The following is a 115,116-nucleotide window of genomic DNA, read 5'->3' as shown; positions in this document are numbered from 1 at the left end:
GATATAGAGACGTTTCTGAGCGGAAGAGAGCGGATAATACTCGCTAGGTTCCGCAGCCGGAATAGCCGTGAACGATCCGATCTCCAGTCGCTCCATAGCCGCGGCCATTTCCTCAACCGTCGAGTAGCGGAATACGTCGCGAAGCGGGAATTCAACGCCTAGCTCCTTATGCATTTTGCTGACAAGCGTCGTCGCCCGCAGGGAGTGTCCGCCGAGGTCAAAGAAGTTGTCTGTTACGCCTACCGCCTTCTCCCGAACAAGCACATCCTGCCAAATGGCGGCCAGCTTCGCCTCCAGTTCGGTGCGCGGCGCCACGTATTCGCGGCCTGCGCTTGCTCCCCCTTCCGGCGCCGGCAGCGCCTTCCGATCGATTTTCCCGTTCGGCGTCAGAGGCAGGCACTCTAGCTCCATAAAGTACGACGGGATCATGTACCCCGGCAGCTCGCTGGCAATCGCACGCTTCAGGTCTGCCGCCGTCAAGCCTTCTTCCGCTGTATAATAAGCGCACAAAGCTTTCTGACCTTCTTGATCTTCCCTGACGACAACGACCGCTTCCTTCACGCCACCTACACTCAGCATCTTCGCTTCGACTTCGCCCGTCTCAATCCGATAGCCGCGAATTTTTACCTGGTTGTCGATCCGACCGATGAAGTCCACGTTGCCGTCCGGCATCCAGCGCGCCAGGTCGCCCGTCCGGTACAGCCGCTCCCCTGCAGCGAACGGGCTGTCTACGAATTTCTCCGCCGTCAAATCCGGGCGGTTCAAGTAACCGCGGGCTACACCCGCTCCGCCGATAACCAGCTCGCCCAACACCCCGATCGGCACCGGCTTCAGACTCGCATCCACGATGTAGAACTTGGCGTTCAGCCACGCTTTCCCGATCGGCACGCTGCCCGTCTTCGGCAGCTTCTCCAGCGGCTCGTCATAGAAGCTGGAGTCAATCGCCGCTTCCGTTACGCCGTAGCTGTTAATAATACGGAACTGCGATCCGAAGCGCTCCTGCAAGATGCGGTAATCCGCTACGCTGCACGCATCCGAGCTTGTGAGCAGCAACTGCATCGAGCTGAGATCCAGACCCTCGGCATACACATGCTCCATGAACGGCACGATCAGCGCCGGAGTCGATTCGAACACCGTCACGGCGTAGTCGCGAATCCAGGCGTAGAGGCGGGTTGGATCAATCCGGTCGTCCTTCGGCACGATGACCATGGTGCCACCGTTGTAGAGCGTCCGCGCAATGTCGCCGACGAACACGTCGAACGAGAAGCTGGCGAGTTGCAGCAGCCGGATCGGGAACTGATCCAGGCGGTAGTCCCGCCGGTAGCCCGCCGCCGTGTTCACCAGGCTGCGGTGTTCCACCGCCACGCCCTTCGGACGGCCAGTCGTACCGGAGGTGTAGATGACGTAAGCCAAATCGCGCGGCTTGTTCACATTCGCCGGATTCGATGCGAGATCCGACGCCAGTACGTTCTGCTCGGCTTCTGCCGTGGCGGACGTTTCGGCAGAAGCCGTTTCCGCTTGCGCCAAAGCCTCCGCCTCTGCGCCTGCTTCGCCCAAAGCTTGTATGCCCACAGCCACTTCCACCGCTCCGAGACTGTACGTCGCAGCGTCGTCAAGTGCAAGCACCGTTTGCAGTGCTAGAGCTTCGTCGCTGCGCCAAACTTCCGCCTGCTCCAGCAGGCGGGTCTGCGTGAGCAGAACCGACGCCCCGCTGTCCGTGAGCATATACTCGATCCGCTCCGCCGGATAGTCCGGATCAAGTGGCACATAAGCGCCGCCCGCTTTCCATACGGCGAGCACCCCGATCAACAGCTCCGCCGAACGGCCGGCCAGAATGCCGACCACCTGCTCCGGCTTCACCCCGCGCGCCCGCAGTGCATACGCCAGACGATTCGCTTTGGCGTTAAGCTCCGCATACGTCAGCTTGCTGTCTTCGTAGACAACCGCCAGCGCTCCCGGAGTGCACTCCGCCTGCTCCTCGAACAGCTCGTGGAACGTCCTCTCTCTCCACGACTCATCCGCCTCCAAACCTGTACCCTCTGCAGGGGATTGCTTTGCAAGAGCCGAAGACGACACGTCAAACCCGACCAGCAAATTATGCTTTTCGCTGTCCGTCAATATATCTAAATCCGAAATCCGCGCACCCGGCTGAGCCAGGATCGACACCAAAAGCTGCTCGTAATGACCCGCCAGCCGTACCATCGTTTCCTGTCTAAACAACGAGGTAGCGTACTCGATCTTGCAAACCAGCTCGTTATCGGCTTCCACGATATCAAAGCTAAGATCAAACTTTGCCGTCTTTTCCTCAATGTCGAACAGCGACCATTGCAAGCCTTCCAGGGTTAAATCCAAGCTTTCGTGCTTTTGCAAAGAAAACATGGTGTCAAACAGCGGATTCCGGCTTAAATCCCGGCTCACCTGAAGAGCTTCCACCAGCTCCTCAAACGGATAGTCCTGGTGCTCGTAGGCTCCAAGCGTCGTTTCCTTCACTTCCTGCAAGTAATCCAGGAACGTCTGCTCCGCCGCCGGACCCAAGCGAAGGGCCAGCGTATTGACGAACATGCCGATAATCGGCTGCAGGTCGGCGTGAGAACGGGCGGCAATCGGAGTGCCGACCACGATATCTTCCTGTCCCGCGTATTTATGAAGCAATACGGAGTATGCAGCCAGCAGAAGCATATACAGTGTCGCCCCCGAATCGCCGGCAAGCCGTTTGAGAGCATCGCTTTTCTCTGCATCCAGCGTAAACGTGAGCGTTCGCCCGTCAAACTGCTGGACGGCCGGGCGGGAGAAGTCGAGAGGCAACTCAAGAACCGGAAGCTCGGAGTTGAATACCCCTCGCCAGTATTCCTCCTGCTGTTTGATACGCTGGCGCTGTTCCTCGGATTGCTGCCAAACGGCGTAATCCTTGTATTGAATCCGCAGCTCCGGCAATTCTTCCCCATTGTAAAGCCGCACGAATTCATGCAGCAGCACGTCCATGGAAAGGCCATCGGAACCAATATGATGAATATCCAGTGCAAGCAGGAATTTCTCTTTCTCCAGTTCGATCAGCAGGGCACGCAGCAAAGGCGGCTGGGTCAAGTCAAAAGGCTGAATGAAGCCTTCAAGAATGGCCGCAACCTGATCTTCACTTGCTTGAAGCTTCTCGACCTTGAAAGCTACACGTGGATGAATACGCTGAACCGGCTCCCCATTCACAATTTCAAAACCGGTGCGCAGCATATCGTGCCGGGCCACCAAAGTAGTCAGCGCCTTTTCCACTTTGGCCTCGTTCAAAGCCCCTTCCAATTGTAAGACACTTGGGAGGTTGTAATTTAGCTCCGAGCCATCCAACTGGTGCAGGACGTATAGCCTTTTTTGCGCGGAGGAAACCGGATAGTACGCTTTTTCTTCTGCTTTCGGAATCGAGCTGTGCCGTGTTTCTTCCAAGCTGGCAATAGCCCCGGCCATCGACTCTACCGTCATATAGCGGAACACATCGCGCAGCGGAAGTTCGACGTTCATTTCCTTCCGAATCTTGCTGACAAGGTTCGTCGCCCGCAAGGAGTGGCCTCCAAGCTCGAAGAAATTGTCCAGGACTCCAATGCCGGAGAAGCCCAGCACTTCCTCCCAGATCTTCACAAGCTGGGACTCCGTCCGGTTACGCGGCGCTACAAATTCGACGCCCGTTTGTAAGCCGCCTTGCGGCTCCGGCAGCGCTTTGCGATCCACTTTGCCGTTGGACGTCAGCGGCATACGCTCCAGCTGCACGAAGTACGACGGGATCATGTACCCCGGCATTTCCTTGGCCAGTGAGGTTCTCATTTCACTGACCGTCAGTGTCCGGTCCGCCACAAAGTAGGCGACAAGCGCCTTCTCGCTCCCACCGTCCTGACGGGCAATCACCACCGCTTCTTCCACGCCCTCAACGTTCAGAAGCTGCGTCTCGATTTCGTCCAGCTCGATCCGGTAGCCGCGGATTTTCACCTGGTGGTCAATCCGGCCGAGGTATTCGATGTTGCCGTCCCGCAGCCAAGCCGCCAAGTCGCCCGAGCGGTACAGTTTCTCCCCCTCCGCAAACGGGGAATCGACAAACTTCTCCGCCGTCAGATCCGGACGGTTCAGGTATCCTCTCGCAAGGCCTTCCCCGGCCACATACATTTCGCCCGCTACGCCGAGCGGCACAGGACGACGGTTTTCATCAAGGATGTACACACTCAGCGTTGGGATCGGCTTGCCGATATTGCTCTTCGCCGCCTCCATTTCGACCCACGTAATTTCCTTATACGTCACGTGAACCGTCGTCTCGGTAATACCGTACATATTGATCAGCTTCGTCTCCGGGTACTTCGTCTTGAAGCCCTTGAGCAGCAGTGGACTCAACGCTTCGCCCCCGAAGATGACGTTACGAATCCGTAGATCGTACGGATGGTCCGCCAAGACCTTACGCAGCAGCTGGTAGAAGTACGTTGGTGTCTGGTTCAAAATCGTGACCTGTTCGCGGCCCAGCAGCGCCAGAAAATCGGACGGATTTTTCGCCGTGAGCGGCGGTACGATGACCAGTTTGCCTCCGTACAGCAGCGCTCCGTACATTTCCCAGACGGAGAAATCGAAGCAGAACGAGTGGAACAGCGTCCACGTGTCGGACGGATCGAAATCGAACAGGTTCTTGTCGTTAAACAGAAGGCGCACGACGTTCTTATGCTCGATCAGCGTTCCTTTCGGTCTGCCGGTCGTTCCCGACGTGTTTGTTTTTTTAAAGTGTCCAGCGCACCTTCGGAGTCCGCCCCTCTGTCACCCCAAACGAAATCGTCCAAATCGAGGCGCGTTCCTGCGAAGTCGGTCTTCTCGTGCAGATGCTTTTGAATCAGCAATAACGGCGCTCCCGAATCCTCGATCATGAAGCGGATGCGCTCCTCCGGGTAGTCGGGATCGACAGGCACGTAGGCTCCGCCCGCTTTGAGAATCGCCAGAATGCCGACGACCATATCGAGCGAGCGTTCGGCCAGAATCGCTACCAGCTGGTCCGCTTCTACTCCCGTCTCCCGCAGCTTCCGCGCAAGGCGGTTGGATCGCTCGTTCAGCTCGCGGTAGGTCAGCTGCCGCTCGTTCATGACGGCGGCCACGTTGTCCGGGTAAAGCTCCGCCTGCTCTTCGAACAAGCCGTGAATCGTCTGCTGCCGCGGGTAGTCCGCCTCCGAATCGTTGAAACCGCGCACCAGCTCGCGGACTTCCTCCTCCGTGAGCATTTCCAGCGAGGCAATATCCCCGTCCGGAGCTGCTTCGATGGTTTCTAACAGCTTGTCATAATGTTTGGCGAACCGTTCCGCGGTCTCCTGTTTATACAAAGCCGTAGCGTACTCCAACCGGCATTCGAGCTGACCGTCCATCTCCGAAATATCCAGGAGCAGCTCGAACTTGGATGTTTGGTTTTCCAGCGGATAAAACGATTGCTCCAGCCCCTCAATGACAATTTGCTCGTTCTCCGTATTTTGCAGGGAGAAGAACGTATCAAAGAGCGGATTCCGGCCGGTCGCGCGCGGAATGTGAAGACTTTCCACCAAGTCTTCGAACAAATAATTTTGGTGTTCGAAAGCCCCGAGCGTGATGTCCTTGATTTCTTCCAGGTACGAAAGGTACGGCTTGGAACGCTCCGGACGGCTGCGAATGGCCAGCGTGTTGATAAACATCCCTACGATTGGCTGCACTTCATCCTGCGTTCTTCCGGCAATCGGCGTTCCCACGATCAGATCTTCCTGGCCCGAATATTTATGCATAAGGATGGAGTAAGCCGACAGCAGCACCATGTACAGGGTCGTCCCGGTCCGTGCCGCCAGCTCCTTCAGCTTCTCCGTCCGCTCTTTCCCGATATAAAACTTCACGGTCCGGCCGTCAAAGCTTTGCACCGCTGGCCGCGGGAAGTCCGTCGGCAGCTCCAAGACCGGCAGCTCGCCCGACAACTGTTCCAGCCAGTACTCCTTCTGCGGCTGAAGCAGTTGCGCGTAAGCTTCGGAATGCTGCCAAACGGCATAATCTTTGTATTGAATGCGCAGCGGGGCCAGCTCCTCGCCCCGATACAGGCGGCTGAACTCGTCGAAGAGCAGCGCTGTCGAAATGCCGTCCGAGACGATATGGTGCATATCGAAAAGCAGAATGTGGCGATCCTCGGCGACTTCGATTAGGCCGATACGGAGAAGTGGCGGCTTGGTCAGATCAAACGGGCAATAGTAAGCTTCCACCACTTGGTCCACTTCCCGCTCGCCCACCTGGAAATAATCGACAGCAAACTCCACCTCGTCATAGATGCGCTGCACAAGCTCGCCATGAACCTGCTCTATCCCGGTACGCAGCGTCTCATGGCGCTGAATCAGAGCCCGGAACGCGTGCTCGACGCGCGTGCGATCCAGCTTGCCTTCGAGAAGAAGCGCCGCCGACATATTGTAGCTGCGCTCGGCCCCGTCAAGCTGGCGCAGGACGTACAGACGCTTTTGCTCGGATGAAACCGGATAGTACTCGGCCTCAGTTGCCTTTGTAATCTCATACGCCTCCTGCTGCTTTAAACCGCCGATTCTTTGGGCCAGCTGTTCGATCGTGGTGTAGCGGAAAACGTCCCGCAGCGGAACCTCGACTTGCAGCTCTTTCCGAATCTTGGAAACCAGCGTGGAGGCCCGCAAGGAATGACCACCCAGGTCAAAGAAATCGTCTTCGACTCCAACTCGCGCAATACCCAGCACCTGCTGCCAAATGAGAGCAAGTCTTGTTTCCAGCGTTGTGCGAGGAGCCACATACTCACGGCCTGCTTCTACCTCTCCGGTCGGTTCAGGCAGCGCTTTACGGTCAATTTTGCCGTTCGGAGTAAGTGGAAGCTTATCAAGAGACACCAGACGGGCCGGGACCATATGGGTCGGCAGCTCTTGCTTCAATTGGGACAGCAGATCGCTCAGCTGCAAGGAAGCATCCGCCGCCACGTAGCCGCACAAATATTTTTGCCCCTGCTCATCCGTACGGTCAGTCACCACAGCCTGCTTGACGCCCGGGAAACGCAGCAGGGCCGTTTCAATTTCGCCGAGTTCAATCCGGAACCCACGAATTTTCACCTGATAGTCGATCCGGCCGATGAAGTCAACGTTGCCGTCTTCCAGCCAGCGGGCCAAATCGCCTGTACGGTACAGACGTTCGCCCGGCACAAACGGGCTGTCCGCAAATTTCTCGGCGGTTAGGTCCGGACGGTTCCAGTACCCGCGCGCCACCCCGGCGCCGCCGATGACAAGCTCGCCCGGAACCCCTACAGGAACCGGATTTAACGCGGCATCGACAATGTAAAACCGGGCGTTCAGCCAAGCTTTGCCGATCGGCACATGACCCGACTGCGGCAGCTTATCCAGCGGCTCACTGTAAAAGCTGCTGTCAATGGCCGCTTCGGTAACGCCATAGCTATTGATGATGCGGAAATGTCCGCCGAATCTTTCCTGCAGCAATCGGTAATCGGTGACACTGCAAGCATCCGAGCTGGTAATCAGCAACTGCATGGAGCTAACGTCCAGCCCTTCTTCATAAATATGCTGCATGAATGGCAGGATGAGCGCTGGTGTCGATTCGAATACCGTAATGTTTTGGTCCCGAATCCAGCCGTATAAGCGGTTCGGGTCAATCCGGTCATCCTTCGGCACAATCACCATCGTGCCTCCGTTATACAGCGTCCGCGCGATGTCTCCGACGAATACGTCAAACGAGAAGCTAGCCAGCTGCAGCAGACGCACCGGGAACTGATCCAATCGATACTCGCGACGGTACGCATCCGCCGTATTCACGAGACTACCGTGTTCGATCATGACGCCTTTCGGGCGTCCCGTCGTACCCGAGGTGTAAATCACATAAGCCAAGTCTTGCGGGGCACTATCGGCAGATTCAAATTCCACGGCTAAGGCATCCCTGTTATAAATCTGTTCATCGTCCATGGCATTGACAGCTTGAAGTTTCAGCCGGTCATCGGCCAACCAACCTCCGGCCCGCTCCAACAGATGACGCTGCGTAAGCAGCACCGATGCACCGCTATCGCTCAGCATGTATTCAATCCGCTCCGCCGGATAATCGGGATCCAGCGGTACATAGGCTCCGCCGGCTTTCCAAACGGCGAGCACCCCGACCAGCAGTTCCACCGAACGCTCCGCCCAGATCCCCGTAATCGTCTCCCTTCCCACGCCCTGTTCGCGAAGGAGAGAAGCCAGCCGCTCGGCGCGTTCGTTCAATTCGCCATAGGTCAGCTGCTTGTCCATGTAGACGACTGCCGGATGATCCGGATTTTCCCGGGCAAACTTTTCAACATACCGATGAAATGCTTCCCACTCGCTCAGCCCTGACACCGGCGGGTTAAAAACGCCCAGAATGCGGTGTCTCTCCTCATCGCTCAGCAGAGAAATCTCGCGTACTAGCAGTTCTGGAGTCTGAAGAAACTGGTCCAGAACGGTTACATACTGTTCCATAATCCGATCAATCTCGGCCGTCTCGAACAGGCCGGTACGATAGGAAGCATGGAGAATGACATGACCTGCAGTCAGCATATGGTCGAAGCGCAGCAGCAGATCATCCATCTCGTGTTTAGCGAAGTGAGCCTCCAGGCGTACCTTGATTTCTTCGTACTCCACAATTTTCAAAGGCAGATATTCCAAAGACGTGCGGAACAGTCCCGAAAGATCGTTGCGGCCGTGTTGTTCGCGTAAATCCTGGATCAATTGGTTATAAGGGTATTTCTGATACCGCAGATCCGCCGTATTCTCCTTGGAAACCGCTTGGATCAAGGAAAGCACGTCCCCGTCTGGATTCAGATGAATCCGCGTAGCCACGGTGCTGACGAACATGCCGATCGTTTCTTTTTCCTTCTTGCTGGTGCGATTGGCGAACACCGTGCCGACCGGAACATCGGTGCTGTCGGTCAACTTGTATAGCAAGGCATACATGACGGACAGAAATAACGTATATAAGCTGACCTGATATTGTTCGCTAAAGGCCAGAATGCGTTCATACCGGGAACCGTCCAAAGTGATGGCCCGTTTATTGGATTCGCTGCCGATCGCGAATGGCGGATACGATTTAATGCCGGTTGTTTCAGGCAAAGTGTTGTACTTCGTCAGCCAGTATTCCTTGCCTTTTTGATAACGCTGCGATTGCTCATATTCACGCTCCGCTGAAATATAATCCAGATAGGAAGGGGCCAGGTAACTGCTGGAGATGCCTTTGCGCAGTTCCAGGTATTTTTCCATCACCGCATGCAGTAAAGCAGTGACGGACAAGCCGTCGGCGATAATATGATTTACCGTCAAATTGAGCCATACTTGGCCGTTCGCAAAATGGATAATCGTAAATTGGTAGAGGTGATCATCGAACACGCTGGCCGGTTTTTCGCTTACTTCTTTCACCCAAGCATAGAATTGTTCGGTTGTGCCTATTTCGAGGCGGCTTATCCTGGTTTGAACATTCTCCGGCTCTTCGAACCACTGCGTTGGATTTTGCAAATCTCCGCTAATGCGGATTCGGAAAGCGTCATAGGTTTTGACGATCTCCGCCGCAGCTTGCTCCAGAAGCTGTGTGTCGATCTGGCCCGTAATCTGGTAGGTCGCGGAAAGCATCGTGATGGACGTTCCCGGATTCATAATTTCCATGAACCATATTCGGCGCTGGGCTTGCGTAAGTTCATACTGCCCGTTGGTATTCTCTCTCACATCGACACACTCCCGTTTTAGAGATTCTTATAGATAGGCTTTGTACCTAGATCTCACTTAGTCACTCTTAAGAAGAACCACGCAGGCCATTCCCGGAACGGCTTCTGCGGACTCTTCCCCCTTTTTCGTGTCTACGTTCTCTGGGAAAAACCAGTTATAAAGTCATACCTTGGATTACTAAAAGACTCTGTCGCATTCGCAAGTCGTAAACCGCCCGCCGCAAAGCGGGTCTAGCCATACAGCCGGGCGTAATAACCCCCGAGCGCCAGCAGGTCCTGATGGCGGCCCCGCTCGACGACCGTCCCTTGGTCCATGACGGTAATCAAATCCGCATGTTCCACAGTGCTGAGACGGTGCGCGATCAGAATGGTGGTGCGCCCCTTCATCAATACATTCAGGGCCTGCTGTACCCAATGCTGGGATTCGTTATCCAGCGCAGAAGTCGCTTCGTCCAGCAGCAGAATCGGGGCGTTTTTGAGAATTGCCCGGGCGATCGCAATTCGCTGCCTTTGTCCGCCCGACAAAGACGCTCCCCTCTCTCCCACCGACGTTTTATACTGTTCAGGAAGTTCCTGAATGAAATGGTGAGCGTACGCCGCTTTGGCCGCTTCAATTACTTCCTCATCCGTTGCATCCGGGTTGCCGTAGCGAATGTTTTCCTCAATCGTGCCGGTAAATAAGAACGGTTCCTGCGGAACGTATGCAATCTGCCTGCGGATTTCGTCCAGCGTGTAATGGCCGAACGGTTTGCCTTGGAGCAGGATTTCTCCGCTGTTCACAGGATAAAAGCCGAGCAGCAGCTTAATCAACGTACTTTTGCCGCTGCCACTGGCCCCCACGATAGCGGCGACCTGGCCGGGAAACACCTGCATGGACATGTCAACAAGCACCTTTTTATTTGCCTGATAGGAAAATTCCACATCGCGAAACTCCACCGCAGCCTCCGAGACGAGCTCGCTGTAAGGAGATCCCAAACGCTCCGGTTCCTCTTCCTCTCTTAGTACCTCTTGAATTCGGTGAGCGCCCGCGAGCGAATTTTGGGTCATCGACAGAACGATCCCCAAGTCCAACAAGGCGTGCGTCAGATTAACTTGCAGAACCGCCAGGGTAGCGACGCTTCCCATGCCCATCAGTCCGTAGGCATAAAGAAGACTGCCGATGACGATGACGCCGCAGAACGTGACGTAGCTGATAAAATGGTTCACCGCAGCCTGCATGCCGTTTTTCTGAGCGGTTTGCCGAAGCGTCTGCGTCATCTGTTCGTTCAACGCCTCGTACTGGCCGTAAATCGTGCGGATGCGGAACAGCTTCACAATTTGAATGCCGCCCATAAAATCTTTGAATTTTTCGGTCATTTTACCGAGCGTTTGCAAGCCTTGTTCGGACAAGACGCGAATATCCCGTGCAAATTTCAGGCTAACCACGGAGGACAGCAGCAGAATGACGAAGGATACGCCGGCAAACCGCCAATCGATCAACATCATAGAGACAATGGAGCCGATGCAAAAAACAACTTGAAGCAGCAAAACGAAGTAAACCTGCGAGAATGTAAACTCAACGGTCGTTACGTCGTTGTTCACCCGCGACAGCAAGTCCCCATGGTGCGTCTGCTCCAGGAATCTCGGCCGCACCCGGCACAACTTGTCATAAAGACGTTTGCGGATGTTCAGCACAGTCAGCTCAACACTGCGCTGGTATAAGTAAATGAACCAGGGAGAAATCACATTTTCTAGGAACAAGGCCGCGCCCAAAATAATAAAGGCTTCCACCATCAGGGACGTATCTTGGGACACGGCGAAATCAACCAAGTTATGTACGATCAAACTGAAAGCGATCAGGAACAATGTCTGGGTGAGCGCCGTTACGGCCAGGCCAATGGCATACTGGGTTTTGCGCTTGCGGTTCATAAAGGTCAGCAAGTAGCCAAGTTCTTTCACTTGCGAGAGCCATCCGCCCTTTTTCATGTGTACGCCACCTCCCTGCGTTCGGCAGACTCGGTAAATTCCTGGTAGTACGACTGGGCGTATAGCCCCTTCATTTCCAGCAATTGTTCATGAGTGCCCTTTTCCACAATATTTCCTTGTTCCATGACCCAAATTTCGTCGGCATTTTGTACTGTAGAAAGCCGGTGGGCAATCACCATCGTCGTTCTCTGCTTCATCAATACGCCCAGCGCTTTCTGAACCGCGCTTTCCGACTCTGGATCAAGAGCCGACGTTGGCTCGTCCAGCAGCAGAACGGGAGCATCCTTCAGAAAAGCCCGGGCCATTGCAATGCGCTGGCGCTGCCCGCCGGACAAAAAGCCTCCGCGTTCTCCGACATACGTCTGGTATCCACCCTCAAGCTGCATAATGAAGGAATGCGCCTGAGCGGCTTTGGCGGCTTCGATAATCTCGTCCATCGACGCTTCTTCCCGCCCGTAGCCGATATTTTCGGCGATCGTGCCGCTAAACAAATATGAATCCTGGGTTACTACAGAAAAATGTGACCGAAGCTGCTCCGGATCGGCGCCGTCGATCCGACTGCCGAACACGCGGATCTCACCCTGATCTTCCGGAAGCGGATAAAAGCCACATACAAGTTTAAACACCGTACTCTTCCCTCCGCCGCTCGCTCCGACAAGCGCGATCGTCTTCCCTTCCGGCACCGTGAAGCTAACATTCCGCAGGATCGGGGAGCTCTCCTCATACCCGAAGGTTACGTTCTGAAACTCGATGGGGGCGGTACTCGCTTTCGGCAGCGAACGGCCATTTTCCGTTTCGGTCGGCTGCTCGACGATTTCGGAGACCCTTCTGAGGGCACCGGCCATTTCGAACGTCCGCGTGATGAGCTCGGGTATATGCTCCAGAGGCTCCAGACACAGATTCAGCAAGTACAGGAAGGCGATCAGCTCTCCCGCGCCTAGCTGCCCGTTGTAGATCAAATAGCTTCCGTAACTGACGGCGAAAATGATCGGGCTGATCATCAGCGTGGAAAGCAGCGGGTTGACCCATGCTTCACGCTTTTTCACGGCCAGCTTTTTTTGGGCTGTCAATTGCAGCAGCACTTGGTAGGAGCGAGATAACATGCCGGATAGCAGGTAGCTTTTTACAATAGGCATACCCCCAAGCGTATCCTGGAGGTTGACGTTCATTCGGCCCATGTTTGCCTGAGCTTCCTCCGTCAACTGCTCCAACTGCTTGCCGATCCATTGGGAAACCAGTAGCGCTACGGGAAATAACAGCAGGCTGGACAGCATCAGCTCCCATTGAAGGTAGATCAAATAAGCGAAACAGCCGATGAACAATAGCGGATGATAAAACCACTGGGCAAGATCCCGAATCATAAACTGCTGGATAAGCTGCAGGTCGTTGTTGATCCGCGACAACACGTCGCCCGAGTGCTGCTTTTCCAAATAGGAGACCGGGAGTTTGCCGATATGACGCATGACATGGTTGCGGATATCCTGCACCGCAGAGGCGCTGCTTCGCTCCACGCCGAAGCTCATGAAAAACTTCGTCGGTACACCGATCAAGATGACCACAAAGACCGTGTATACGATTTGCAGAACGAGAGGCCCCGCCCCCTTCTCGGCCTGGGTGGTCAGCTGCTCGATCAAACTTCCCGTCCATATCTCAATAACGGCGGCGGCAATTGCGGACGAGGTACCGACGATCATCCAGCCTTTGTGATGGCTTACATAGGACATCAGCCAGCGGAACGCTTTCCAGGTGGCGTAAGCGGTTTGGCGCTTGGAAGGCGCCGCTGTGCCTTGTTCTTGAACGGACGGCTGTCGATCAGCTTCCATGCAGTACCCCGGCCTCCGCTTCGATCTGCCGCTTGACTTGCTCTAAGATATCCCGGATGACAACGGCCGTTTCGTCCACGCGGGCGAGTTCCAGCAATTCCTCATGCGCGCCCTCCAGCCGGTAATCGGCGTAAGCGTGCGTCGTTGCCCCCCGCCAGGACGGCAATTGGTGCTCCAAGCGGAACGCTTCGCTGTCCTTCGCAATCAGTTCGTAAATCCGGGCCGGGATCGTGCCGGAGTTAATAAGCTGCGCTTCGTATGCCAAAGTCGCTTTGACCTTCTGATGAACCCGCTCCCGCACAAGCGGGTTGCTCATTAATTCTTTCTCTTCTTCGTCGTAATCGGCAACCATTTCTTCAAGCTCTTTCTCTGACGTTTCTGATGGCGTCAGCGTGTCCTTAATCCACGAGTCCACCATGAGTACGTCCGTTACGGAATACCCTCTTTTCTCCATCGTTTTGGCTACCTCGAACATCAGGTTGCCCCCGAAGCAGTAGCCGAGCAGCACATAAGGTCCTTCGGGCTGGATGCGGACGATCTCGTCCACATAACGGTTCAGCATGGTCTCGTAATCAGCGGCATTGTCGATAAAATCAATGCCGTAAAGCACGAATCGGCCGTCGAGCCTGCTTGCGAGCTCCCGGTAACCGATGCCGAAGCCGCTACCCGGAGGGAAGCAGAACACGTTCAAATCTCCTGCTTTATTCAGCTTAATGAAGGAGTCTCCCCCTTTATCGAGGCCCAGATCCCCCTCTCCGAAAGCCATGGCTTCAACGGTTACATGATGGAATTGGCGGTTCAGCGGTATCTCAATGCCCGTTTCATCGTAAACGGCTTGAACGAGCCTCATCAGAGTTAACGAATTGCCACCCAACTCAAAAAAGTTATCCTTTACGCCGACCTGCGGAACGCCAAGCGTATCCTGCCAGACGCGGACGATCTTCATTTCGAGCAGCGTTCTCGGCGCAACATATTCCGCTCCTCCGGCCGCGGCTTCCTCCGGCGCAGGCAGCGCTTTGCGGTCGATTTTCCCGTTCGGGGTTAGCGGCATCCGCGAAAGCTGCACGAGGTGCGAAGGAATCATATACCCTGGAAGCTGCTTGGCGAGCTCCTCTTTGAGTTCATGCAGCCTCGTTTCCGCGACATAGTAAGCGACAAGCTGCTTTTGGCCATTCGCGTCGTCGCGGTCTAGCACCTTGGCTTCTTGCACAGCGGCGATCTTCAGCAACTGCGTCTCGATTTCGTCCAGCTCGATCCGGTAGCCGCGGATTTTCACCTGGTGGTCAATCCGGCCGAGGTATTCGATGTTGCCGTCTGGCAGCCAAGCCGCCAAGTCGCCCGAGCGGTACAGTTTCTCCCCCTCCGCAAACGGGGAATCGACAAACTTCTCCGCCGTCAGATCCGGACGGTTCAGGTATCCTCTCGCAAGGCCTTCCCCGGCTACATACATTTCGCCCGCTACGCCGATCGGCACTGGGCGTCGGTTTTCATCCAGGACGTACACCTTCAGCGTCGGGATCGGCTTGCCGATATTGCTCTTCGCTGCCTCAATCTCGATCCACGTTATTTCCTTATACGTCACGTGAACTGTCGTCTCGGTAATGCCGTACATATTGATAAGCTTCGTCTCCGGGTACTTCGTCTTGAAGCCCTTGAGCAGCAGCGGACTCAGCGCTTCGCCCCCGAAGATGACATTGCGAATCCGCAGATCGTACGGATGGTCCGCCAAGACCTTACGCAGCAGCTGGTAGAAGTACGTTGGCGTCTGGTTCAAAATCGTGACCTGTTCGCGGCCCAGCAGCGCCAGAAAATCGGCCGGATTTTTCGCCGTGAGCGGCGGTACGATGACCAGCTTGCCTCCGTACAGCAGCGCTCCGTACATTTCCCAGACGGAGAAATCAAAGCAGAACGAGTGGAACAGCGTCCACGTGTCGGACGGATCGAAGTCGAACAGGTTCTTGTCGTTGAACAGAAGGCGCACGACGTTCTTATGCTCGATCAGCGTTCCTTTCGGTCTGCCGGTCGTTCCCGACGTGTAGATGACATAAGCCAGGTTGCTCGGCCCGGAAATCGGCTCCAGGTTCCAAGCGTCCAGTGCATCTTCGGAGTCCGCCCCTCTGTCGCCCCAAACAAAATCATCCAATTCGAAGCGCGTTCCTGCGAAGTCGGTCTTCTCGTGCAGATGCTTTTGAATCAGCAATAACGGCGCACCCGAATCCTCGATCATGAAGCGGATGCGATCCTCCGGGTAGTCGGGATCGACAGGCACGTAGGCTCCACCCGCTTTAAGAATCGCTAGAATGCCGACGACCATATCGAGCGAGCGTTCAGCCAGAATCGCTACCAGTTGATCCGCTTCTACTCCCTTCTCCCGCAGCTTCCGCGCAAGGCGGTTGGATCGCTCATTCAGCTCGCGGTAGGTCAGCTGCCGCTCGTTCATGACGGCGGCCACGTTGTCCGGGTAAAGCTCCGCCTGCTCTTCGAACAAGCCATGAATCGTTTTCCCCCGCTCGAACCCGGTTTCGGTGTCATTAAATCGCTTCAACAGCGTCTCCCTCTCGTCTGGGGACAGCACATCGGCTTGTCCAAGCTCCAGATCCGGCTGAAATAATAGCAAGGACAGTAGCCGAACAAGATGGTCGGCCGCCTGTTCCACAAATGCCCGCTCGTACCGCTGCCCGTCAAAGCTTATTTCCAGCTCGATGGAGTGGTTTTGGCGATCGAAGCGAAAAACCGTATCGGCCGCCACCCGGTTATCCAGCGGTACCGGATGAATCGGGGCGAAAGATGCGACGGTGTTGACGACCGGGAGGCCGTCCACCGTATAGTCCAGATGGAGCGGCTCCACCATTTTTGGAAAAGGCAGATGCTGATGCTCCAGCGCCTCGCCGATGGAAGCTTTGATGCCCCCGAGCAGCGTTTTCAGCGTAGTCTGGCGGCTTATGGCCGTCTTGATCACCAAGATGTCATGCGGCGGCGGAGTCCCGTCGGGGTCTGCGCTATAAGAAGGCATGCCGACCAGGACTTGGTTCTGCCCGGTATATTTGAACAGCAGGCTTTTTACTCCTGCCAAAATAATCATGTACATAGCCAAATCCGAACCGTTGGCGAGGCGAATGATTCTCTCCGAGAGTTCGCTCGGCAGAGTACGGTGAAGCAAGCCCAGCTCGGCCGCAGCTTCCCCGTCGGCGGATAATTTGGAGGATTGACTGTAGGGAAGGAAGCTCAGGCTGTCATCGGCGTCAAACTTGCCGCTCCAGTACCGTTCTTCCTTTTCAAATAAAGATTTCATTCGTACCTCCCCTAAAAATGAAGTAAACCATGCCCCGGCGCAGATCCGAAAAGCTTGCTTTCGGCCTGCGCATTTATGAGCTTGGACGTTGTTCGCCGTCTTCCTTGGGATACGCGCCGCTTTCGCTTGACGGCGGAGGCGCGCTTATAGAGGTTGTTCAAAAAGTCCGCTTTTGATCACGAAGTAAATCATGAAGTGGACTCGGCATCGAATCTTGAATTCAGCTGGGCCTTCCGGTGCTCATGTACCCAAAACGTACGCTCCGCTCCTCAGGCCCTAGCTTCATCCAACTTTCTCGGTGCTGAAAACCGACCTTTTTGAACACGCGCTTGTAGGATTAGAACGCGAATTCGATCGTATCGACGGCACTCTTTGCGCCAGCCGCCGGTTTATGACATTCAATCCGACTTAGCTCAAGTTGCGGATTTTCCACAATTTGTGACAGTACCCGCAGGTAATCCTCGGTCAAGGTACGGATCGTCGCTTCTTTGAACAGCTTGGTGGCGTAGAAGAAGCCCCCGCTCAGGGCCCCGTTGTTTTCATACATAAACAGCGTCAGATCGAACTTCGCTTCTTCCAAATGGTCAAGCTCGTAAGTCTTCAGGCTGACCCCTTCCAGCTCGACGTCTCGTTCTTCGATATTTTGCAGGTCGAAAACGGCATCGAACAGCGGGAAGCGACCCGGCTCCCTCTTCACATTCAAACGTTCCACGAGCTCCTCGAATGGATAATCCTGGTTCTCGAAAGCACCCAAAGCCGTTTCCTTCACTTCCTCCAGGTAGGACAAAAACGTTTTGTCGCCCGACGGACGATTGCGGATCGCCAGTGTATTGACAAACATTCCGATGACCGGTTCCAAATCGGCGTTCGTTCTTCCCGCCACCGGGGTGCCCACGATCAAGTCCTCCTGCCCGCTGTATTTGGACAGCAGCACGGTATAAGCCACAAGCAGCACCATGAACAGCGTGCTTTCACGCTCTGCCGCCAATTCGTGCAGCCGTGTAGAGAGAGAAGCTTCGACGTCAAACTCCAGATGTGCACCTTCGTAGCTGCGAGCCGCAGACCGTTTGTAGTCTATCGGCAGGTTCGCCGTCGGCAGCTCGCCTTTGAAGGTTTGCAGCCAGTACGCTTCCTGCCGCCCGATCCGTTCTCGGTAGGCCTTCGACTGCTGCCAAACGACATAATCCTTGTATTGAATGCGCAGTGACGGCAGCTCTTTCCCAGCGTAGAAACTCGAGAACTCATCGATCACAATCGCCATTGATACGCCGTCGGACACCATATGGTGCATGTCGAAAATGAGAATATACAGGTTCGGCTCCAGCTCGATGACCCCGGCGCGCAGCAGAGGCGGCTTGCCGAGATCAAATGGACGAACGAAGCTGCGGACGATCTGCTCGATTTGAGCCGCATCCTCTTTATCCGCTTGATGATGCTCGACAGCAAAATCGACCTGCGGGTAAATCCGCTGAACCGCTTTCCCCTTCACGATTTCAAAACCGGTGCGCAGCGATTCATGCCGTGTTATCAATTTCCGCAAGGCGGCTTCCAACCGGTCTAAATCAAACTCGCCTTCCACCTGCACCAGTTCCGGCATGTTGTAAAGCTGATCCGCTCCATCCAGCGTGTGCTGAATAAACAGCCGTTTCTGCGCGGAGGACAGAGGGTAATACTCTCTCTCCTCCGCTTGAGGAATGCCCTCATGCTCCCGCCGTTCCATTCGGGCGATCGCCTCAGCCATCGCTGCAATCGTCGAGTGACGGAATACGTCGCGCAGCGGCAGGTCGACGTTTAATTCCTTAAATACTTTGCCCGCCAGCGTCGTTGCCCGCAGGGAGTGACCACCGATGTCGAAGAAGTTGTCGTGAACGCCTATCTCCTTCGCAAGCCCCAGCACCTCCTGCCAAATCGTCGCCAGCTTCGTTTCCAACTCAGTGCGCGGTGTGATGTACTCTGTTCCGCTTCCCGCTTCCCCTTCCGGCGCCGGCAGCGCCTTCCGGTCAATCTTTCCGTTCGGCGTTAGAGGCAGGCGCTCCAGCTCCACGAAGTACGACGGGATCATGTAGCCCGGCAGCTCCTGCGCCAGCGCGCTGCGCAAATCGTTCACCGCCAGCTCCGCTCCAGTATCCGGCGTGTAATACGCGCATAGCGCCTTCTGCCCGTTCGCATCATTTCGAACCAGCACCACCGCTTCGCGCACGCCTTCCACCCGCAGCAGCTGCGACTCGATCTCGCCCGTCTCAATCCGGTAGCCCCGGATTTTCGCCTGGTTGTCGATCCGGCCAATGAAGTCCACGTTGCCGTCCTCCATCCATGTTGTCTTACTGTCTACGAACTTCTCTTCCGTCAGCTCCGGACGGTTCAAGTACCCGCGAGCCACGCCGACTCCGCCGATGACCAGCTCGCCCAGCACCCCGACCGGCACCGGATTCAGTTGCGCATCCACGATGTAGAATTTCGCATTCAGCCACGCTTTGCCGATCGGTACATGGCCGGTCTGCGGCAGCTTCGTCAGCTCCTCGTCGTAGAAGCTGGAGTCGATCGCCGCTTCCGTCACGCCGTAAGCGTTGATGATCCGGAACAACGAGCCGAAGCGTTCCTGCAAGGTCCGGTAATCCGCCACGCTGCAGCTGTCCGAGCTCGTGATCAAAAGCTCCAACCGGCTCATATCCAGTTGCTGCTCGTGCACGTACTCTAAGAACGGCACGATCAGCGCCGGCGTTGATTCGAAGATGGTGACCCGCTCTCGCTCCATCCAATGGTGCAGACGAGACGGATCGATCCGGTCGTCCTTCGGCACAATCACCATCGTGCCTCCGTTATACAGCGTCCGCGCGATATCGCCCACGAACACGTCAAACGAGAAACTTGCGAGCTGCAGCAGCCTCACCGGGAACTGATCCAACCGGTATTCCCGCCGGTAGCCCGCCGCCGTGTTCACCAGGCTGCGGTGCTCGATCATCACGCCCTTCGGCTTGCCCGTCGTTCCTGACGTATAGATCACGTATGCCAGATCCTCCGGACGGGCTTCATGGAAGCTGCCCATGCCAATATTCGGATGGCCCTCTTCGCTGGCATCCACAGCATCCGTCAGCTTGCCGGAGACCATGCTGGAGCCAATCGACACATTCGCCCGCTCCTCGCTGTACGATGCTTCGTCGTCGAGGTACAGCACCGCAGCCAGCGCCAGCGCCTCTTCGCCAAGCCAGGCTTCGGCACGCTTTCGCAGCGCCGTTTGCGTCAGCAGCACCTTCGCTCCGCTGTCTTCAAGCATGAACCGCACGCGATCCGCCGGATAATCCGGGTCGAGCGGCACATACGCCCCGCCCGCTTTCCAGACGGCCAGCACGGCCACCAGCAAGTCCACCGAACGCTCGGCGAGAATGCCGACGATCGTCTCCCGGCCGATGCCGCTTGCGCGCAGCGTGCCCGCCAAGCGGTTCGCCCGCTCGTTCAGCTCCGCATACGTCAGCCGGTCGTTCTCGTACACGACGGCCTCCGCTTCCGGCGTGCACTCCGCCTGTTCCTCGAACAGCCGGTGGAACGCGGCCGCAGGAGCCGCTTCCGGCTGCGCCGGGTTGAACTCGCCGAGAATTTGTTCTTTTTCCGCTGGTGTCAAAATGTCCAGCTCGGCAATCTTCGCATCCGGACGGCTTACGATCGCTACGAGCAGCTGCTCGTAATGTTTCGCCAGACGTTCGATCGTCTCCCTTTTGTATAGAGACGTCGAATATTCGAAGCTGTAATCCAAGCCGCCGTTCTCCTCGCCCACATCCAAGCTGATATCAAACTTCGCGGTATCCAGTGCGCTCGGATAGGGAATCAGGCGAAGCCCTTCCAGCTCAAATTCCTCGTTCTCTGTATTCTGCATCGTAAATAGCGTGTCAAAGAGCGGATTGCGGCTTAAATCACGGGTAACATGCACCTTATCCACCAATTCTTCGAACGGATAGTTTTGATGCTCGAAGGCGTGGAGAGTCGTTTCTTTGACTTCGTTCAGGTATGACAGGAATGTCTTCTCCGAAGCCGGATAACTGCGGATAGCTAGCGTGTTAAGGAAAATCCCGATCAACGGCTGCACATCTCCATGATTCCTTCCGGCAATCGGCGTACCGACAATTACGTCTTCCTGACCCGAATATTTATGCAGAAGCACGTTATACGCCGCAAGCAGCACCATAAACAGCGTTGTGCCCGTTTCCGAGGCAAGCTGCTTCAGGCCGTCGGTTTTCGAAGCGTCGAAGAAAAACTCCAGCGTTTGTCCTTCATAACTCTGCACGGACGGACGCGGATAGTCGGTCGGCATTTCCAGCACCGGAAGCTCGCCTTGGAACATGTCCAGCCAGTACGCCTCCTGATGTTGAAGCCGTTCCTTCTGCTCATGCGAATGCTGCCAAACGGAGTAGTCTTTGTACTGAATGCGCAGAGGCTCCAATTGCTCGCCGCCGTACAAGCGGACAAATTCATCAACAAAGATCTCCATGGAGACACCGTCGGAAATAATATGATGCATATCATACATTAGAATATGGCGTTCCGGAGCCAGCTCGACAAGGCATACTCTCAGCAGCGGAGGCTTCGCCAAGTCAAACGGACGGACAAAACGGCGAACCGTCTCTTCGGCCTCTTGTTCATCTACACGATAGAACTCCACGACAAAATTCAAGTCCTGGTAAATCCGCTGCGATGCTTCACCATCCACCATTTCGAACCCGGTGCGCAGCATTTCATGCCGCGCCACGAGCTTACGGAACGCTTCTTCGAACCTTGCCCGGTCCAAAGCCCCCTCCAGCAGCATCGCCTCCGGCATGTTGTAGCTAAGCTCCGCGCCTTCCAGTTGATTCAGGATAAAGAGACGTTTTTGAGCAAAAGATTGCGGGTACACCTCCCGGTAATCCGCCACCGGAATAGCAACGAATGTCTGCTCATCCAGCCGGGAAATGGCGGCAGCCATGCTCTCGATCGTGGAATGGCGGAACACGTCGCGCAGCGGCAGATCCACGCTCAGTTCCTTGTGCACCTTGCTGACCAGCGTCGTCCCCCGCAGGGAGTGGCCGCCGATGTCGAAGAAGTTGTCGTAAACGCCAATCTCCTTCGCAAGCCCAAGCACCTCCTGCCATATCGCCGCCAGCTTCGTTTCCAACTCATTGCGTGGTGCGACGTACTCCGTTCCGCTTCCCGCTTCTCCTTCCGGCGCTGGCAGCGCCTTCCGGTCAATTTTTCCATTTGGCGTCAGAGGCAGGCGCTCCAGCTCCACGAAGTACGACGGGATCATGTAGCCCGGCAGCTCCTGCGCCAGCGCGCTGCGCAGAACATTCACTGCCAACTCCGCTCCGGTATCCGGCGTGTAATACGCGCATAGCGCCTTCTGCCCGTTCGCATCACTTCGAACCAGCACCAGCGCTTCGCGGACACCTTCCACCCGCAGCAGCTGCGACTCGATCTCCCCCGTCTCGATCCGGTAGCCCCGGATTTTCGCCTGGTTGTCGATCCGGCCAATGAAGTCCACGTTGCCGTCCTCCATCCACCGCGCCAAGTCTCCCGTGCGGTACAGCCGCTCGCCTGCGGCGAACGGACTGTCTACGAACTTCTCTTCCGTCAGCTCCGGACGGTTTAAGTACCCGCGCGCCACGCCGACTCCGCCGATGACCAGCTCGCCCAGCACCCCGACCGGCACCGGATTCAGTTGCGCGTCCACGATGTAGAATTTCGCATTCAGCCACGCTTTGCCGATCGGTACATGACCGGTCTGCGGCAGCTTCGTCAGCTCCTCGTCGTAGAAGCTGGAGTCGATCGCCGCTTCCGTCACGCCATAAGCATTGATGATCCGGAACAACGAGCCGAAGCGTTCCTGCAAGGTCCAGTAATCCGCCACACTGCAGCTGTCCGAGCTCGTGATCATCAGTTCCATCCAGCTCATATCCAGCCCCTGATCGTGCACGTACTCTAAGAACGGCACGATCAGGGCCGGCGTCGATTCGAAGATGGTGACCCGCTCTCGCTCCATCCAGTGGTGCAGACGAGACGGATCGATCCGGTCGTCCTTCGGCACAATCACCATCGTGCCTCCGTTGTACAGCGTCCGCGCGATATCGCCCACGAACACATCAAACGAGAAGCTTGCGAGCTGCAGCAGCCGCACCGGGAACTGATCCAATCGGTATTCCCGCCGGTAGCCCGCCGCCGTGTTCACCAGGCTGCGGTGCTCGATCATCACGCCCTTCGGCTTGCCCGTCGTTCCCGACGTGTAGATCACGTACGCCAGATCCTCCGGCCGGGCTTCATGGAAGCTGTCGGTGCCGACATGCTGATGGCTCTCATCGCTGGCATCCACAGCATCCGTCAGCTTGCCGGAGACCATGCCGGAGCCAATCGGCCCATTCGCCCACTCCTCGCTGTACGATGCTTCGTCGTCCAGGTACAGCACCGCTGCCAGCGCCAGCTCCTCTTCGCCGAGCCAGGCTTCGGCGCGCTCTCGCAGCGGCGTTTGCGTCAGCAGCACCTTCGCTCCGCTGTCTTCGAGCATGAACCGAACGCGGTCCGCCGGATAATCCGGGTCGAGCGGCACATACGCCCCGCCTGCTTTCCAGACGGCCAGCACGGCCACCAACAGGTCCACCGAACGCTCGGCGAGAATGACGACGATTGACTCCCGCCCGATGCCGCTTGCGCGCAGCGTGGCCGCCAGGCGGTTCGCCCGCTCGTTCAGCTCCCCATACGTCAGTCGGTCGTTCTCGTACACGACGGCCTCCGCTTCCGGCGTGCGCTCCACCTGTTCCTCGAACAGCCGGTGGAACGCGGCCGCAGGAGCCGCTTCCGGCTTCGCCGGGTTGAACGCGCCGAGAATTTGCTCATTTTCCTCTGCCGTCAACAAGTTCAGCTCGGCGATCTTCGCATCCGGACGACTTACGATCGCCGCAAGCAAATGTCCAAAATGAGTCGACAGCCGCCGGATCGTGCTTTCTTTATAAAGAGCCGTTGCGAATTCAAAGCTGCACTCCAGGCCGCCGTTTTCTTCCGTAACATCCACACTCAGATCGAACTTGGCCGTGCCGTATTCACTAGGGTACGGGGACAATTTCAGCCCTTCCAGCTTAAACTCTTTATCCTCCAAGTTTTGCAGGGAGAACATCGTGTCAAACATCGGGTTGCGGCTCAAATCTCGGCTGACCTGCACTTTATCAACGAGCTCTTCGAACGGATAATTCTGATGCTCGTAAGCGCCTAAGGTCGTTTCTTTCACTTCTTCGAGATACGACAGGAAGGTCTTATCCGAAGCCGGATAATTGCGGAGCGCCAGCGTATTGACGAACATTCCGATCAAAGGCTGCGTGTCTCCGTGCGTTCTGCCCGCAATCGACGTTCCGACGATCAAATCGTTCTGACCTGTGTATTTATGCAAAAGCACGGTATATGCCGCAAGCAGCACCATATACAGCGTCGTTCCTCTTTGAGCGGCCAGCTGCTTCAAGCCTTCGTTCGTTGCCTCGTCCACGAAGGACGTCAGCGTTTGTCCCTCAAAACTCTGCACGGCAGGACGCGGATAGTCTGTCGGCATTTCCAGAACCGGCAGCTCGCCCTGGTAACGGTCCAGCCAGTATGCTTCCTCGCGTTTCAACTGCACTTTTTGCTCGTCCGACTGCTGCCATATCGCATAGTCCTTGTATTGAATGCGCAAAGGCTCTACTGACTTGCCGCCGTACAGACGAACGAGTTCCTCGACTAACACGTCCATCGAAACCCCGTCGGAGACGATATGGTGCATGTCGAACATCAGCAAATAACGTTCGATTGCCAGCTCTACGAGCTCCGCCCGCAGCAGCGGAGGCTTTGCCAAGTCGAAAGGCCGGATGAAGGCCTGCACGACTTCAGGCGCTTCTTCTTCGCTCGCATGACGGTACTCGACGGCAAAGTCAACGCTCTCGTAAATGCGCTGTACTGCTTCGCCTTGTACGATCTCAAAGCCGGTTCGCAGCGTTTCGTGCCGTGCGATCAGTCCGCGGAAAGCCTTCTCCAGCAGGCTCCGGTCAATCGATCCTTCCAGCAGAAGCACGCCCGGCATGTTGTAGCTCTGATCGGCCCCTTCCAGCTGATTCAGGATAAACAGCCGCTTCTGAGCTGAGGAAAGCGGATAATATGCTCTTGCGCCTGCCAGCGGAATCGACGAGAACGACTGCTCTCCGATCCGGGAGATGGCGAGAGCCATCTCTTCGATCGTCGGGTAGCGGAATACGTCGCGTAGAGGCAGCTCGACGTTCAGCTCCTGATGCACCTTGCTCACCAGTGTCGTCGCCCGTAGGGAATGGCCGCCCAGGTCGAAGAAGTTGTCATGAACGCCAATGTGCACTAGTCCGAGCACGCTTTTCCAAATTCCGGCCAAGCTGGCTTCCAGCGGAGTCCGAGGCGGAATACGTCCTCCGCCCGGCTGCAAGCTCTCCTCCGGCGCCGGGAGGGATCGGCGGTCAACCTTGCCGTTCGTCGTCAGCGGGAGCCGCTCCAACTGGATCAGGTACGCCGGGATCATATAGGCCGGCAGTTCCTGGGAAAGCACGCTCTTCAGTTCGGCCGCCGGAAGCTCGCAGTCCGCTTCATAATAGGCGCAAAGCTGCTTCTCACCGGAGGCGTTTTCCCTCGCGAATACCGTCGTTTTCCGAATTCCCTCCACTTTCTGAAGCTGAGCTTCGATCTCGCCTAGCTCAATGCGGAAGCCGCGGATTTTCACTTGGTCGTCCGTCCGTCCCACGTATTCGATCGTGCCGTCCGGCAGCCATTTCGCCAAATCCCCCGTCCGGTACATGCGCTCTCCCGGCACAAACGGATTGTCCACAAATTTCTCCGCCGTCAGCTCCGGCCGGTTATTGTAGCCCCGTACCAAGCCTTCTCCGCCGACGCAAAGTTCCCCGGCCACGCCGATCGGCAGAAGCTTGTTCCGGCTGTCGACGATATACACCGTCGTATTGCTGATCGGCCGTCCAATGGGTACGGTAACCGCTAAGTCATCGACGAAGTCGACCGGAAGGTACGTAGTATAAACCGTGCTTTCCGTCGGGCCGTACACATGGTTGAGCCTGCCCGGTCCGATATGGACGAGCGCTTTACGCACATGGCCAACCGACACGCGCTCTCCTCCGAATAAAATCGCCCGAACATCCCGCAGGCAGTCGACGTTCACATCTACAAGGATGTTGAAGAAAGCCGTCGTAATAAACATGACCGAGATGCGCTCGCGCTGGATGAGATCCGCCAGCCGGCCGATTTCCAGCAAAGTCTCGTTGGGAACCAGCACCAGCCGCGCCCCGTTGGTCAAAGCGCCGAAAATATCGAAAGTCGCTCCGTCGAACGAATAGCTCGAAAGCTGGAGGACATGATCCCGCTCGGTGATGTCGATATAATTCGTATTTCGCACGACCCGCACGATGTTGCGGTGCGAAACAAGGTTGCCTTTCGGCTTGCCCGTCGTGCCTGACGTATAGATGACGCAGGCTAGATCTGTCGCTTCGATGCCCGGATTTAGGTTTGTTCCGTCCTCGTGATAGAAGGACTCGTCATCCAGTAAGATCACCGGGTCCGAACCCGCCAGGCGCTCGCGCAAGCGGCTTTGCGTCAGCATGACTTGCCCTCCCGAATCCTCGATCAAGAAACGGATACGCTCCTCGGGATATTCCGGGTCAATCGGTACGTAAGCCGCTCCGGCTTTGTGTGCCGCCAGCATGCCCACCACCATTTCAATGGAACGCTCAGCCAAAATGGCGATCAGACGTCCTTTGGATATCCCGTGGCTGCGCAAGGTTCGGGCAAGGCGGTTGACACGTTCGTTCAGCTCGCGGTAGGTCAGCTCTTGCTCATTCAAGGAGATGGCGACTGCATCCGGGATGCGCTCTGCCTGCTCTTCGAACAATTGAATGAGCGTCTTCCCGCGTGGAAATTCCGTGGTGGTGTCGTTAAAACGTCCGAGAAGGTCGACCTTTTCCGCCTCCGTCACAAGTTCCAGCTCGCCCACGGTAATTTCCGGGTTATCCGTCACCTGCTCCAGCAGATGGACGAGATGCCCCTTGAGCCGCTCGATGCTGTCCTTATCGAACACTTCGGCGTTAAAATCGAGCCGAATTTCGATCTCGGCTCCCGGCACTACGGTCATGTTGAAGTTATAGTTCGTCTGCTCCTCCATCTGAACGTCAGTGATCGTCAGGTCGCCGTGCTGCTGGTCGCCCGCCTGCTCCATCTGCTCGTCCACCGGATAGTTCTCGAAAGCGATGATATGGTTGATCAAGTTCTGCTTTTGAACGCTGTGGGCTTGAATTTCATACAGCGGATAGTAATCATAACGCCCGGACTCCAGCGCGCGCTCTTGGAGCTTCGCCATCAGGTCGGCGAACACGGTGTCCGCTTCGCTCGTGACGCGGACCGGCACCGTATTGATGAACAGCCCAATCATGGACTCTATACCCGGGATTTCCGCCGGTCTTCCGGCCACGACGCTGCCGAATACGGCATCGTTTGTTCCGTTATATTTTTGCAGCATTACGCCCCAAGCGGCTTGCAGCAGCGTATTGACCGTAACCAAGCGCTGTTTCGCCACCCGGTCCATCCGCTCGCTTAAGTCCTTGCCCAGCTCGGCGGTGACGTGATCAGCCGTAAATCTGCCGTTCGGTGCCGGTTCCTTTTGTCCCGGGAGTACGGTTTGCCCTTCATAACCTGCCAGGAATGCCGTCCAATAGCCTGATGCCGTCTGATCGTCCTGTTTCTCCAACCAATCGATATAGGCGCCATAATCCGATCCCTTATCTCCCGCTGGCTGCTTGCCGGATGCCAAGGCCGAGTACGTCTCAAACAACTCCTGCGTCAGTTGCGGCAGGCACCAGCCGTCCATCAAAATATGCTGGAAACTCCACAGCACATGATAGCTTTGCTCTTCGGTGCGCAGGATCGTTACCCGAACGAGCGCGTCATGTTCCAGGTCGAAGCCGCGAAGCTTGTCATCCTCGGCCTTTTTATCCAAATACGCTTGTTTCTCGTCTTCCTGCAAATGAAGCAGCTCTTCATATTCAAAGCCGACCGGTTTGTCGCGGTATATGATTTGCAGCGGCTCGCCCGCTGGTCCTTTCACAAAATTCGCCCGCAGTACCAGATGACGTTTCGCAAGCTCCATCCAGCTCCTTTCGAAAAGCTGGACGTCGAGCGCTCCCCGCATCGTAAACCGCGTCTGCTCGAAGTAAGCGGCCGTTTGCCGGTCAAGCGCGCTGTGGAACCACATGCCCTTCTGCATCGGCGTAAGCGAGTAAATATTCTCGATTTCCCCGACATGGCCCGAGCGCTGGCCGATTTGCTCCAATTCCGCGATGGTCAAGCCTTTAAATTGCACGTCGCTAGGCGTCAATTCGGTGTTTTCTTTGCCTGCGCAGTGGGTAATGAGCTCTCGGAGACTTTGCTCAAGCTCCTGAGAGAAGGCTTCCATCGTTTCCTTGCGATACTGCTTCCGGCTGTAGCTGAGATCGAGCGATAGAGCGCCGTCCAGCACCATGCCGTTGATATCCAGCACAAAGCTGCGGGTTTGCCGGTCACTGGCCGGGTTTCCGCTGGAATAAGAAGATATGCCGATCTCGTCCTGATTGACATCATCGTCGAACTGACCGAGGTAGTTAAAATTAATTTCCGGCTCTGCGCCCCAAACAAAGCCATCCTCCGATTTGGAGAGATAGCGGCATACACCGTACCCAAGCCCCTTGTTCGGAATGCGGCGCAGGCTTTCCTTGACCTGTTTAATCTGATAGGCCAAATCCCGGTTGGTTTCCGGCTCCAGGACGACCGGAAATTTGGTCGTAAACCAGCCGACTGTGCGCGTGATGTCGATATCCGTTCCGATCGATTCGCGTCCATGTCCTTCGAGATTGATCCGCACCCGTTCGTGTCCCGTCCAATTGCGAACGGCTATGCCGAGCGCCGTTACCAAAATATCGTTCATTTCGGTGTTGTAGGCCCGGTGAACCCGCTTCAGCAGCAGCTCCGTTTCTTCGGGAGTCAAACGGACGAACAGCGATTCGCTGTCCTGCTGCGTCGTAACGTCCGCCTCCAGATCCTTCGGCAAGTCCGGAATCGCAATTTGTTCCACGGCCTGCCAATAAGCCCGTTCCTTTGCAATCTCCGGGCTTTGCGCGTAAGCGGCCAGCTGCTCGGACCAAGTGCGGTACGCATCCGTTTTCGCTGGGAAACGAATTTCCTCGCTTTTGCCGGCCTGCTCGTAACCCAGAGCGAAATCCTCCATCAAAATGCGCCAAGACACGCCGTCCACCACGGCATGATGAACCGCGAGCAGTAGATGATCGCCGTCCGCGCATCGGAACAGTCCCGCCTTCACGAGGGGCCCTTTCTCCAGATCGATGCCCGCTTGAATATCCGTTGCCTTCGATTCCACAGCCTGTGCGGTATTCTCCGCACCCTTGAAGTCGAACACGTCCAGCGTGAACAGCCCGCCTTCCTGAATCGCGCGGTTCCGTTGGCTAAACCCTTGTTCCGTTTTGCGGAACACCATCCGCAAGGCGTCATGATGCTCGGCCAGCTTTTGCAGCACCTGACGCACCGTCTCTTCGTCGAAGCGTTCCTTCCGGTACAGCATCACCGACTGGTTGAAATGATGCGGATCCGCAAAGGAGCTCTCGAAGAACCAATGCTGAATCGGCGTCAGCGCCGTTTCACCCGTTATTTCTCCTTGATCAATGGTACGTCCGATCGGTTTCACACGCAGGCTGAGCTGTGAGATAGTCGGATATTTGAACAAATCCCGAATATCCAGCTTGTACCCGGCTTGATGAAGCCGCGAAGTTACTTGAATGGACTTGATCGAGTCTCCGCCCAGCTCGAAGAAATGATCCGTTACCCCAACGCGATCGGCGTTCAATACCGCCTGCCACACATCGGCAAGCGTCCGCTCGACTTCATTTCGGGGAGCTACGTACGCGCCGCCGGTCAGCGCGTTTCCTTCCGGGGCGGGCAAAGCCTTGCGGTCGATTTTGTCGTTCGGCGTGAGCGGCATCCGCGGAAGCTGAACAAAATGCGCCGGAATCATGTAATTCGGCAAATTTTGCGCCAGCGCGCTTCTCAGCTCGCCGAGCGTAAGCGGGCGGCCCGCGACCAGATAAGCGCACAATTCTTGCCCACTTTTGCCTTCCCGCGCGATTACCATCGTCTCCTGCACGGAGTCAATCTTCAGAAGCTGCTCTTCAATCTCGCCGATCTCGATCCGGAATCCACGGATTTTCACCTGATGGTCGATCCGGCCCAAGTACTCAATATTTCCGTCCGGCAGCCAGCGGGCGAGATCTCCCGTCCGGTAAAGGCGTTCTCCAGGCGCGAACGGATGTTCCACGAACTTCTCTGCCGTCAGCTCCGGATGGTTCAGGTAACCTCTCGCAAGCCCCACGCCTGCCACGCACAGCTCGCCGTCCACTCCCGGAGGCACAAGCTGCAGGTGGGCATCCAAAATAAAAATCCGGTGATTGGCCAGCGGGCGCCCGATCGGAACGACTCTGCGCTCCGGCTGCTCCTCATCCGCATCCCAAAGCGTCGTAACAATCGAAGCTTCGGTAGGGCCGTAAGCATTGAAATAGTGGACCTTCGGTTTCCACTGCTGCACGAATTCGGCCGATACCGCCGAGCCTCCCGTTACGAGCTTCGTTAAGCTGGGAAGGCGGTCCGGGTTCAAATAAGCGCTGTACGTCGGAGGCAAAATCGCCGCCGTAATCGCATGCTCGTTCATATAACTCTCAAACAGGCGGTTGTCGAGAATCGTCTCAGCCGTCGGGATGTACAAAGTCGCGCCAAAATAGAGCGCTTTGAACACTTCCCAGCAGGACGCGTCGAACGACAAGCTGGCGAATTGAACGATCCGGTCATGCTCCGTGATGCCGAGCCTGTCCGCGAACATCAGTTTCAAGCTGACCAAACCGCGATGCTCCAGCATGACTCCTTTGGGTTTGCCCGTCGTACCTGACGTATAGATGACATAAGCCAGATCATTCGGACCGCTGGCCGGCTCCAGGTTCGTTCCATCATCGCTGTAGGCCTGCTCGTCATCCAGCGCCAACACGGTCCCTTCGAACGGCACCTGCTGCTGCAGCTCCCTTTGAGTCAGCAGCAGCTGCGCGTTCGAGTTCTCCAGAATGTAGCGGATGCGTGCTTCCGGGTATTCCGGGTCGATCGGCACGTAGGCACCGCCAGCTTTCAGAACCGCCAGAATGCCAACAACCGTCTCCAGCGATCTCCTGGCCATCAAGCCTACCAGCTGATTGGGCAGCACGCCGACCGATCGCAGCGTCCGCGCCAGCCGGTTCGCCCGTTCGTTCAGCTCCGCGTACGAAAGCCGCCGACCCTCAAAGACAATCGCCGTTGCTTCAGGCACCCGCTTCACCTGCTCCTCTACGAGCTGATGAATCGTCCGATCACGGGGATAGTCCTTCTCGGTATCGTTAAAGCTTTGCAGCAATTGAAATTGCTCGTCCTCCGACAGCATGTCCACCCGCACGATGTCCAGCTCCAACTCGTGAAGCCCCACGGCCAGCAGGCGATTCAGATGACCGACGACCCGAGTCATGAACTTGGAGTCATATAAGTGCTCGTTATATGACAGCGCTAAGTTTATCGTCCCACCGGTTAAGCTGAATTCAAAGGAACAATCCGTGACCACGTTTTGCCCAATTTCATCCAGATGCAGCTCCTTAAGGGATACTAGCGTATGGATGACGGGTATCCCGTCTGCATATTGCAGATCCAGCTTCTCCGTCATTTTCAAGAACGGAATATGTTGATGCTGAATCGCTTCCGGCAACGAAGTCCTCAGCTCGCTCAGAAGCGTTTTAAAAGTCGATCCCGCCGAAAGCAAGCTTTTCAAAATGACCGTATGATTAACGGATCGGCGCGTCTCCGTCGGTTTCCGTATAACCGGCATGCCGACCAGAATGTCAGAAGCGCCTGTATATTTATGCAAGAGTGACTGAACACCGGCGAGCAAAATCATAAAAGCGGCCAGCGGAGCGCCCTTGCTCATTTGAAGGACGCGCTGCGCCGCTTTCTCCGAAAGCGAACCGCCGACGGTTGTCATAATGGGCGCCTGGGAGCTTGGAGCTTTGCTGTAAGGCAGCCGCGTCAAGGTATAATCGTCACTACCGAATTTTTCGTTCCAAAACAACGTTTCTTTTTCAAAAGCCACCTGGATCGTCCCCCTCTCTACATCGGTAAAAGCAATCCGGCGGAGCATATGCTGCAGCAACGCTACAGCCTTGCTCCCCGCCTTTCAAACATGTCACAACAATATCAATGGCTTTCGCCAGGTCACCGCTTCGCTTGCCCAGTTGATCGCATGCGGCAATCCTCTGCCTAGCAGCTGTCCCACTCGGCTCCCATGCGTGAAAGACAACAAAGATAATCGTTCTACGCAAGGGATGCGGCTACTTCCGGCTCCTCTCCATATGCTTGCTGCGGACGAGCCGCCCGAAGACGGTCTTGGTTTAATATTGGGTTCGGAATTGGATTCGGGAATGGACAAGGGATGTTCCTCCCATCGATGTAAGGCTTGCTGTAGGGTTTGTACTGGCCAGCAGGAAGTCGGCCGTACCTCCGGATTCGGCACCGGAACTGCCTTTGTCGAAGCTTATGTTTAAGGGGTATTGATACACTCTATGTACGACTTATGTATTCCCCGCAGCCTGGTGTGGATAAGTAAAGATCCGGCTGCGGGGTAGTGAGCTTTTCCTGACGATTAGATGTGAAGATGGTGCTGCATGAGGCTCAAAGAATGCTCCGTGTGGCATGAACGGGACAGCCCTTGGATTAGCGGTGAATTCCATGCTGACTGACGGTACCGCAGGCAGCATGGGGAGAAAATCTTCCAATGGGGTAAAAACGTTATCTTAACATCAGAGCCACACGGCCTCAGGAAGGCACTTCCATGCCTCTTGCCGGGACGCTCACCGGCTTGGCCGAGCTTAGGTCGTTACCAGCAAATCCTGGGTCTCATGAGAGATCACCTGCTGTATACTGGACTTGATAATGTCGCAGCCGGCGGCAAGATGCTCCATCGATACGGTCAGCGGAGGCATGATCTTCAGCACGTGGTCTCCTCTGCCGGCTCTTTCAATGATGAGCCCGTTCTCGAAGCTGATCTCCGTCATCCGCTTCGCCCCGGCTTCATCCGTGAAGCCCGAGACGTCAATGCCCCAGATCAGGCCGAGTCCGCGGATCGCGATCGACGGATGCAAAGGCTTGATTTCTTTGTCAAGGAACGAGCGTACAAACTCTTCCTTCTGCTTCACCTCGGCGTCCAGGGCGGCTCTGTCCCGGAACTCGAGAGCGGCCTTGGCGGCCACAAAAGCGAGCTGGTTGCCGCGGAAGGTGCCGTTGTGCTCGCCCGGCGTCCAGAGATCCAGTTCAGGCTTCAGCAGCAGGAGGGACATTGGCAGGCCGTACCCGCTGATCGACTTCGACAGGGTAATGAGATCCGGCTCGATCCCCGCACGTTCGAAGGAGAAGAATTCGCCTGTCCGGCCGCAGCCGACTTGAATCTCGTCGGTAATGAGCAGGATATCGTGCCTGCGGCAAAGCTGCTGCAGCCCTCGCAGCCACTGCGCATCGGCGACGTGAATTCCGCCTTCGGCTTGTACCGTTTCAAGCAGGATGGCGGCCGGCTTGTCGATTCCGGAGTGCGAATCAGTCAGGATATTCTCGATATAGCCGAGCGTATCCATTTCTGCGAAAGCCCCACTCGGGTGCGGCATGAACGTAACGCCGCCCAGAGGAAGCCCCGCCCCTTCCCTCATTGACTTGGAGCTTGTTGCCGACAGGCTGCCAAGCGACATGCCGTGGAAGCCTCCCATGAATGCGAATATCCCGTTTCTCTTCTTCGCCTTGCGTGCGAGCTTCAAGGCCGCTTCCACCGCGTTCGTCCCCGTCGGACCGCAGAATTGAAGCTTGTAATTCAGCTTCTTCGGCTTCAGGATCCGCTCCGAGAAGCTTTGGATGAATTCACGCTTGGCCATTGTATACATATCCAGACCGTGCATAATCCGGTCGGAGGTCAAGTAATCGAGAACCCGGTCCTTGATATAATCGTTGTTATGACCGTAATTCAGTGCCCCAGCACCTGCAAAAAAATCAATATATGCTCTTCCGTCCTCAGAATATAAGAGGTCCCCCTTGGCCCGGTCGAATACCACCGGAAAGCTTCTGCAGTAAGATCTTACATTGGATTCCAGTTTTTCAAAAATGTTCACGCGCTTCATCCTCCATCGGAATTGGGATAAGGTTGGTTACAACCTTTCTGAACCTTCTGACGTCATGGAGCAACATATTCTCGGCTGTCATTTTCCACCATTGTCGGTCCCCGCATGCAGGCTTTCTAGTAGCCAGTGGACTGGTCTCTCTCGCACAGCTTGAATAGGTATAAAAACCCTTCAATTCTATGCCCTATCATAATAGGAAATATGATCCAAATAGAATTATATCAAAGTTTCGAAGAATGCATAGTAAAGCTTTAGTCTAATTTGAATATTTTGCCATATAAGTGCGAATAAAGAAGAAACGTTGGGAATGGTTTGCCATCAATCGAGGAATTCGACGCGTGTCGACATTCAAAGGGGGGCCCGATTTGGGGTATATTACCTGTATACATTCTCTGCTGGTGCTCCGAATCCTTGCGTTTTCGATAACTTAACATGGTTACCTCATGAATTTCCGGAAGCCTGGCTGGAAACGTGACTGGATGTCAGCTGGATATTCGGCTGGAAAATCCATTGTCTACTGAAACATTCATAACATTCTGTCCAATAATTGATTCTATTTGGTTAATTATTCAGTGATATCTACGAACTTCGCAAACAAGTATAAAAATGGATGGATGTATGAACCTCTAGCCTCCTTGGGTCGTAGGGTTCGAGTCAGTTCCATCCTCTCTCATTTCACTCATAATCCGATCCCGTGGGCTCATAATGCGTCTAACTCGATCTTTACTAACATGTGTATAGCCTACCGTGATTCCGAACTTTGATGCCAAGATGCTCTTGAATGTATCGTAAATCCGTACCGGCTTCCAGTAAGTGAGTGGCGAACGAATGACGAAGTGAATGGACGGTATCTGGTTTTAAATTGAAGCCCTTGCCATCCCCTCCCCAAAAGCCTTTTGTACCGTTCGCTCCGCAAATACCGCTTATACTCACCTTACTCACTCTTCCCTAGAATATCGAGGCTGTGTAATATTGGTTGGAAATATTAACTTACATAGAGATGCCCCGATACTTTCGGTAAAAACATAACGATGGCTTATTCTCATCATTACGAGTCAATGTGTCCTTATTAGGTGAATCCAGTCCATATTTGTCTTGCAGAAACCTTATCAACTTGCAGATAGATGTTTACCTGTTCATCACTCTGTATGCTGCGGTCATCAAGACAATGAGTCGTAAATTCCCCTTATATAAGTTGTGATTACTTGATCATAATCGGGATACATGTATCCGTGATGTTCAGCTACAGCTTTCGAGTATTTCCGAAATAGCTCACAGCAAGCAAATAAAGATTGCCACATGCTTGGATAGCTGCTCTCAGCATACGTTGCGAGTAACGTCTCCCAATCTTCAGGTGGCAAGTAACGATCTATAAACTTATAGTTTTTCCCCACGCTAAAGGTATAACCTCGCTCTGCGCCAATGTGCCATGCCATCATTCTTAGCAAATTAGGACGGGCGACTTCGTGCAGATGGTCAATGGCGAACAGGATTTCTTTACGCTCCAATCCCTTTACAACGTAGGTCGACACCATCCAAAACTCATTGCAGCAGTCATCGTATTCTCTTGCGCTCGGTTTCTTGATCCAGTATTGGCTGTCATTCGGCACAACTTTATTAGGAATAAGCGTATCCTTATCAAGCAGTACCTCAACCAAGCCGTCATTATCGGTGAAATAAGCTTCGACTTCATTCAAAGGGATCAGTGTCAGGTCTAATTTGTTGCCATCCTCGAACAAGATAAGATAGGAAAACCAATTTCCGAGTTCGGGTGGAAACAGCTCCATGTTCTCAGGTTTTTGCATCATTAATCGTGCCCCGAATGCATCCAGCCATTGATCGTTCGCTTTGAAGGAATCGAGATTGGTCACAAAATAAGAAATGTCGTAATCCTGGTATGCATCTGGGGTAATGTTTATATTTGTGCGTGATCCTTCCAGGGTCGCCAATCGGATACGATCATCCTGCTTGGCAAACTCGATGAACATGTCCATCATTTCTCGTTCTTTTCTCAATAGGTTCGATTCTCCCTTCTTTTGCAACTATACTCGAATTTAGAATATTTTAATTTTCAAATCTCTATTTCCTGTATAAAAAAACTCGAATGAATACTATTATTTTGACAATTTATCAAATAATCTCGAAATCATTTACAAATATATATAAAATAAATCAAATATTGTTTTGTTCATGTTAGTTTTTTCCGGTAAGCTGTACGCTGAATTGTTAATTTTTTTCAATATATATAGGGGGTTTTATTTGTGGGCAAAAAAATGCTTTCTGCTTTTTTGGCTGGGTTGATGTTATTTTTAATGATCCCAGTGACAACGGTTTTCGGGGCGGCAAAGGTTGGGGAGACATTGGTGAAGCCTGAAGAAGGATGGACAAGATATTCGTATAAGTCTCCTCAGATTACTTACTCCGGGAAAGGATGGCACGAATATGGAGGCATCGAATTTGAAACCGTCGCTAAAGATGCCGCCTTTAAATTTAACTTTACAGGCACTTCATTCCGTATTATTTCGATTAATTATAGCACTGCCTCGGATAATATTTCGGTTATCATTGACGGTAAAGAGGCAAAAACACTTTCATTAAAAGGACCTTCGGATTATACACATAGACTGAAATATGAGGTTACCGGATTGTCCGATAAAGAACATTCCGTGCAATTTATTAACAATAAAGATAATGAATATATTATTCTTCAAGGAATCGATCTTCCGGCTTCGGCAGAGTTGAAACCTTTCAACCCTGACATTCCTTTTACTGAACCGGTTCTGGACGTTACGTCTGTTTCGGATCGCGTGTATCTTAACGAAGAGTTTACAGTGCAGCTAGCGTTAAACAACGTGCAAAATATTTATGCAGAAGATTTTACGATCGACTACGACAAAACTCGTTTTCAACTCGTTGGCTTCGAAACGACTGACAAAATGATGATCGTGCATCACAGTGATGATCCATTGCGGTTTATTACGGCAAGTAAGGGTAAAGCTAATGGGATCAATGGCGACGGCGTTCTCTTACATCTAAAATTCAAGGCAATCGGCTTAGGAAAAGGCAAGGTAGATGCGACCAAGGCGAAAATTGCGGACAATGGAAAAACTGAACTCACATTAGCAACCGAGAATGTCGGTGAGAAAACGATTGAAGTTATCGCGAACGCCAATACGAATTTTAGCCTGAAACACCTGGGACAACTCGCTTACTATTATGAGGATGATAAGTCCAATCTTACTACCGATTTGAAAGATTTGTTAGGACAAGCTGGTTCTATCGGTGATGTGGATCTTAATAAACTCGTACAAGAGATTTTGGCGAATCCGAACTATGATTTCAATAAATAATAACGAAAAAACTTATGCTCACGGAAGGTTTCCCGTATAAGAAATCTCCGTAGCATAAGCTGCAACTGGCGTCGGCATCAAACCGGCGTCAGTTTTTTCTGTTCCATTTACAGAAATATGATTCCGTTCCTCTAACATCTACTATAAAATAAAGTATGTTATCGTAGGAATCTCCTACTATGATTGCCGTTGGACTTATGAATTGGAGGAGAAATCGATGACGTGTGAAAATAGGCAATTTCCAAACAGTATCTTTAATATTGATCGTACCTATACCGCACATCTGATGAAGGCGATCGAAGCGGCTCAGGCGAAAGCGGATGAGTTGGGTCTGGATCTCAGCAACTGCTCCATAGACTGTCGGGAGGAGCGTCTAGCACAACAGTCCGATTCCCGCATCCTCTCGTTCTGGTTCTATTCGGAGGATCTAGTAGACTGGATGGAAGGGTTCAGCGAGAACTTTTATGATTTTTCAGTTGCGATTGACCCCGATACAGGACAAGTCATCCAGAGCCTTGGACCGAGCCGACGATCTGCTTACATGAAGGATAACTCTTAGGATTTCACCGGATAATCGTACTCGTGCTGCAGAATAGAGAATAAATAGGAATCGTGATACATCCCTTTGCTCCATAAATGTTCCCTTAAATGCCCCTCCTGCATCATGCCGAGCCTTCTCATGACATTTGCGGAGGCGATGTTATCAGGACGACAGGTGGCATAAATGCGATGCACATTGAGGGTTTCGAATCCAAACCTGAGCAAGGCATGCGCCGCTTCTGTCGCATATCCTTGTCCGTGATAATCACGGTTGAAACAATACCCAATCTCGGCATTACTTCCTTGCAGGTATATCCCACAGCCGCCAATGAATGTATTCGTATCCTTCAATATAACGCCGAACTCATAATGGCTTCGCTCGGCAGCTTGCTGTTGCTCGAGCTGTTCCTCCATATATGCTTTCGTATCCGCTTCGGAATTCGGGCCCCAAAGCATATATTTCGTTACTTCAGGATTGGAGGCGTATTCATGCACGTCTAGCCAATCGTCTCTACGCAAATCGCGGATAAGCAATCGTGGCGATTCCAACTTCATGAGGCATCTTCCTTTATGGTTATTTTGTGGGCAGCTCTATGTTAACTTACCGTGTCATCTGAATGTCCTCATATTTCTGAAACGTCTTAGTCTGATCGTCCCGCGCATACAGCCGGATCTCATGAACATCAAAGGTTTGTCTATCCCGAAAATGTGGAGAAAGTGTTCGCCCCATTTCTTCGAGAATCTCTTCCGACAAACTTTCTTTTTTGGCAACCGTTAAATGAGGGATATACAAATTCAATTCGAAGCAACGCTTCGTTTGTTCTTCAGTCGGCTCAAAAACGGCGACAAGCTTTCGATGTAATTCCATTAATTCGGGAGAATGAGCCCCTATATATAACACGTCCTTGTCACCGAAATAGCGAAGCTCGCCAACGGATACGGAAAACGAACGAAATCCTTCTATTATTCTCTTACATTCGGACATCCAATTCACAGGCAACATCGTTCCTGTCCCGTACGAAAGTTTAACGGTAATATGCGGTTCGACCCCAGAGTAATGGTATTGATTGCGCACCGACATCAATTTTTCATAAATGCTCAAAGGTGGAACAATTCCGAAAAAATACTTCATAGCATTCTCTCCATTCATCCTGATAACTAGCACGCAAAATAGCTGTCACCCGCTACTAATTGACTCTCCCATCGATCCCGATGCCATCTATTCGCTAACATTGCGGTTAGGAGGTGTCGTCAATCTGCCATCCAGCGAAAAAAAAGATGTAACACGATCTGAGGTCTCATGCGTTACGATCCTTCAAGAACCAGTTGGTAAATGACTTCGTCGTCTTGATTATGCTCCTGTTGGTTCACAAAGCCGTAGCTTTCATAAAGCCGCTGAGCCCGCTTATTGTCCTGCTCAACCGTCAAGGAGATCAACCTGCACATGGGATGAGTCTCTTTAATAAATTCAATGATTCCTCCCAATGCCAGTTTGCCGTATCCTTTTCCTTGGCAAGACTTATCGATTTGAAAGCCGCCAATCCAGTAATTATCTGTGCTATTCGGTGTATAGCTGATGTAGAAAAATCCGATCGTAGTCTCTTCATCACATACAAGAAAGGGATCCAGCGCCTCATCCCAAGGCTTGATATATGCATACGTCAGCGCTTCATAAATAGAAGGTACGAATGGCACTTGCTCCTCATGAATCTTAATTTGAATAGCAGTCTCCCAATTATCCCGCGTAACAGGATGGATAGATAGTTTTTTCATAGTTGATCTCCTCATGCTAGTCTAGTTATCAAGTACGTTATGTATCTCGTTCCTATTCATATTCCTTTGTTCATGCCCTATTTACATGAGCCAGCATCGTGATGGACGTTCCCACCTCACCTACTGCCTTGAACCCGAAGCGTTGATACAATTTCACGGCTGCCGCATTGTCTGGATCTACGCTTAAGGATACGCGGTCAACTCCCTGCTCGCTCAATCCAGCAAACAATTTCTTCATTAAAGCGCTTCCTAATCCTTGTCCGCGATAAGCCGGTAAAATTGCCATTCCCAGTTCCGGCACTTCGCTGCTTACAAATCCGTACCCTCGTTTATCCTCACTAAAGTATCTCACCGTGATAGAGCCAATGGATTCGCCTTCGGCATTTTCAGCGATATAACCCAGATCGCCTTCCCTGCCCCAATCTTCCACATATTTCGAAATGGAAGGTTCGTTAATAATATCGCGGCTGAAGGATTCCTTGCCTTCCGGTACATACAAAGATTCATATAGCGTTATCCATAAAAAAGAGATGTCTTGTTCCCTTATTGGTCTAATCGTATATTTCATTCTAATCCCCCCCTCTTATATCTATTAATAGAATTCTTTCTAATCGCTTACGAGCCATGTCTTTGCATCTTCAGGATCTTCGTAGAAGGACATATTCAGTCTGATTCCCGACTTTTTTATTCTTCTTTTTAATCTCCACATATTGAATCTTGTTAACCCTACTATCGACAGCTTATCAATGCATGCTTGTAAATTCGTAATATGCGTGATAAATTGCTGCAGCACTTGTTCCGTAATCGTGGTCTTATAAAAATCCACCCATACCTTCAATCTCCTGTTGGTGTGAAGGATAAATTCCTCTTCTTGCTTCATTAATTCGAACAGCTTTTCTGTATCCGAATAATGGCTTCCGTACTTCAGGCAGTGGATTTCCCCACCCTTGTAATAGTAAGGAAATATCGATCCGCCAGGAGATTTCATACTGAATCACTTCCCTCTCTGATCTAAGAGTTATTCGAACGAAAATCCTGTATTACCTTCTTCACAAATGCTTCTTTTCCTGCGGTGTAAGCAAGTTCGTCGTTGCTGTATAACGCTGCGAGGCTCTGCTTTAGCTCGACATATTCTTGTGCAAGATTCGGATTGGCTCTTAATTGGTCTCTGAATAAAAGTAGCGCATTCCATTTCTCGCTATTATGAACAACGACGTGCAGAAAGTGAGTCTTAACCAGATTTTCGAGGCTTGAAAATTTGGCATACACGACTTCGTCCTCAAGCTGTACCTGTAGTCTGTAATATTGATGCTCCCTCAAGCGTTTATCATTAAATGTTGATATGTCCCCAAGATCGTTTACGCCGACTGCCATATCCACGATCGGTTTCGCCTGAATTCCGATTGCCGTACTTCCCACGTGCTGAATGTCAATTACACAATCGCCCAATATAGGGGTGAGAATCGCTTTCTCTTCCTGAAAAGATTCAACGCAACATGGATCATAGTTATGGATATGGACGGTTCCTTTCGAAAGACCCAGCATTGTTTCATACCTCCCGTTTCGTTCCTCTTTACAACAATAACGCGACCCGGACTTAGATAAGATTATCTCAAGTCGGGTCGCGCGTCGCTATGTCATATTCCACTATTATACAATAACTTTACTCACTCTTAGAAGCTTTGTTCGATAAACTTTCGTTTGCGCCCGGTCATCAAATATAGCAACGGAACGAAGATAAGCGTCAGCAGTGTTGATGTAAAAGCGCAGCATTAAAATCATGTGCGCTAATGAACTTGCATGATAAAACATGCAAGTTGGTATATGCTTTTCCGGCTCAGTATTGTCTGGCTAGCGTACGTTTTAAGGTACGATTCAAGATATCAGTTACTTGCACGGTCTGATCGTTAATAAAGAAATGCCCGCCTGGAAGCATATGAACGGTGCAATCGGCCGAGCTGTGCTGCTCCCAAGCATGCAAATCCGGCAAAGAAATTGCATCCTCTTCCCCGCTTAATACAGTAATGTTGCAGGAGAGCTTACCCGGACGCTCTTCATATTGATACAAGTCTACAAGTCTGAAATCCGTCCTCAATACAGGAAGAAACATCATTAAAAGCTCTTTATTTTCAAGCAGCTCTTTGGGCGTTCCTCCTAATCGAATAATCTCATCCAGAAACTCATCGTCCGGGAGATCGTAATATTTCGTCCGTCTGCTTTCGATATGCGGTGCTCTACGCCCGGAGAAAAAGATATGCTTGGGCTCAGGTCGCTTCAGCTCCGATATTTTGTGCGCGAGATCATAAGCAATCCAGCTTCCCATACTGTGCCCGAATATCGAGTAGGGGCCTTCATCAAGCTGACTTTCGATCTTGCGATACACGTCTTCGATCATGTCTTCGAAACTGTCATAGAACGGGGTTCCAAAATACTTGCCTCTGCCTGCCAATTCTATGGGGATCAGTTCAATGCCCTCTGCCATATGGGCTTTCCACTTGTTATAAATCATGGCAGACGCTCCTGCATACGGGAAACAAAATAATTTCATCTCTGGCTTCATCTTTACCTCCTAAAATATATAGCTATATCTATAAAAGCATTGATAACGATTGAAGTTACAATCGTGCTGGCACTGACATGCCCGTTCGCACCATTCGCAACAGCTCTTGTTCATGGTCTGGATGACAAGCGATAAGGTATGGCTCTAAATTCATCCCAGTAAACGTTTCCCCATTAAAATCAATGACGGATCCGCCCGCTTCCTTAACCATCAGAATGCCTGAATACATGTCATCTCCTTCAGATTTATACAGAACGATTCCATCCAAATCTCCCTTGGCAAGCATGCACCATTGCAAGGTTGGAGCCCATAGGCGCATCATTCGCTTGCATCTCGTGTCAATATAATGGCGCAAGCCAACTGCGGTAGGATCCTGCTGTACCTTATGCCCTTGAATCCAGCCAATATTCCCATTGTGCAAGCTAGGACAGCTCTTCACTTGCATTCGCTGGTCATTGCAATAGGCTCCATTCCCAACTGCTGCGTGAAATAGTCGATCCGTCATCGGCTCATACACCACGCCCACAACCGGTTCTTGTTGATACATAACGGTGATGGAGCAGGAGAAGAGTGGCATACCAATTGCAAAATTATTTGTTCCGTCCAGCGGATCTACAAGCCACTGCCAATCGCTGCTGGCTCCAATAATTCCTGCTTCCTCACTATGGATTTGATGATCGGGGAAGGCCGCCTGTATCTCCTTCACAATGATCGCTTCCGCTAATAGATCAGCCTCTGTAACGACATCTCCATGCTCATCTTTCATTTCCACGTGTGCGACTTTATCGAACAATTGCTTAATCGCCTGTCCAGCTTGTCGAGCCGCCTTGATTGCTGCATCTCTAGCATCCTGAATGACATGTTGATTCAGAATATAACCTCCTAACTAACTCGATTCATCTTCCAGATCTTGTATACAGTTTACTAGGTTCGAGTTAACTAGGCAATTCATAGATACATCATGTACAACATAATCATTTTGTAAAAGAAGGTGCCATTCCTTGCCTTGAGACAGCCACACGAAAAAAGACTCCCTTCTATAGAACAAAAGTTCATGTTCCTAAGTTACTAATCAGGGAGTCTTTGTGTACACAAGCGATTATATGATTAAACTGCTAATAGCGAATCCCATGCCAATGTATAGGAAACACAATAATATGCCAACTGCAGTATTCCGATTCTGCAACTGCTCAGCTACACTCATCTTCGGAGTAACGAGATCAAACAGCAAATACGTTGCGATCAAACAGATGTATCCAACGCCAAACCATAGTGCCATATGGATAATGGATGAGTTCGTAAAAGCCGACACACCGAGCACAATTGCCGTGCCCATGAACTTGCCGCCCATCGCAAGCCCTACTGCAACATTGCCCTTCTTCAATTCTTCGAAATCATTAAATGGCGTCAGCACACTGAACACATACATGCCGATAAATTGCAACGCCATGATCGTAAGAATACTGATCAAAATATTCACAAATATCATTCTGCCCACCCCCGGAATTTGGCCATCGCTAAATCATAGTCCACAAAATCATGAACTTCCTCCAGCATCACGCTGACCTTTTTCTTGTTTTTGAACTTCTGGTAACGCACGTCATCAATTGGCTGCTTCACCGTATGTCCGGATGGAAGTGTAATCACGGCGAATTGACGGTGTTTACCCTGGTACTCGGTTTTGTACACACCCACTAGTTCAACCTCGGCCTTCAAGTTGAGCTTCAGCTCCTTCAAATCTCTCTCGGCCGCTTCCTTGGATGAGTACGATTTAATCGGTTCCCATGAAGACAAATTAATATCGTTCCCCTTCTCGTTAATAGGGAGCATATTAGCTGTCATATACTTGAGTGTCCATACTTGATCACCAGTCGCATAATTGTTGTCATTCGGCAGCAGTTGATTATCCGGCAGGATTGTCATATCTCCTCCGATGATGTCTCCTACCTTAGCGCTCTCGATCTTATAATCCCAAGGTACCGTTGCTGTATCTAATTCTGTGGAATTGTCGTTACCCTCAGCTCCGAGATTAATGATGTACACGAAGAAAATAATTAGACAAGCAAATATCCCTAGCACAAGCAGATTGTTGATCATTCGTTTCTTTTTTTGCTGCTGAACACGAATGTCGTGATTTCGACTCCCGCTATTTCGATTCAGGCTCATTATTTTTTCACTCCAATCGCTATGAAATGGCTGTTATTCCCGGTAATAAGCCCACCAACTCTGCCAAGTATCCCGCATGGCACCCCGTTGATGACGAACACACCCGTTAATAAATGAAAGGAGCCGTTATGCAAATCCACTTGTGCCATTTCGGCACGTTTTTGATAGACTCTGCTGAAGAATCGACTTGTATCAAATCCATCCTTATCTTCGGTTTCTACATTTCCTTGCGAATCGAATAGCCGCACAGAACCACCTTCGCGGCCGAACATCGACTTGGATACATAGCTTCCGTCAAAGACAGCTTTGTTGTATGTTGGCAGCATGTAATGCGCAATGACTGCATGCTCTTCCTGCGTGAACATTTCTGAGCCTAGTTCATGAATCGCCCAAATAACCGCCTGCAGTCCCTTCGATTGCAAAATGATCGCATGCGGTGAGTTCAGTATCGTTGTATACCCATTTTCAATGGAATAAGCAAGTGCTTCTCCACCTTCGTCAATGGCCATCCATTCCTTCGGGTACAGCGCGAACAGACTGCGTATCGTCTGCTCTCCTACCTTCAGCTCCCCTTGATCCACCCATAAATCCAGACAATCGATGCATCGCATCGGCAACTCTGAATGCTTAACGAGCATGTCAATCGTACCCGAATCTTCTGCATGCTCACCATAACCTACACATGCAGCATATTCAGGCGGATTACTCGCCCAGGCTTCCTTCACTCGCTTCGACATTTCATTATTCGGTGTCTCAAGTCCGTACTGCTTGCACACCCACGGTGTAGCAACTGCTGCTTCTACATACCCCGTTGGGGTATCTGCATTCAACTCCAACAGCTTAATCGATCCATTATGATCGATAGCAAAGTCAAACCGAGCATATTGACTCAGCTTGCCTATTTCATTAGGCTCAATCTGCTCCAAGCCGTCCCATAACACTTCCGGAATCGAGAGGAGTTCATAGAGGTCTCTGCGACCGATAATAAAACGGGCAGCCTTGTCAAAGATGCTCCACAGCTTCGCCGACACCACATGCAGTTCCTGGCTCATGCCCGCATTGATTGCAATGACCTGATCTACCCAATATTGTTCCTCTTCGATATTCGCCCAGTTGAATCCGAGCTCTGCCAATTGCGCGACACGTTCTGCTCGATTCGGATGCGGCTGACCAATGACTTCAAATCCCATTATCCGCCGAACCACCCTCCGCTTTTGGAACCGCCTGACGAACTAAAGCTGCTTGATTTACCGCCGATTCCTCCAGGCGACGAGGAACTTGATTTACTTGATCCAACCGACGATCTGCGAATAATGGAACCCGAGCCGTTCGAAGTAGTAGGTCGAACCCTCGAATTTACGACAGGACGATTCTGAAAACTATCAGAGGAGAACGATTTCGCACGATAAGGTGAATTCGTCCGCGTATCATACACGCTACCGCCTGAAGACCAACTCGTAGAGGAATACGCGCTTCCTCGATTGAAGATCATGTGATAGAGCAGCATGTCATCCCAGCCAAATCCTCCGTGATGGACGTATGTCGTATGAGATGACCCTCCCCCTGACGAGCTGCCTCCTCCGGATGATCCGCTGCCAGCGCTACCGCCAACACTACTGCCTTCTGATTGTTTCTCCTCAGGTACTGGAATGTTCCAGTCCATATTGGCATCGAAATACTGCTTTACTTCCTCTGTCGACCATTCAACCAGCTTCGCCTGATCAGACGGAGCTGCACTCTGTTGACCCATCGCAGACGAACTCATAAGCAGATTGGCGGCGAGCGCAACGCCCAGGGATGTGCTTAATACCTTGAGCGGCTTTGCCGAAGTCGCACAGGATTCAGTCGTCTCTGGACTTGTCGTCTTCTGCTCCTGTTCATTTCGTTCCATTATTCCTTCCCTGCTTTCCGGTATATTTTCAAGGCTTTCGAACTGACTCGACGAGCAATTCAAAATTGCCGGTGTTTACATTCAGCCGGCCCTCCAGCATCTCATATTCCGCATCATTCACGAGCAAATAATTCGCATGTTCAAGCAGCTGCACCATACTGGTAGTCCATGCACGCTCGTCTATTTTCACCAGTTCTCCTGAAGACGTTTTTTCAAGAATTAGGATATTTGATTGCATGACACATTTCTCCCATCTTTAATGATGAAATAATCCTCTTTAGCTTACCTAGTATATCATTTTAGCGTACGAATTGTAGACAAGAACCTCCATTCCTGCATGAAAAAAACCGCTCCAAAGTAAATGGGTACTACAGTCCATTTCACTTTAGAACGGTTCATTTGATGTTTTCGTGAATGAAATGTTATCTAGCTCTTCGTGTTACTAGATCGAATATCTCTATCCTTTCTGACCCGATCCTGGTATCAACAATCAATAACTTGCGTAAGGCTAAGCCCAAGAATCAATGGGACATTATGAAGTAATCGCTATCCTCATTCCCCTACTCCTCTACTCTTCTAATTTCTCCCTTCTTCCTGCAACCCCTCTCCCAATCTTCCAGCCGCCAATCTTCTGCTGCTCATGCCATAGGCGATAGTACGTGCCTTCATGCGCAAGCAATTCTTCATGTGTGCCTTGCTCCGCAACCCGACCCTGCTCCAGCACAACGATGTTATCCGCTCCGCGGATCGTCTTCAGGCGGTGAGCGATGACGAGCACTGTCTTGCGCTGCGTCAGCTTCTTAATCGCGCGCTGCAAATGCATCTCGTTCTCCGGATCCAGCGAGGCCGTCGCTTCATCCAAAATGATGATTGGTGCGTCCTTGAGAATGGCTCTAGCGATCGCAATTCGCTGCTTTTCTCCTCCTGACAACATTGCCCCGCCTTCTCCAGCAATCGTAGCGTAACCGCGCGGAAGCTTCATAATGAAGTCATGGCAATAAGCCTCCTTAGCTGCCTTCACCACTTCCTCATCCGAAGCGTCCGGCTTGCCCATCCGGATATTGGCTGCAATCGTTTCATTGAAGAGATATGGCTGCTGCTGCACCGTACTAATTCGACTTAACAGCTCCTCGCTTCTTATCCCAAGCACATCTACGCCGCCAATTCTTACAGCACCTTTCGTTACATCCCAATAGCGTGACACTAAACCCGCTAACGTTGACTTGCCTGCACCAGAAGGCCCAACGATAGCGGTCAGGCTATTTTCGGGTATATGCAAATGAATATCTTGTAACACTTCAGCATCCCCGTGACTGAACGATACATGATCAAATTCAATCCCGAATGATTGCGGAAGCTGGGGCTGTGCAGGCTCTTCCAATGGCTCCTCATCAAAAATCTCCCTGATGCGCTCCCCTGCAGAGGTCATATAGCGAATTTGAATCAGTGAAGCGCCTGCCACACGAAGCGGCTGATAGAACTTCATGCTGACAACCAGAAAAATAAGCAGCACAGAGACATCGATAACCCCGTCTTCCAGCAAGTAGCAAGCCACCATAAGCAGCAGGATAAACCCAAGTTCCAGCACAATGGAGAACAGCATGACAACAGGCGAAGTCATTGCCTCCACTCGTATACTATCATCTCGCAGTCGTGCCATGGCTTGCTCCAATCTCCTAAATCGCTGACCTGTTTGATTGTGAGCCTTCATCAGTCGAATCGTCTGTACATATTCCAATAGACGCGAGTTTACAGCCACTGCTGCTGATTGCCGCTGCTTGCTGCGCTTTGCCATCACTCGCTGCGACCAGAATAATAATGGCAAGGCGAAGGGCACGGATACAAATACAGCGAGCGCTAATCGCCAATCGACAAGCAGCAGGAACAGTGCGCTTACGATGGGCAGTGTAATCGCCCCAATGAATTGATTGAACAGATGCGTCAAGATCATTTCTACTTCATCCACATTGGCCAAGAGCGTGTGACTTATATCCCCTTGATCCTTCCGTGAAAAGTACCCCATCGGCAGCTTGCGCAAATGTTCGCCCAGGCGCAGCCGCACATCCTTCATGATCAATGCGCCTGTACGCTGTGCATCGATCTGGCCCATACTCGCAAATATCGCTTGGACGCAAAATAACAGCAGCAGAATCGCCAGCCACCAGCCAATTTCCAAGGCCGTAGGCGTACCGTTGAACAAGGATATCAACACCACGAATAGCAGCCCCATTGGCGCGGCATTTGCGACCATTTCCACGATGGTGAAAAGTGTTGCTCGAGTGAATAAGGCTCCCGAACGACCGGTTATGAAGCGTATAGTGTTAAACATAGGCCTCGTCCTTTCCTTCCAGCGACCAATCGTCTGCTTCGCGATGCGCGATCCACATGCCGGCATACAGCGGATTGTGCGCAAGCAGTTCGTCATGCGTGCCCATGCCGCATATGTGTCCATCCTCCAAGACGACGATGCAATCGACATCTGTTATCGAAGACAGTCGATGCGCGATCACGATGACTGTCCGTTGATGCATCAGTCTGCTTAGTGCATCCTGAATTTTCGCTTCATTTTCCGCATCTGCGAATGCAAAGGCTTCATCTAAAATAAGTATCGGAGCATCCTTCAAAATGGCACGTGCAATCGCGATGCGCTGTCGTTCTCCGCCGCTGATGTGCACGCCGCCCTCTCCAATCAACGTATTGTAGCCGTTTGGCAGCGCCATAATGAACTCATGCGCCTGCGCGGCTTTAGCAGTAGATATCAGCTCATCGTCCTGAGCTTCCTCTTTTCCCATGCGCAAATTAGCTGCTACTGTATCACTCACGACCGGAACATCCTGGAACACAAATGACACCATATCCATCAATTGCTCTGGTGGGATCGAGCGGATATCAATCCCGCCAATCTGAATCGCTCCACTTGAAACCTCGTAAAAACGTGCGATTAATTGAGCTGCTGTTGACTTGCCCGCTCCTGAAGGCCCAACGAGTGCGGTCACCTTACCATGCTCTGCCGTAAAATGTATGCCTTGCAGCACTTCCCGGTTCTCATACGCAAACGTGACATTTTGAAAGGAAATATCGAATCGGGTTGGCATGTTCCCCGTGCAGACGGTCATGGAGGATGACAGCTCCTCTTCCGCTAACAGCTGTTGAATACGCCGAACCCCTTCCATGTTGTTCTGCATCATATGAGCCAAGGTAGAAATCTGGCGCAGCGGTGCAGTTAATCCGACACCGAGCAGCAGAAACAATACAAGCACAGGGAAGGTTACACTTCCTTGACCGTACAACCAAGCTCCCAGCGGCATAATAAACAGCAATCCCGATTCCAATAGAAGCAGGAACAGCGTATACAGCGGCGTTTTTTTACGGGCAATCTCGCCCCATAAGGCCGCATAGCTTTCAACAGAGTTGCGATAGCGGGCGAAGGAATGTACGGTTTGATTAAACGATTTAATGACAGGCATCGCATGGACAAACTCAACAATTGCGCCGTTCATCGTTTCCGATAAATGATGCATTTGTTTCATATCCTCTGAGCGTCTTCCACGCAATAATATAATGCCCTGAACCGCATAAGCTGCTGGAATCGGCAGCAAGGCGGCGATCGCAAGCCTCCAGTCCACGCTGAATAAGTATGCTATCGTTAACAATGGTGCCACAAGGGAAGCCGTCAAATCCGGAAGATGGTGAGCGATGAAAGACTCAATTCGCTCCACATCATCGGCTACGATTTTTTTTACACGTCCTGAGTGTTGTTCACTGAAAAAGCCAAGCGGCAGTTTGCCGAGCTTATTGATCAAGCACGCACGCAAATCATAAAGCACATGAAATGCTGCGGCATGCGCCAGCATCGTCGAAGCCCCCATCAAGATGAAGCGCAGCAATATCGAAATAAAGGCCATAAGAATGAGCCAACGTATGTCGTGCCACTCCACAGTCGAGCGCAGCAAGAGATCCGTGATGCGGAACACAAGCACGTACGGAACCAAAGCAAATACAGCGCCTGCCGCGGAGCAGATACAGGAGGCGATTAATTTGACGCGCTGCTTCTGTACCAGCCGCAGCATAAACGGCAATGGTGTCGTTGCCATGATGCAGCATCTCCCTTCCTTATCCCAAACAGTCAATCTAAAACGAACAGCGAATAACTGGAACTATGGATCCATCTAATCTTACTGATCCTTTTTCCCCATAGCCTGCATGATTTCCTCGATCCCGTCGATCTTCGCCAATGCCATTGGCCCAGGCAGTGAAGGGTCTGCAAGCTCATACACCCGGTTGTTCTTCACGGCATTCATGCTGTTCCACACCTTGCTGATCTTCATCGCTTCCCTAACACCGCCTTGGATCGGATTCTGCCAGTTGTTGATGACGAACAAATGATCCGGGTTCAATGCAGCAAGGCTTTCGAGCGTTATCTGACCGTTCGCATGTGCAGCTTCCACTGGCTTCAAGCCAAGTCCTTTATAGAACGGATCAAATCGACCGTCATTCCACATGACGAACATCTCTTTGCCGCTATACATCGTAAATAGAACGGACTCATTCTGGCGGAACGCCAGCTTTTCCTTATACTCCGCGCTCTTGCGGTCGAATTCCGCGAGCACCTGCTCAGCCTTCTCCTCCTCGCCAATGACTTCAGCAATTTGCTTCAGCGTTTCTCGCCATTCTCCAGCCTGCGGGAAAATAACCGTCGGGGCGATTTGCGACAATCGCTCATACTGCTCCTTCATATCATCTGCCGCGATGATCAAATCCGGCTGAACCGCCAGCAGCTTCTCAAGATTGGTCTCCATACCCAAGTCCTGAATTCCTTTGCCTGCGATTTGCTTGCTCAAGCTAGGGAAATTCCGCTCGATAATTTCAATTCCTTGACCGGCAATCGGATACGTGTCCAATACGGCCATATAATCGACAAAGGATATATAAGGCGTTGCGATCTTAAGCGGCTTCGCTTCCACGATCGTCTTGCCGGACAAATGTGTAATCGTTCGCGGGTACGCTGCCGCTGATGCTGCTTTATTGCCCGCAACTGTCTGCTGTACCACTTCTTTCTCTTTGTCTGCATTTTCCTTGACATCATTGGCATCATGATTGCCGCATCCTGCAATCAGCAGCAGACATGCACATAACATTACCGTGAATCGTTTCATTGTTTTCATCTTCTCTACTTCCCCTTTTCGAGTTCTAAAACTTATCGACGACAGTAGTGAGAACCATTATCAATAGATTCATGTTACTACCTTCCGTTTCTTCCTGACCACCAGTAAACGGAGTAGTTTGGCGGTTGTACGGATAATGGCAACAAAAAACTGCCCCACATGGGAGCAGTCATAATTTTATATGTAGAACATGTATTTTCGTTTATAATCTTCCCATGTATTCTTTCATTGAAAATGCTGCCTGCCGACTAAAAACAGAAACAAAATCCATGCCATCAACATTTACCTGCTCAAATTCTGACGGGGCTCCAACATAACCAAGGGGCGTAATCTGTCTCACGATATCCCCGCCATGCTGCCATTTTTTCAACTCCTCATAAGTAAGATTCGTAGCTTCCAATTCCTTTGCCAACTGAACATTCACTAAACTCGGAAAGTACTTCATCATCATTGCCGTTCCGCCAGCCCCTGCGTGGACATCAACATATTGGGGCTGCGGAGATGCTGGCAAGTCTACATGAAAGATAAGAAAGTTCTTGTTATCTTGATCAATTTGCAGCTCATTGGCAACCCAATGAGAAATGACAGATCGGATATCAAGCCCCAACTGTTCTCGCCCTTCCCCAATCGCTTCGTAAAGGGCGATCCCATTCTGATGATCACCATGTATATCTATAAGAAAAACATGTTTTACGTTCCAACGGTGCAAACATGCAAAGATATCAAAAAGGACATGCTTCATCGTTTCTTTTCGAGTTGTAAAGGAGCCTGGGAATCCAATCCCCCTGTCACATGATTGATTCCCCAATAAAATGGAGGAGCAATGATGCTTTCGATTTCCGATTTCTCTAGTTCATGCTTTATCTTTTTGCAAATAAGATGGCTTACGTAAATATCGGTTCCTGTAGCCAAATGAGGCCCTTGTTGTTCAATGACACCCGAGGGAAGCAGCACAATCGCCCCCTTTTGAATACTGCTCTCAATTTCTGTCCACGCCATATCCGCCATCGTGTCTTCGAAAATAGAATACATGGAAGATCCCTCCCTATCATTATGTTTGTATTGTATGGAAAAACCAGAAAATAACAAGTCTATATTTGGAAGTAAACATTTGGTATACTTAGATTGAAATAAGAGTAAAACGTTGTACATATTGCAATTTCGCTCGTAGCGATTTGCACACTAACATACAACTACCCATTTCAACATAAAAAACCGCCCCATATGGAGCGGTTTTTATGTTGAAATGGTGTCATGCGCTTATGACAAGCCTTGTCGATTATTCCTTCAGTAGCTGCCAGAAAGTATCTGGAGCGAACTGCTTATCGGTGCTATTGCTAGGGTCACAGCTGTAAATAAAGACGATACAGCATTCGTGCGGCTTCCCCGCGCGTAACCGCCTCGCGTGCTTTAATCTGTTTATCGGCAGGAACATCGATCAGGCGCTGCTTCACAGCCAAGGACATTGTGGGCTTAGCCCACTTGGATACTGTTTCTTTATCTACAAATCGATTTAAGTACTCCTCCGGATTCGAAGGGTAATAATAATGCTTCCTCTCATGCAGGAATCTTGCGCCAATAGCGATCATTTCTTGGCGTTCTATCGTACGATCCGGCTTAAATGTGCCGTCAGGATAACCTTCGACGATATGATTTTTTTCGGAAGAAGCGATAAATGGATGATGCCATTGCGGCGGCTCCACGTCCGAGAAGCTTTCCTTTGCCGTTTCATCCATAGCGTTAAACACTTTGACCAGCATCGTCGTGAACTCTGCACGGGTTAGCAGAGAATCGGGCATAAAATTGCCGTTTCCTTTTCCAGAAACGATTCCTTTGGAGCCTAGAAACTGAACCGCTTGCATCAACTCTGGATCTCTGCCGTTCATATCCGGGAATGATTTTGAATTCTCTTCTACAAGATAGGTTCCAGAACGATTGATTTCCGCTTCCATGCCGTTTTTGGACGGATTATACTTCCCACCGATCGGCTCCCTAGCCTTCCCATTCACATAGAACACACTTGTATTTGTCGCATCGATTTGGCTAGTAGGCAGAATGAGCTGAATATTACTTGGTATGCCCGAAAGCTCCTGCCCTTGCTCATTTTGAAACTGTACACGATATCCGCCGTTACTCTCTTTCGCCAGACGAATAACGATAACCGGTTGCGATTGGAACAGTCGCTCTGCGGTCGCAACATTGAATACGAGTTTCGCATCCCCTGCATGAACGGTTATATAGTCAATATCCTTCCGGCCCACTAAGCCTTCTTTATTAAGCTTGAACACATATTCATTTGGGTTGGATAAAGTCACAATTTCCGCATTCACAATCAGTTCTCTCGCAAGTGTAATCTTATTCTCTGATAGCGTCTGCTGTATTGCTGACTTCTCCTTAGACGCATTTCCAGCTAAACGTGCAATCAGCTCGGATGTGATCACAAACTGGCCGTTAACAGGAGTCATCTTCTCAGTGCTTGCGGCGGAGATCACAAGCTCTCCTGCTTGTGTCAATCCTTCCACCATAAGCGGATTCTGCTTGTCAATGTCAGGAAGCGAACGGACAGCTGTGAGATACGTATTGGACTGCATGCTGCCACCCATGACATACAGCAATACATAAGTCGTCTCATTCGGTACACCAGGTCTGCTTATGGTAGCGCGCACAACGGTTTGTCCCGAGTTGATCGCTTTTACAACCGGTACACCATTCACATTGGCCAGGGTACCAATGCTCGGATCGTCAATGGTATACGTAATCTGAGTCCCGGGAACCACGTTGGTTGCGATTATCGGCTGTTGTCCGCCAGGCTGCAGCATCGTTATAAATGGATAAAGGCTGATTTCAGGCGATGTTCGTTTTTCTGGCTGAACTACTGCCTCAGGACGCTTCCCAGTTGGTGTCTCTGTTGTTCCAGTACGTTCGCCATTCGGTGTTTCTGTTGTGCTTGGACGTTTACTAATTGATATTTCTGTTGTCCCAGAGCGAATGTCAGCTGCCGTGCCTTTCGTGAACACAACAAGCTTTGGCAAGGAAGCATAACTATTATCCCACGCCCACAATGTCTGGTCCTTTTTGAACGCATAATACCATGTAGAATATTTGTCCCGGTGCTTAAGGTATATGGTAGCGATATCCGTAAGCCCGGGGAATACTTTATCATCGTTGTACACGGACCAAAGCTGATCATTCGTTTGTAAAGAATACATGGTGTCAATAAATTGATCTAGCAACATCATGCGCGACATCATGCTAAACTCAACCATAGCCCGAGCGCCTGTTGCTTGGTGTATTTGCTTGGGAATCGCTTCAGGCTCATACGCAGGCCAGGACCAGACCGTTCCATCTTGCTTGAATGCAAAGTTTTCATAACCGCTTAGCTGTATATTGACGATATTGACAAGTCCTTTGATCTGCTCGGGCCCTTTGTTTTCAGAGATATAATCCGGAAGGTACGAACTTGTACTCCACCTCCATACCGAACCGTCTTTCTTAACCGCGTATACCAAACCGCGCGCAGAATTTATGGATGCGACATCATCAAGCAGCTTGGATTGAATCGGAGTCGACGTGGCATCGCCTATTTCGCTTCCCCAACTCCACACCGAACCGTCTGATTTTAATACGAACAAGGTCTTGAATTTATAGCTGTCGAAAAAATCGGCGACGATTGAAGTTACGTTATCCAAATCTTTGATGGGCGACGGAGTATTCATAGGGCTATGTATAATAGTGGCGTCGGCTTCGCCAGTTTTTGAGTCCCAATACCAAACGGTTCCGTCCTTTTTTAACGCAACGTAGTTAATAATATCTCTACCGTCTATCTCACGCGATTTGTATCTAAATTGCTTCACATCCTGCAAGCCCGGAATGTGGTACATTTCACCTACATAGAAATCTAAAGTTTCTAAATAATCTTTGTTCAAGACCCAAGTCCAAATGCTACCGTCCTTTTTGTCCAGCAACACATTCTCGTCAAGAATGTCGTAATCCTCGCCGATACGTGTATATTGCTGTTCACTAACAGTACTTCCACTATTCACTTTGGCTTGCACCGAACCTGAATGAGCCGTGAGGGTTAACATAAGGCATAGCAACGCTGAAATTAACCGTTTCATTGTCGACCTCCATTAGAAATATGATTGTATCTCAATGCTGCCTTCCGGAGTTCCCAACAGCAAGCCGATTGCCTGTCCTTCTTTTTCAATTTCGTTTCCCCCTTTTTTTTCTATATGTCTTACTATCCTTTCATCGGTTTATAGCTGCTTTGATTTCACTTTTTCCTGAATTTTTCATATATGTTTTCAAAAAGAATGAACAGAAAAAGTGCCGGCTAACACGCCGGCACTGAATCATTACACCCAATCTAACGAGCATCGCGCAATACTTTCATCTTCAGGCTTATTTGAGTTTGCCCCTTGTCGTGGAAATAGTGATTGTTCAATAAGATCTGACTTTCCCGCTTTCCGGCTATGCAATAATCTGACAGGCGATCCCTGTGTACGAAACGAAAAAATCTTCTTCACTTATCACCCGACAATAATCGAAATCCGACGTATACCAAGGATCTAGATAATAAAAGTGATTCTCTTCTTTCCGAATCAGTACTACCCAGTGGGCTTCCGTTTCGCAATCGTCTTCATCCTCTTCCTCCCTGTCACGTTCCACCGAAACCATAGCCATAATCGGGCCGTCGAGTAAGCAAGCTTCCCATTCTTCCTCGTAGAACGACATTCGAAACGGAATATCCCGCTTGTATAGGAACCGAAACACATCTTCCGGATATACTCCAATTTGCGGATCCGTTTCCTTGTATCCCTTTTCCAAGGGAGGAACCGCCAAGCGCAGCTCATCTGCCAGTTGCACAAACGAGAACCCCAAGTTCATCTTGTGATAAGACAACAACATCATCATGCTCGCTACTCCGCAAGCAAAGCGGGGATAATAGTCTTGCTCATTCTGGCTCACAAAGAAACTGTGCTCCAAGATTCTACACCCTCCAAATAACCTTTACGTCGGGATCAAAACCGTCCACGGCTCTGTGACGGTAGCAAACGTCAAGCAGACCTTCGTGTGCAATACAGCGATCCTGCTGCGTACCACTATAGCGTAATCAGCATATGGATATCTTTCGGCTCTTTTTGGAAGAGCTCAGGATCTACTTCATCCGTCAACTGGCTGCCATTGCTCTTGTAAAAGGATACCGCCGAGCGAGTTTCCGTTGAAGAAACATAGAGGTGCTTTGCGCCCCTTCTTCTCGCTTCTTCCGCCAACTCATTCATAATGCGCGATCCGATCCCTTGTCTGCGATGAGTCCGAGATACATACATGAGATCAACCTGAAGCTGGTCGTGCTGCTCCCCACGCCATTGATGAGCCAATACGCCGAAGCCTACTAAGGTGTCTCCATCGAAAGCACCGACGGCCATACCGCCGTTCTGCAGTTCGTATACATATCGTTCTTCCATCTCCTGCAGCTGCTCGATGTCCCAATTCGGACATTCGTGGTTCGCATGGATTTCCGTTATCTTGCCGTCATGCATCTCATAAATCAGCTCAATATGCTCCGAGCGATCGATTTCCTTCAATTTGTCCACTTGAGCTTCCGTCATTACTTGATAGTTTATCATTGTACTTCCTCCTATTTTTGCGTGAATGTGTCATTCCAAATCGCTTTTCATCAGCTGGTATAACCAACTGCGACTTATCATGCGGCATTCAGGCAAAATGCAGGACGGGCAGCCATTAGAATCCTGATTCTACAATTATGGATTACCCTTTCACCTCCCTCTTAGATGCTAATCTATTATTGCAACGACGCTATTAATGCAATTGTTCTACTACTTGGATGCAGATTGGCCGCAAAAGGTTTCCGCAAAACATCATCCATTATTATACATCCATTCATCCGCTAACGATAGTGTCATAATTCGAAACATGCCGATGTTATGAGTTAAATATGAAGGTAACAAAAAAAGCATGCTCGAAAAGCCTGTTAGGGAAGCTTTATTGAACATGCTCCGATATTGATTTTACATTTACGAATCTTGCATAATGTGATAACTGCACACACTTCCATCTTCAGCCATGCATGCTGTACGCTCTACTTGGACTTGGAGCAAGGAACGAAATAATTGCAGCTCGCAGCGGCAGGCATGGCCGTACCTGCACGCCACTTTGGCAATCGGACAGTTCTTCTCTTCGAAGGAAAAGGAGCCATCTGCATTCGGATGCACGTTTGCCATGTAGCCTTGTTCATTTTGCACTCTGACGAGCGCCTCCAGCCGATCCTCTAGCGTTTCTCCAGTAACTGTATCTTCATATCGTCGTTTCAGCTTAGTGCTTCTCTGTTCGAAGAACAAAGCCACTCCCGATTCCCCGTACAGCGCCTCAAGCTCATCGAACAGTTCAGTCGCTAGTTCATCATATTGACGTGGATACAGCTCTAATGCAGAATCAGTCAGTTGATAATAATGTGTCGGTCTGCCAACCTGATGGCGCTGCACCTTCGTTACGATGTGCCCCTCTTCTTGCAGTTCCGTTATATATCGCCGAATTGCAACGCCTGTCACATCCATCCGATCAATCAGATCCTGAACTGTGACTGTACCGAGCTTTTTCAGCCAGAACAATACTTGTTCTCTGGAGGTGCTGTCTTGGCCGGAAAGATTTACTACACTCCTATTTAGGCTCATACTCATGCGCATGCTCCTTTCTCTAATCATTCAATGCTCCAAGCTCCGTATATTCCATCGCTGTGATGCAGCCCACACCTTGCAGAAGCAGCGTCCTGCTTCCGCAACGTTTACGCACATCGTGATTAACGTACAGCTTCATTGTAGCGGCGGTTCACTTCTTCCCAATCCACTACATTCCACCAGGAGGACACGAAGTCCGGTCTCCGATTCTGATATTGCAAATAGTAAGCATGCTCCCACACATCCACCACCAGAATAGGCGTTTTGTTCTCCATTAGTGGTGTGTCCTGATTCGGTGTACTCATCACCTCAAGCTTATCTCCGTTCACGACGAGCCAGCCCCAGCCAGATCCGAATCGGCTGATTGCCGCCTTCGTCAGCTCATCCTTCATCTGTTCGAAGCTGCCGAAGTGCTTCTCGATCCCTTTAGAGATGTCTCCATATGGATTGCCCCCGCCGGTAGGACTCATAATCGACCAATATAAACTGTGCCCGTAATGTCCCCCGCCTTGGTTGCGAACCGCAGCACGTATTTCTTCCGGTACATCGTTCAAGTTGCTGATCAATTCTTCAACCGAAGCATTTGCAAATTGCGTACGGCCTTCCAACGCCTTATTTAAATTAGCCACATAAGTGGCATGATGCTTCCCATGGTGGATCTCCATCGTTCTTGCATCCAGATGAGGCTCCAGCTCATCGTATGCATACGGGAGTTCTGGCAAAGTAAATACGTTCATGTAATCATCTCCTTCTTGGTTCGTATATCCGGATATACCTCTAATTATATATTTACCCAAAACTTTTGTATATAGTAAATTATTTTTCCTTAGGGAAACATTTGAGGAGAGATACATGGTTCACGTATTTCAATAAAAAAAAGACGCACCCTTCGAACGCCTCGAATGGATTGTCTTCACTCAACTACCTATTTTGTTGACATGCAATAGCTTCGTACAATATAACAGGCTGAAAACTGGCTGTTCTTTCTTCGTCCCATTGCTGTAGGTAACATATCTATTACAAATGATCTGCGGTCATGTTTGGTTGAATAAGGTTTTTTCGAATCATATTAGCCGACACTGGCTGCTTCCCGACTTCTCTTGCCCAGACCGATAGCTGACCGATATGGTGAATGTGATGGGCTATGGCATGCCGCATCACTTCTCCCCAAGCATACACAAGTACAGTGCCGTCTGGTCGATGATCATAAAAAGGACGCGTCTCCATGCTGTCATTCCATGGGCGAACAAATTCTTCTACTTCAGGCCGAAACTGTTCATCTAGTTGAATGATTTTCTCAAGCGTATTGTACTTCTCGAATCCTTCTTCGAAGTCCTGCTTTCCTTGCAGTACACGAATCCAGCTCCACTCCACGTCAACCACATGGAACAGCGTGGGCAAGATTCCGCCGACTCCACCTATTCGCGGACGAACCAGTTCCTCGTAGGGGATATCTTTACACCATTGATACCATTGTTCTCGAACCGTCCAGTTATAACGAAAAAAGGTCTGCAGGGCGATCCCTCCATATCAATTTCAGGTCATTTGGAACACTACACATTTACGATCTGTCCTGTTTCATTGTAACAATCGTTGATTCGATTACAATTTAAAGATAGCCATGCTAGGTCATTTCTCGCGATTATTTCCTAGGTAATGATCAAAGATTACGATTCACATATTTTTTGTAGTATCCTCTGAACATCTGATAAATTGGATTCATGGCATCAATATCACTTCTGAATATCTCAACTACTTCACATAATTGGCGTTTCTCCAATTCACTGCTATATTCCGATTCTTCAAATTCATTCAACAAATCATAAAAATACTCACAAGGTTCCTTTACGCTTCCTGTCCCATCCGAATACTCCCCTGATTTGCATAAGAAAGAAGCCCATGATAATTCGTTTCTTGCATATCTGAGATATAAACATGCAATGTACTGATCATAGAGCTTGGGATCGTTTTCTATAAATGGTTCGGAATAAAGGTAATGATTCACAATACTAATCGCACTTGCCTGATACTTTGTTACTGCTAATTGAATGATCCAATATGGTGGCTTCGTATAGACGTCAATGATTTCATCACAGAACAGATAAAAATGCTTATACCCGATTAATCTACTTTCCAACATCACACTTAATTTATATGCAAATGGTTTATCCAAAACGAGATCTCTTAAGGTAACTTTCTCATTCGACACAGCATATCCCCTTATTATTGTGGTACTTTCATTCTTATCAAAGAAAGCCTAGTATCTTATTGATCACTCTTTTTCTAATCTTACATTTATCTTCGTTATTGCATTTCAAGGATAACTGCCTTTTCTACGCCTCCAATCCGCCCTAACCTTTCACATATACATACAATTTCCCGTTTTGGGGCTTCCATTCCACTTTCCCTTTGTAATCCCTTTGGACAAGTTCTTTATGCACAACCTTCATCAATGCCCCATGACATATGACAAGGACATTCGATTGATTTTCCGCTTCAATCCAATCGATAACTTCTTTAACCCTTGATAATGTTTGCTGCTTCGTCTCCTCTTGTGAAGAATGAGAGCATAGCCATGCCAATCGTGACAAGATCATCCATACAATGTGCGGCAGCTTGACGTTCGATTGCAACACGGAACGCATTCCAATCTCTCGAAGACGATGGGTTGTGATAATCCTGCCCTTATAAATATGCTCGGCGGTTGTCACTGCTCTTGATAAATTACTAGACACACAGAGATCCCACACTGTGGTGTCATTTGGAGGATCAGCAAGGATGACCTCTGCTTGATCATACTGCTCAACCCAATGATTGAAATCCGCGGAGCTCATCCACTTCTTCTCCGGTTTGCACTGAACGGGAAAATGTCTCACTAGCCCAATCTTCATTCCCTACTCCATCTCCTCATTCAACAACACCATATGGATGTGGTCTTCCCATTTCCCATCAATTTTGAGATATTTCTTGGCTAATCCCTCGAATTGAAATCCCTGCTTCTCCACCACTCTGAGTGAAGCCTTGTTATGCGGCATGATGTTGGCTTCGATGCGATGGAGCTCCAAATCACGAAATGCGATTGCAATCATCATGGTCAACGCTTCAGATATGTACCCTCTTCCTTGCAAATCCTTATCCAGCTTATAACCAAGATGGCAGGATTGAAATGCCCCTCTAATGATATTGCTAAGTGCTATAGAGCCAATAATTCGCTCCGTATCGTCTAGTTCATATATCCATAGTTTGAACAAGTGCCCTCTCTCATATTGAATGCGTTCTTCCCGCAGCACTTTTGCTTGCCACTCCATTGTATAGAAGGCGGGCTCTCTCTTAATCTCCCACGCTGACAAAAATTCCAGATTTCGTACCATGTAGTCCAACACCTGCTCGGCATGGACTTCATCAATTTGCTTCATGACTAATCTCTCGGTTTGAAAAATGGTTGACATCTCACGCCTCCATTTCCATCTTGAATCGTACTTTCTCTGCTGCTTGATATGAAGTATGTTGGGTTATGAAAAAAGCAAGCCTTCACGAGTAGAGACAATGGCTTCTGTTCCCATTCATGAAGGCTGCTTAGTTATTCAAAATGAATTATGATATGTATAATTGAGAGGAGAATAATTCTCTATATGCGTTGGGATTTCGTAGTTTCATATTCGTGTTCATGATCGGATCAAATGTAGAAGTCTAACTGCTCGGCAACACCTCAGTAACGTATTTTACATGAATGAACCATGCTGAGCACCATATGTAGTCATTGATGCTGCCTTTCCTGCCGCATTACAATAGACCGTAGAAAGCTAACTCACACTACCATTAAGTATAACGTAAATTCATAATATTGGAAACAAATGTACAAGACGCTCCTTTTCTCTAAACAACGAGTTAATCTATAATAATTTGTTCCCCTGTTGGGAAAGAATGCAATTTCTCTTTTAAAATAGTAGCAAGGATTTTATATCCTTTTAAACCCGTGCAATGACAAGAATATATCGTATTAATAGGCATTTGCTATAACTCATTACCAATCAAAATGATTTCTTCCTTTGTTTTCCCTAGTGTATTTATAATCGGTATTCCTATTAAATGGAACCCTCCAATGATTACGGCAATGTTCTTATTAGGAAATTTCTACTGCTGCTCCAAATATATTTTATTTCAAAATTCCATGTAGAAGCATTTCGACCGTACGCTGTAGGGCTTCCTCTAGCGACATCCGGCTGCCTTCATTGGCTCTGCGATCCATAAGTTGATATAACGCTCCTACGTACATTTGAATGAACAGATCCATATCAAAAGGTCGAATGTGTTGCTCTTGAATTCCCTGATGGATAAGCAAACGAATATTGTCCCATCCTTCTTGCACATACGCATCTACGAGCTTCCACTGATCTGGATAGAATTTCTTAAGCTCATCCAATGTACGAATATCAGTGAAGGCAAACGCGCTTGGAAGCGTCATTAGTGCTTGCTCTACTTTTTGCACGACAGACAAGGATTCGTCATTCATCATTTGTGCTTCGGTATCCTTCATTTCTTGTATCGATTGCTCAATCAGATACGTAATGATCTGTTCCTTGGAGTCAAAATGCTGATACAACGTCTTTGTGCTTATTCCGAGGCGACTTGCCACATCCCGTATTGCGAATTTCAACCCTCGGGCCTTAATCTCCTCAATGGCAGCTGCCGCAATTCTATCCTGCAAACGATGTACGCCCCCTTTTTATCACTTTCGCCAAAAAGAACAGTGGATATATCAAGAGGAATAGATTCGGTGTCCACCACATGACATCGAAATCCAATCGGATCGCCCAAAAGGAAATGGCCTGCAATCCCGAACAAGAGGTAAGCAGCAAGGAAGCGAAACATAGCGATGACCACACAGGGTTCTTCCTATTGTAATAATAAATGCTTAGCAGTCCTGTAGCCGAAATGAACATATCAAGCGGGATAAAAGACATATTCCAGGCTACAAGCAGCTCATTGCTGTAATCCTGATAGAGATACTCTTTCGGAATCCATCCCATGAACGTAATCGTCCAATACACAATAAACCCAATATCCGTGAATAGCATAAGACCTTTCAATGTTCTTCCCATTTTACTCTCCCCTCGAACATGATGTAAAGAAAACAAGGCGCGGAAAACATATATAACATTATGTTTTTCTTGTTTTCCATCATACCCTTCCTTTTTCCAAGATTCAATAGAGCGCATAAAATTTTTACCAAACTTTAATATTCTCTATACCAAAATAGGTGATATATAGAAGGAGGGATTACAATTATATACAGAGGTGATCATGTTGATCAAAGTTAGACGATTATTACTAATGACCTTGTTATCAGTAACCTTGCTTCCAGTAACAAGTTATTCATCAGCGGAAAATCAGTTTGCCGGTGACCCGCCCACAGTAACAGACGCCGTTTATAACGTTGCGCCTGAACTGGAGGTAGTATCGAGTCTAGCATTGAGGGAAATAAAAGTGTCGAACTCTTCACAGTTAGAGAAAGCAATTGCCCAGGCAACTCCAGGGACAACCATCGTGTTGGCAAATGGTACATACACAGGTAGCAAAGCGCTTCAAATCAGTGATAAACATGGCACGCGTAAAAGTCCGATTACGATTAAAGCCGCAAACCGTGGGCGAGCAATTATTGCGGGTGCTGACGTGTTACACATTGCCCGTTCATCGTATATTGTCGTTGAAGGTCTGAAAATTACGAACACCGGAACTGCCGACCGCAGTGCAGCGGTTCAGCTAGACGGCTCAAACCATATTCGACTGACACGCAATACATTTGCCGTTCCTTCAACTGGGAATAAGACGATCTGGCTGGAGATCAAAGGTGAGAACAGCTCTGACAACCATATTGATCGCAATGATTTCAACGGGAAAAGCGATCCTGGACCAGTAATTGCTTTTAGTGGATTTATAAAGGAAACTAATAAACAAATTTCTCAGCGTGACGTGATTGAATACAACCATTTCCGCAACGTTGCGTTTTCTGAAGCAAACGGCAATGAAACGATTCGTCTTGGAACATCGAAGATCTCCTTAACCAAGGGTGAAATCAAAGTCCAATACAATCTATTCGAGAATTGTGACGGCGATCTAGAGGTGGTGTCGGTAAAATCAGGCGACAATGAGGTTAGGTATAACACTTTCATAAATAATCGTGGCGGTTTGATAGCCAGACATGGTCACAAAAATAAGTTTTACGGCAACTTCTTTTTTGGGGATGGCGTGAAGGAGAAGGTACTAGGCATTCGGGTATACGGAAATGATCATGAAATTTATAACAATTATATGGAAGGCATAACAGGTGATGCAATATTGCTGGACAGCGGCAGGTATGACGGTGGAACAGACGGGACACCAGAGAATCTTACAAATGAAGATTTGAGTTCCCACTGGCGAGTGTATCGTGCAACAGTCGTAAATAACACCATTGTTAACAGTAAAGTCGGGATTACGGTCGGTTCAACGAATGCGACTAAAAAATACGCCCCAACTGGAAGCTGGATAGCCAACAATATCGTCGCAAACAAGACGGGCATCTTATATCACGAGCCTAGCAGCACCGACACTGTCTTCAAGGGTAACATCGGCTTCGGTAGCACATTGAGCAATGCATCACGCAGCACTTCTGAAATATCTGCCAAAAATCCGGATTTCACCATCACCGAAGGCTTGCATAAACTATCTGCCAAGAGCCCAGCAATAAATAAAGCAGTAAGTGATAGCCAGCTTGAAAAGCGAGTGAAAGTGGCAGATGATATGGATGGTCAACCACGCTCGAAAACCGATGTAGGCGCTGATGAATTCTCGAATGCAGCTAGTAGTCGCAAACCGCTTAAACCATCTGATGTGGGTCCAAACGCACCGGAATAGACGGGATATAGTAATGAACTCATTATAACTCCTCATATCCGTCTTTCTGTTATAGACAATAAGTACCCTATCGAGAGACTTTTTTAAAGTGTCCACTCGATAGGGTACAGTTTATCGCAAGGGCATATTTTTTATTTTTATTGCATTTATTGCAACTTTCGATCGTGAATCACGCCGAACATCCCAGTCATTCCATCATGGTTATGGAACCCGTATTGCTCATAGAAATCCTCTTTCCCTTTCGAAGCAAATAAACCAACGAACGATTTATCTGGTGCCGTTTCTTCCAGATAGGCTCTGAGCGTCTCCATAATCAGTTTGCCGACTCCATTACCCTGATGCTCTGGAGCTACAGCAATATCCTGGATATAGAAATAAATCTGTCCGTCCCCTACAACTCTTCCCATTCCCACAATTTCTTCTTGATCATGCACAACGACGCCGAACAATGAATTGCGGAGCGATTCTCCAACAACATCAAAGTTCATGTACTCTTTCCATCCGACTGCACTGCATATTTTCTCATATTCAATTACAGTCGGAATTCTCGTCTCTATTGTATAGTTTCTGCTCATTTACCATTCTCCAATCTACTAGATCTCCCTGAATACAGAAGATTTACTTCACGATCATGTGTTTTCAATCAGCTACAAGTTCTGAGGGAGTTTCTTTTTGATAATTCTCATCTGGCCTCGGTGATTGATTTCATCCTCAAACACATGGAACCATTTGAAATAGTTGTTCGTAGGTTTACCATGCCAGAAGGGAGCTTCTTCATGCAGCCACTCATCATTTCTGCTCTTGAATCCATCGAGTGTACGCTGTCTAACTTCGTCAAACAACGTTAAATAGAAGTTCAGATCATGCCCCTTAATCAACTGCTGGCCTTTCTCCCCTAACTCTAATGCGGCTCCCCACGTTAGCAGTTCCTGCTCGGTTAATTCACGATGCTCGAATGTAAATGCTTGATACGCAAATTCAACAGCAGCCATATGGTATAGCAGCGCTCCAATGGAATTGCTGTGTGGATCTATCACATAATCCAATTGTGCCTGACTTAATCCCTCTACCGTATTCATCGTTGTGTAGCGCGCATAATTCATCATCGAAACGAGCCTGCTGATTTCTGGAGTAAAACCATCAATATCAGTGATCAGAAATAACTTTTCCATATCCATTGTCTTCTTCCCCCTTTTAATGGTATACAGCCCACTCCACATGATACTAATTCAACCTTTGTTTCTATATTATATTTACAAATAACCGCTGCGAGTATCGAATATTGCAGAATCCAATTGACTCCACGGAGTAAAGGTTGTAGTCAACGGATACCGCTGTCCGGATTCTGCAGAACGATAAGCCCCGAACATAATCTCGTGGACATGCAACTGCTGCTTCGCGGATTGAATAGGCTGTTCTCCTGTACGAAGGCAATGAGCAAAGTAACCGATTACACTTTCACTTTGATGCAGTGCGAATTCGTCTCGTGGGAGATAACAATTCTCAAGTCCTCTCCAGCTTACTTGCTCCGCACCTGGAATTACTTGATCAGGCGAATGAATCACAAGCGGATAACCGCTGTCATTCAATGCTATCGTCCCCTTGCGACCGTAAATGATCGTGTTGTTCTGCTTAAATGCCATCCCCCATAAGGAGCGAATAACCGCATGCTGTCCTCCGGCAAATTGCAGGATCAGCGTCACATTGTCATCTACATCGCTGGACACCTTCTTGCCATCACCAACGATTCGATTTGGTATCAGTGTATTCACTTCTGCCATAACACTGACGGCAGGCCCTAATAGGCCGATTAGGCGGCTAAGTGGATATACCAAACAATCCAGAACCGCTCCGCCATGCGCGACAGATTTATCATAATACCAGTTGTCTCTCCAAGGCCCCGGCAGAGACAACTGCGCCTCCGCACCGGTAATCTTCCCAATATATCGTTCATTCACATAATCGACAGCCGTTAGATACACGGGATGCAAATCATACGGCAAGTTCATTAATATCACTTGTTTCTCTTCAGCAATAGCAACCATACGCCGACATTCTTCCAGCGAGGTTGCCATTGGCTTCTCATTGAGCACATGAAGCCCTCTTTCAAGTGCAGCGAGCACGGGTTCCGCATGTATCGAATGAGGGGTTGTGACGACGACGCCATCCAACTGCTCCTTGTCCATCATTTCACGATAATCATCATACCAGCTAGGAACTCCATATTCTTCTGCTTTTCTCTCTGCATTGTACAGATGTCTGGAATAAGTTGCGACAAATTGCACGCCTTCCAGCCCAGCTGCTTGTTCAAAGTAGCGGTTGCTCACATGCCCGCTGCCAATCATGCCTAACTTAATCGTCCTCATGTGATGTCTCCTCAAATGATATCATTTCACCAAATCCTTGACATGAATTCCTCTTATTCTTCCAAACCGCACACAAAATTGTCCAAGCATTCTCTCTTAATTCAGCATATCTTACTACTATCAAACAAAAGGAGTTGATAGGTTTGGCACGTATTCTCGATAAAGCTGCGGTTCAGCCACGCAGTAGATTCAACCCAGCAAATGCAGTTACGATCCGAAGAGCAAGAACTCGACTCGCTACAATCTCGATACGAATTCCAATGAACTCTCAACCGAATCGCGTAGACTTGGTAGCAACCGTAGGGGTTAAAGGTGTGACTGGAATTGCGCAAATCCTGTTTCGCATATTCCGCGATGGTAGAGAAATTTTCAATACGCAGCAAGGAATCGAATCCGCCGGTTCTGAACAGAATTACGTAGTTACCTTCCAGGCCGAAGATAGAAATGTAAGAACGGGCACACATGTTTATACGGTCACAGCAGAAAACCGTACGGCAAATACGAGAGCCGATATCGTTGGGCCAATATCGTTTAGTGGTTTAGCTGTTAAAACAAGAAACTAATAGATATTTTTCTATATCTTTAATAGGATTCTTATATTCCCAGGGTTGTATTTGGATCTTATTTCTAATCTAAAGCATACCGCATCATGATCTACACTAGCAAATGCATGATTCCAGCACTTAACTCTATTCAATCAATCTTAATAAGAAGTCACAAGCCAGCATATCGAACAGGATAAATTGAATAGTAGCGATGGCCTTGTAATACTTTTCATAAAAAAAACGGCAATCTGCTCTCATGAAACAGGGAGACAGATTGCCGCTTCAGCTCTATGTAAGCATGTCGAAGTGCCACCTATAGGGCCCATAACTTGTTGCGAATGGACGAACAGGCGGAACGAAGGAGACCGACACGCTCTCAGCTCAACTCAGCTCAATTCGTATTGCTGCTCAACGGTGCAGGGATTCGTATTTATGATGATAGATGATACTCCAGTTGCATATCTCTCGGGTCGCTTTCATACAGCTTTTCATTTACTTCCGCTGCTTCCTTACATCCCAATGCACAGTAGAATGCGATTGTATCCTCTGCAGAGCCGGCGCAAATATAAATTTTATCTGCTCCCCATTCTCTCGCTGTTTCGGCACAAGTCCGGAATAATACTTTGCCGATCCCCTTATTGCGATACTCTAAAGAAATAAATAAAGAGTCTAGCAGTACATACTTGTATGCTTGCCCAAACATCTCTCGATTGATCGTTCCGAACCCGACCAATTTTCCCGTATCCTCAAATACGCCAACCGCACAGCCATCCTGATTGATGGTTTGTTTCAATTTCGAGAGGTAATGCTCATAGCCATCAGGCCAATCATTCTCTTGATAATTAATTTCGATTAATCGACGTACACCATCTACTTCCCGCCATGCCCTTTTGATGTACTGAGACGGATTAATTTCTTGGATTCGTTCACACTCATCCATCGTTAAACTGCGATATATGTAAGACATGTTCCATTCTCCACTCAATCCTGATTTATTGTTACGCTGTAGTTAGTAGTGCCGCATGTACGCAACCGCAACCGATAATGGATGAAAGTTATTATTTTGCTAGCAGATCCTTCTTATAGAAGTGGTGCCGAAAGCCAATCGGTGCATCCTCAATAATCGCAATTGCTTCATAGCCATACTTTTTGTAAAATTCCGGCGCCTGAAAGCTGAACGTATTTAAGGTTATGAAGGTGCAGTTCTTTTCTCTGGCGATGCGATCTGCTTCCTGCAGCAATTGCGCGCCGTGGCCTTCTCCACGATGTCCTTCATCCACCCACAAAATATCGATCTCCATCCAATTCCAACATACGATACCGTTAAGTCCGGCGATGATTTCGCCTGTATCATTTTTGACACAAAGATGAACCTCTTCGAATCTAACATTTGGGACAATCTTTTTATTGAACTCAATCAATTTATTTCGTACATATTCAGCTTCCTCAGTTGTACCACGTGAAACACTGTAGTTGTCTGGCATAACTCATAGCCCCCATCTTTCATAGATTAGTGCCTACATTTCTGCATAAGCTCAAATAGCATATATCTTGAGTATACACGAGTATCATCCAAAACAAAGTGCATACTTCGATTCAAAAATGACATTGACCCTTAATCCTTCCATGTCATTATAAAAAATGATCGATTCTGAGCTCAGCCCTGTTGCTCCCACTCTTCCCGCAGCATGCCCATACGAATAGAATCGTAATATAACCCATTGTATAACCGGCACTTTCGAAGTCTCCCTTCGCATGTCATGCCAAGCTTTTCGGCAACCCTTATCATCCTCTCGTTCCCAGACCAGGTCGTCAGACCGATTCTTACGAGCGGCAGTTCGGCAAATAAATGATCGATCCATAAACGCAATGCTTCTGTTCCGTATCCTCCATTCCAATACTGTGGATTATAGATTACAATGCCGATCTCCAGCCAATTGGATGGCTTGTGTTCCCAGTAATAGCTCACAAAGCCGATTATCTCGCCGTTCACATCTATTAACATTTCAGGCGTAGGCTTCGGATCCATATCTATAAATCTCGTCATCTCTTCTTGGTATTCTTCATAACTCTTGCTCTCAAGAGGATAGTACGGAGCGTCCCACTTCTTCCATTCCGGCTCTGCTTCACCGTATATGAACGAGTATAATTGATGTATATCGTCTAATGTAATATTGCGTAAACGAACTCTACTTTCGATTCGAACAACCTGCTTTTCATTCATTCCCTTCCACCTCATTAATAGGATGTCATTACACGCTAAGAAATTTCGTCCCCTCATCCTTCCGATTGCCGACGATATTTCTTGTTTACAACATACACTTTATCCCAGCGTTAAGGTCAAGCATATAAAAGGCAGATGAGGGCGACTCTTATTTGTGCAAACGATGACGAAGGTATCATTCATATTTAACAGTTATCCCTAAGAGGTATTTATAATGCCAATTGGCATTCCTAAGAGTAGCAACAACGGGATCAGCGGATTTGGGGGCATAGGTGGTAGATTTGAGTGCTACCATCCGCTTAACGTTCATATTTCCAATTCTTTGCCTATCACCTTGTTGCATTGAAAAAAGTCCCTACACACATCAGCGATGCTTGATGTACGTAAGGACTTTTGGATTTGCGCATACGACGTTACCTTCGTTGCTGCTTACAACAACTTGCTCTATGGATGTTGGCGGTTGACACTACCGAACCGGTCACTATTTCGTAAAACGAACAGTATGTGTACGTCCCTTGGCTCCCGCAGTATTCACCGTCAGTTTAATCGAAGGCTCTGTCTGCTGCACCGTAATCGTTGAATCCGCCGATGCCAGCCTCCACCCCTTGCGATTCAATTCCATCACGACTTGCGATTGGTTCTGGGTTGGATCGGATACAGCAATGACCAGCTCCGAATCCGTCTCCTTCACCAGTGCGGAGGCCGGTTGCTTGGACGCTATTCCGTCCACAACCGCAGGCAACCAATAATTGATCGCAGTTATACCCAGCTTATGCTCGCGAACTGACTGCACGCTCGTGCCATTGCTCAGCACGGTAATGTCCGGTGCTTGGCTGTAGCGAAGGGTCGCTTGTGCATCATAATTCGGCAGCAGCACATACGAATAGGAGCCGATATTCGGATTCGCGCCATGATCGAAGGCAAGACTGACATACTCTCTCGTAATCGGTGATGCAGAGCCGCCGTTATTGACGTCCTTCCACGCTCCAGTACGAGCCTCGCGCTTGCCTTGAAGCTTAGCTGCTTTCGGGAAATAGTATCCAATATTCCCCTTGCCGTTCCCGTTTAAATGAGCCCATGACACGTCAGAAAACTTCTCCGACCACCCTGGTTGTACCGGTAGAACAGTACCATTTACAGTTAGTGCCCCACTACCTTCACTTACTTTGCGGTTATCGACAATCGTCTCGACTTGACGCCCATCTCCGCCCGTAATGCCTGTACCAAGCGCAACGATTTCATTGTCGAAGGCAAACCATGACTTTTTCCCCGTTAAAGAGCTGTTCTCCACAGTAAACTCCATGCCGGCTGCCCCATACTGACCGTCGAGGGAGGCTCCGCCTACCCATGATTTCGGACTAAGGTAATATTTCCAGTCGCGCAAGGGACTGGACGAGCCGTCTGTGGTCGTGCCCGGCAATCGCAGCATGTCTGCAGTAGCCCAGTAACCGTCGCTGTATTGGGTAATGTCATCATTATATAAGTAGGTCATACCGTTCCCCGTATGCCATGCTTTCTTGTTCTCTCCATTGCCGTACTCATAGCTCGCTATTCGCTTGGAAGACATACTGATACCGAAACCAAAACCAGGCCGCAAATGAATGACTCTATCCATGCCGGCAAATACCTGATGCTTGACCAAATCTTCCGCTGGTGAAATGGAGGTATCTTGCAGCAGGTTCTTCATTAAAGCGATATCGTATGTTCCTAGGCCAACATAGTAATTGTCGAAGGAAACATCCTGCTGAAGCCAGGCCTTGACGGCAGACTTCATGCGAGTAGACTCCGCAGCAGGAGCGGCCTCGGACAGCCGCAGGATGCTCTTGATCGCGCCGCGGCCGGCAGTGTGATCGGTCGACAGTTCGCGGGATATTGCACGGCCGCGCACCATATCCATCATAGCGCCCTTGTATATAAGCGGCTCGAAGGAATCCTCAATCCAGCGGTATATGTTCGCCGCCTGCGGATCGATAACCTGCCATGGCGATCCATTCAGCAAATAGAGCATCTCGGACAGCCGATCCAGCAATACCGTTCCATAGCTGCCTGTATATGCAATGACATCGTGCTGCACGAATGAGCCATCCGCATAGAAACCGTCCCCCCGAGTTACATATGGAAATACCGGATTTATCGCGTCTCGGCCTTGCATCAGCTTCGCATTCGAAGCACCCGTCGCTCCTCTTAGAATCACAACGAAGGCCTTGTCTACTAGGTTAGCGCCCGTTTCCATAAGGCTGGGCTGCACCGTTCTTCTTGTCGGGTCTGGGACAAACGCATCAATCGCGCGATTGTAGCTTTTGATTTGAGCGGCAGACAGATCATCGAACAGCAACACCGTAATATCGTTCAAATATTGTGGAGAGCCGATCTCCCAATCCCACCAGTTTTTATAAGGAGCGACACGCTCATTGTAGCGATTGGCATACATCCAATCGAGTCCGCTCATAAGATCTTCGCGCAGCTGCGGATCGCGATACAGCGACGAGCCTTGCGTAGCGTATGCCAGCGCCATTTGCCGCAGGCGTTGAAATGCGCCCGTTACATGAGCCGATTCAGCTCGGCTGGACAGGTCGCTCCATAGCGAGCTGCGATCTGCCTGCTTGTTCATCGTATTCCAGAACCCTGTGCCGCTGCCATTGCTTACACTCTCCACTAAAGAAGCAATCGCCGCGTTCATATCCGAATCCGCCGAATGATAACTGGCATTGCCGGTCAATTGCTGAATGCGCTTATCGCGCACAGCCTTGAATTGTGCTGCATCTGCTGGAGGATTGGTAGGTTCGCTGCCGCTATTGCTTAGGCGAATCGCATCATACCATGCCTCCCCAGCCGCACTCTCATAGAACAGCTCCACCTTCAAGCGGGTTGCCTGCTGCGGAATGGACAGTTCCAAACGCTGCTCCGTCCAATCATGCGTTCCGAACAGCGGAGATGAAGATGGACCAGAACTGATTTTATCATTCGAGCTGTTCAAATATTGCGTGCGAATAAAAGCCCCGCCGTAAGAAACACTCGACTGCAAGTCCTTAGTCCGCAGCCAGCCCGTGAGTGTGTACGATTCGCCTGGCGTTACGTCAACGGTTTGCAGAACGTCTGCCCGCGCATATTCAGCACTGCTGATAGTAAGCGACCGCTCCCCTTCATAATAGATATCCGAATCTAAGGACAGGATCGGCTTGCCGGATGGAACCCACTCACTCCAGTAGCTGGGCTGCAATGCGCTCCAAGGTTCCCCTGGAGGCTGTCCCGCTTCAAAGCTGCCGTTAAGCAGATTGCCTGCTTCCGCTCTAGCATTTGGCTGTCCCATAACGGGAATAAGAGAGCACAGCAAGAACACCGCTAACGTGACACGAATAACGCGATGTGGCCATTGTTTCATTATGTATTTCCTCCTAATGGTTTGATGATTTATTTGTAAGCGTTATCATAAATAGATAGCTCAACTATAAGCGATCCGACCAAAAGGAGTGTGTGTCTTATTTTGACTTCATTGTGCATAATTTTGCCCAATGGGAAATAGATCAGCACACATAAAGCATTTCTGCCTCATGTACGCCAACCTCCGTCACTGATTACTAAGCATATTGATTTCTTCTACTATAGGAGAGAACATGCCTTGGCACAGGATATAATTCTGACCCCTATATGCATTTTTTTGACTTACACACATAAATGCCGCCTTTCCGAAATCGGCTGCACGTTTACACAGCACAACTTGAAAGAGACGACTTTTTCAAAGATATATGCGATTAATTCCCCGTATACCATCGTCAACTATGATCTTCAATACTTGATATTTTCCCGTTTGTGAATGTAAAAATGGTTTTCCCTGTTAGCTGAATCTTATCTCCAGCCTTCAATCCGTTCGGAAGATCAACAGCCAATGAGCCTTCGTAGTCAATATCTACTTCAATGCGGCCATCACTTTCAATATACTGTAGAATGGTTTGTCGGCGACTCGAAAATAATCCCGCTGATTGCTGTGCGAGCTGTTGGAAGGGTTCAATTCCATGTGTCTCTATAGTTACTTCTCCATTGGCAACATTCCGGAATACGATGTCTGGATGCAGCAGCTCGACCATCCCTTTTATATCGAATGAATTATAAACTCTCACATATTCCTCAATGCAAGCAACTTCTTCTTTCCTATTCACCGACATCCCTCTCTTCATTAAGACTAACTCCGTTTGAGTCCTGCTGATCTTTATGTCATACAGCCATTTTATTTGGTGGAACCCCTGTTCATTCTAGGCCGCGATCTGTTCGCTTTCCCCTTATTTCCTAACTCGCAGAAAATAATGAAAATACTCTTCATCTCTCTCGAACCCATTACGCTCATACAATCTCTGTGCCTGTTCATTATCAATGGCTGTCGACAGTCCAAGTCCTTTGGCATTCATCTGTTGTGCATACTTCACCGCTGCCTTCAACAGGAGTTGTCCAATCCCCTGCTTTCGATGTTCAGACCGCACAAATAGATCATTCAGGATATAAGTTCTCTCCATCGAAATGGAGGAGAAGGAGGGGTATAATTGCGTAAAACCGGCTATTTCCTTCGTATCATGATCTCGGGCTATAAGAACAACCGAATCCCGGTGCTCAAACCGCTCGAATAAAAAACGGCTGGCTTGCTCTACATTTGAGTCCTGACCATAGAATACACGATATAAATTAAATATCTCTGCTAGCTCAGGCAAATCTTCGATTGTGGCTAGCTTTACTGCGTATGCGGTCATGTTCGTCCATTCCCTTCTATATCTTCTTGCCCTTCATTATGGTTGCATACTTGCTCTCTGTCTCTTCTACCATCTCTAGTAGGAATCCCGTCTGCTTATACAACTGCCTGTACGTATCAACGCTAGCAGGATAGAGCTGCAATTTCCTATCGTTGAACTCAAACCATTCCAAATCCTTGCTTACCGACAAAATCAAATATCCGCCGAGTTTTAGTGAAGTATATATATTCCGAAAGGCCTGTTCTTTATTCTCAATGTGCATTAACGTTATCCGAGCTCGATCTTCTCGTAATGCTCGACTACCGGGAATGGATCATAATAATGATGCAAGAGTGCCTTCCAATCCTGATATTCCTCCGAACCCCTAAATCCAATTGTATGATCCTCTAGTGTCTCCCATCTGACTAGCAATATATATTTATTCTCTTGCTCCATACACTTCTGCAGCTCATGATCGATGTAGCCCTTCATACGAGAGATGATCTTGGAAGCCTGTTTAAAGCTTTGCTCAAACGCTGAGTCTTGCCCCGGAATGATATATAATGCGGCCACTTCGAGAATCATATTGATTTCCACCTTCTCACTTTGAGTTATGCAATGGAATACTTCAGCGACACCACCGTTGCTTGCTGCGCGCATCCATTTCCTTCCATAATCTTTCGCATCGGAGCATTTTCGATTTCCGTTGCCCCGAGATACGATTTTGCTTGAAAGTCATGCTGCAAGCGATACAGGCCGATTGTATGTAACCCTCTCCCCAATCCCTTCCCCTTATACGAAGGATGAATGCCTATCCAAAATAGGCGTCCTTCTTGATTCGTATCTGGTTCGATATGAGGAAACACGACGCCTACGGGCTCGTTATTGAACATGTAAACGGTATACATGTTATCTACTTGAGATGGCAATTCAATCTTCATGGTATCAAGAAATTTAGCTGCATCATGCCTACTCGTATCCATGACTTCCGCTAGAAAAGCGATAGCCTTTGGTTCATTTACGGGCCAAATTTCATAGGCGGGAACAGATATGCCTAACTGTTCTCTAAGTTCCCTGGTATATATCGCTCGTTCACCAATGATGCACATTTTTTGCTGCACGACGGGCAGCTCATGTAATAGAGTGTGAGAACACTCAAGCAATATGGATTGCAGTTTATTCCTTGTCATGCTAGACAACAGCTCATTGATCAGAATATCGATTCTAGCTGCATCCTGTGTGCCATGTAACATTTCCAGCATGACAGCAGCATCGCTTTTCAGATGATGCACACCGACCTCTTTTAGCTGTTTCAATAATTCATTGATTTCAGTCATTTCATTTCTACCTTTCTACTCTTGATGAGAGGATTCCAGCTTACCAGCTTCCTTATTCTATCTTCTTCCATTCGATCATTATTCTGAAACTCCTTCTGCGCACACTTGCAGATAGACCTTGAAATATGGATAGATATTCATATACTTGATTAAGTGCGCAAATTTTTCCTATTTCAACAAATGCAATTGATTTCGGACAAGTCGAATGAATGACTACGGAGGGATGATGTGTTACCTACCAGAATAAAAGGCAGTGAGACATACGTAAAGTTTGTTCTCTTCACCTATATGCTGATGGCACTTGCAGGCGGACTCGCAATTGCTCTCGGTTACTCGGGGTTCACGACCAAAACAGCTTCGTGGATGTATCTATATATTCTTATCGGAGGATGGTCTCCTACAATCGTCTCGTATTTTGTTTTAAAACGAGACGGGCAAGTCTCTTCCTTGAGAGAATGGCTGCGCAATCTTTTTGACGTTAAGCATAGTCTAACGTTGTATTTACTGCTGCCATTATTTTTGCTTCTCCATTTCGGTATTCGAGGATTTCTTTCAGATGTTGATATCGTGATGCCTTGGTATTATGTCATTCTTTTGATACCTGCGATGGTGATTGGAGGTGGCTTGGAAGAAGCCGGATGGAGATATATATTGCAGCCCGCACTCGAGAAGAGGATGTCCTTTATTCCTGCAACGCTTGTAACTAGTGTGATCTGGGCGGTATGGCATTTGCCACTATTTTTTATCGTAGGATCAGGACAATACGGAAAAAGTTTTCTTGTATTTACTTTTCAAATCATCGGTCTAAGCTTCGCATTGGCATGTATTCGAAAGATAAGCAACAGCGTCTGGCTCTGTGTGTTATTCCATAGCTGTTCCAACGCCTTAGCGAATGTATTTATCGTAAAATCATCCGTAATGGCAGCGATCATCACTGCTGTTGTAATGGCAGTTGTTTCGATATCGATCATCATGTTCGACAACAACAAGAGATCGAACGTTCAACATCCTACGCGGTCCCTATAATTGAAAATTAGTAAAATTCGAAAGGGACTACCCCTCTAGCGTTAGGATTACAAATCCCGCTTCTGTGGATAGTCCTTATTTTATTTGACTAGTTATGAAAATAACCTTCAGCCGATTCATTTCATTAACATTTTGAATCACAATGGCCCTGCACAGGAAGGCTTTTCGCACGCATCGATAACGCTTTATGATCAAGCGAGTAGCTAATAAAGGCGAGAAGTGAGGCAGCGATTGCAACAATTCCGCCAACCCATGAGACATCGATAAGCTTCATATTCGTCGAAACGAAGCCCCCTAATGCCGATCCGATTGCGATCCCGACATTCACAGATACGGGAGCTAACGATGATGCGAAATCTTTAGCAGACGGAAATTGTTGATTAGCCAGATCAATAAAGTACAGCTGGATCGTTGAGGTCATGGTGTACATGGCTAATCCAATGAATGAAATACTAATCAGTCCCGGAATCAGCGATTGGGAGCTGCTTACATGATAAAACCCAAGCATTTGCAATCTTACAGACTGCGCAACGCTTGGGTTCGATTACATGCTTAATAAAGTTCTTGATCACGTTCTAGATTACGTCCTTGATTATGTTCTTGATCACGTTTTGATGCTATTAGTTATTCAGTTTACAGGCGCACCAATTGCAAGAGCCTCTTGAAGCACGAGCAAGGCTCATTCATGCTCCTGAATGACGAAGGGAACTTCGGACTTCGGTCGGCTCACCCAGATTCGTGTTATCGTTTCATTCTCTCTAGAGAACGGATGAACTTCGTAATATCCGGTGCTTCTTCAAAAGGAATCCACGTCAGCTTCATATGATGTCCGTTCCAATCGACATAAATGGTTGTTCTCAACATCGCTTGCTCCCCCAAGTGTCGGCAGCCCTTAACAGGTATGGGCTGCGCGTTCATTTATATCTGCACCTTCCGCTTAGCCTGAAACGGATACATCTTGTACTCTCCATTACCAGATGAATATTTCAAGATGTTCCAATCATCAGGCACCCCATTGTAATACGCGCCAATGCATCCAGTCGTACAGCGATGACCAGCAATTAAAATATTCACTTCTTGGAGACTTTCGTCCTCCATCAGCTCATTCATGAATGCAAATACCCTCTTCGCATAACTGCGTGGTTCTTCGACTCCTCCATATACATTGGGATCAGGAATCCCCCCTAGCAGCTTTACCTCATTCTTTAGCAGACCATCGGCTTCCCCTAAATCATACACATCCAGTCTTGAATCAATTGTGGGATTTATCCCTGTCGCAATCTCTGCGGTCTGCACAGCTCTCTCTTGCGGTGAGGAGAATACGTAATCAAATGTAATCGGTTGAAGAATGTCTCGCAGCTCTTCCGCTTGTCTCACCCCAATTTCATTTAACGGGAGTCCCATTCTCCCCTGAATTCTTCCATGTTTATTAGCATCCGTTTGACCATGCCGAACTACGTAAATCATTCTACCGCCTCCTTTATGCATACCCATCCCACAGATTCGTCATAACACACCCGCACACCAATAAATAAATCATTTCTGCAGAGACTGACTACCCTGTTAACTCTTATCAGGTTCAATCCTATTCATTGACAAGTTCTGCAATATCTAACCAGGCTGCACCTGCTATCAACGATTCGCTCGAATCTGCTTTATCGCAGCTTCTTATCGCAGCTTCAATACTCCTGCATCCTGCTCATTCCACACCCCGAATGCCTCAGAGAGGTTATCATCCCAAAACATCGGGAGCCTCTCCTTCAACCCTTCTGACAGCGGCAAATTCGGCAGTTCATCCTTGTCCACCCAATATATAGGGCCTTCCTCCGTCCGCTCTATCAGTTGTCCTTCATACACACTCGTCCGATAGCTGAAGACGAAGTATTTATCGCCTGTTTCATTGTTGTACCAATAGACGATTCCACATAGTTTCAAGTCGGATACCGTAAGTCCTGTCTCTTCTCTCACTTCTCGAATCGTGGAATCTACCAGACTCTCGCCTTCTTCCACATGTCCTCCTGGAAACGAAAGGCCTTTCCACGATTTCACACGTTCCTGCACCAACACCTGATTTGTGTCAGGATTATAGATCATGCACATATTCGTCAACTTAACCTTGGACATACTTACAATCTCCTCTTTCTCGTATGCAGCAATTTACTACTCAATGATAGATATGTATATAACCCTAGTGACCTTAATACGGTCTCCTAAACCTCTTCACCCGCAGAGCATCTTCTATAATCAAATCATCCAGTCCTCGTTCCTTATACTCTTCAAGAATCTTGACGAAAAGTCGACTGATTAGAACGCTGTCTCCCACTGCATCATGTCTGGCTATATCCGTATCGTCAATCTGATAGTACTGGATGAGAAAATCAGTTAAGGGGATATCGGCAAGCTCTGGATGAATGCTCGTGAACATGGCCTTCGTATCCAATACGAGGCAATCCGGCTAGTTCACATTCCTTGCGCAACAGCGGAATATCGTATTCATAACCCGCCTGCGTCACGAGAATCTGTTCGCCAATGAACTGCGTAAATGCCTCATAGACCTGAGCAAAATCTGGCGCTTCATGAATCGCCTCATTCGTGATTCCCGTAAGTTCTGCAATATGTTCAGGGATTGGCTTCGGCGAACGCACAAGTGTTACAAAGGGTTCCTCCTCCTGAATCCCCCTTGCATCCATCTTCAATGCACCTATTTGGGTGATATGGTCGAGATGATGGTCGATGCCGGTTCCTTCAAAATCAAACACACAATACTGCTGATTCATAAGACCCTTAATCGTTAATCCACTTAACTCATATTCTTCATTGGAAATGTTAGATATGTTCATCGGTTACCACCCTCACCTCTCTATCGAATTAACAATATTATACACTCGATATGAAATCGCTTACTAGAAGTCCTAACCAAATAACCGGATCAGTCCACTCCTCCAACGGAGCGACTGATCCGGCTCATCATAAACGTTTTCCCTGTATCCTCAAATGGTACATGGAATTCTTCCCATCTTACTATCATACCCTGCTACTTCACCTTACGTATACTCTATTCGTGAAGCAAGCTTTCCTTACTCGAAGCACCTCAGCAGTTCCAGTGCTTCTTCATGATCTGGCTCCAGTACAAGTGCCTCGCGAGTGTACTTCAGCGCTGTGTCCTCCTGACCGAGCTCATAGCAGCAAATCGCCAAGCAGAATATTACAGTCGCAACAGGATCATCATCACTTGCTACAGACGTCTCCAAAAACTGCTTCGCATCCTCATACATCCCCATTTCAAAGAGGATCACTCCTGCATCCAGAGCCAAGTCGTACTTCTGTTCCATCAAGTAAAAAGCGGACCACATGATGTGAATGCCCTGCTGTATATCGAGCATCTCCTCATCATTTGCCTCAGAAAGCAAGCTCGAAATTCGCTTCGCGCTCTGTATGAAAAATTCTGCGTCATAGCCGCCTAGTCTCCAGAAGGCTAAAATATGCTGCAAGTCCATCGTATCCAGATGCCGATCCACCCACACCTTCAGACTGAAGAAATCATCCGGCCCAAATCGTTCAATTCCTTGACGATACGCTAACCTGGTATTTACGTAACTGTTGGGATCCTTCAACATGAAGATACATCCGACATTAATGTCTTTATAGTGATTTGGTGGGAACAGTGCTAGCCCACCTCTCTGCTCAAATGTATACTGAAACGCATGATAATTCGCTGTTAACGAGAAGCTGCCACCGTGGTGAACAATTTCAGGCGGATCAGTAAACTTCCAGTTATCGAGCCTATGGTCGCCTTTATCCGCAGTGAGCAACACGAATCCCTGCTGAGACAACTCGTTCAGTCTGTATAAGCATCTCAATCCCACCTCTGGGAACAGGATATGAGAGTCCTCAAGTTCCTGCCGGTACAGTGAGATTGCCTCACCATATGGATAGGATTCGCTCTCGTATTGAGGAGCACGGCGGTACTCATATGTCATTGTCATATTTCGAATCGGATCTACGGATACAGCAGCATCCTGCTCCTTGAACTCAACAAGAACATCACATTCATAGATCTCGCCATCCCCAACATAAATCAACTCTTGCGGAATGCCATCAAAGAAATAATTCGCCAATACAAGCAGCGGCTGTGACAAATCGCCTGGACGAATTGTTTCTTGAGCATTGGTGAGATTTATTTCCTTATCATTAACTGCGTCGAATGTAGCAAAGTCGAGCATCCCCTGTTCCACGAAGTGCTTCAATTGAGGATGTTCCCGCCATCCTTCCACATTTTTGGCAGCCAAATCCGTCATTACATACTTGAATGGGGGCAGCGAGATTCCCGCATCATCCCGAAGTTCGCACAGCTTGTGCAGAATATGAAAGGCAAGCCTTCCCGCTCCCGCTCCAAGCTCTATAATGATAACGGGTTCCGAGCACTCTCCTTGTTCCGCCCGATCCCGAAGAAAACCGAAAATAATGTCCGCATATCCAGTAGCGATCATCGGATTGCTTGTGATGTATTGGGGCACCTGATCATTATTCCATGCCTTGAGTCCTTTTCGTTCGTAATATGCACGCTGCAAATCCCATATTGGTGCTTCGCTAAAGCGATATCGTTGTTGTCTATCTTCCATTCCTTGCAACCCTGCTCTCTATATGTCATAGTAACCGTGCCCATCATCTACAACTTTCTCCTTGTTGGCACGGCAATCGTAACCGAATCTATCTTATGAATGGTACCATAATTACCGCCAGAACCAAAATCTCAGTTTTTAGTTTAACCGTGATAAAAAAAGGAGAACCTCCACAAGGTTCTCCTCCGATACGCTGACCCTTACTTCGCAACAAGCTCGCCAAGCACATACTTCTCAACAACCTTGGCTACGCCATCGTTCATATTCGTATCCGTTACATAATCCGCTAACGCTTGAATATCTGCCGGGGCATTTCCCATCGCTACACCGAGACCGGCAAATTTAATCATGGCAACATCGTTATAACTGTCACCCATTGCAATGACTTCCTCCTGCCGAATTCCTAATTTCTGAATCAGCTCATGAAGGCTCGTGCCCTTGTCCACACCGTGCTCGGTGAATTCCAAGAAGAACGGCTTAGAACGCATGACACTTAATTGACCCTCAAGCTGCTTCTGCAATTTCTTCTCGATGACAGCGAGCTTGTCCGCATTCCCGACCATCAACACCTTAACAACAGGCTGCTGGACTGCATCTACGAAGCTATCCACTTCTAAGATCGGCATGCCAGTAATTTCGGATTCCTTCTCTACGAATTCATTGCAAGCTTCCGTTACAATATCATCGCCCACATAGGTCAAGACTGACATTTCCTCTTGCTGGCTAAGCGCGTATATATCACGAACCGTTTCTACTGGCAGCGTACTGCTGAACAGTTCTTCTTTCGTCGAGAAATTCGTAATCTTGGCACCGTTAAACGATAAAATAAAGCTCCCGAATCGATCCAGCTCCAATTCCTCTGCAATGTCGATCATGGCATAGGTTGGTCGCCCTGATGCGAGCACCACCTTCACCCCAGCGGCTTGCGCATCAAGAAGCGCTTGCTTCGAGCGCGGGGATATCGTCCGATCATCACGCAGCAATGTATCATCCAAATCAAGTACGATCATTTTATAGTTCATCTGTCAGCATTCCTTTTCGTCGAATAGAGTAGTATCTCTACTATACCATTTTCACGAAGCAGATGGCGAATCTGCGAAGGAACAGATCATACCAATGCGATAAAGATATCAATTTCATTGTCCTGACTGTTAGGCTTGTAACGTTCATCCCATTTCTCAAAATCATAGAAGCGCGCTGCATTGCATGTCTCACGCATCCATTCGCCATATAAGAACTCATACGTCCGACTTAATTCGGATTCGAGACCATAGTGTGTGCAAGTCACATACTTACTCTCAGGGATGTTATGGCTTATCATTTGCGGAGGAATCGTTCCAAGGCTCGCCACTTCATATCCAAAAATTTGAATAAACCGATCCTTGAGTGGATCAAAGTCGGATTTCTCAGGATAGATCTGCACCATAAGCACATCATCATTGTTGCGATATTGAATTTCATCTTTTTGTGTCACTATCTTTTGATAGGTACGCCTGCCAAGACCCGATTCGAACTCCTCTATCGTGGCCTCAACCTGATATCCTACAAGTTGCATGCCCTGCAGTGTAACCACTGTAGCTTGCATTGTATCTCCTCCAGTTGCGATGCTATTGCCAGTTGACATGCATCGAATCTTCAATCATATAAGCTGTATCGTTCCTTCACTCGTCGCACTATTTGGCTTTACTATGCAGGAGAATATCTCATCACTACAAATTCAGTGTCCTGCTCCCCTATTTTACTTGTGAACGATATTCCCCTAACAAACCCAGTACGCTCATACACTTTAATCGCTCTTTCGTTGAAGGCAGCGACAACCAATTGAATCTTCTCTCCTCGATTCAGCTTCCGAATGTAGTCCATAACCTGAGCTAGGAACTCCACCCCTTTTCCCTGTCCTGTATAGTCGGGTCGAAGTCCGAGTCCGATATCAATTGCTTGCTCATCTTCATAGATACCAGCCGCATACCCTCCCGGAACACGGGCAGAGTTGCCAATACAGATGTAGCCGATTAGTTCATTCTCGTCATCGACGGTATAATAGAATTCTTCTTCTAGCATCTCATTGATGGACTCGTCATCCCCATCCATACTGTACAAGGAATAGATACCCTCATATTTCCACGTACAAATGATAGCTGCCTGCTCCTTCGTCATCGGGTGGAAATGATAAGTTGTCATGTTGAATCAATCCTCTCTCTTAGCCAATTTATTTTTCCATTCATACGCCCGCTCATTTCGTGATGTAAAATGGTGCGTAGGAATCGGTATGCATATCAATTCAATATCAACAATGAAACTCTATCATGAATGGCTCCTCTTGATTCAAGCAGAGATCGATCTGTTCTCGAAACCCTGGCCAAGTGATCTTGCTTCGCGCTTCCTCTACAGAATAGTAACCGACCTCGTCACTTTCCTCGGACGTTTGAAGGGTTCCTCCAATAGGCTTCGCGATAAACAGTGCTGTGCACACGGAATCCCTTACATGTTGAAATAGTCCACAGTACTTGATGATCTCAATGTCGATGCCTGTTTCTTCCCTAGCTTCGCGAACGGCTGCAGCTGTAATAGATTCCCCTTCTTCCACCCGTCCAGCTGGAATCTCCCATCCCCGCTTCGCACCACGAATGAGCAAAATGTCATGATTGCTGTTCCTTACAATCACGGCCGCAACAAGTGTATGCCTAGGTGATGCATTCATCTGTGAATCGCTCCTTTCCGCTCTGTTCCACCATATAGAGCTGCTGTGTTTTGCAATCCCATCACCATTCTCTTCGCGGACTCATTTGTCCTTTCATTCGATCCCGTTTTCCTTTTCCTGAATGTACAGATCCAATGCTCTGATTCCCCGCCGTGCTAGCTTAATAAAGAGAACAAGACAATAGATTGAGATGACAAATGCTCCTATGTAGAAGACAAAAGATAAAAAAGAAAAAAACATAGCCATACCCATACCAGATCACTCCTGTTTCATGATTAATACGTGAATATCAATCTTCAGATAGTCAGCCATGAGTCGCTTCTTCCTCTTACCTTGTGGGATCGTAACAATAACGCATTTTATTTGCCAAAACATTCTCTCATGTACGATATCAGCGCTCTAAGTTAGATGCTTCCGATACCCTTCTACCTTCTCATCCTTGAAGCCGAGCCGTTCATAGAATTGATGCGCCTCTTTGCGCTGCTCGCCAGATACAAAGATGATGTAGTAACAATCACGCTGTCTTGCCATATTTTCAATTTCCTGCATCAGCTTCTTACCGACACCTTGTCTGCGAACCAATGGGGATACAATCACATTCTCAATTACCATGAATGGCTTACAATCTCCCACAAGATCATGACAAATAATGCCCATCAAGGAACCTACTAACTGCTCCTCGTCAAATGCTCCCAGAATGATGTATTGTTCATTATGCTGAATCGTTCGGTATACCTGCTCCAGCTTCGCTTGGTTCGTCTGTAGTCCCATTAGCTCTTGATAAAGCTGGCTCAATGCCAGCAAATCATTTTCCGTAATTGACCTTATCGTAATCATCGTTATCCTTCTTTCCATACCGATTCTCGAATTCGGTTCCCGTATATTCCTTCATTGCAATCGCATTACCATTGTTGTAGCACATAATGATAATCACATCACTGCTCACCAATCTGCTCTTTGTCCTGGAAACCGCAATCCTAACCTTCATGACATGAATATGTATGATATGCCCAGCCCATTCATCCGTACTGCTAAACCCGCATTAAACAATTACGTATACGCTGTACGCTGTCCATTAGTCATTGTGCCAATAGAAGGAGTACCGGGAATGCTGGACAAATCCTATCGCCTTGTAAAAGGGATGATCTGAAATGACATACGCTTTGTTCGCTCCTAATACACTGCAGCTCTTTAGCGCTTCTACTACAACCGCAGCACCAAGTCCCTTCCCCCTATAACTCGGGATAGTGACTACAGGTTCGACATACGCATAATCGGTTTGGGGACTATACCATAATCCGCAATAAGCCACAAGCTGCTCTATTTTCTAGGTGAAATGCTGGAAAATTGCATCCGCATATGGATTGTAACCCTCATTCCTAGCTGGTGGGAGATAATAAACAGACCAAAAACGACTTTTACTTTTTTTCTTTCCGTGCAGACTCAATATGATTCGTGAAATTAATACTTAGACTGCTTTCGTTATGTTGTATGAACTTCTTCCATCCTGCTATACTTCATCAAACTCAACATGCAGCAACCTTCCACATTCTCTGAACACCTATACACTCATCTTTCTCATTCAATTCCATTCTGTAAATGTCGGGCTTAGAAGTCTGGAACAGAAAATCTACATCATATCGACTATCGAAGCAGCTCATCATTAATGTCATGATAGCTCCATGCGAGCCAATCGCAATCTTTTTGCCTCTATTGGTATGTACGATTTGTTGTAATACACGCATAGCCCGCTCCTGACAAACCGCAATCGTTTCTCCTCCAGGTAGCGAATAAGCGGCATCCGCAAACATCCTTCTGACCACAGGATACAGCTCATCGTTCGCTACAATGCGATCACCGGGGACAAACACCATTTCTCTCAAATCTTCAAATACGTGAATCTCTTTCCCTTGGGACTTCGCCAGACCTTCCAAAGTGAGGACTGCTCTCGAATATGGACTAGATACGAACGTATCTATCCCCTCTTCTTGTAGGATATCCGCGACAATACGAGCATCTTCCTTGCCTTTCTCTGTCAAGCCACGCGTTCTTTCATTTCCTTTCGTCTTAGGCGATTCTCCATGACGAACCATGTATATCGTTGTAATTACTTCCTCCATAACTCCTCCAATCGTGAACAGAAGTCATCCGTATTATCCACGTTCCCTTACTTTCACATCACAATACATACTACACCAGCAAAAATAAGAACGGCCCCCCATATTTTCTGCGATTGAAATCGTTCCTTCAAGAAATAAATGCCAAGGAAAGAGCCGATAACAATGCTGGTTTCTCGCACTGGCGCTACATAACTAACAGGAATTTCAGTCAGAACGATCAATACGAGAACATACGATAATCCAGCTAATCCCCCTGCAATCGCCATACTGCCCCAGTATTTTTTCCAATGTGTACGAACTCTTTCCTACCCTCTCACTTGCAGACTCCCTAGTAAGAGCACCTGTCCCATATTTTCGATTACATTTAAGGATACTGGGTGTATGATAGAGACCGCCAGCTTATCGAATAAGGTGTAACCAGCAATGGAAAGGCCGACTAATAGCGGATAGGGCGAAGTGAACATGGAACGAATCGACTGTCCCCCGCGGCCAAGACCAGTGTACAACACAAAGATCCCTGTAAAAATAAGTACACTTCCTACAATACTCATCCATGTAAAAGGTTCTTTGAGCAGCATAACCCCAACTGCCACAACGATTAGCGGGCCTAGCCCTCTAGCTATAGGATATGTTAAGGTAAAGTCATTCTTCTCGTATGCCTTAGACAGAATAAGGGCATATAAGCTATGGAGCAAAATACTGCCGAGCCCCATAAGTACCCATTCCGATGTTATGTGTTCGTCCTTAGGCCACAGCACTATACTAACGGGTAGAAATAAGATGACAGACCATACCCGTAGCGACCACAGAAATATCGTTTTGTCCTCACTTTGCTTCAACATGATGTTCCAGAATGCATGCGATAATGAAGCAATAATCACCAGCAGCAACCAGTAATTTCCCATTTGAACCTCCACATGTTCGCTCAATCCGCTATTCCTTCTCATTCATGCTGAATACAGCTGCCATCATACGCTTGCATCACACAGGGGTGCTAACGGTTCAACGACCTTGCTAGGCGGAATCCAAGATCCTCGATACGGAATGTGGGATGGCTGCGCCTACGGCAGGTTGCCCCGCATCCTCTTGCTTCTTCAGCCCAGCTTCCACCGCGAAAGACTCGATAAGAGCCGTACACCTGCTCATCATAAATATCCCAGCACCATTCCCATACATTGCCGAGCATATCGTACAATCCCCATGCATTCGGCACCTTGCTCCCAACCTCATGGAGCATGCCTTGTGAATTATCATTGTACCAAGCAATCTGATCCAGCTCGCCATACTGGTAGCTAGAATTCCCTGCTTTACATGCATATTGCCACTCTGCTTCGTTCGGTAGGCGATAGCCGTCTGCCTCCACATTCCATTGAACCGTCTCCCCATCGCTCCCTATCGAGTAGCATGGCGTCAATCCGGATCTTTGTGATAGTAGATTACAAAAGACAACAGCTTCCTTCCACGAAATATTCACTACGGGCATGTGATGAGAATGTGAAGAATTAGCAGCGGTATCCGATTCTCCAACAACCGCCTCATACAACTCGTTCGTAACCGGATAAGCTCCAAGAAGAAAGGGTGGAATGGTTACTTTCCATTGAATCTTTTTGCGATCATCTCGCAAATCTTCCTCTCCGCCTGGAATTTGCACCATCGAATAAAGTTTGGACATATCTCTCACCTCAATGTTCGATCTAATATATCAACATACGTTTACGTTTCTACATCTGTTCGCTAGAATGGATGTAAGCAATGTAATCAGTCAATACCCCTTCGTGTCCCAACAGTCTTAGCATGGTAGAGATGTTGCCCCTATGGTAAGAACCGTGATTCACGATTTGGTACACGATGTCGGAAATCGTGTTGTGAACCTCTACTCCCCTCCGTGTTCGGTAGGTCATGATCTTCTCTGGATCAGGAATCGAACCTACATATGCACGCATTTGAGTGTATACGTTATTTGTGTAATCAATTGCTTCCTGAAGCGAAGCAAATTGGTTACCCTCCTCAGGAGTTGTGCGATCTCCCCTAATCCGGGCAAACCAGAGGGCATCAGCAGACATCATATGATGGATTACAGCTGCAATCGTTGCGAATCCAACATCTACTGGTTTGATAAAAACTTCACTAGGTAATCCGGCAAGATGATTCATGATTCTAGCATTCGCCCATACATGATAGTCAATGAGCTGCACTATGTTCGCTGCCATTAACATCCCACCTCATTTAGATTGTTGTTCCACATGTTCCCCGCATTCCAAGCGTATTCTCTGCTACGTCATATAGCCAACACAAACCAGCACAACTTGTACAACTACTTGCAGGCAAAGCGTTGATATCTTTTACCGTTCTCCATTTTTACCGTTACTGTGCCATCAGTCTGTAAAATCATAAATATAGAACTGGATTAGCTGTTTTATTCGCTGCTTTTCAGCTTGGGCGGCTCTAGTCACAACAACCTGATTCATATCACCACTCCCTCTCACTCCGAACTGATGTGTCTCACCACCTAGAATTTTCAATCCTCCGCCTCAACTATCCTGAGCTGTAGTCACTCAATTTTCCAACCGAAATGGGCGGGACTTTATGATTTCTGTTCCATCTGCAGCCTTAATCTGCAGCACCATTTCTCGGGCCTCAGCAATTCGAACGGGATTGATCATGGAAACATACAGATTCCCTTTTCCATTCGACATAAATATCTTTTCATCTTCGATGGTTCCTAGCCGTATCACTACATTTTCTTTCGGGCCAAACATTACCCCTTTCCCATTGGATCTGCTACCGATATGTTATATCCCTTCCCTGCCTGAACTCCTCTAGCCGACACAACAAAATCTACGGTAGATGCATTGTAAACAACGGTAACTCTGCCATTCTTCTTTTCCTGAAATGGAACGTCTGCTGTATCGCCTTGCTGAACAATAAAGAGCTGATCATATTTCAGAAAGGTGCATGAGGTAATGACGAGGAACATAGCCGCAACAATGATTTTTATCGTGCGCATTCTTCCCCTCCTCTCATCAACGAATATCCTTGTCTCTATTATATTTACCTTGCCAATATTCGCCAACACGATTCCATCCAACATGTTGCGGGAGACCACTTGCTTCCATGACCTCGATCTCACGTCAAAAATAAGAGGTATACCCATGCGGCAACAAAAAGAACAAGGTCGAGCTCAGAGGGAACATCCCACTTAAACTCAACCTTGTTCTATTCCAGAAATTATCCCACAAGAGTAATAAAAACTACTGATGTGGCATTTGCAATTTGCTTAACCAACTTGAATAATATTTACATTCGCAGAGACAAACTTAATCTCCTGTACATTCATATTCATAAGCTGCAGTTTATTAGTTCCTGGCCCTGTATTGAATACGGCGCTGCCCGCTCCACCTGATCGGGATACTCCGTCCGCTAATGATGGGGCGACCGATAAGCTCTGATCCAATGGAATCCCGTTCAATGTCAACTGAACAAGGACAGACAAGTTAGCCATTAATGGACTCTCGATGAAGCTATAGGATGCAAAGTAGGTTGCATTCGGAGCCAAATCAATCACTGTTCGATTGTTCGTAGAGAACGTTATGCCGCTGCCATTCGTCACCTTCGCCGCTAAGAAGGGAACCGGTGAAACCGGCCCTACATTTTCATAGCCATAGCTAAAAATTGCAGCGTTATTCCTTGTCACCCCAGCAGATGAAAAATTGTCGATTTCCGTCACACGTATGTTAACGCCGCTAAAATTCGATCCAGAAGCTTCAACTGGTGAAAAGCCAATCAGCTGCAAAATACTCGGGTTCGGACTGGAAGGAGTGTTGAAAATAGCTCCTCCGGTCGCATTCGCAGTAGGCGTATTTTGTCCGAATGGAATTGTGGTAGGAAATGAGAAGCTCTGCGACCCTGGTATTAGCTTTCCGTTCAATCTAAGCTCTGTAGCGATGATATGGTTGCTCGATGCCGTGGTAAAATCAGCATTATATTCGACTAAATACGCTTTACTCGCATCAAGAAGAATGTTTGTCATTCCTTGCAGTCGTATGGAGGTACCGTTCTGGACAATGACTGATAACATCGCAGGGGCGCCATTGACCGGAATCGATCCACAGCCGGCCGAACAACCGAAATTCGCACTGCTTCCCATCTCTATTCGCCCCCAGCTGCTATTGTAGCTTAATGATCGTAATCGACGTCTGGTCGAAGGTTCTATCATTGGGTTCAAGATTAACTAAAGTCAGAATACTTGAACTAGCTCCTGTATTAATGATCGTATTCGATAATAATGACGTAATGGCTTGAGAAGCTCCTGGCAAGGACTGCATCTGTGAATCTGTTCCCGGAATCGTTGTTCCATCCAATTGCAGAGCAACATGTGCGGTAATGTTACCCGCTGTGAGCAGCTCTGCCTTCGTCCGGTAAGCAATATAATAGGTTTGATTCGGTGCCAACACGATATCCGTCGAGGCAGGAGTATGCGTAATGGAGGTGCCGTTCAACGTGAAATTCTCCTCGAATGGAATTGCGCTGCCAGACGCAACCAGAATAGAACCAGGGGAACGGATGAATGCGTTGTTCGCCGTGATCTGCACTCCGGTTGCTCCGGTCGCTCCGGCTGCTCCAGTTGCCCCTGTTGCCCCGGTACTTCCCGTTGTTCCGGTCGCCCCTGTCGCTCCAGTTGCTCCAGTTACACTTGCCCCAGTCGCTCCGGTTGGCCCAGTAACACAAGGGCACACTCCGGTTGGCCCAGTGGCTCCTGTCGCTCCAATCGCGCCTGTACCGCCAGTTGAGCCTGTACTACCTGTGATACCTACGGCACCTTGTGCGCCAGTTGCTCCGGTTGCTCCTGTTGGCCCCGTTGAGCCTGTGCTGCCAGGAAGTCCAGTTGCTCCGGTTACCCCAGTAGAACCAGCTGCTCCTGCAGCGCCTCCCGCCCCCGTACTGCCAGTAGCTCCAGTTGAGCCTGTCGAGCCAGCAATGCCAGCTGCTCCGGTATCGCCCGTTGCTCCCGTCGCTCCGGGCACTCCCATTGACCCAGTAGGACCAGTAGCTCCGGTTGCGCCAGTAGAACCCGTCGCGCCCGCTGCTCCGGTTGCTCCGGTTGGCCCTCTTGTACCGACTGGTATCTGCAGCACCTCTTCCAGCTTGTTATTAAGCACGAATTCGAGCTTAATCGCTTCTCGCAACGTATTCACGATACTGTCGTTTACTGCCAGTACATCACTCACTGTAGCAGGCGTAGTTAATCCCGGCAGCGTTCCTAGCGTGAATTGGAGCTTTTCTGCCTCCGCATTAACAATGTGGCTTAGTCCTAACTCCTCTAACGCTATTGAGGCTAACAGCAAATTCACCGCTTCGTTCGTCGACACAGAAATATTCGGCGTAATATTAGGGATATTGGCTTGCGACACGATTTCTCACTCCCTTGCTGACATCATCAGATTGCTAATTTAGCGCAATAATGCTTATATTTACGTTTCGATTGCTGTTGGAGCGTGAGAACAGCATGATGCTGGACGGTGCTCCCGATGGTGTATTCACAATCACGCTTCCCTTTAACGTTGCGAAATCCCCCGCAACGGTACTCATAAATATCGTTAGGATGCTTTCCCCATTAAAAGTCAGAATCACATCTAGTCCTCCTGAAGGGTTGCTCGCATCAATATCAACTTGTGCCACGATATAGTACGTATGATCGGGTTGAAGCAATATCGTGCTCGAACCCGGAGTGAACGAGATTAAGCTGCCGCTCAGCAATCTTGCCGTAGCGAACTCCAAAAATCCCGCCGGACCTGCAGGTCCAGGTGTAATGATACTCGCGAAATTCGCCGTAGCGAGCGCCATCGCCCCTGTTACCCCTGTTGCCCCGGTCGCTCCGGTGGCTCCAGTGGAACCCACTGCTCCGGTCACACCCGTTGCTCCCGTTGCTCCTGTTGGCCCCGGTATTCCCGTTGCCCCTGTCGCTCCCGTTGGGCAGCCAGTAGGGCAGATACCTGTAGGGCCCACAGGGCCGGCGTTGCCTGTTATACCGGTAGGGCCAGTAGGACCGATTGGACCTGCAGCTCCTGTATTACCAGTGAGCCCGATTGATCCGGCTAGACCAGTAGAGCCAGTTGCACCTGTCACGCCTGTAGTGCCAGTTGCTCCGATCGAGCCCGTTGCTCCGGTCGCTCCCGTCGAGCCTGTTGGCCCAGTAGCACCTATCGTGCCGGTTGCTCCGGTTACACCAGAGGAACCGGTTGCTCCGGTTGCTCCAGTCGCACCGACAGGCCCTGTGATGCCAGTAAGCCCAGTTGCTCCAGATGGACCTGTAACCCCAGTTGCACCAGTCGATCCATTAACCCCTGTAGGTCCTATGGATCCCGTAGCACCAGAGCTTAGCAAGGGAACAAGACCCTCTACAATTCTATCGAGTTTCATCTGTGACACAATTTCCTGCTGCACGACCACTTTCAATGTATCTAGTGTACTGCTGTTCAGCGCTAGCAGTTCTGGAATTGTAGGCACTGTGGTCAAGCCTGGAATTGTTCCCAATGCAAATTGAATTTTCTCGCCTTCAGCGTTAAGAATATGACTTAGCCCTAATTCCTCCAATGCGATCGAAGAGAGCAATAGAGGAATTATTTGATCCCTGGAAATCGAAATAGTAGGTGTAATATTGGGTATGTTTGCTTGCGACATTTCACTCACCCCTTATGAAGTGCCATAGTAAGAGACCTAGCATCATATCCGATGTGCTCGCATATGGGAAAATACTGAGCCTCATCTTATAAATCACAATATAGCAATTACCGATATCGACACATTCGTGAAATCCGTTGCCACACCTGACGTATTGATAAGCTCTAACGTACCTGGAGTCCCCCCGGTTTGAATGATCGTGTGTGAGGACAGCTCTACGATTACACCTGCAACGGTATCGTAACTTGCAGTCGTGACGATGACATTAATTCCATTAAATTGCAGAGTCGCGGATGCGGTCGTTCCGGCGGTCGTAGCCTGCGTCTCGTAATCAACGAAGTACGTATGATTTGGAGCAAGTACGATTGTGGGTGTCAAAGGTACATGTGTGATTAATGTACCATTTACAGTTAAATTCGTTTCTAATATAAGCGGAGCGCCGTCCGCTACCGTTTGTGTTCCGACAGTGACAAAGTCGGCGTTGTTCACCGTAATCAAGCCTCCGGTGGCTCCAGCTACTCCGGTGGCTCCGGTGCTTCCAGTCGCACCGACTGCTCCAGTCACACCTGCCGCTCCCGTTGCTCCTGTAGCGCCAACCCCATTAGGTCCTGTCGCTCCGGTAGGCCCTGGTGGACAAACCGGACACGGCCCGGTAATTCCCGTTTCTCCGGTTGCACCGGCGACTCCTGTTGCTCCGGTTGCACCCGTATCTCCCGTTGCTCCAGTTACACCTGTTGACCCGGTCGTTCCCGTTGCTCCAGCTGCACCAGTTGCTCCGATGGCCCCTGTAGGGCCAGTCTCGCCTGTTGATCCAGCCGTACCCGCAGCCCCGGTGGCTCCAGTTCCACCTGTTAATCCAGTTGCCCCTGTCACTCCGGTTAGCCCAGTTGGCCCTGTCGGGCCCAATGCCCCCGCTGAACCAGTCTCGCCTGTTGCTCCCGTGCTTCCAGAAGCTCCAGTGCTTCCGGTAGCTCCGGTAGGCGATAATCCGGTTGGCCCTGTTGGGCCAGTAGCCCCCGTTCCCCCCGTTGGCGGTGAGGCTGCCGCATTCAGTACCTGCTCCAATTTGTCCTCAATAATCAATTCCTTTTGAATCGTCGCCGCCAACACGCTGCGAACGCTGGCATTGGTTTGCAATACATCGCTAATAGTTGCAGGAGCTTCTAACCCAGGAAGCGTCCCAAGGACATATTGAATTTTCTCTGCCTCCGCGTTCACTAGATGACTAAGCGAGAGTTCTTCCATAGCCATTGAAATAAGCAATAAATTGATTGCATCGTCTCTAGTAATACTTATTTGGGGTGTAATGTTCGGTATATTGGGATTTGACATCCAGCTTCCCTCCCTCAGGAAAGTAGTTCCTGATAGATTGTGAAAACGTACCATGTAATAGGAATCTACTACCTAGCGATTGAACAATATCGCTATCGCTCCTTTTATTTTATGTAAATCGAATTTTATTGCGTGGGACAAAATAGAACAAAAAAAATCGATTCTCACGAATCGATTAAAAATAAGAGTTTGCCATACAATCGCCATATACATCATATATAGATAAAACTCTTCATCCTATTTCACTCTCGATACTCCACTTCATTCTGTCCAACTAACAGCTGGTCATGATACTTGCCATTCATGTCAATAGAGTTACCTGTCACGATTTTCTTGCCTTAATTACATAATGAAAATTGATTACTCTTAATCCTTTGTCAGTTGCATGCTCTGCAAATACCTGTTCAACGCCCCGAAGACAAGCTGACCAGACATATTCACGAACTTCCTTCCTCTGTCCAAAGCACTTCTTTATGAGCACATCTTCTGGCCTTGTCAAATACTCTACTTCCTCAACCAGTTGAACCTGAAAATCGGTCAATCCGGCTGTTCGCTGAAACTGATATCTCGTGACCAAATCATCCAAATCGTAAGGATCATAAGATAGCGGGGTAAACAATCCAGGGAACAGGCTTCTAAGCCCACCATCTGTCCCTCCATGATATAACCCCATCATCATCCCATTCGGCTTAAGAATTCGAGATGACTCCTCGTATAACCAAGGCCCTTTCTTCGTATAAACGAGGTCGAACGTGTTGTCTGCAAAGGGCAGCAATGCATCCTCCACATTTACAAGCATGAAATGTACCGATTCACTTCCATTAAGCTGCCGCGCTTGTCGGATAAAATTCTCTCGATTATCGATCCCAACAGCTTCCTTCACTCTATGATTCCAACGTCTAGTAAATTCACCATGCCCACATCCAACATCTAATATCCGTGAATCACTAGTGAGATGCGACATTATCTCCTTTTCATAAATCATCTCCGCTGTTGGCTCTTCAAAGGTTGATCTCCACGGATACTGGTATTCTCCTACGATATCATTCAGCTCTGCATACCACTCAGGGCTATGCGGTTGTATCCACTCAGGATGCAGCGATGGATCGGGGAACATTACAGTTCTATTCATGATTACACCTTCAACCTTTCTCGCTCATCACATCAATCGAGAGCGTTGGTTCGTATATGATTTCTTCTATTTCGCCATTTTGGTTCACTTTGACTGCTGTAAGCCCAACAGGTCGATATGCCCCTGTATCGATATTCAACGTGCTGCTTATGCGATCAAATTCCGCTTTCCCTGACTTGCAAGGCGTGTGTCCGATAATTTGCAATTTACCAATATTCTTGAGTTTCCCTTGATTCCACAACACGCTGTCTGGATGAGAACCATGAACATCACCAACAACCAACAGTTCCATATTCTCCTCCATGAAGTAGCAACACTCACTGGCCATCGATACCCATTATATTCCTATAGAACATGTTCGATCCTCACTCTCATTTTCCTCTATCAAATAGAAAACGTACCCCGATAACCCGATAGTACGGTTACTTGGATACGTTTCATCTTCTTGCATCATGTACACTTATATATTCTGTATTTTTCTTAATGCGGTAATATGGGCGATATGATGATTGCCATGCCAAGCGTACAATCCCACATTATAATCTAATCGAATTACTTCTTTGGAACCCGGGTGGTAAAACTGTTTTTGAAAATCAGCCTCAGATAACGATCGCAATAACACAACCCATCTCTGATGCAATGCTTCGAGCAACTGAATTGATAATTGGATATTTGTATGTACCGAGTCCAGCAGTTCAGCCCATCGTTCTTCATAATAGGGCTTAATCTCAGGTGTATCTTCCGTTAGAGCAAGCTTGAATCTGATAAAACTATTCATATGACTATCTGCAAGATGATGTACAACTTGGCGTATTGTCCATCCACCTTCGCGATATTCCAGGTCTAACTGCTCTTCAGATAAGTCTCTTACGGCATCCTTCAGTCTGACAGGGAACTCTTCAATCTCGTTGATCCAAAGAGCACGTTGCGAAGACGAAATCTCTCCGGTGTGCTCAAATCTACCAATGGGGTATCGCTTATCCAACTGATTCATCAGGGATCACTCCTATTTTTACTGCATATTCCTCACATCTTAAGTGAACTTCAACAGCTTACGCCTTGGATCAATCCATAGCTGCTCTTAATGTAAAGTACATGAGATTGTCCTTCAATTGACTCGCTTGATCAAATCCCATTTTCTTAAGTAGCCTCTGCGATTGAATATTATCTCCATAAATCTCGAACCTCTGGGATGGAAAAGTGTCTAAATACGGCATCCGCATCTTCCATAGTTAATTCCCGCATCACCAATCTTTCCGTTTCAAGTTCTGGGTATATCATCTATCATTCTCCTTTTCAACTGCCTACCGACATTCTTCTTCTGCTAAAATAGACACTTAGTACATTAAACTCGATATGCAGCATAAGAGGCAACCATATAGAATGGGTATGATCAGCGATTATGCCGAAGAAAATACCGCCAAAGAATGCAAATAGCATAAATCGGATACTCATGCGTGACAACCTATAATATTGAAGGTGGCAGATGGCAAAAAGAAAAGCTGTTATCAGAACAGCAGGGGTAACAGATAACCCCATTATGGTTAAGGATGAGCTTGTGGGCAAGCTGCTGCTTAATAGCGGAAGAACTAATCCTCGAAATACCATCTCTTCAAGCAGAGGGTAAGTTAAACAAAAGTGAATGGTATCGTAAATCCCGATCGGACGATATCCTGACCTTTGAGCCAAGAATACATTTACGATTGCAACAATGAAGAATAATGTCATCACTGGCATGACGCGTTCTGGTATTTTGTAGATATACTGCTCCCCATACCATAGAGATAGTACGGATACTACAATTACGGTCATTCCCCAAAAAATGATTGTTGATTTCTCGACATCAACTCGAGTTACTACTTTTAATAAGCTTTGAACGATTATGAAAGAGAACGTCAATAACAGAGATATGCCAATCGCCAATAACAATGCTCTTCACACCTTCCATCTAAGTTATGGTCACCATCCGATCGACATGAGGAACAATATTATTTCGCTTGCCATTCACAGCGGTTGCTAGTTACTCTTAAGGCAGCTGCAAGACCATCCAGTCTTCATCGAAATATTGCCCATTATATTTTAAGGCGCGGCGCTCAATGCCGTAGGTTTGGAATCCGGCGGAGGAATACAGCCTCTTAGCTGGTTCATTGCTTGATACCACCGTTAAATTGATCTGCTCTACGCCATCGATTTCGCTCGCCCTCGCAATTAAAGCAAGCAGCAGGTTTTTCGAAACCCCGCTCCCACGCATTTCTTCTCTCACATACATCCCGAACAAATTTCCTTTGTGGGCAGTTTTCATCCCATTCTCTCGTACAAACGCAGCTATTCCTAGTAACAATCCTTCGTCATCAAACGCACCCATCACAAATTTGTCTTTACTTGGTTTGACTCGCTCCATTACCGTTTCCAGTGTGAATTTCGCTTCCCGCTCATAAGTAGAACCAAATGCTTCAGGATTTGTCCGCAACCCTATTAATCTAAGCTCCTGATAGGCCTGTGCATTACTATCTTGAAGAACTCGTATATTCATTCTCCTGCCCCATTTCTCTCGAAATGTCACTAGTCTATTTAACTGTTCACTTCGTCACAATTTCTAAGCGCATCTTAGATTCGTTCAACGTTTTCTTCATTTATCTATCGATGTAATTAAAATGTGAATCGATAAACAATCTCATCCTCATATACAACCCTAGTCTCACAAAACCCGAGCTTTTCATACAGCTTTCTAGCTGCTACATTATCTACACATACTGTTAGATTCACACACACGCTTTGCGAGTAATTTTCTCTTATGTAACGAATTGCAGAATTGATCGTTTCCTTTCCATATCCCTTACCTTGTTCATTTTTATCAATGATCAATCCATTTAGCCAATAGGATTGGGTTGTTGTATCATCTACCGTAATCATGACAAAGCCCACTAATCGACCCTCTGCATTATACACACAAAATGGTAAATTTTGATATTCATCGCCATCTGGACGGATATGTACCTTGGCTAAAGACACTGCTACTGATGGGACAAAATGGTTTTGATGTGCTTGAACTTGCAAGTTTAATGCTTCTTTCCAATTCTCACGTGTAGTCGGTATTAAACTGATCATCACTACATCACTCATCTCCATCCGCCTTATGAAAGCCCTGTCGTATTTTGCAAAACAATTCTCCATCCATCTGGGTCACAAATGGTTATCCCATTTTGCTGCCAGTAAGGATTTTCTGGTTCCACAATTGGGTAGCCCATGGTGACTAATCTAGAAACGATATCATCCCGTTCCTGTACGTCTGGTATATAGAACACCAGCAAATTATCTGAAGAGGGAGGCGGTACAGGCACTGCATGTACTTCCTGCGTAAACTCCAAATGATAGTGAACATCCGGAAGACCGATCATGACGCCATCGTAGCCATTATGATTTACAAATGAACCCACTACTTCGAGACCAAGACCTTCCGAGTAGAATTCAACAATCTTCTGTAATTGATGGGTGGGCCTTGCCACTCGAAATTGAACAGCGGGCATATTCTTCGACCATGTATTATTCATAACATACAGCCCCCCATATTCATCCTCTGACTCACGATTTCGCATAACAAATGAATGGTATGATTCACAAACCCATCAATATCTTCTCGTGTCAGATAGATAAACTCATGATCTTCTGCAATTGAACTTTCATGGTAAAACTCCGTTATATTTTTGATCTGCTGACTCGTTTGACCTGCAGGGAAAAAGCTCAAAAACTCAGGATATTCATCTATATGCTGAAATTCAGTCCAAAAAATACTCTCTTTATTCTCTTTGAGATATACGAAGTCATGGCCGTACCAATCTTTTTTAACTAATAGAGTATACTCTGGTGTATTTAATATCGATTGAAATACCTCCTCCTTTTTCTTTCGATTGGCGAGTTTGATCCACTCTTCATCCGTCACCAAGTGAAAATAATACCCTAAATAATAGGAGCCCTTGGGGGAAGAGATATCAATAGGATCTAGAAGATACTGCTCATAAAATGATTCTGCGGTTATGACTCGATTCATCATAAAATGAGTAATTTCCTTCGGGGGCGTAGGTTTTCCATCCTCACCAATGAGCCCACAGTCTGGGCCGATATTCCCTACTAGAAAATCAATTTTTGATACCGGTAGATCTCTACTGATTAATGCTTCAGCAATTCTAAAATGTGTAACCCAAGTCGCCATCATACACGCTCCCTCAGCTAGAATTTATCACTTTGCACATTGTTTCTGCTTAACCTGGAATGTAAGTATGCTCTGCAAAACTGGCCTGTTCTTCGAAGTGATTTCGTTTATAGAATCGTTTAGCTCTCCAGTTGGATTTCGCCACACGCAGACAAACGTTATCTATCCCCTTGTTCGCTCTCATATGTGCAACACAGTGGGCCAATATCATACTGCCGTACCCGCAATTCTGGTAATCTGGATTCACTACCAAGTCTTGAATGTAATTGTTATGGATGAGATAGGAACCGATCAATTGATTGTCTAGCCAAAATGAACGAAGTTCATCGCTACGTGTCTTGTTTTGAAGCAAGTTAAGGAACTCTACCCGATTAGAGCTATGCCAATCCGTTATCTGACCATTTTCCAGCTGTAATTGGAGGTATCCCCGATCAAATAATTCAATAAATTCTTGCAGCATAGAGGGTTCAAACTGCTTTTCAATCAATTGTGACGTCGGCACATCTGGTACTTCTGTCTTGGTATATATGAGATGATATCCTTCCATATCCGATTGAAATCCGATGCTTCTTATAAACGCAATGACCTCTTCATTTTCCCCATATACATTGAAGCAAAGTTCCTTTCCATCGCCTTCCTCCAAGAACGTCCGGATTGTCGCATCAATTAACCCTAGGATGAAGGTTAATTCGTTCATTGATATTTTTAGAAAGGAAACATACGCAATCGTGCAATCATCATTCTCAGCTGCACAAAATACTCCATGAACTTCTTCCGTTCGACTATAATGAAAGACGGATACAGCTTGCTCACGAAACGCTTCGCTCACAAATTCTCTAGCTTGAGGAGATATGTGACCGACTAACCTCAGTATATCTTCTCTATTTTCTGCCTCTACTATTTCCATTAGCAGCCTCACTTCTTAATTGACTTTATTGGTGCTATAGATACAACACGACCCAGCCTTTGATAGCTGTCATCTCGGACTGGGGCGTTATTTGTATCTGAGGTAATGGCCTAAGTTCATCCAGTATGAGCCTTTTTACCTTCAATTATAATTGTAACAATGTAATATATTATATTTATCGCTATCCCAATTAGGATAATCAGTATAGGGTGACAAAATCGACTAAATATCTCGGAGTCTGTATGTATACGAAAAAGTAAATTCTCAAAAACAACATCAGTAATCATCGAGCCCTTATAGTGAATCATTTTAAAATCACTCGTAATAGAATGAACAAAGTTGTAGGTCGAACTTAAAAGAGTAAGCAATGTAATAGAATTAAGAGTGATGATCGTTTTACGAGCGGCTCCTATTTTATCTTTCATCACTTTCCCCTTTTGTTCACAAGACGTCTTCGAATGATACTTACGGGATTTATTGTATTACAGCTAGTTCCCACTACTCTTGCTTGCTTTCACGATTTCATTCCATTTACTTAAATAAGGCACATATCCGATATCTTGAGGCTGATCTGGCAGCCATGCAATCAGTTCAAGTTCATTATGATCAGGATCATTAAAATAAATGGCTGCCGCTGGCATCCATGTATGTACGATCGGTTCCGTTGGCTCTTTGCCAAGAGCTTGAATCGGCTCTATCCCTTTTTCCTTTAACCAATCAATTGCTGTTGTTAATAACTCCACATCTGTTCCGAATGCAAAATGTCTTCTTTGTACCTCATTAATCTCCGGAACTTCCCAAAGCCCAAGCAATTGTCGATCCTTCCCAATATAAAAAAAGGCAACTCTTCTTTCTCCATCGAGTAAAGATAGTTCAAGACCTAGATTCTTATAGAATTCAATCGATTTATCCAGGTTCTTCACTTGTAAATGTGTCTCATATAAGTTCTGAATCATAATGATGATCTCCTTAGGCTTATGATGTACTAATTTGTGAAATTAGTAATTTCCTACATCTATGCTATGCATAATAGCCACCTTCTATTAAATAGGTTCCTGTCTTTTTAAAATGCTTATAGATCTTACTAAATGCCCTGTTTGCTTTATGCTGATAAGCTCCATCACTTAGACAGGGTCGAATTACTTTCACTACTTGCGTCATGCTCGTATCACTAGGAATCTCACCAGTGAATAACTTTTCTAACTCTAATTCAAATATCCCCTCAAAATTCTCTGAACAATCCCCGTATACATAGATGGCTTTGTTATCATTCATTTCAAGTAATTTGAATTCAATACAGAATGCCATAACATTACCGTCTTTCTTTGGTTTCTTAATTGCCGTTTTTTCCTAATGAGTGTAACCATCAACCCAAGAAGCTTAAAGAAACACACTGCTGTGTGGCTTCGTAAAATATCCTTGCTGATTAGATCCCTGGTCCAATATTCCCCAATATTAATAACATTCACTCCTGTCAAACTGAATGCCCTATAGTGAAATCACTACGCTTTATACAGTCGGGGCATTCATTATGGAGCAATACATTCATAAAACGGTTGAATTTGCGAAACGCCCCAACCCTAGATAGCTTTTATCTTAGGCTGGGGCGCTGTTTCCCTGCGCTGCTTCCATGATTATACATCCTTAATCCAAAGGAGGGTAGACCCAAACGCGTAGTCATAGGGAATCACGATACAAAATTCCTTTACCCTTTCAAAGCATCTCTCACCCTTATTGCACTTTCTAAAGCACCTCTATCTCTGTTTCTTCCTTTTATGGATTTTGTCAGATGAATCATCTCAAATGCTTCTTCTACATCAACCCAGCGTACCTCTTGAGTCTCAGCATCATGCTCCGTCACCATGCCTGTTGGTTCCATCATGAAATATATTGTCCTACACGTATCCGATTCATATTCCCCAGGAACTGAAGCTATAATCTTACATGCATACCCCGTTTCTTCTTGCACCTCTCTTCTTGCTGTTTCTTCGGGAGTCATATCTTCTACATCCGGGCCTCCCTTTGCAAATGTCCATACATATCCACCCCAATGATTCTTCGGGCTCCGCATGAGCACTTTACCTTCTGTATTAAATACAATTCCTCCATATGCTTTATCCATATCACTCAGCGCCTTATTTAGATGATTGTATTTTCCTACCGCTTTGCTCAAAAACCATCCAGAAGGAAGGAATACGAGTTTCTCATTCTCAGGCATAAACTCCCTACAAATGTACTCTTTCATACTCTTCGTATGATTCACTTGCAGTTTTTCGATAGCTTGTACCGGTTTAAATTAATTACACTTCACGCTTCTCATCGGGTCTGTAGATGATTCTCCGATAATCCCAATCCTTACTGTCCATATCACCTAAGAACATTCTCTCATGCTCTGGTACAAGCTCATATTTTACTTTTAAATTTTCGCGGTAAAACTCAATCGGATCCTCTAGATATTGATAATATGCTTCTCTGCACTCTTCTAAAGACGTCTTCTCGCCTTTACATTTTTTATACATATCGATCAGCTCGGTATATTTATCCTCGATATTTGTTGGATAGATGGCTTGTGAGAACGTTACTTCACCTAAATCAGATAAAATGATTGTTGTTGGTTCATTAAAGTCAGTGAAGAAGGTGCCATTTTTAAAAAGTTCAGCAATCTCCTCTAAACGATAAGTCATTTCATTTCCCTGGAAATAGCAAACCACTGCCCCATTCTCGTAAACAACCAGATTTACCAAATAATTATTATCTTCATACTTCATAAAGATAGAGAACTCATCGCCAGTTATTGTTTCATAGAACATTTCACGAACAACATAATAATTAATAGCTGTAGGCGAATACGTAATTCGTCGTTTCTCCGCCAATTGTTTTTGCCAAGAAGTGATTTCATAGATATTTTCGAAGTTAGGATTAATCGTTCTAATTTTGCTTTCTATGTGCTTGTAGTATGCGGGCTTATCAAATTTCCATTCGGCTTCTTGAACGATATACATTCCTAGACCATGTATAGAGAGTTCTTCCTGATCTGGGATTGTTGGAGTTAACCAATCAGAACGAAGTTTTTCTTGAAGCCCATTCAAATCTACAAGTTCCCAGCAATTTGACATCCCATCCTCATACACATCAACATTAATATAAAAATAAGAACCACCATTATTTATGATCCCGGGAACTGTAACACCTTCTACTACTTTTGTTCTCCGTATTTTCTGCATATGATTCACACCCTCGACCATTTATTGTTTCACTTTCGTTTAGACTCCTTGAAGGCAATTATAGAATATTTCATTAAAAGAATTCTGATCTTCCGTGTAGTCCTCCGTATATTTATTGAACATTCGAACCGCTACCGCTTGAAACTCTGGCACAACTACACAGTGGCAACCTGCTGCACCCGATGCATAATACCACTTATCCTGATAGTACCATCCAAAAATACGCTTCTTATCCTCCGTATCCATCCGCAATTGTTCAATGAGCGTGAATACATCAGCAGGTATTAACTGACTATGATTGATGAAACCTCTATTGAGATGTAAATTTCCCCACTGTGCCAGGTCTCTCGCACTTGAATACAGATTTCTTTCATGACCCTCATTGGACTCAATTCGAACGGACGCATAGCCGTCTCCAGCTTGAAAATCACAAACTAATTTCTCTTTCGGTACCGAAACCCATTCTGTATCCGTTAGCTCCATCGGTTTGAATATACGTTCTGTAAGCAGTTCCGCAATATTACATCCCGTCAGTTCTCTAATGAGGTCGCAAGCTACTTCCTCACGCTCAATATGGTTTGGCCCAAAATATTTAGCGCCTGACTTGGTTGCTAAATCTCTTATTGTAGTGCTGCCCAACTCGTAGTCAGGTGTATTTGTGAGCACATCAGAAACCTTACAATCCACGGACAACTTGCTCTCTACAACCGCGATTGCTGTAGCAAGTCCGACATATGTCTTTCTTAGTGAATATAAGTTAAACATAGAATCAGATGATACGACGAGAGCTCCCTTCTTAAAATGATGCTGTCCCGCATACCATTCTGTTAACACTTTGTTGTCCTGAATAATCACTATCGAAGCAGCGGAAGATCCAAACTTCTTCCCCGCTTCTTCTGTATATGAAATTAACGGTAGAAACTTGTTATCAATTAATGTTTCTGCTGTCATAACTATGACCTCCAATTATTTCAAATTTGAAGGGTTCGATCTTCCACATATTCACTTATCAACTTACAAGATACCTCTTTGTATTAAGAAACCATTTCCCTTTCTCTTGTACCATCCAATAAAACATGTTCGTGCTTAATTATCCCCATATAATCTGCCCCTGGCTTATTAGGTACAAAATCCGTTTCTATTACAAAAATATTGAAATAAACTCTATTTTCTTCTTCTGTTGTCTCAATTCCATTAATCATCTGTAACAACTCTTCTACTTCTATGAAATCAAATTCATTCTCTTTTTCAATAATGTAAAATGGATAATTCGTATTCGGAAGCTCAATAATGATCTGATCGTTTTTTAAATCATTTGGTATCGAGTCTATATAGTTTAGAACTTCTTGTTCCTCTTTGAATATTCCTGATATCCACTGATGCCGCTGGTTCGATGCTTTGACAATAAACATATCCATCATCCTCGTTCAGGTATTAATATTCTTATATCTTCAACAATTTCAGTTACCTTCTCAAGCATTCACTGCGCCAAGAGGCTGTGAACGGCTACGATTACACTGTTCTCTTATATAAGACATCGTCGATTCCCTCAATTGTATCTATTAAGTTCATCTCTATATTTCTTAATGCACTTATAATCTTTATACAGGCCATATACAAAAAGTATGAATAGTGCTACCAGTGCAAAAATAAAAGCAAATACCATCAGCCATAATATTGCACCACCCATTACTAGTAAGCCAAGAAACAGACCAATATATAGATTAACGAAGATTATGGGGTAATTCAGACTCATCAAGAATGTAATCTTACGAAAAAACTGAATTACAAACACAATATAGCTGATTAATAATGGGTAACATAATATTGCGTACTTAAAAACTTCTTTATTTCTTGGTATTTCATTCTCATTGAAAAAGCCATTATTATCGGCATAAGGTACAATAGTATAAGTTACATATAATAATACGAGCATTGAAACGAGTAGTACTATAATATTAAATTTATGAACATGTAATATTAAAACGAGCTGCTAAACCCTCCTGTAATAAACTCTTTAACTAGTTCTAATATATAAATTTACATCTCTGGCTACCTCATTGAATATATTATAATTATCTGAGTTGCTGTATATTGGCCAAGATAAATCAAAGTTTCCTATAATTGCAGTCTTGGCTTCAATAAAATAAATATTGTAGAAACACTGTTCTCTCGTCATAAAAGTAAGGATATTCAATAAATCATTACTTTCTTCAATTCTGAAGATTGCTTTTTCAGAATGCTTTGGTTCACTAAAAATGGGACGCTGTAATACATATACTGATCCAGGAATCATTTCTACACAACGTTGAAAGAACTCCACAAATCTATGCTCATATCTAGCATTATGTTCTGCGCCTATCAACATGGCCGCATCTTCAATCGATAAGCATTTAGGGTACACATCTAGAATCCCCACGTTTGTAAATAAAGAATTTGGATTTTCAATTTCTTCAACTTCCAATACACTAAAGATTTCAATCAGATTTGAAACCTCTACATCCGTTGCTTTTCTCACTTGTCATCACCTTTTGTATATTAAGTCTTTCAAATCTTTACTTATGTTCTCTGGGATTTCATAACCTTGTTCCGTATTGGGAAGCTTTAATGTAATCCAGAATTCCATTCATTTTGTTCGATTCATTAATAGCCTGCATAAAAAGAGCTATTGAATCTAAGTCTTTAAACTGTTTTTCTTCAAATGGCTTTTCATTCATCCTTAAACAAGTTGTATAATCCTTTAGGGAAGTTATTATCATGTTTCCGCTAGTCAAATTTTATTGTACAGTCTTAATGATAAGTTGCCTTACATCCGCGATTCTGTTCGGCATTTCCGAAGTCGAACGATTCAGTAAATCACACAAGGCAATCAAATCCTCCAGCTTAGATAATAGAACCCAATTCTCATGCAGGAATCCACCTGAACCCCGGTATGCCTTTATAAAATGACGTTCGAACAAGGAATTGTCGTGTTCATACCGAAGCATATTCCCGATATCAACATAGCGTCTTCCTGAGAAGGCGAACTCCCAATCCAATACCGCCGGATACTTCGAACCCATCTGGCCTTTCAATCACCAAAAGATTTAGACCATTGAAGTCCGAATGAACGAGGACTGGCGGTTCATGAATTTCGGATATTAGTGAACGGTGCGACTCACAGAATAATCGAACCTTCTCCGTTGCTTCCTCTCCCAGCCATTCCCCAGTTTTCCCCCTATCCAAGCTTTCAGAAATAAAAGAGATAAATTCGTTCTCATCCATGTTAAATGGGGTGGAGATGGTAAGATCCCCTGCAAAAAAACCTGGACATTCAAATGTATGACAGTGAATACGAGCTAGTACACTGCCGACAGATTCCGCAACTTTTGCAATCTGACGTTCATCTCCTCTATGTAGAAGATCACGCAGTAACACTCCCTCTTTCCACTCTATTATTGCCCAATCATATTCAATTAGCTTTCTGCTTACATCCAGATATATATAATCGGCAACTGGCACGACGCCGCGCAATCTCTCAGCGATTGCTTTTTCTTTTGAAGCTTCGTCTGAACCTCCAGCAAAGATCCTTAAAAAGTAGGGTGTAGTAGTTCCTTCAATCTCCACTTTATAGGTACCATTACTAAGTCCTGTTTGTGTTCGTTCAGCTTTGGTGAGACGCTTGCCTCTGAAAACTTGGCTAATCATACTATTTAGAGCCTCATATTCGATGTGCATACTACTCTTACTTGATCTTTCCCATTCTTCTTTCACCTTGTATCACTCCTGGTCACTTAGTTGCCCGGATCCAGTATTATTCGAAGTACTGCTTAAAGAATCTCAAACACCTCGCTTCTTACCTCCTGGAGGCTCAGGGGCCTACAGAACCGCTGCATGAATATAATGTTATATGATGTATCCTCTTTCATTGAGCACTGCTACTCGTAACGTTCTATATTCAAGTGTTTCGTACAGTTATATAGCTCACAATCCCATCTAGTTTGACCCGTATGTAAAATGGTAACAGAAGTATTATTAAGGTGTTCTTCTGTATCAATATGCGGAATTAGTTTCTTTAAAGTCAGCCCAATTAATGCTCCATGACTTACTATCAATATTTTTTTGTTAGGATGTCTATCTGAAATGTCCATAAGACACTGCATTCCTCTTGTTACGATTTCATCTTTTGATTCTATGCCAAGATCAAGTTTGGACCATCCGTGTCCCCACCTACTAACTCGATCTTGTTCTGTAGTGCCCTCTATAAGTCCACAATTCATTTCTCTTAATCGTTGGTCTGTTTTTACTTCAATATTTTTTATCTTCCCAATGATCTCAGCTGTTTCAAGGGCTCTTGATAAATCACTTGAATAAATATAATCCCATTCCTCGTTACTCATTCTCTTTGATAATAATTCAGCTTGTTGGCGTCCCTCATCATTTAAAGGTATATCTGTTTGGCCTTGAGCTCTATGTTCATAATTCCATTCCGTTACCCCATGTCTAATAAGTCCTAACGTTGTCATACTTATTCCCCCTTTCATCATCTTATATTTCATTTTATTACCGTTCTTACATCTAGCGTGTAATTGTATTCACGAAGCCATGAGGTTTAGATGACAAAACTTTGCCGGCCCCTCTTCATTTAGCCCCGCAGGGTATATGGCTTCAGCAGCTTGAATACTGTGCTAGCTTATGTCGCATCTTTATTGAATGAGCTTCCCTTTTATCTCCATTAAAGTCCTTCTAATCTCTTCAAGAAGCTTCTCTTTTTCCAAATCGGATATTGCATCAGCAGATAGTTTCCTAGCAGCAATCGGTGTTAACCATGGGACAACCTCATCATAAGCAATTCCTGATAATTTTGTGTATTCATCCATAAAAATAGTAATTAATTTCTCTCGGATGAATTCAAATTCATGTCTAATGTCCTCACGAAAATGAGGGGGTAAAATCGCATAACGAATCATAAGAATATATTCAGCTATATCAGCCTCAGGATTTCCAACAGTGGCATTACTCCAGTCTATCAAGACAGCCTTCCCATCGTTCTTAATCATTATATTTCCTGGATTCGGATCTCCATGACACATACATTGTCTGGTTGGCAAAAAATCAAGTAATGAGATTACGCTTTCTTTCTCATGCGCTGTTAAGTAGTTCACACTCAAAATGTGCGATTTAATAACGTTTTTTTGATTCGGTAATTCGTGCCCGGCAAATAAAGTTTTGTGTACGTTATACAATTGTTGGGCTGTCAGTCGAATATCATCCTGGATAATTTCATCGTTCTTGATAGCACTTTTAATAATACGTTCCATCATTGTCTCACCAATAATATGCTCAACTATAATCCCTGGTCTGCCATCCACTTCTGTTAAATCAAAAGGTTGAGGCACAGAGAGACCACATTCCCAGGCGATGGAATTATTGAGATATTCCCTCTTTGCAGCTTCAATACTCGTATTTTCCTTGGCAAGTTTAATGATTTGATTGTTCCCTATATCAAAAACCTCAGAGCAGCCTCCTTCACCAATCTTGTTACCCAATGTGATTGTCATGATAGATCATCCTTTCTTATGTCCCTATATAGGCTTAAAGTGCAATTCACTCGGTTACTAATTTCTTCATTATGAATCGTCCCAAGAAGACCAACGATCGTCATTCATTTATTCTCCTTTGTATTCGAGACTACTTTGTTAGGTGAAGTCATTGTCTTCCATGATTAATCCTGCATACTTGTCCCATTCTTTATTATCCGTATTTATTTCAATTGTCGGTACCATTGATTTGTACGCTTGAATCCTAAGACTATTTTGCGTATCAATCAATTCTTTACATTCCAGATCGATTTCTTCCCTTGATTTGTTCATCCAAACCTCAGGGTTTCTACTTTTTATTCTTTCCTCGACTATTTCGTCGGAAATAGTCAGCAATAAACACCTAGCTCCTAATTTGATTAAATCATGCTCTATACTTGTTATTTCTGCATCGTCTGAATCCGAGAATGCGACTCGGTGATTTAGATGGAACCGTTCTAAAATAAAGAAAAGGCCTCTTGATTTTCTTTTCCCTGGCCCCAAATATACTGCCCAATCATTAAGATTCTTTAGCATACCAACTCTATTTCGCAAAAGTTCGAGATGCTGGCCCCTTGATAATCGAACAAATTCGCCTTGAACATTATTCAGAATCTGAGAGTAATGCTCCCCAAGTATTACGACACTCAACTCCGCTGATTCATCGAGTGCTTGAGATTGTTTTATCGCTTTGAGCAGCGAAGTCTTACCCGCGTTTGAATATCCTTCAAGAATAACGCCTCTAATATTCATCGATTGATTTTCCTTTCTTCAAAAATACTTCGCCTATCGTCCTTGTATCTACGAAGCCGAGAGGCTTAAATCCAAGTCCGACGGACTTAACTTTGCCTCGCAAGATTGTGAGCTAAATACGTCTAAATAAGTTAATTCATAGGCTACTGGTGTTTTAATGATTTTGTCTTGTTTATATTCAAATAGGTCAGCCGTTCTACCTTGACCAAGTTAGCTCCCTTGTTATGTACATGAGTTGGCAATATTGCGTAAAACGTTCTTGTATTCACGAAACGACCCAGCCTTAGATAGCTCTTATCTTAGGCTGGGTCGTTTGTTGTCTGAGCCTCTTCCATGATTATACATCTGACAACCAATGCACAGTGGTCCCAATATGTGAACCCGGTGTTATGAGAAGTTCCTGGTTTAGTCACCTACAAAATACTCTTGTATTCGTCCAAAACAGTATTTACAAAATGGGTTTTCCCATCCGTATATGCTGTACGGTTATTCGTAAATTTCTCTGCAAGTTCTATCTTTAAAGATGAGTAAGCGGTTACTAAATCCGGGTGTTGTCTTAATATGTCTCTAAATGTTATGTGCTTCTTTAATGCTTCACTTTCCTTGTTGCAAACATAAAGATGATGTTTCGGCTTTTGATTCATCTCTCCATTATAGGGAACTATGTCATCAGTTCTTGCAAAAGCCTCCCTGTTCTCTACCCCTAAATTACCCTCATGAAAGTAACCTAATTCACTCAACTTTCCAATTACTTGAGGAAGTAATGTCATTGAGTCTATTACAATATCTATATCAAGAATTGGTTTGGCTAAAAGGCCAGGTACAGAGGTACTTCCAACATGCTCTATGGTTAAAGCTAACTCTTCTAATTTATTTTCTAATATATCTTTCAATTCATCAAACATAACAGGCCATGCATCATTATAATCTTCAATAATCACTGGTCTCGAACTCATCTTAAATAGCCATCCCCTTTAATATGCCTTTACGAAGATATCCGATAACGTGACGCCCCATCTTCCTAGAATCACGGAGTGACCGCCGAATAGTTATAAAACCAATCTCTATGCATTAGAAATATATGTTCAATAAATCTATCGATTTCTGTTTCATTACATCCAATCCAATTATCAACTTCGTTCATTATCTCTTCATTAAGATAATTATCTATACCTTTACAATAATTCTCTAAAATAATTCTTTCATCGTATTCTCGAAGAATACTTATCAGCACATTTGCCGAGTCTATTTCTAACACTTCATAGTAAGTCCAAACCCCAGATCTTTCAGACATCGATTGCCAATTCATTAATTGGTTTAACGCCATAACCCATCTAATGTTCTCAGTCTTTTGCACAAATGAATTTGCTAAGATTAATAATTCAACTTTTGACTGATATTCATTTATCGAATTGAAAAATTGATCCAAGTAGAATTTTGAATACTCCATTAAATCACCCATAAAAATTATTTCAGTTTCAAACTGCGCTCTTGCTACCCTATTTTGTCTATCTCTTGATTGTGCTTAATACTCCAGTTTATAAACGATTTCCCCATCTATTACTCGGCCATCTTCTGTAAATCCTAATTTTCCATATAGCTGTTTTGCCCAAATATTCTCTGGTTCAAAGCTTATGTATATAACCCGATGCTGTCTGTCTTCTTTAATCCTTTCAATGAGCAGTTCCATAGCAGCCTTCCCATAACCTTTTGATTGATACTTAGTATCTATCATTAACCGATAAATCCAATATTCATGATCTTCTTCATCTATACAATACATCGTAAATCCCACTAGAACTTCATCATGATAAATAGCCAAGCAGACACACTCTGGGAATGCCTTAGCCTGTGCGAGCGAAAACAAATTTGTCGCTACAAACTCACTTTGTTCATCAGCGACACTCAATTTAATGACTTCAAAAAAATTACTTCGATCTATTTCCTTAAGTGCTATCATAAATGCTCCCCTTTTCTTCATTATCTTAATCTTGGATAATATACGCTCCTCCGGCTGCTAGAAGATGTTATCCACTTTCATAATTACACGGAAATCAAAATTTTTCCACTACTTCACCTACATACACTTGAAATCAAAGTTATGCCCAAAAGGAGAGTTGTCCCAGCCTGCTGCAAGGTTCACTGTTCGTTACGATAAGAAAAAACAACGAGTGAAAAATGCAATTATCTATTATCAAATCAAAGACGATTTATACGGATTGGAAGAGTGACAAAGATTTTGCCAAATCCTTTGCCAAGCCTAAATATACCCCAAAACAAGCGATTTCTGCAGCAAGCGGTAAAGTTAAATCCATATTCATTGTCAATTTGGCCGGATATAAAGTTACTGTTAAATTGAATGAATATACATTCAAGAAAGATAAACAGCCTACAATCGTAGGCAAGATCAACAAGAAAGGGGAATTTTATTTCTTTTCTCTCACGCCTTAAGTTGGGCGCTACAGTCAACAGAAAATAAAGTATTTGACACCGAGCGGACTCAGAGGTTATTTTTCATAGGCATTCTTCATACCAATCATCTTCAAGATTTTGAATTGTATCTTCTAAAAGTTCTGAAAATGTTGGAGCTATAAAATAAACAAAATCAGGGTCATGTACATAAAAGATAACTTGCCCAACTGTACCATGTTCTGTCGGGTCAAAGTCTAACATTAGATACAATGACCCTCCTACAACCTGTGCAAAAGGAAACCAACGCTTGTTAAATAAATATGGCTTAATACGAGGATCAAGCTTACTAATTTCCTTATCGCTGTAATACTCACTCATTAAATTATCGCGATCGCAGAAAAATTTCTTGGTATCTCTAATATCGTCAAAGGAAAGCAATGTAAATGGAATACAACTATCTTTATATGAAGTATACAAAAGATTAAGAGGATAGCCGCTACCATCTTTAATTTTATAAAACGCCTTAAAATCCGTTGGTAATGAAATGCTAAAATCTCTTTCAAAGTCGTCAAATTGTTTATCTGTTACTCCTGTTATCTTCTTGTACTCTTCGAAATACTCAATATCCTCATCAACAACTTTCTCAGCTAATAAACCCTCTATTGTTTTATGTAATTCATCTATTAGAGACATCTTACTTACCTCCAAATATAATTATTCTTCGCAAGGAATCAATCTATTATTCCACGAATACATCCATTCTACCTTAAGAGCCGAAAGGCTCTTTTTCTAAAGTGTACTGTCAGCAGTCTCCTTTTATAAATAGAATGATGCCTTTTTTTAAATCCTCAATAAAGCATACCACATCTTGGAATTGCGATGGTGCTATTCCACCTTACTATATTTTTGAAGATATTCCTAACATCCTGCCCGTTAGTTAAATAAAAATTTGTTGTATATTCTTATTGAGAGTCCTTATCGCTTTTGTACTCCAAAATATCGCCTGGCTGACAATCCAAAGTCTTACATATCGCTTCTAATGTTGAAAAACGAACCGCTTTTGCTTTTCCGTTCTTCAGAATGGAAATATTCGCTATAGTAATTCCAACCCTTTCTGAAAGCTCCGTTACACTCATTTTTCGTTTTGCTAACATCACATCAATATTAACAACAATTGCCATATCCTCCACCTCAGACCGTCAAATCATTTTCTGATTTTATATTAATCGCTTCTTGTAAAAGTCTTTGGAGAACAGCTGCAAAAATGGCGATAACCAACGAACCAAAAATGATGATGAGTCCCACAAATCCGATAGGAGGGTCAACTTTCTCCCCTATAAAATGAAAGAGCGGCATACCTAATACGTACCAACCACTTATTGTTATTGCACAACACTTTATGTTCTTTAACGCCTTTATAGATAAATCCGAGAACGCTGTGTTCTCGTCAATGTATCGCAAAAGGTTAAAAGCCTGATAGAGAGCAAAGTAAAAAGGCACAGCCGCTCCATACAACAAAATTAAAACGAGAGATTTTAGATAAGCAATATCTGGATACAATTTCCCAGCAAAAACTCCGATTTTAGGAGCCAAAAATATACAAAACGCAAGAACGGGGATTCCAATAAGAATAACAGCTAACTTTAAAAAGAACGTCGCTACTTTTTTCAAAAAAAAAGCACCTCACTTGATTTAATGACATAGTAACTTTATCATTAAATATATCGTTTTACAATAAATAAATATTGATATTTATTGAATTTTTATTGTTGTGCAATTTTACAAAAATAAAGAGCATTTCTCACTACAAAGAAATGCTCTTACTTTAAAATGTTAAATTTCCAACTTGTTCAACTAGATGCCCGTTAGAATTCCTGTAATACGAATAATTGGGTGGTTGAACAAAAACGAGCGCCTCGGTACGATGGGGTTGTGCACGAGGTCATTGCCTCAATAATCCCATCCAGGAGGTCGCTCTACTATGAAGTTTAAGGCACAGGACAAGCAAAATCAACTCATTGAAAACATTACCGTTCATCACCTAGTCATCGGCGTAGATATCGCCCAAGAATTCCATGTGGCCCGCGCAGTCAGCTTTCGTGGAATTGCATTAGGTACACCGCTAGAGTTTGGCAATCATCTTGAGGGGTTTGAGATG

At 47.3% G+C, this 115,116-nt stretch carries 103 protein-coding genes and 3 pseudogenes; 7 read left to right on the top strand and 99 right to left on the bottom strand.

Going from position 1 to position 115,116, the window contains the following annotated elements; translation table 11 throughout:
* The 10 genes and pseudogenes from BP95_RS33870 to ant(6) all read right to left on the bottom strand — a co-directional run.
* Positions 1-4,674 (bottom strand): annotated as a pseudogene (locus BP95_RS33870) (amino acid adenylation domain-containing protein); the annotation flags it as partial.
* A gap of 17 nt (positions 4,675-4,691) precedes the next feature.
* Positions 4,692-9,701: a non-ribosomal peptide synthetase gene (locus BP95_RS33865; RefSeq protein WP_028532289.1), complete on the bottom strand. Its 5,010-nt coding sequence runs from the start codon at positions 9,699-9,701 to the stop codon at positions 4,692-4,694.
* 230 nt (positions 9,702-9,931) lie between these two features.
* On the bottom strand, positions 9,932-11,665 hold the full coding sequence (locus tag BP95_RS0112070; protein ID WP_028532288.1) for an ABC transporter ATP-binding protein: 1,734 nt from the start codon (positions 11,663-11,665) through the stop codon (positions 9,932-9,934).
* On the bottom strand, positions 11,662-13,488 hold the full coding sequence (locus tag BP95_RS0112065) for an ABC transporter ATP-binding protein (protein WP_021255905.1): 1,827 nt from the start codon (positions 13,486-13,488) through the stop codon (positions 11,662-11,664). The genes BP95_RS0112070 and BP95_RS0112065 overlap by 4 nt, the downstream gene beginning before the upstream one ends.
* Entirely contained in the window at positions 13,478-16,780 is a 3,303-nt protein-coding gene (locus BP95_RS0112060) for a non-ribosomal peptide synthetase (protein ID WP_028532287.1), read from the bottom strand. Before BP95_RS0112060 ends, BP95_RS0112065 begins: the two co-directional genes overlap by 11 nt.
* A 337-nt stretch (positions 16,781-17,117) precedes the next feature.
* A complete protein-coding gene (locus BP95_RS30205) occupies positions 17,118-32,030 on the bottom strand; it encodes a non-ribosomal peptide synthetase (protein WP_081819872.1) in 14,913 nt (4,970 codons plus the stop codon).
* Positions 32,031-32,075: 45 nt separating this feature from the next.
* The gene (locus BP95_RS0112050; protein WP_028532286.1) at positions 32,076-32,318 is read right to left on the bottom strand and encodes a hypothetical protein; all 243 of its coding nucleotides are present in this window, start codon (positions 32,316-32,318) and stop codon (positions 32,076-32,078) included.
* A gap of 439 nt (positions 32,319-32,757) precedes the next feature.
* Positions 32,758-34,041 carry a diaminobutyrate--2-oxoglutarate transaminase gene (gene ectB, locus BP95_RS0112045; RefSeq protein ID WP_028532285.1) on the bottom strand — a complete coding sequence of 428 codons (1,284 nt, stop codon included), beginning with the start codon at positions 34,039-34,041 and terminating at the stop codon, positions 32,758-32,760.
* A gap of 735 nt (positions 34,042-34,776) precedes the next feature.
* Positions 34,777-34,983, bottom strand: coding sequence for a tyrosine-type recombinase/integrase (locus BP95_RS34245; protein ID WP_269321445.1), 207 nt, complete (start codon positions 34,981-34,983; stop codon positions 34,777-34,779).
* A gap of 227 nt (positions 34,984-35,210) precedes the next feature.
* Complete coding sequence (ant(6), locus tag BP95_RS0112040; RefSeq protein WP_028532284.1) at positions 35,211-36,065, bottom strand: aminoglycoside 6-adenylyltransferase; 855 nt, start codon at positions 36,063-36,065, stop codon at positions 35,211-35,213.
* Between the two features lie 246 nt (positions 36,066-36,311).
* Between ant(6) and BP95_RS31900 the strand changes: the two genes are divergently transcribed.
* Positions 36,312-37,400, top strand: coding sequence for a cohesin domain-containing protein (locus tag BP95_RS31900; RefSeq protein WP_051614063.1), 1,089 nt, complete (start codon positions 36,312-36,314; stop codon positions 37,398-37,400).
* Positions 37,401-37,617: 217 nt separating this feature from the next.
* A complete protein-coding gene (locus BP95_RS0112025) occupies positions 37,618-37,959 on the top strand; it encodes a hypothetical protein (RefSeq protein WP_021255913.1) in 342 nt (113 codons plus the stop codon).
* On the opposite strand, the gene BP95_RS0112020 is transcribed toward BP95_RS0112025, so the two are convergent.
* The 29 genes from BP95_RS0112020 to BP95_RS0111875 form a co-directional block, all read right to left on the bottom strand.
* Positions 37,956-38,495, bottom strand: coding sequence for a GNAT family N-acetyltransferase (locus BP95_RS0112020; RefSeq protein ID WP_021255914.1), 540 nt, complete (start codon positions 38,493-38,495; stop codon positions 37,956-37,958). The genes BP95_RS0112025 and BP95_RS0112020 overlap by 4 nt on opposite strands.
* A 46-nt stretch (positions 38,496-38,541) precedes the next feature.
* On the bottom strand, positions 38,542-39,072 hold the full coding sequence (locus BP95_RS0112015) for a 2'-5' RNA ligase family protein (protein ID WP_028532283.1): 531 nt from the start codon (positions 39,070-39,072) through the stop codon (positions 38,542-38,544).
* A gap of 173 nt (positions 39,073-39,245) precedes the next feature.
* Positions 39,246-39,713: a GNAT family N-acetyltransferase gene (locus tag BP95_RS0112010; RefSeq protein ID WP_021255916.1), complete on the bottom strand. Its 468-nt coding sequence runs from the start codon at positions 39,711-39,713 to the stop codon at positions 39,246-39,248.
* 70 nt (positions 39,714-39,783) lie between these two features.
* On the bottom strand, positions 39,784-40,281 hold the full coding sequence (locus BP95_RS0112005; protein ID WP_028532282.1) for a GNAT family N-acetyltransferase: 498 nt from the start codon (positions 40,279-40,281) through the stop codon (positions 39,784-39,786).
* Positions 40,282-40,320: 39 nt separating this feature from the next.
* Positions 40,321-40,701, bottom strand: coding sequence for a hypothetical protein (locus BP95_RS0112000; RefSeq protein ID WP_028532281.1), 381 nt, complete (start codon positions 40,699-40,701; stop codon positions 40,321-40,323).
* A 23-nt stretch (positions 40,702-40,724) separates the two neighbouring features.
* Positions 40,725-41,258, bottom strand: coding sequence for a GrpB family protein (locus tag BP95_RS0111995; RefSeq protein ID WP_028532280.1), 534 nt, complete (start codon positions 41,256-41,258; stop codon positions 40,725-40,727).
* Positions 41,259-41,550: 292 nt separating this feature from the next.
* Positions 41,551-42,273 (bottom strand): thioesterase II family protein, encoded by a 723-nt coding sequence (locus BP95_RS0111990; RefSeq protein ID WP_028532279.1) that lies wholly within the window; start codon positions 42,271-42,273, stop codon positions 41,551-41,553.
* Positions 42,274-42,328: 55 nt separating this feature from the next.
* On the bottom strand, positions 42,329-43,105 hold the full coding sequence (locus BP95_RS0111985; protein ID WP_331281223.1) for an inositol monophosphatase family protein: 777 nt from the start codon (positions 43,103-43,105) through the stop codon (positions 42,329-42,331).
* A gap of 267 nt (positions 43,106-43,372) precedes the next feature.
* Positions 43,373-43,762 (bottom strand): DUF350 domain-containing protein, encoded by a 390-nt coding sequence (locus BP95_RS0111980; protein ID WP_021255924.1) that lies wholly within the window; start codon positions 43,760-43,762, stop codon positions 43,373-43,375.
* Positions 43,759-44,439, bottom strand: a complete 681-nt coding sequence (locus tag BP95_RS0111975) for a hypothetical protein (RefSeq protein WP_021255925.1) — start codon at positions 44,437-44,439, stop codon at positions 43,759-43,761. The genes BP95_RS0111980 and BP95_RS0111975 overlap by 4 nt, the downstream gene beginning before the upstream one ends.
* On the bottom strand, positions 44,439-45,629 hold the full coding sequence (locus BP95_RS0111970) for a glutathionylspermidine synthase family protein (RefSeq protein WP_028532276.1): 1,191 nt from the start codon (positions 45,627-45,629) through the stop codon (positions 44,439-44,441). Before BP95_RS0111970 ends, BP95_RS0111975 begins: the two co-directional genes overlap by 1 nt.
* Positions 45,629-46,330, bottom strand: a complete 702-nt coding sequence (locus tag BP95_RS0111965; protein ID WP_028532275.1) for a hypothetical protein — start codon at positions 46,328-46,330, stop codon at positions 45,629-45,631. The genes BP95_RS0111970 and BP95_RS0111965 overlap by 1 nt, the downstream gene beginning before the upstream one ends.
* A 28-nt stretch (positions 46,331-46,358) precedes the next feature.
* Entirely contained in the window at positions 46,359-46,568 is a 210-nt protein-coding gene (locus BP95_RS0111960; protein WP_028532274.1) for a hypothetical protein, read from the bottom strand.
* A 330-nt stretch (positions 46,569-46,898) separates the two neighbouring features.
* Complete coding sequence (locus BP95_RS0111955) at positions 46,899-48,659, bottom strand: ABC transporter ATP-binding protein (RefSeq protein ID WP_028532273.1); 1,761 nt, start codon at positions 48,657-48,659, stop codon at positions 46,899-46,901.
* Positions 48,652-50,424, bottom strand: coding sequence for an ABC transporter ATP-binding protein (locus BP95_RS0111950; protein ID WP_028532272.1), 1,773 nt, complete (start codon positions 50,422-50,424; stop codon positions 48,652-48,654). Before BP95_RS0111950 ends, BP95_RS0111955 begins: the two co-directional genes overlap by 8 nt.
* 81 nt (positions 50,425-50,505) lie before the next feature.
* Positions 50,506-51,495, bottom strand: coding sequence for an ABC transporter substrate-binding protein (locus BP95_RS0111945; protein WP_028532271.1), 990 nt, complete (start codon positions 51,493-51,495; stop codon positions 50,506-50,508).
* Between the two features lie 202 nt (positions 51,496-51,697).
* Positions 51,698-52,237 (bottom strand): creatininase family protein, encoded by a 540-nt coding sequence (locus tag BP95_RS31895; RefSeq protein WP_028532270.1) that lies wholly within the window; start codon positions 52,235-52,237, stop codon positions 51,698-51,700.
* A complete protein-coding gene (locus BP95_RS34240; RefSeq protein ID WP_028532269.1) occupies positions 52,234-52,527 on the bottom strand; it encodes a creatininase family protein in 294 nt (97 codons plus the stop codon). Before BP95_RS34240 ends, BP95_RS31895 begins: the two co-directional genes overlap by 4 nt.
* A gap of 311 nt (positions 52,528-52,838) precedes the next feature.
* Positions 52,839-55,613, bottom strand: coding sequence for an S-layer homology domain-containing protein (locus BP95_RS0111930; protein ID WP_028532268.1), 2,775 nt, complete (start codon positions 55,611-55,613; stop codon positions 52,839-52,841).
* 352 nt (positions 55,614-55,965) lie between these two features.
* Positions 55,966-56,481: a hypothetical protein gene (locus BP95_RS0111925; RefSeq protein ID WP_028532267.1), complete on the bottom strand. Its 516-nt coding sequence runs from the start codon at positions 56,479-56,481 to the stop codon at positions 55,966-55,968.
* Positions 56,482-56,597: 116 nt separating this feature from the next.
* Complete coding sequence (locus tag BP95_RS0111920) at positions 56,598-57,125, bottom strand: GNAT family N-acetyltransferase (RefSeq protein WP_021255934.1); 528 nt, start codon at positions 57,123-57,125, stop codon at positions 56,598-56,600.
* 408 nt (positions 57,126-57,533) lie between these two features.
* Entirely contained in the window at positions 57,534-58,196 is a 663-nt protein-coding gene (locus tag BP95_RS0111915; protein ID WP_051249998.1) for a helix-turn-helix transcriptional regulator, read from the bottom strand.
* A gap of 119 nt (positions 58,197-58,315) precedes the next feature.
* Positions 58,316-58,930 (bottom strand): superoxide dismutase, encoded by a 615-nt coding sequence (locus BP95_RS0111905; RefSeq protein ID WP_028532265.1) that lies wholly within the window; start codon positions 58,928-58,930, stop codon positions 58,316-58,318.
* A 280-nt stretch (positions 58,931-59,210) separates the two neighbouring features.
* Complete coding sequence (locus BP95_RS0111900) at positions 59,211-59,708, bottom strand: DinB family protein (protein WP_028532264.1); 498 nt, start codon at positions 59,706-59,708, stop codon at positions 59,211-59,213.
* Between the two features lie 145 nt (positions 59,709-59,853).
* Positions 59,854-60,402 carry a hypothetical protein gene (locus BP95_RS0111895; RefSeq protein WP_231515101.1) on the bottom strand — a complete coding sequence of 183 codons (549 nt, stop codon included), beginning with the start codon at positions 60,400-60,402 and terminating at the stop codon, positions 59,854-59,856.
* A 142-nt stretch (positions 60,403-60,544) separates the two neighbouring features.
* Positions 60,545-61,084: a histidine phosphatase family protein gene (locus BP95_RS0111890; protein ID WP_021255939.1), complete on the bottom strand. Its 540-nt coding sequence runs from the start codon at positions 61,082-61,084 to the stop codon at positions 60,545-60,547.
* Between the two features lie 3 nt (positions 61,085-61,087).
* Positions 61,088-61,642: a GNAT family N-acetyltransferase gene (locus BP95_RS0111885; protein WP_028532262.1), complete on the bottom strand. Its 555-nt coding sequence runs from the start codon at positions 61,640-61,642 to the stop codon at positions 61,088-61,090.
* A gap of 707 nt (positions 61,643-62,349) precedes the next feature.
* Positions 62,350-62,901 carry a TetR/AcrR family transcriptional regulator gene (locus BP95_RS0111880; protein WP_021255941.1) on the bottom strand — a complete coding sequence of 184 codons (552 nt, stop codon included), beginning with the start codon at positions 62,899-62,901 and terminating at the stop codon, positions 62,350-62,352.
* Positions 62,891-63,295, bottom strand: coding sequence for a YvaD family protein (locus BP95_RS0111875; RefSeq protein WP_021255942.1), 405 nt, complete (start codon positions 63,293-63,295; stop codon positions 62,891-62,893). Before BP95_RS0111875 ends, BP95_RS0111880 begins: the two co-directional genes overlap by 11 nt.
* 202 nt (positions 63,296-63,497) lie before the next feature.
* Here BP95_RS0111875 and BP95_RS0111870 point away from each other — a divergent pair, with 202 nt between their 5' ends.
* On the top strand, positions 63,498-65,090 hold the full coding sequence (locus tag BP95_RS0111870; protein WP_231515100.1) for a polysaccharide lyase 6 family protein: 1,593 nt from the start codon (positions 63,498-63,500) through the stop codon (positions 65,088-65,090).
* Positions 65,091-65,236: 146 nt separating this feature from the next.
* Here BP95_RS0111870 and BP95_RS0111865 read toward each other — a convergent pair whose 3' ends face one another.
* The 3 genes from BP95_RS0111865 to BP95_RS0111855 all read right to left on the bottom strand — a co-directional run bounded on the left by BP95_RS0111865 (position 65,237) and on the right by BP95_RS0111855 (position 67,456).
* Positions 65,237-65,665, bottom strand: coding sequence for a GNAT family N-acetyltransferase (locus BP95_RS0111865; protein ID WP_021255943.1), 429 nt, complete (start codon positions 65,663-65,665; stop codon positions 65,237-65,239).
* Between the two features lie 72 nt (positions 65,666-65,737).
* Positions 65,738-66,262: a DinB family protein gene (locus BP95_RS0111860; RefSeq protein ID WP_028532260.1), complete on the bottom strand. Its 525-nt coding sequence runs from the start codon at positions 66,260-66,262 to the stop codon at positions 65,738-65,740.
* Positions 66,263-66,343: 81 nt separating this feature from the next.
* On the bottom strand, positions 66,344-67,456 hold the full coding sequence (locus tag BP95_RS0111855) for a Gfo/Idh/MocA family protein (RefSeq protein ID WP_021255945.1): 1,113 nt from the start codon (positions 67,454-67,456) through the stop codon (positions 66,344-66,346).
* 143 nt (positions 67,457-67,599) lie between these two features.
* On the opposite strand from BP95_RS0111855, the gene BP95_RS0111850 reads away from it, so the two are divergent.
* Positions 67,600-68,019: a hypothetical protein gene (locus tag BP95_RS0111850; protein ID WP_021255946.1), complete on the top strand. Its 420-nt coding sequence runs from the start codon at positions 67,600-67,602 to the stop codon at positions 68,017-68,019.
* A gap of 412 nt (positions 68,020-68,431) precedes the next feature.
* Here BP95_RS0111850 and BP95_RS0111845 read toward each other — a convergent pair whose 3' ends face one another.
* The 9 genes from BP95_RS0111845 to BP95_RS0111805 all read right to left on the bottom strand — a co-directional run bounded on the left by BP95_RS0111845 (position 68,432) and on the right by BP95_RS0111805 (position 76,280).
* Entirely contained in the window at positions 68,432-68,968 is a 537-nt protein-coding gene (locus BP95_RS0111845) for a GNAT family N-acetyltransferase (protein ID WP_021255947.1), read from the bottom strand.
* A 91-nt stretch (positions 68,969-69,059) separates the two neighbouring features.
* Positions 69,060-69,485 carry a GNAT family N-acetyltransferase gene (locus BP95_RS0111840; protein ID WP_021255948.1) on the bottom strand — a complete coding sequence of 142 codons (426 nt, stop codon included), beginning with the start codon at positions 69,483-69,485 and terminating at the stop codon, positions 69,060-69,062.
* A gap of 173 nt (positions 69,486-69,658) precedes the next feature.
* Positions 69,659-70,225 carry a GNAT family N-acetyltransferase gene (locus BP95_RS0111835; RefSeq protein ID WP_021255949.1) on the bottom strand — a complete coding sequence of 189 codons (567 nt, stop codon included), beginning with the start codon at positions 70,223-70,225 and terminating at the stop codon, positions 69,659-69,661.
* Between the two features lie 481 nt (positions 70,226-70,706).
* Positions 70,707-73,607, bottom strand: a complete 2,901-nt coding sequence (locus tag BP95_RS30190; RefSeq protein WP_051614062.1) for a polysaccharide lyase 8 family protein — start codon at positions 73,605-73,607, stop codon at positions 70,707-70,709.
* 391 nt (positions 73,608-73,998) lie between these two features.
* Positions 73,999-74,388: a nuclear transport factor 2 family protein gene (locus tag BP95_RS0111825; RefSeq protein WP_028532259.1), complete on the bottom strand. Its 390-nt coding sequence runs from the start codon at positions 74,386-74,388 to the stop codon at positions 73,999-74,001.
* A gap of 114 nt (positions 74,389-74,502) precedes the next feature.
* Positions 74,503-74,964, bottom strand: a complete 462-nt coding sequence (locus BP95_RS0111820) for a GNAT family N-acetyltransferase (protein ID WP_028532258.1) — start codon at positions 74,962-74,964, stop codon at positions 74,503-74,505.
* Positions 74,965-74,980: 16 nt separating this feature from the next.
* Positions 74,981-75,154 carry a hypothetical protein gene (locus BP95_RS30185; protein ID WP_174810356.1) on the bottom strand — a complete coding sequence of 58 codons (174 nt, stop codon included), beginning with the start codon at positions 75,152-75,154 and terminating at the stop codon, positions 74,981-74,983.
* Between the two features lie 77 nt (positions 75,155-75,231).
* The gene (locus BP95_RS0111810) at positions 75,232-75,528 is read right to left on the bottom strand and encodes an antibiotic biosynthesis monooxygenase family protein (protein ID WP_028532257.1); all 297 of its coding nucleotides are present in this window, start codon (positions 75,526-75,528) and stop codon (positions 75,232-75,234) included.
* 26 nt (positions 75,529-75,554) lie between these two features.
* Positions 75,555-76,280, bottom strand: coding sequence for a GNAT family N-acetyltransferase (locus tag BP95_RS0111805; RefSeq protein WP_231515099.1), 726 nt, complete (start codon positions 76,278-76,280; stop codon positions 75,555-75,557).
* A 228-nt stretch (positions 76,281-76,508) separates the two neighbouring features.
* On the opposite strand from BP95_RS0111805, the gene BP95_RS30180 reads away from it, so the two are divergent.
* On the top strand, positions 76,509-77,306 hold the full coding sequence (locus tag BP95_RS30180) for a CPBP family intramembrane glutamic endopeptidase (protein WP_051614060.1): 798 nt from the start codon (positions 76,509-76,511) through the stop codon (positions 77,304-77,306).
* Positions 77,307-77,430: 124 nt separating this feature from the next.
* On the opposite strand, the gene BP95_RS0111795 is transcribed toward BP95_RS30180, so the two are convergent.
* The 45 genes and pseudogenes from BP95_RS0111795 to BP95_RS0111530 form a co-directional block, all read right to left on the bottom strand.
* Positions 77,431-77,814 (bottom strand): MFS transporter, encoded by a 384-nt coding sequence (locus BP95_RS0111795; RefSeq protein ID WP_028532255.1) that lies wholly within the window; start codon positions 77,812-77,814, stop codon positions 77,431-77,433.
* 233 nt (positions 77,815-78,047) lie between these two features.
* A complete protein-coding gene (locus BP95_RS34235; protein WP_268744461.1) occupies positions 78,048-78,170 on the bottom strand; it encodes a hypothetical protein in 123 nt (40 codons plus the stop codon).
* A 54-nt stretch (positions 78,171-78,224) separates the two neighbouring features.
* Complete coding sequence (locus tag BP95_RS0111785; RefSeq protein ID WP_028532254.1) at positions 78,225-78,773, bottom strand: histidine phosphatase family protein; 549 nt, start codon at positions 78,771-78,773, stop codon at positions 78,225-78,227.
* A gap of 201 nt (positions 78,774-78,974) precedes the next feature.
* A complete protein-coding gene (locus BP95_RS0111780) occupies positions 78,975-79,430 on the bottom strand; it encodes an 8-oxo-dGTP diphosphatase (protein WP_021256409.1) in 456 nt (151 codons plus the stop codon).
* Between the two features lie 254 nt (positions 79,431-79,684).
* Positions 79,685-80,146, bottom strand: a complete 462-nt coding sequence (locus tag BP95_RS31885; RefSeq protein WP_028532253.1) for a 3'-5' exonuclease — start codon at positions 80,144-80,146, stop codon at positions 79,685-79,687.
* Positions 80,147-80,383: 237 nt separating this feature from the next.
* The gene (locus tag BP95_RS0111770) at positions 80,384-81,928 is read right to left on the bottom strand and encodes an SAM-dependent methyltransferase (protein WP_028532252.1); all 1,545 of its coding nucleotides are present in this window, start codon (positions 81,926-81,928) and stop codon (positions 80,384-80,386) included.
* Positions 81,929-82,128: 200 nt separating this feature from the next.
* A complete protein-coding gene (locus tag BP95_RS0111765) occupies positions 82,129-82,950 on the bottom strand; it encodes a Cof-type HAD-IIB family hydrolase (protein WP_028532251.1) in 822 nt (273 codons plus the stop codon).
* Positions 82,951-83,036: 86 nt separating this feature from the next.
* Positions 83,037-83,513, bottom strand: a complete 477-nt coding sequence (locus BP95_RS0111760) for a GyrI-like domain-containing protein (protein ID WP_028532250.1) — start codon at positions 83,511-83,513, stop codon at positions 83,037-83,039.
* Between the two features lie 101 nt (positions 83,514-83,614).
* Positions 83,615-84,109: a GNAT family N-acetyltransferase gene (locus tag BP95_RS0111755; protein ID WP_021256414.1), complete on the bottom strand. Its 495-nt coding sequence runs from the start codon at positions 84,107-84,109 to the stop codon at positions 83,615-83,617.
* A gap of 106 nt (positions 84,110-84,215) precedes the next feature.
* Positions 84,216-84,629, bottom strand: a complete 414-nt coding sequence (locus tag BP95_RS0111750; RefSeq protein ID WP_021256415.1) for an NUDIX hydrolase — start codon at positions 84,627-84,629, stop codon at positions 84,216-84,218.
* Positions 84,630-85,028: 399 nt separating this feature from the next.
* The gene (locus tag BP95_RS0111740; RefSeq protein WP_021256416.1) at positions 85,029-85,466 is read right to left on the bottom strand and encodes a GNAT family N-acetyltransferase; all 438 of its coding nucleotides are present in this window, start codon (positions 85,464-85,466) and stop codon (positions 85,029-85,031) included.
* The gene (locus BP95_RS33050; RefSeq protein WP_155987246.1) at positions 85,435-85,575 is read right to left on the bottom strand and encodes a hypothetical protein; all 141 of its coding nucleotides are present in this window, start codon (positions 85,573-85,575) and stop codon (positions 85,435-85,437) included. Before BP95_RS33050 ends, BP95_RS0111740 begins: the two co-directional genes overlap by 32 nt.
* 129 nt (positions 85,576-85,704) lie before the next feature.
* Positions 85,705-85,941 carry a GNAT family N-acetyltransferase gene (locus BP95_RS32430; protein ID WP_231515098.1) on the bottom strand — a complete coding sequence of 79 codons (237 nt, stop codon included), beginning with the start codon at positions 85,939-85,941 and terminating at the stop codon, positions 85,705-85,707.
* A 214-nt stretch (positions 85,942-86,155) separates the two neighbouring features.
* On the bottom strand, positions 86,156-86,749 hold the full coding sequence (locus tag BP95_RS0111730; protein WP_021256417.1) for a histidine phosphatase family protein: 594 nt from the start codon (positions 86,747-86,749) through the stop codon (positions 86,156-86,158).
* A gap of 53 nt (positions 86,750-86,802) precedes the next feature.
* A pseudogene (locus BP95_RS0111725) lies at positions 86,803-87,018 on the bottom strand (EamA family transporter); the annotation flags it as partial.
* A 36-nt stretch (positions 87,019-87,054) separates the two neighbouring features.
* Complete coding sequence (locus BP95_RS0111720; RefSeq protein ID WP_028532247.1) at positions 87,055-87,654, bottom strand: SMR family transporter; 600 nt, start codon at positions 87,652-87,654, stop codon at positions 87,055-87,057.
* Positions 87,655-87,743: 89 nt separating this feature from the next.
* Positions 87,744-88,421 carry a formylglycine-generating enzyme family protein gene (locus BP95_RS0111715; RefSeq protein ID WP_021256418.1) on the bottom strand — a complete coding sequence of 226 codons (678 nt, stop codon included), beginning with the start codon at positions 88,419-88,421 and terminating at the stop codon, positions 87,744-87,746.
* A gap of 49 nt (positions 88,422-88,470) precedes the next feature.
* Complete coding sequence (locus BP95_RS0111710) at positions 88,471-88,959, bottom strand: DinB family protein (protein ID WP_028532245.1); 489 nt, start codon at positions 88,957-88,959, stop codon at positions 88,471-88,473.
* 548 nt (positions 88,960-89,507) lie between these two features.
* The gene (locus BP95_RS0111695; RefSeq protein ID WP_028532243.1) at positions 89,508-89,756 is read right to left on the bottom strand and encodes a hypothetical protein; all 249 of its coding nucleotides are present in this window, start codon (positions 89,754-89,756) and stop codon (positions 89,508-89,510) included.
* A 270-nt stretch (positions 89,757-90,026) separates the two neighbouring features.
* A complete protein-coding gene (locus BP95_RS0111690) occupies positions 90,027-90,896 on the bottom strand; it encodes a hypothetical protein (RefSeq protein ID WP_028532242.1) in 870 nt (289 codons plus the stop codon).
* Positions 90,897-90,915: 19 nt separating this feature from the next.
* A complete protein-coding gene (locus tag BP95_RS0111685; protein WP_442952326.1) occupies positions 90,916-91,908 on the bottom strand; it encodes a hypothetical protein in 993 nt (330 codons plus the stop codon).
* Between the two features lie 286 nt (positions 91,909-92,194).
* Complete coding sequence (locus tag BP95_RS34230) at positions 92,195-93,430, bottom strand: alpha-helical endospore appendage domain-containing protein (protein ID WP_036666982.1); 1,236 nt, start codon at positions 93,428-93,430, stop codon at positions 92,195-92,197.
* A gap of 93 nt (positions 93,431-93,523) precedes the next feature.
* Positions 93,524-94,762 carry a collagen-like triple helix repeat-containing protein gene (locus tag BP95_RS30170; protein WP_231515097.1) on the bottom strand — a complete coding sequence of 413 codons (1,239 nt, stop codon included), beginning with the start codon at positions 94,760-94,762 and terminating at the stop codon, positions 93,524-93,526.
* Positions 94,763-95,084: 322 nt separating this feature from the next.
* On the bottom strand, positions 95,085-95,894 hold the full coding sequence (locus tag BP95_RS0111665; RefSeq protein WP_028532238.1) for a class I SAM-dependent methyltransferase: 810 nt from the start codon (positions 95,892-95,894) through the stop codon (positions 95,085-95,087).
* Positions 95,895-95,904: 10 nt separating this feature from the next.
* A complete protein-coding gene (locus BP95_RS0111660) occupies positions 95,905-96,186 on the bottom strand; it encodes a hypothetical protein (RefSeq protein ID WP_028532237.1) in 282 nt (93 codons plus the stop codon).
* 168 nt (positions 96,187-96,354) lie between these two features.
* Positions 96,355-96,888 carry a YfiT family bacillithiol transferase gene (locus BP95_RS0111655; RefSeq protein WP_155987244.1) on the bottom strand — a complete coding sequence of 178 codons (534 nt, stop codon included), beginning with the start codon at positions 96,886-96,888 and terminating at the stop codon, positions 96,355-96,357.
* 302 nt (positions 96,889-97,190) lie between these two features.
* A complete protein-coding gene (locus BP95_RS34530; protein WP_442952325.1) occupies positions 97,191-97,502 on the bottom strand; it encodes a CPBP family glutamic-type intramembrane protease in 312 nt (103 codons plus the stop codon).
* Positions 97,503-97,920: 418 nt separating this feature from the next.
* On the bottom strand, positions 97,921-98,427 hold the full coding sequence (locus BP95_RS0111640; protein WP_028532234.1) for a GNAT family N-acetyltransferase: 507 nt from the start codon (positions 98,425-98,427) through the stop codon (positions 97,921-97,923).
* A gap of 116 nt (positions 98,428-98,543) precedes the next feature.
* Positions 98,544-99,017 (bottom strand): GNAT family N-acetyltransferase, encoded by a 474-nt coding sequence (locus tag BP95_RS0111635; RefSeq protein ID WP_051614059.1) that lies wholly within the window; start codon positions 99,015-99,017, stop codon positions 98,544-98,546.
* Positions 99,018-99,028: 11 nt separating this feature from the next.
* Positions 99,029-99,445, bottom strand: coding sequence for a VOC family protein (locus BP95_RS0111630; protein WP_028532232.1), 417 nt, complete (start codon positions 99,443-99,445; stop codon positions 99,029-99,031).
* Complete coding sequence (locus tag BP95_RS0111625) at positions 99,442-100,107, bottom strand: hypothetical protein (protein WP_155987238.1); 666 nt, start codon at positions 100,105-100,107, stop codon at positions 99,442-99,444. The genes BP95_RS0111630 and BP95_RS0111625 overlap by 4 nt, the downstream gene beginning before the upstream one ends.
* Before the next feature lie 46 nt (positions 100,108-100,153).
* A complete protein-coding gene (locus tag BP95_RS0111620) occupies positions 100,154-101,011 on the bottom strand; it encodes a GNAT family N-acetyltransferase (protein ID WP_036666980.1) in 858 nt (285 codons plus the stop codon).
* A 488-nt stretch (positions 101,012-101,499) separates the two neighbouring features.
* Positions 101,500-101,967, bottom strand: coding sequence for a VOC family protein (locus BP95_RS0111610; protein ID WP_021254879.1), 468 nt, complete (start codon positions 101,965-101,967; stop codon positions 101,500-101,502).
* 749 nt (positions 101,968-102,716) lie between these two features.
* The gene (locus tag BP95_RS30165; RefSeq protein WP_081819867.1) at positions 102,717-103,256 is read right to left on the bottom strand and encodes an NUDIX hydrolase; all 540 of its coding nucleotides are present in this window, start codon (positions 103,254-103,256) and stop codon (positions 102,717-102,719) included.
* A 55-nt stretch (positions 103,257-103,311) separates the two neighbouring features.
* A complete protein-coding gene (locus tag BP95_RS0111595) occupies positions 103,312-104,235 on the bottom strand; it encodes a DUF7638 domain-containing protein (RefSeq protein ID WP_028532228.1) in 924 nt (307 codons plus the stop codon).
* Between the two features lie 39 nt (positions 104,236-104,274).
* Positions 104,275-105,186 carry a serine hydrolase domain-containing protein gene (locus tag BP95_RS0111590; protein ID WP_231515095.1) on the bottom strand — a complete coding sequence of 304 codons (912 nt, stop codon included), beginning with the start codon at positions 105,184-105,186 and terminating at the stop codon, positions 104,275-104,277.
* 83 nt (positions 105,187-105,269) lie between these two features.
* Positions 105,270-105,647 (bottom strand): hypothetical protein, encoded by a 378-nt coding sequence (locus BP95_RS0111585; protein ID WP_028532226.1) that lies wholly within the window; start codon positions 105,645-105,647, stop codon positions 105,270-105,272.
* 605 nt (positions 105,648-106,252) lie between these two features.
* Complete coding sequence (locus BP95_RS0111575) at positions 106,253-106,753, bottom strand: hypothetical protein (RefSeq protein WP_028532224.1); 501 nt, start codon at positions 106,751-106,753, stop codon at positions 106,253-106,255.
* 479 nt (positions 106,754-107,232) lie between these two features.
* Positions 107,233-107,988 (bottom strand): phosphotransferase family protein, encoded by a 756-nt coding sequence (locus tag BP95_RS30160; RefSeq protein ID WP_155987236.1) that lies wholly within the window; start codon positions 107,986-107,988, stop codon positions 107,233-107,235.
* A gap of 164 nt (positions 107,989-108,152) precedes the next feature.
* Entirely contained in the window at positions 108,153-108,740 is a 588-nt protein-coding gene (locus BP95_RS0111560) for a histidine phosphatase family protein (protein ID WP_028532223.1), read from the bottom strand.
* A 180-nt stretch (positions 108,741-108,920) separates the two neighbouring features.
* Entirely contained in the window at positions 108,921-109,775 is an 855-nt protein-coding gene (locus BP95_RS0111555; RefSeq protein WP_028532222.1) for an aminoglycoside phosphotransferase family protein, read from the bottom strand.
* Positions 109,776-109,913: 138 nt separating this feature from the next.
* Positions 109,914-110,546 (bottom strand): hypothetical protein, encoded by a 633-nt coding sequence (locus BP95_RS0111545; RefSeq protein WP_028532221.1) that lies wholly within the window; start codon positions 110,544-110,546, stop codon positions 109,914-109,916.
* Positions 110,547-110,959: 413 nt separating this feature from the next.
* The gene (locus BP95_RS0111540) at positions 110,960-111,487 is read right to left on the bottom strand and encodes a GrpB family protein (RefSeq protein ID WP_231515094.1); all 528 of its coding nucleotides are present in this window, start codon (positions 111,485-111,487) and stop codon (positions 110,960-110,962) included.
* An 86-nt stretch (positions 111,488-111,573) separates the two neighbouring features.
* Positions 111,574-111,975 carry a hypothetical protein gene (locus BP95_RS0111535; protein ID WP_155987234.1) on the bottom strand — a complete coding sequence of 134 codons (402 nt, stop codon included), beginning with the start codon at positions 111,973-111,975 and terminating at the stop codon, positions 111,574-111,576.
* 96 nt (positions 111,976-112,071) lie between these two features.
* On the bottom strand, positions 112,072-112,506 hold the full coding sequence (locus tag BP95_RS0111530) for a GNAT family N-acetyltransferase (protein ID WP_021254895.1): 435 nt from the start codon (positions 112,504-112,506) through the stop codon (positions 112,072-112,074).
* Positions 112,507-112,724: 218 nt separating this feature from the next.
* On the opposite strand from BP95_RS0111530, the gene BP95_RS0111525 reads away from it, so the two are divergent.
* The gene (locus BP95_RS0111525) at positions 112,725-112,997 is read left to right on the top strand and encodes a hypothetical protein (protein WP_028532218.1); all 273 of its coding nucleotides are present in this window, start codon (positions 112,725-112,727) and stop codon (positions 112,995-112,997) included.
* A 63-nt stretch (positions 112,998-113,060) separates the two neighbouring features.
* Here BP95_RS0111525 and BP95_RS0111520 read toward each other — a convergent pair whose 3' ends face one another.
* From BP95_RS0111520 to BP95_RS0111510, 3 genes are all read right to left on the bottom strand, one after another.
* A complete protein-coding gene (locus tag BP95_RS0111520; protein WP_021254897.1) occupies positions 113,061-113,651 on the bottom strand; it encodes an SMI1/KNR4 family protein in 591 nt (196 codons plus the stop codon).
* A 269-nt stretch (positions 113,652-113,920) separates the two neighbouring features.
* The gene (locus BP95_RS0111515; RefSeq protein ID WP_028532216.1) at positions 113,921-114,139 is read right to left on the bottom strand and encodes a helix-turn-helix domain-containing protein; all 219 of its coding nucleotides are present in this window, start codon (positions 114,137-114,139) and stop codon (positions 113,921-113,923) included.
* A 10-nt stretch (positions 114,140-114,149) separates the two neighbouring features.
* Complete coding sequence (locus tag BP95_RS0111510) at positions 114,150-114,629, bottom strand: DUF2975 domain-containing protein (RefSeq protein WP_028532215.1); 480 nt, start codon at positions 114,627-114,629, stop codon at positions 114,150-114,152.
* A gap of 310 nt (positions 114,630-114,939) precedes the next feature.
* Between BP95_RS0111510 and BP95_RS33045 the strand changes: the two are divergent.
* Positions 114,940-115,116, top strand: a pseudogene (locus tag BP95_RS33045) (IS110 family transposase); the annotation flags it as partial.

It is taken from the genome of Paenibacillus sp. UNC217MF, assembly GCF_000686865.1.
GTDB classification, from domain to species: domain Bacteria; phylum Bacillota; class Bacilli; order Paenibacillales; family Paenibacillaceae; genus Paenibacillus_B; species Paenibacillus_B suaedae.
The sequence above is the reverse complement of the archived record's forward strand: the minus strand, read 5'-3'. Positions and strand labels throughout refer to the sequence as shown.

What these genes read in the sequence shown, in the direction of transcription:
- BP95_RS0111810 (WP_028532257.1), bottom strand. Translation starts at nt 75,528, where the DNA reads ATGATTCTCGAAGTGGCCGCATTATATATCATTCCGGGGCAAGACTCA.
- BP95_RS0111885 (WP_028532262.1), bottom strand. Translation starts at nt 61,642, where the DNA reads ATGTCAACCATTTTTCAAACCGAGAGATTAGTCATGAAGCAAATTGAT.
- BP95_RS34530 (WP_442952325.1), bottom strand. Translation starts at nt 97,502, where the DNA reads ATGGTATTTCGAGGATTAGTTCTTCCGCTATTAAGCAGCAGCTTGCCC.
- BP95_RS0111870 (WP_231515100.1), top strand. Translation starts at nt 63,498, where the DNA reads ATGTTGATCAAAGTTAGACGATTATTACTAATGACCTTGTTATCAGTA.
- BP95_RS0111520 (WP_021254897.1), bottom strand. Translation starts at nt 113,651, where the DNA reads ATGTCTCTAATAGATGAATTACATAAAACAATAGAGGGTTTATTAGCT.
- BP95_RS0111620 (WP_036666980.1), bottom strand. Translation starts at nt 101,011, where the DNA reads ATGGAAATAGTAGAGGCAGAAAATAGAGAAGATATACTGAGGTTAGTC.
- BP95_RS0111905 (WP_028532265.1), bottom strand. Translation starts at nt 58,930, where the DNA reads ATGAACGTATTTACTTTGCCAGAACTCCCGTATGCATACGATGAGCTG.
- BP95_RS30190 (WP_051614062.1), bottom strand. Translation starts at nt 73,607, where the DNA reads ATGAAACAATGGCCACATCGCGTTATTCGTGTCACGTTAGCGGTGTTC.
- BP95_RS0111720 (WP_028532247.1), bottom strand. Translation starts at nt 87,654, where the DNA reads ATGGGAAATTACTGGTTGCTGCTGGTGATTATTGCTTCATTATCGCAT.
- BP95_RS0111980 (WP_021255924.1), bottom strand. Translation starts at nt 43,762, where the DNA reads ATGATATTTGTGAATATTTTGATCAGTATTCTTACGATCATGGCGTTG.
- BP95_RS0111965 (WP_028532275.1), bottom strand. Translation starts at nt 46,330, where the DNA reads ATGGAACGAAATGAACAGGAGCAGAAGACGACAAGTCCAGAGACGACT.
- BP95_RS0112020 (WP_021255914.1), bottom strand. Translation starts at nt 38,495, where the DNA reads ATGAAGTTGGAATCGCCACGATTGCTTATCCGCGATTTGCGTAGAGAC.
- BP95_RS0112070 (WP_028532288.1), bottom strand. Translation starts at nt 11,665, where the DNA reads ATGAAAAAGGGCGGATGGCTCTCGCAAGTGAAAGAACTTGGCTACTTG.
- BP95_RS0111960 (WP_028532274.1), bottom strand. Translation starts at nt 46,568, where the DNA reads ATGCAATCAAATATCCTAATTCTTGAAAAAACGTCTTCAGGAGAACTG.
- BP95_RS0111555 (WP_028532222.1), bottom strand. Translation starts at nt 109,775, where the DNA reads ATGACAATCACATTGGGTAACAAGATTGGTGAAGGAGGCTGCTCTGAG.
- BP95_RS0112005 (WP_028532282.1), bottom strand. Translation starts at nt 40,281, where the DNA reads ATGAAATATACGATTAGACCAATAAGGGAACAAGACATCTCTTTTTTA.
- BP95_RS0111695 (WP_028532243.1), bottom strand. Translation starts at nt 89,756, where the DNA reads ATGCGCACGATAAAAATCATTGTTGCGGCTATGTTCCTCGTCATTACC.
- BP95_RS0111950 (WP_028532272.1), bottom strand. Translation starts at nt 50,424, where the DNA reads ATGGCAACGACACCATTGCCGTTTATGCTGCGGCTGGTACAGAAGCAG.
- BP95_RS34230 (WP_036666982.1), bottom strand. Translation starts at nt 93,430, where the DNA reads ATGTCGCAAGCAAACATACCCAATATTACACCTACTATTTCGATTTCC.
- BP95_RS0111785 (WP_028532254.1), bottom strand. Translation starts at nt 78,773, where the DNA reads ATGATTTACGTAGTTCGGCATGGTCAAACGGATGCTAATAAACATGGA.
- BP95_RS0111890 (WP_021255939.1), bottom strand. Translation starts at nt 61,084, where the DNA reads ATGAAGATTGGGCTAGTGAGACATTTTCCCGTTCAGTGCAAACCGGAG.
- BP95_RS0112065 (WP_021255905.1), bottom strand. Translation starts at nt 13,488, where the DNA reads ATGGAAGCTGATCGACAGCCGTCCGTTCAAGAACAAGGCACAGCGGCG.
- BP95_RS34235 (WP_268744461.1), bottom strand. Translation starts at nt 78,170, where the DNA reads ATGTTGAGAACAACCATTTATGTCGATTGGAACGGACATCATATGAAG.
- BP95_RS0111855 (WP_021255945.1), bottom strand. Translation starts at nt 67,456, where the DNA reads ATGAGGACGATTAAGTTAGGCATGATTGGCAGCGGGCATGTGAGCAAC.
- BP95_RS0111660 (WP_028532237.1), bottom strand. Translation starts at nt 96,186, where the DNA reads ATGGAACTGTTGGTTGTTGGTGATGTTCATGGTTCTCATCCAGACAGC.
- BP95_RS0111715 (WP_021256418.1), bottom strand. Translation starts at nt 88,421, where the DNA reads ATGTCCAAACTTTATTCGATGGTGCAAATTCCAGGCGGAGAGGAAGAT.
- BP95_RS0111920 (WP_021255934.1), bottom strand. Translation starts at nt 57,125, where the DNA reads ATGATAAACTATCAAGTAATGACGGAAGCTCAAGTGGACAAATTGAAG.
- BP95_RS0111770 (WP_028532252.1), bottom strand. Translation starts at nt 81,928, where the DNA reads ATGGAAGATAGACAACAACGATATCGCTTTAGCGAAGCACCAATATGG.
- BP95_RS0111820 (WP_028532258.1), bottom strand. Translation starts at nt 74,964, where the DNA reads ATGACCGCATACGCAGTAAAGCTAGCCACAATCGAAGATTTGCCTGAG.
- BP95_RS0112060 (WP_028532287.1), bottom strand. Translation starts at nt 16,780, where the DNA reads ATGAAATCTTTATTTGAAAAGGAAGAACGGTACTGGAGCGGCAAGTTT.
- BP95_RS0111525 (WP_028532218.1), top strand. Translation starts at nt 112,725, where the DNA reads ATGCAATTATCTATTATCAAATCAAAGACGATTTATACGGATTGGAAG.
- BP95_RS0111995 (WP_028532280.1), bottom strand. Translation starts at nt 41,258, where the DNA reads ATGCTGGGTCTTTCGAAAGGAACCGTCCATATCCATAACTATGATCCA.
- BP95_RS0111740 (WP_021256416.1), bottom strand. Translation starts at nt 85,466, where the DNA reads ATGATTACGATAAGGTCAATTACGGAAAATGATTTGCTGGCATTGAGC.
- BP95_RS0111640 (WP_028532234.1), bottom strand. Translation starts at nt 98,427, where the DNA reads ATGAATATACGAGTTCTTCAAGATAGTAATGCACAGGCCTATCAGGAG.
- BP95_RS0111750 (WP_021256415.1), bottom strand. Translation starts at nt 84,629, where the DNA reads ATGAATGCATCACCTAGGCATACACTTGTTGCGGCCGTGATTGTAAGG.
- BP95_RS0111710 (WP_028532245.1), bottom strand. Translation starts at nt 88,959, where the DNA reads ATGGCAGCGAACATAGTGCAGCTCATTGACTATCATGTATGGGCGAAT.
- BP95_RS0111780 (WP_021256409.1), bottom strand. Translation starts at nt 79,430, where the DNA reads ATGTCCAAGGTTAAGTTGACGAATATGTGCATGATCTATAATCCTGAC.
- BP95_RS0111655 (WP_155987244.1), bottom strand. Translation starts at nt 96,888, where the DNA reads ATGAATCAGTTGGATAAGCGATACCCCATTGGTAGATTTGAGCACACC.
- BP95_RS0111585 (WP_028532226.1), bottom strand. Translation starts at nt 105,647, where the DNA reads ATGTTTATTGTCAAAGCATCGAACCAGCGGCATCAGTGGATATCAGGA.
- BP95_RS0111915 (WP_051249998.1), bottom strand. Translation starts at nt 58,196, where the DNA reads ATGAGTATGAGCCTAAATAGGAGTGTAGTAAATCTTTCCGGCCAAGAC.
- BP95_RS0111970 (WP_028532276.1), bottom strand. Translation starts at nt 45,629, where the DNA reads ATGGGATTTGAAGTCATTGGTCAGCCGCATCCGAATCGAGCAGAACGT.
- BP95_RS31885 (WP_028532253.1), bottom strand. Translation starts at nt 80,146, where the DNA reads ATGAACATATCTAACATTTCCAATGAAGAATATGAGTTAAGTGGATTA.
- BP95_RS0111560 (WP_028532223.1), bottom strand. Translation starts at nt 108,740, where the DNA reads ATGACAACGTTAGGACTTATTAGACATGGGGTAACGGAATGGAATTAT.
- BP95_RS0111665 (WP_028532238.1), bottom strand. Translation starts at nt 95,894, where the DNA reads ATGAATAGAACTGTAATGTTCCCCGATCCATCGCTGCATCCTGAGTGG.
- BP95_RS0112015 (WP_028532283.1), bottom strand. Translation starts at nt 39,072, where the DNA reads ATGAAGTATTTTTTCGGAATTGTTCCACCTTTGAGCATTTATGAAAAA.
- BP95_RS0112025 (WP_021255913.1), top strand. Translation starts at nt 37,618, where the DNA reads ATGACGTGTGAAAATAGGCAATTTCCAAACAGTATCTTTAATATTGAT.
- BP95_RS0111990 (WP_028532279.1), bottom strand. Translation starts at nt 42,273, where the DNA reads ATGAAGCCAGAGATGAAATTATTTTGTTTCCCGTATGCAGGAGCGTCT.
- BP95_RS0111610 (WP_021254879.1), bottom strand. Translation starts at nt 101,967, where the DNA reads ATGATTCAGAACTTATATGAGACACATTTACAAGTGAAGAACCTGGAT.
- BP95_RS0112000 (WP_028532281.1), bottom strand. Translation starts at nt 40,701, where the DNA reads ATGAAATCTCCTGGCGGATCGATATTTCCTTACTATTACAAGGGTGGG.
- BP95_RS0111865 (WP_021255943.1), bottom strand. Translation starts at nt 65,665, where the DNA reads ATGAGCAGAAACTATACAATAGAGACGAGAATTCCGACTGTAATTGAA.
- BP95_RS0111630 (WP_028532232.1), bottom strand. Translation starts at nt 99,445, where the DNA reads ATGAATAATACATGGTCGAAGAATATGCCCGCTGTTCAATTTCGAGTG.
- BP95_RS30170 (WP_231515097.1), bottom strand. Translation starts at nt 94,762, where the DNA reads ATGTCAAATCCCAATATACCGAACATTACACCCCAAATAAGTATTACT.
- BP95_RS0111955 (WP_028532273.1), bottom strand. Translation starts at nt 48,659, where the DNA reads ATGTTTAACACTATACGCTTCATAACCGGTCGTTCGGGAGCCTTATTC.
- BP95_RS0111625 (WP_155987238.1), bottom strand. Translation starts at nt 100,107, where the DNA reads ATGATGGCGACTTGGGTTACACATTTTAGAATTGCTGAAGCATTAATC.
- BP95_RS0111945 (WP_028532271.1), bottom strand. Translation starts at nt 51,495, where the DNA reads ATGAAAACAATGAAACGATTCACGGTAATGTTATGTGCATGTCTGCTG.
- BP95_RS30205 (WP_081819872.1), bottom strand. Translation starts at nt 32,030, where the DNA reads ATGCTCCGCCGGATTGCTTTTACCGATGTAGAGAGGGGGACGATCCAG.
- BP95_RS0111930 (WP_028532268.1), bottom strand. Translation starts at nt 55,613, where the DNA reads ATGAAACGGTTAATTTCAGCGTTGCTATGCCTTATGTTAACCCTCACG.
- BP95_RS0111530 (WP_021254895.1), bottom strand. Translation starts at nt 112,506, where the DNA reads ATGATAGCACTTAAGGAAATAGATCGAAGTAATTTTTTTGAAGTCATT.
- BP95_RS30165 (WP_081819867.1), bottom strand. Translation starts at nt 103,256, where the DNA reads ATGAAAGAGTACATTTGTAGGGAGTTTATGCCTGAGAATGAGAAACTC.
- BP95_RS0111595 (WP_028532228.1), bottom strand. Translation starts at nt 104,235, where the DNA reads ATGCAGAAAATACGGAGAACAAAAGTAGTAGAAGGTGTTACAGTTCCC.
- BP95_RS0111755 (WP_021256414.1), bottom strand. Translation starts at nt 84,109, where the DNA reads ATGACAACTTATCATTTCCACCCGATGACGAAGGAGCAGGCAGCTATC.
- BP95_RS0111835 (WP_021255949.1), bottom strand. Translation starts at nt 70,225, where the DNA reads ATGAATGAAAAGCAGGTTGTTCGAATCGAAAGTAGAGTTCGTTTACGC.
- BP95_RS0111730 (WP_021256417.1), bottom strand. Translation starts at nt 86,749, where the DNA reads ATGGAGGAAGTAATTACAACGATATACATGGTTCGTCATGGAGAATCG.
- BP95_RS0111635 (WP_051614059.1), bottom strand. Translation starts at nt 99,017, where the DNA reads ATGAGTGATGTAGTGATGATCAGTTTAATACCGACTACACGTGAGAAT.
- BP95_RS0112010 (WP_021255916.1), bottom strand. Translation starts at nt 39,713, where the DNA reads ATGAAAAAACTATCTATCCATCCTGTTACGCGGGATAATTGGGAGACT.
- BP95_RS0111795 (WP_028532255.1), bottom strand. Translation starts at nt 77,814, where the DNA reads ATGCTTGGGTTTTATCATGTAAGCAGCTCCCAATCGCTGATTCCGGGA.
- BP95_RS34240 (WP_028532269.1), bottom strand. Translation starts at nt 52,527, where the DNA reads ATGTATTCTATTTTCGAAGACACGATGGCGGATATGGCGTGGACAGAA.
- BP95_RS0111860 (WP_028532260.1), bottom strand. Translation starts at nt 66,262, where the DNA reads ATGGAAAAGTTATTTCTGATCACTGATATTGATGGTTTTACTCCAGAA.
- BP95_RS0111840 (WP_021255948.1), bottom strand. Translation starts at nt 69,485, where the DNA reads ATGCCAGACAACTACAGTGTTTCACGTGGTACAACTGAGGAAGCTGAA.
- BP95_RS0111765 (WP_028532251.1), bottom strand. Translation starts at nt 82,950, where the DNA reads ATGAACTATAAAATGATCGTACTTGATTTGGATGATACATTGCTGCGT.
- BP95_RS0111975 (WP_021255925.1), bottom strand. Translation starts at nt 44,439, where the DNA reads ATGAGCCTGAATCGAAATAGCGGGAGTCGAAATCACGACATTCGTGTT.
- BP95_RS0111760 (WP_028532250.1), bottom strand. Translation starts at nt 83,513, where the DNA reads ATGCAAGCTACAGTGGTTACACTGCAGGGCATGCAACTTGTAGGATAT.
- BP95_RS0111805 (WP_231515099.1), bottom strand. Translation starts at nt 76,280, where the DNA reads ATGACTGAAATCAATGAATTATTGAAACAGCTAAAAGAGGTCGGTGTG.
- BP95_RS0111845 (WP_021255947.1), bottom strand. Translation starts at nt 68,968, where the DNA reads ATGTCTTACATATATCGCAGTTTAACGATGGATGAGTGTGAACGAATC.
- BP95_RS31895 (WP_028532270.1), bottom strand. Translation starts at nt 52,237, where the DNA reads ATGAAGCATGTCCTTTTTGATATCTTTGCATGTTTGCACCGTTGGAAC.
- BP95_RS0111545 (WP_028532221.1), bottom strand. Translation starts at nt 110,546, where the DNA reads ATGAATATTAGAGGCGTTATTCTTGAAGGATATTCAAACGCGGGTAAG.
- BP95_RS0111875 (WP_021255942.1), bottom strand. Translation starts at nt 63,295, where the DNA reads ATGGGAAGAACATTGAAAGGTCTTATGCTATTCACGGATATTGGGTTT.
- BP95_RS0111515 (WP_028532216.1), bottom strand. Translation starts at nt 114,139, where the DNA reads ATGGCAATTGTTGTTAATATTGATGTGATGTTAGCAAAACGAAAAATG.
- BP95_RS0111690 (WP_028532242.1), bottom strand. Translation starts at nt 90,896, where the DNA reads ATGGGAAGCAGTGCGAATTTCGGTTGTTCGGCCGGCTGTGGATCGATT.
- BP95_RS0111590 (WP_231515095.1), bottom strand. Translation starts at nt 105,186, where the DNA reads ATGACAGCAGAAACATTAATTGATAACAAGTTTCTACCGTTAATTTCA.
- BP95_RS0111825 (WP_028532259.1), bottom strand. Translation starts at nt 74,388, where the DNA reads ATGTCGGTGAATAGGAAAGAAGAAGTTGCTTGCATTGAGGAATATGTG.